Here is a 115,343-nt window from a genome sequence, read left to right as displayed (position 1 = left end):
AGTAGACATTAATAGCTATTAAATATAAGTGAGGAGACCCCTCACTTATATTTTTATGCACGCTGTAGGATGTAAAAATAGCGCCTACATTTAGACATCAAGTCCCCTCTCTATTTTATTTATACCGTTTAAAACTAAAACTTAATGTTGCCGCGTAGCGCTTTGTTTTGCCCATGTTTAGTTTTTTTATCCATACGTTTGCGCTGTGAATTACGGCTAGGCTTGGTGGCACGACGCGCCTTATTGACAACGGTAGCACTAAGTATTAAATCTTTTAAACGTTTAAGGGCATCTTCTCGGTTTAGCTCTTGTGTACGATGGCTTTGCGCTTTAATTATTAAAACGCCCTCTTTGGTGATTCTTGAATCATTTAAGGCAAGCAAGCGTTCTTTGTAGAAGTCAGGTAATTTAGAGCGGTTAATATCAAAGCGTAAATGAATTGCACTTGCCACTTTGTTAACATTTTGACCACCGGCACCTTGCGAACGAATAGCCGTGAGCTCTAGTTCCCATTCATCGATAGTGACAGTATTTGAAATTGTTAACATTGTGTTCAGCTCTATTTGTCAAAAATGCATTATATCATTTGTAACTATATTTGTGCTGAATCAGCTTAAGTTATAGGACTTTAAAGTATTTATACTACTTTATAGCCTAAATCCCCCTAATACTTTAGTTTTGTATTGGCAAGCGCTTACATTTAGTTTTAAATAGCGTTAATTAAACAACAGGAAATGCCCAATGAAAAAAATACTTTTATCACTTAGCTTATTAGCAATGAGTTTTTCAAGCCTTGCAGAAGACATTAGCGAAGGCCAATTACAAAGCTACATGAAAGCATTACCTGCTGTAACTAGCTGGGCAAGCAGCCAAGAGTCGTTAAAAGACTTAGATTTAGCAAGTATGTTAGGTGGTTCTGCAGAGCAAAGCGTTGGCGAACAAAGCTCTTTAGCTAATAGCGCACTAAGCATGATTAAAGAACAAGACCTGTACAAAAGCTTCGCGGGTGTTACAAACCGTTATGGTTTTACGCCAGAGCAGCTAGTAACGGTAGGTTCTGAAGTATCAATGGCTTATATCGAAAATCTTAAATCGGGCCTTTCTGCTGATAACCAAGAAACGGCAACTAAAGTAATGGGCGGCCTGCAAAGCCTTAAAAGTGCTAAAGATAGTGGCGCTAGCTCGTTAATGGGTTCGTTTGGTAAATCTTCAAGCGCAGCTGCGGAGTCTACGGATTCTTTAGTAAGCGAAAGCAACCTTGAACTTGTGAGCGAATACATGCCACAACTACAAAAGCTTTTTGCACTTCTATAAGTTTTATTGTTTTATACAAAAAGGTGGCTTTTGCCGCCTTTTTTAATGCCTAACTTTTATATGACTTAGATAGATTACGATATTTTGTGAGCAATACTGAGTGGTGCTGTGTGCAAAATTTAATGCAAAAATAGCTTTCTATCACCGCTTATTTAATCTGGGATATGGGTCGTAAGTTGTCAATTTTTATAAAAAGGCAGCTTTGTTTAACGGTATGGCAAATATTAAAAAACGGGGGAGTAAGTTATTACTCCCCCGTTTTTATTTAGCGTACAGATTATTTAAGATCGAACCTGTCTGCGTTCATTACTTTTACCCATGCATTTACAAAGTCATGTACAAAACGCTCTTTGTTATCGTCTTGTGCATAAAACTCAGCAAGTGCGCGCAATATAGAGTTTGATCCAAATACTAAATCAACGCGTGTTGCCGTCCATTTAGTCGTACCACTTTTACGGTCTACTATATTGTATAAGCCTTTTTGAACCGGCTCCCAACGATTTGACATATCAGTTAAGTTTACAAAGAAGTCGTTGGTTAATGAACCTACGCTATTTGTAAATACGCCATGTTCGCTGCCAGCATAGTTAGTACCTAGTACTCGCATACCACCAATAAGTACCGACATTTCTGGTGCACTTAATCCCATTAACTGGCTACGTTCTAGTAATAACTCTTCAGCTGATACTGTGTAATCTTTTTTCAACCAATTTCTAAAACCATCATGAATTGGTTCTAATACATCAAACGATTCTGCATCAGTCATTTCGTCTGTTGCATCTCCTCGACCTGGTGCAAACGGCACGTTTACATCAACACCCGCTTGTTTTGCAGCTTGTTCTACGGCTGCTGTACCACCTAAAACAATTAAGTCGGCGATGCTAATTGGTTTATTCAAGCCAGCCTGCACTTTTTCAAGCGCACTAAGTACTGATACTAAACGTTCTGGCTCATTACCTTGCCAATCTTTTTGCGGTGCTAAACGAATGCGTGCACCATTTGCGCCGCCACGTTTATCAGAACCACGATAAGTACGTGCGCTATCCCAAGCTGTATTTATTAAATCAGCGGCACTAACACCACAATTTAATAATGTCGTTTTAAGATCGCTAATTTCGTCGTCTGTTAATGTGTAATCAACGGCTGGAATTGGATCTTGCCAAATTAAGTCTTCACTTGGTACGTCGGCGCCTAAGTAACATGATTTAGGGCCTAAGTCGCGGTGAGTCAGTTTAAACCATGCTCGCGCAAACACATCTGAAAAGTATTCAAAGTCGTTATTAAAACGTTCAATGATTTTGCGATATTCAGGGTCCACTTTCATGGCCATATCAGCATCAGTCATCATTGGCTTTAAGCGAATTGATGGATCTTCTACATCGACAGGTTTGTCTTCTTCTTTAATATTAATAGGCTCCCACTGATGAGCGCCTGCTGGGCTTTTAGTCAGTTCCCATTCGTAGTTTAGAAGTAAGTAACAGTAACCGTTATCCCATGTGGTTGGGTGTGTAGTCCACGCACCTTCAAGACCTGAAGTAACAGTATCGCGGCCAATACCGCGTGTTGTTGTATTATTCCAGCCAAGACCTTGCTCCTGTACGTCTGCAGCTTCTGGTTCTGGGCCTAAGTTTTCAGCTTTACCGTTACCATGTGTTTTACCTACAGTATGGCCGCCCACAGTTAATGCTGCGGTCTCTTCGTCATCCATTGCCATGCGGGCAAAGGTTTCGCGAACTTGAGCCGCTGTTTTAAGCGGATCGGGTATACCGTTAACACCTTCTGGGTTTACATAAATTAAGCCCATTTGTACTGCTGCTAATGGGTTTTCCATCGTGTCTGGTTTATCTACACTTTCGTAACGGCCGTCACTTGGCGCTAACCATTCTTTTTCAGCTCCCCAGTAAACGTCTTTTTCAGGGTGCCAAATATCTTCTCGGCCGCCTGCAAAACCAAAGGTTTTTAAACCCATTGATTCGTATGCCATGTTGCCCGCTAAAATAATTAAGTCGGCCCATGAAAGCTTGTTACCGTATTTTTTCTTTATTGGCCACAGTAAACGGCGCGCTTTGTCGAGGTTACCGTTATCTGGCCATGAGTTAAGTGGTGCAAAACGTTGATTACCTGTACCACCGCCTCCTCGGCCATCGGCTAAACGGTAAGAACCCGCTGAATGCCATGCTAGGCGAATCATTAAACCGCCGTAATGTCCCCAATCGGCTGGCCACCAATCTTGGCTATCGGTCATTAAGCTTTTTACATCTGTTTTTAGCGCGTCAAGATCGATTGACTTAAATGCTTCAGCATAATTAAAGTCGCTATTGTATGGGTTTGATTTGGTGTCGTGCTGATGAAGAATGTCTAAGTTTAGGGCATTTGGCCACCAATCAGTATTGGGATTAGACGTTTTAGTATTACTGCCGTGCATGACCGGACATTGGCCTGCTTTAGGGTTGCTCATTCTGGAATCCTTATAATGGAAAAGTAAAATACTTAATCAATCAGTATTGTTGCTTATGTATTTATAACTCTTTAAAAAATAACGGTTATTTTTATTTAATCGGCTTACTTATTATTTAGTGTGCCTGCCTAAACACTTACGTATCCTTAATATAGGCGCATAAATTATGCTACGCCAGCCTCAACATACTATTTAAAACGATTGCTCCAATTTATATTTTTGATTGGTCTTTTGCTAATGATGTATTTAACAATAGCTTTGTAATTACGTTTTAAATAATAGTAAAAATAAATCTGATGACGCTCGTGTAAAGTATTGCAGGGTAAAATACAAAATTAGTAAACTAACCTTAATCTTTTTACTAGACCTGTGATCGAATTGAAAAATTTCGGCGTAATGGTATGTGAAGGGTTTGAAAGTGGCTTTAATTTATTTAAAGCGCACATTGGAATACCCCCCTTCACCATGAAATTGTAGTTATATAGTTATAATTATAAAGGTGCATTACTTAAGCCCAATGCACCTTTACTTTATAAACCGAATACTTAAAGTATTCTTATATTTTTAACTAATTGAATTGAATTAAGTATTTGTTCAGAAAGATTCAGTTAGTATGAAGTTGTTCTCCTGTGAATCCCTACGACATATTGTTGTTTTAAGCAGTTTTTGCCAGCTCATATTGAGCTGGCTTTTTTTTGCCTATTTTTCCTAAAACCACTTAAGTATTAGCAAAATGCCGTCGTATCGCTCTATTTTGCTATACTCAACAAGTTAAAAATTTTGCGCAATTATTGATCCTATCTAAATTGAATAAGTTTTAATCCTGAAAAGTCAACGCGCCCTAGGGCGTGTTGTTCTTTGTGGATTGAAATTTGTTCAATCTAGGGGCGATTAAATCACGGCGCGAGGTTTGTAACCTAGTGGGCTAAGTAAAAACCGAGCAACAAAGAGTTAATCGTCCCTAGAAAGAACCCAAAGGGCAGCGCATGTTTGGTATTAATGCTGCGTTATCGCCTATTTATGGGGAGTAACCACACTACATAGGCTCTACCTTGCCTAAAAACCAAACATACTGTTGCAAATTCCCCCACCAAAGTTCAACACGCCCTAGTGCCATTAAGCCCTGCATGTTAAAGTTATTACAGTAATTAATTTAATTAGGCGTACCAATGCGTTATTACCTATCTGTACTTTTTGTTTGTTTAACTTTGTTTTCGGGCATAGTGAATTCTGCTGAAAAACAACCTGCCTCACCTACAGCACAACAAGAGCAACAAGCCCTTCAACAACTTAAAGAGCCTATGTATAAACCGCTAATGGAGCGCTACATACTCGACGAGCTAAAAGCGGTTAGGCAAGATCAACAAAAACTCCGTGAAGATGTAACTAAACAGGTAACCCATGCTCAGCTTGATACTGCTGACCGCGCATTAACGTACACTACCGATACTATTAATAATGTATTTTTTATAATCACCGCTACGGCTTCTATTTTGGTTTTAGTGGGCTGGAACTCACTACGCGATGTTAAAAACAAAGTAGAAGACATTGTAAATACACGTGTGAGTGTAATTACAGACGAGTATGAAGACCGATTAAAAATTCTTGAAGAAAAACTACGTGTACGATCTGAGGAAATACTCAGTAACCAAGAGCGCATATCGGTGACTAACGAAGTTCATTCGCTGTGGATGCGCGCCAACCTAGAAAGTGATTTTGCTAATAAGATTGAAATTTTTGATGAAATACTTAATCGCAAACCAGAAGATGTGGAAGCCATTGCTTATAAAGCCGATGCATTACTAGAAATTAATGAAACAGCACAAGCCATTGAGCTGTGTAATCAAGCTATTGATATAGACAGTGATTACGGTTATGCCTATTGGCAACGCGCATGTGCTTATGCACTAACACATAAGCATGCTGATGCCTTAGCCGACATTAAAATGGCACTTGAATACTCTCCAAACTTACGTAATGAGCTATTACATGAGAGCGCATTTGCAAGCCTACATGACAACGACAGCTTTAATACGATAGTAGCGGGTGAGATTGTTTAAGCACTCAGTATTTGGCCTGTATGATTAGGCGTAACACCATAAAAAAGGGCTTTGGCCCTTTTTTTTGTTTTTAAAGGTTAAGTTTGTTGTGTAATTAAGTAATTAGAAGCTTCGCTTCTCGCGCGAGCAAGCTCTGCGCCTACGTGGAAAACTTAACACTGTAGTTAGAATTTACTTGTAGACGCGCTGCTTGCAGGCGTTTAAAAACATAATTTTTAGGATGGGTGATTAAGTAATTAGAAGCTTCGCTTCTCGCGCGAGCAAGCTCTGCGCCTACCTGGAAAACTTAACACTATGGTTAAAATTCACTTGTAGACGCGCTGCTTGCAGGCGTTTAAAAACGTAGTTTTTAGGATGGGTGATTAAGTAATTAGAAGCTTCGCTTCTCGCGCGAGCAAGCTCTGCGCCTACGTGGAAAACTTAACGCGGTGGTTAAAACTCACTTGTAGACGCGCTGCTTGAGGCGTTTAAAAACATAGTTTTTAGGATGGGTGATTAGGTAATTAGAAGCTTCGCTTCTCGCGCGAGCAAGCTCTGCGCCTACGTGGAAAACTTAACGCGGTGGTTAAAATTTACTTGAAGACGCGGTGCTTGCAGGCGTTTAAAAACATAGTTTTTAGATGGCAGGATTAAGTAATTTGGGGCTGCTGCTCATTTTCTTCAGGCATAAAAAAAGCCGCATAAAATGCGGCTTTGGAGGTTTAGTCTCACTTCACTTTGGGCGTGTCTCCAAAACTTAGTGAATACGTTACCAAGGAACTGTTTTATTGATTAGATAGACTCTAATGCAATTTTAACCATTTCATTAAACGTACTTTGACGCTCATCAGCAGGTGTTGCTTCGCCGGTGATTACGTGGTCACTTACTGTAAATAATGCCATTGCGTTTGCGCCGTATTCAGCTGCAACGCCATATAAACCGGCTGTTTCCATATCTACTGCTAGCATGCCTAACTTGTCTAAGTCTTTATAGAACGAGTCATCTGCTTGATAGAATGTGTCGGTTGTGAATACGTTACCTACTTTTGCTTTAATGCCTAGCTCTTTAGCAGCGTTTACGCCGTTTAAAAGCAAGTCAAAGTTAGCAATAGCAGAAAAATCGTAGCCACGTACGCGTGCACGGTTTACGTTTGAATCTGTGCTTGCACCTTGTGCAAAAATTACGTCACGAATTTTGATATCTGTGCCAATACCGCCACACGTACCAATACGTATAATATTTTTAACGCCAAAGCTTACAATTAGCTCACGTGCATAAATAGACATTGATGGAATGCCCATGCCTGAACCCATGATACTTACTGGCTTACCTTTGTAAGTGCCAGTGAAACCGTACATGTTACGAACGCCGGTAACTTGTACTGCATCATCTAAAAAGTTTTCAGCAATATATTGCGCACGTAGCGGATCGCCTGGCATTAATACTGTTTCGGCGAAATCACCAACGTTTGCACTGATATGCGGAGTACTCATTAATTGTTTTCCTTTTTATTTGGCGTTTTTAGCTCATTTAAAAAGCTGTCGCCGTAATCAAGCGCAGATAAGCTAAACCACTGTGCCAGTGTTTGGCCTATATCTGCAAAGCTATTGCGTTCACCTAATGGTGTGTTACTCATACCTGCTTGGTATGCAATAACAGGTACGTATTCACGAGTGTGCTCAGAACCTGGAAAGGTTGGGTCACAGCCATGATCTGCAGTGATCATTAATACGTCATCTGCTTTTAACTGATTTAGTATAGTTGGTAAATAGTCATCAAATTCTTTTAATGCTTTTGCGTATCCTACCGGATTACGACGATGACCAAATTTTTCATCAAAATCAACTAGGTTAGTAAAGATTAAGCTACGATCTGGCGCGCTTTCCATTACTTCGCTGGTTTTTTCTAGCAAGTTCATAAGCCCAGGTGCTTTGTGCTTTTGGGTTATGCCCTGATGCGCGTAAATATCTGAAATTTTACCAATACTAATTACTTCGCCGCCGTCTTTTGCTAGCACATCTAGCAATGTTGGTGCTGGCGGAAGTACTGAATAGTCACGACGATTACCCGTTCGGGCAAAGTCTTGGCTATTTGAACCCAAAAATGGCCGCGCAATCACTCGTCCTATATTCATTTCATCAAGTAGCGCCCGTGCGATTTCGCAAACTTGATAAAGCTTCTCTAGGCCGAATGACTCTTCATGCGCGGCTATTTGAAACACGCTATCAGCTGAGGTGTAACAGATTGGTTTACCTGTTTTTACGTGCTCTTCACCTAGCTGTTCTAAAATGGTAGTTCCTGATGCATGGCAATTGCCTAAAATGCCAGAAATACCTGTACGAGCTATAAACTCGTCTATAAATTCTTGTGGGAAACTTGGCTGTGTTTTTGGGAAATATCCCCAATCAAATAACACTGGTACGCCTGCCATTTCCCAATGACCAGATGGCGTGTCTTTTCCGCTAGAGATTTCTTTAGCGTAACCCCATGCACCTTCTGGTGCTTGGCGGTTTGAAATTAAACACGGTTCGCCACCGGCAGCTTCACATGCGTCTACTAATCCTAATTTAGATAAATTAGGAAGCGACAGTGCACTGCCTGTTTCGTCGTAATATGCTTTTAGTAAGTGAGCGAATGTATTAGCCCCAAGATCGCCGAATTTATCTGCATCTGGTGCTGCACCGATTCCTAGGCTATCTGCCATTAAAATAATTGCTCTTGTCATTTTGACCTCACTTTGATTCTAGGTGGTTACTTTATCCGCTGATCGAATTTTCCGTACAGGACAAAAGTCCTGTTTCATAAAACCTAAACATTATAAATTTGCACTCTTGAGCGAAGCAAAAGAGATTAATCGTGTCTTTTTTGCTATTGTGATCTACCAACAATATATCTTTCTGTGTGGATGAGAACTTTAGTGACACGAACTACTATTATAGCTATTGCAGGCGCGTCTGCGTCGGGCAAATCTCTTTTTAGCCAAACTATATACAATGAATTGGTTAATGAGCTTGAACCAGGCGCTATCGCCATTATTGAAGAAGATGCTTATTACAAGGATCAGTCGCATTTGCCTATGGCTCATCGTACGCAAACAAATTACGACCATCCAGATGCATTTGAACACGCGTTGATGCTTGAGCATTTAACACAACTTCGTTGTGGTAACTCAGTAGAAGTACCAACGTATGATTATGCACAGCATACGCGTAGTGCAACCACACGCCGAGTGCCTGCTGCTAAAATACTGATTGTTGAAGGTATTTTACTATTGAGTGACAAAGCGCTTAATAAAGAATTTGATATTAAGGTGTTTATAGATACACCTTTAGATATTTGTTTAATGCGTCGTATGCAACGTGATATGGAGCAACGAGGCAGAACATTACAATCTGTTGTTGAGCAGTATCAAGCAACTGTTAGACCGATGTTTTATCAATTTATTGAGCCTTCGAAGCATAACGCTGATTTAGTTGTGACTCGGGGCGGCATGAACCGCGTTGCGATTGATATAATAAAAAGTAAAATTAAATATTTACTACAAGAATAACAACGGGAAACATTTGTATGACAACATTTATGAGCTTAGTGGGCATGTGTGTGCTACTAAGCATTGCCTTTGCTGCGTCAACTAATCGCAAGGCAATTAATTTAAGAACCGTTGGTATAGCGTTTGCGATGCAAGTTGTTATTGGCGGTTTTGTTCTGTTTTTCGAAGCAGGAAAAAATGTGTTAACGAGTATGTCATCAGCCGTTTCGTCGGTTATTGGTTATGCTAATGATGGTATTGGGTTTTTATTTGGTCCACTTGCCTCACAAGACACATTAGGTTTTATTTTTGCAATTCAAGTTTTGCCCGTTATCGTGTTTTTCTCAGCACTTGTTGCTGTGTTATATCACCTTGGCATTATGGATTGGATAATTAGGATTTTAGGCGGCGGTTTACAAAAATTATTGAAAACCTCTCGCACAGAATCGCTTTCAGCAACGGCAAATATTTTTGTAGGCCAAACTGAAGCTCCGTTAATAGTTAAGCCATTTATAGCAACGATGACAAAATCAGAATTGTTTGCAGTGATGGTAGGTGGCTTAGCCACTGTAGCAGGCTCTGTAATGGCCGGTTACGTAATTATTGGCGTAGATCTTAAGTATCTTATTGCAGCAAGCTTTATGGCTGCACCAGGTGGTTTTTTAATGGCCAAGATGATTGTGCCAGAAACTGAAACTCCTAAAGATAACTTAGCTGATTTAGATTTAGATGACGAAGATAAGCCTGTAAATGTAATTGATGCAGCAGCATCAGGTGCAGCAAACGGTATGCATTTAGCACTTAATGTAGGTGCAATGCTACTTGCTTTTGTAGCGCTAATTGCACTATTAAATGGTTTATTAGGCGGTATTGGCGGGTGGTTTGATTACCCAACATTAACGCTTCAAGAAATATTAGGTTATGTATTTGCTCCAGTTGCATGGTTACTAGGTGTGCCATGGGATGAAGCGATTATAGCCGGCAGCTTTATTGGTCAAAAGATAGTAGTAAACGAGTTTGTTGCTTACTTAGACTTTATAAATTATCGCGATACGTTAAGTGCGCACACACAAGCAATTGTTACTTTTGCTTTATGTGGCTTTGCTAACTTATCATCGATAGCCATTTTACTAGGTGGGTTAGGCGGTATGGCGCCTAGCAGGCGGAAGGATATCGCACGCTTAGGGCTCAGAGCAGTGTTAGCAGGATCTATGGCTAACCTTATGAGCGCAGCAATTGCTGGGTTTTTCCTCTCGCTAGCTTAGAAACTTATTGAGATGAACACCGGTGTTGCAAAACAAGAGGATAGCGCTTTAAGGGGTTAAAGCTCTATCTGACTTGAACGATACTTCACCAAGGGCCGCAAGGCCCTTTTATCGTTTTAGAGCATAGTTTTTTAGCTTCAATTACTTCAGACCTCAAGCCGTTTACCTATCTAGCCTCCTTTATAGTTGTACATAACTCAAATAAACCAATATCTTAGTAACACGTTCACATAAATATTTTTTGTATTTTTCATATTTTCAGCCACACTTATATTACTTAAGCTAACCGAATGACGATTCGCTATTGTGAAATATATTCTTTATTCCCTTCTTTTTACTTGTTCCGTGTATATTCAAGCAAAGGACACTCTGCTTGTTGTAACTGAGTTAGCGCCACCAAACCAAGTATTAATTAAGGGCGAAGTTGCAGGTGAAGGTACTCAATTTATTAGGGATATATTTGCTGAGGCAGATCTCACACCTAACATTCAAATGTATCCTTGGGCACGTGCTTATAAAATTGCAGATGAGTTAAAAAATACCTTTATATACAGCCTTGCACGCACTGTAGAGCGAGAAAATAAATTTTATTGGATTGGACCAGTTGGACGATTTGAGCTGGGCTTTATCGGCCTATCAGAGCGAAATGATCTTATTATAAATAATACTGAACAAGCAAAAGTGTATAAAATTGCAATGCAACGCAATGACTTTTCAACACAAACCCTTACGAAACTTGGATTTGAAGCTGTTTTAACCTCTGACATTCAAAAATCATACTCTTTACTATTAGCTAAAAAAGTAGATTTAATTGTAGACGATCCATTATATATGCAGCAGATGAGCGACTATCTAAAGCTCAAACCAGCACACTTAAGGTTCATTTATAAAATAGATGAGCTAACAATTGATGCTTATTTAGCTGCGAATAAAAAAACAGATATGCGTTTAGTTGAAGCACTACAAGCTGCCTTTTTAAAAGTAAAAAAAGATAAAAGGCTACCTTACGAAAGGTAAATTAATAATAGTGGGGTATTTATAAGCAGCAAAGTCACCTTTCGTTTTTAACTTTTTATACTCATTGTTAAATCGCTTTATAATAGGTTTAGGTACCGATTAATAAATGCTATGTAATTACCAGCAAACTTAGGATGGGGTGATTTTTGCCCTTCACTACGTCATTTACTCTATATCTAAAGAGCTCTAGCTATATTATATTATAAATTCTAAGTCTAAAATTAGATCTATTTTTCTTTTTAAAACAAATCTATAAATTGTTTTTTGTCTCCATAAATCGGTAAGTTTTCACCCGTTTTAAAACCAATTTTATTTACTAATGACTCGTATATATCACCTCTTACAATTTAAAAAAAACTGCTTTGCATATTTTGGATTATCTATACTAATACCAATAAATAGAGGTTCATGCTCGGTGTTTTTAGCAATTAGAACAAGACCTAAGTGAGGGTCTTTTTGAACTAATACCAATCTGCTTATGTATGGGGTCTATTTAACGTTAAGGAAATTACGCTAGAACTAGGCAAAAATTTTTGTATCTAGTTGTTCTAAATAAAAAATTTTTAACGACGTTATAGTGCAATTTAATTCGTTAAATTGATCAAAGATTTATGCAGGTTGGTATAAATTATAAGCATGCTCCCAAAGAGGCAATTTAAACACGCTGGTTATAGCAATAGCTGTGCAAATATCTTTTACAATAGCGAGAGTAATACCAACAAGCTGATCTTTGTCGTTTTAAAATTATAAGGGAGAAATGTTCGGTATAAATTACAAGCTTAAACTCACTTGCATTAGCGCAATGGCTTAGAAGAATGACTCAGAAGAATAGAAAACAAATATTAGGTGGGGCTTAATAATAGCAATATCATTTAGCTAATTTACATTGATAATGGGCGTTGTTTGGTTTGAGTCAAATTCCAGACACAAAAAAAGCGCCTTAAGCGCTTTTTTTCATTTTACTTAAAAAGTAAAATTATACAGCTGTGATGTTATCAGCTTGTGGACCTTTTTGACCTTGTGAAAGAGTAAACTCTACACGTTGGCCTTCAGCTAAAGTTTTGAAACCTTCGCTTTTGATTGCTGAGAAATGTGCGAAAACGTCTGGGCCATTTTCTTGCTCGATGAAACCAAAACCTTTAGACTCGTTAAACCACTTAACTGTACCTGATACGATGTTAGACATTGTAATATCCTGAAATAAAAATAAAAATATGCTCATAAGAGCGGGTGTAGCAAAAAATGAGATGGTACTTTAAAAACTTCAGGACGGAACTACAAGTATTACTTATATCGAAATGGAGATTTATAGCTTACATGCTTTCTTTCTAGCTGCGACCCACTATATAGAGTTTAAATAATATGTCAAGTACCTATCTATAATCAGAATGATAACAACCAAAACAGCTTTTATTTATTATTAAAATTCAAATTCTAATGCGAGCCTAAAACTATGGTTTTTTTCTGATTGGCTTATCTCAGTGATGAAACCTGCTTCCCACTTTAATTGCTTTTGCCCATCAAAGCGCTGTAAACCTATAAAGCCAGGCCCTATACCAACAAAGTCCTCTCCTACGTACACCTCTATAGAAGGCTGAAAAGCAGAACGATAGCGATAGCGATATTGTGCTCTAAACTCACTTTCCCATTCATTTTTAATGTCTTGCCCCCACTCATAAACCAAAAAAGCGTTTAGTGTAAGGCTCATTTTTCCAAATTCTTTTTCGATCACAAAACCCGAAGTTGCTTCATACACATCTTCATTATGTTTTTTTTCAAGCTCAAATAATGCCCCCCAATCGGCCCATAATTTACCTTGCTCAATCAATTGCCAGCGTAGCTCAAGCTCATAAGCTTCTAAACCAAAGTCGCCGTTATCGTCTCGCTCACCAACTAAATAGCCTTCCAGTGCCATTGTATCGTTAATAGCTCCACCACCACCCAAACGCTGCGCTAGTATGTTGCCACTATCTGTTTGGTGCGACACTAATCGCCACTCAAACTCACGCTCAAAAGGCAAAACATAGGGGTGATATACCTTATCAACAACAATACCATCGGCCTTTGCTTGGATTGAGAATACCAACAAACAAAGAGCGATAAAACTAAGCGCTAAATATAGGTTGAGTGCTTTCATACACGTTCCTTAGTTATTGAAGCTGGAATTACGTAACAAAGTAATAAAAATAATACGCTGCTTGTACTATATATAAGTACACTCATTAAATCAGGAGTGGCCTCGTAACCAACCAGAGCACGCAGTACGCGGCCTAGCTCAGAGTTTTCGCTTAACAAATCACGTAAATCCCACACTGTTGAGGTGTTTGTAATTAAATCTATTTGACTTGCCAAATCCAGTGCAACTAATAACTTAGCCGCGCTATTAAAAGCAAGCAAAGTAAAAAGCGGATACATACCAAAGCGGTACTTAATTGCATTCATTAAAAAGTACAGCAATACGCTAAAACTTAAACAAATCCCAACACCTAATAAAGTGCCAATAAATAAGCTTTGCCCTGCATCATTATTTTGCCAAAAACTGGTGAGGTAAATAATATAGTGGCTTAAATACAGCGTTATTGTGCTTATAATTGCGATATAAAATGCCGCTGACTTTTGCTTTAGTGCAAAAACCAATACAGCAATAAATATAGTGATACATAGCCCTATTTGTGAGTACTCTAACCCTTGGTGTTCAAACCACTGGCTCACCCACGACGCACTTTGCATGTACAAAAACGACATTACCGCGCCTATTACTAAAGCAGACCCTATTTGCAAAGAGCTCTGTTTTTTAACTACTTGTAGTAGCACTAATAAAATAGCCACCGGTAGTAATTGATTAAGGCTCATGACTAAACTAGTTATTAGCATGCTGCGCCCCTTCATCGCTAACTATTACAACGCCCCTTGCTGTATTGGGCGAAAACTCACCAAAAAATTCGTAATGCCCTTTACTTAGCGGTCCTATATAAATAATGCTTTTACGATTTGGGTAGAGTACTTTTTCTCTGTTTAGATCAAAGCTATCAAACTCTTCTGGTGTACTGTCTTGGTTTTCTATCAATAGTTTTACTTTTTTGTTTGCGGGAATAATTATTTGCGAGGGGTAAAACAAATGATCTTTTAAAATAATAAGATACTCTTTACTCGCCGCGTTAAACGACAAAAATAGCAAACAACAAAGGCAGTGATTAAATAAACGTTTAGTCACTTTTTACTCCTGTAAAAGTAACCTTAACGGTTAGTCCGCCTAAAGAGCTATTCGCTAAATAAATACTTGCGCCATAAATAGCAATTATGTGTTGGACAATCGCCATACCTAAACCCGCACCTTGCTCGCCTGATGGATGTTGATCGCCACCCACGCGATAAAAGCGATTGAATATTCGCTCTTTTTGCTCTTCAGTCATGCCCGCACCAGAATCATCAATTTGCCAACTAAAGCTGTTATTATTTGATGCTAGTTTAATTATTATTTGACCATTATTGGGTGTGTATTTTATGGCATTGCTAAGTAAATTAGCGATGAGTGTGGTTAATGTAAACTCATCACCATTAATTACAAAATCATCACCTTCGAGGCTAATCGTTTGGTTTTTTTCATCTATTTTGTCGTATTGCTCCGATACGACTTGCTGAGTAATCGCTAGCAATGACTGTTCACTAAACTGCTTTTGCCATTGCTCAGGCTGAGTGCGCCCTAAAATTAGCATTTGTTCAACAATATTACTTAAGCGATTAATGCCCTGCGACATAGCTTGTAATTCTTGATGGTTTTGCGAGTTACTTTGTTTATTAGCCAAATTATGTACATTAATTTTTAAGCTACTGAGCGGGGTACGTAATTCGTGAGCTGCATCTGAGGCAAAAAAACGCTCTCGTAAGTAAGCGGTTTCTACTCGTTTAAATAAATCGTTTAAACGATTAATAACAGGTTTAATTTCTTCATCGGTTACCTGCCAGTTAATTGGCGTAAAGTCGTTTGCTTGGCGAGTAGCCAGCTGCTTAGATAGTCGGGTAAGAGGGGCTAATGCGTATTTAACGAAAAAACTTATAAAAATAGCAAGCAGAGGGACAGCCCATAGCATAGGTAACATTGCAGATAAAATAACGGCTTCAGCTAATTCAAACCGCTTTGCCATAGGCTCAGCAACGATGACTTTACGGGTATTTTTTCTCATCACAAACACTCGCATACGCTGCCCTGCTACATTGGCAGTTTGAAAGCCCTCGCTAAAACTAATTTGGTTATTCTTTAAACTCGATGAGCCACTAAGTAAACTATTATTTTGCCAAATTTGATACAACAACTGAGCACTATTATTGCTTACTTGTACTGCATTTTTGCTTAGTGCTAATGGTTGCTCAATTAAAACGCCAGCCACTATTTTAAGTTCATTATCAAGCAAGTTTTCGCCGTGGAGCATGCTTTTTTGATAGCCTTTTACTAATGCTAAAAAAAAAGTAAGCACCATCATTGAAAGTAAAATTAAGGTCAGACGTTTACGAATAGACATTTTCAACCTCGAAAGATAAACACACCCTAACGCTTACCAACCACGTAGCCAATGCCACGTAAGGTTTTAATAAAATCGCTAGGGAACTTTTTACGAAGATGATGAATATGCACCTCTATGGCATTAGAGCCGACTTCTTCACCCCATTGGTAAAGTTTGTTTTCGAGTTGTTGTTTTGATTGCACCCTTCCCTGATTTTCCATCAGCGCTTTTAAAAGCATGTATTCTTTTCGTGGTAGTGTAAGTGATTGCCCACTTAGTGCAACTGTATGAGCAGAGGTATCCATTACTACATCACCACAGCGCAATAAGCTTGATTGTGTTTGGTTAATGCGCCGGCTTGCTACACGTAATCGAGCAAATAACTCAGCAGGATCAAACGGCTTTGCAAGGTAATCGTCTGCTCCCATATCTAGCCCTTGGACTTTGTCATCAATACTGCCGCGAGCAGTTAAAATAACCACCGGAATAACTTTTTTTTGTGCTTTAATATGCTTTAAAACTTGCGAGCCGTCGCCATCAGGTAATCCTAAATCGAGAATAACAAGCTCAATCTCACCACTAGAAAGGTACTCTAAGGCGTGCTTAACTGTGCCACTATGCTCTACGCTGTAGCCCTCTTGACGCAAAGAGCGAATAAGCCCTTGCGCCACTAAATGATCGTCCTCAACGAGTAATAAATGCATTATGTGTTTATCTTTTTAGTTTTTTATCTACTTTTGCCAATAGCTGACTTATTGCTTGTTGGCGATACTCATCTGCTTTTGCACGAGTATCCCGAATGCCCGCTGCTTGTGCTACAAGTAGTCGTGCTTTAGCTTGTTTATAATCGCCTTCGTCATACAAATATTCACCGTATAAGTAATTAGTATCAATGCCTTCGAGATTAAAAGCGAGGGCTTGTTTAAATAATTTTTCAGCTTTGTCGTCATCACCAAAACCAATTGGCCAACCAGGTACTTTGCTATAAAGCGTTGCAAGACTTGCGTAAGCGGAGCCATTTAATGCTGTACCATCAATTGAGAGTGCATTTTCAAGTGACGCTTTAGCTTCTTTTGCTAAACCAAGTGCGCCCAAGCCACCTTTTGCGCCTGCAAAGCTGGCTAACACAATGCCATTCCAAATGTGTGGTTGTGCCGAGTCTGGATAGTTTTTAACAAATAACGCGCTTTGCTCACTTAGTTGTGTAAACGCATCTATTTGCGCATCATCTTCAAGTTCATAGTTAGCAATTGCCCACTTTTGTTGAATAGAGGTTAAGTCTTGTGTTTCATCTGCGTTTACTGCAGTTGTAAATACAGTTGTAAATACAGTTGTTAGTATTAGAGATAATGCTAGGGTAAATTTATACATAATCTTGTCCTCGTGTGTTTGTTAACTTAAAAAGTGTTTAATTTTAGGAAGTTGTTTTGCAATAGCGTTATCAACAACGCTTGGGAATGCGCCATTAATACGTGCAAATAATTTCTCAGGAAAACCAATAAAACGCCTTGTTTGATTCGAATTTATAAGTGCTAATAACTCTTGAGCAACTAATTCTGGCGAGTCCATTTTATTACCGAGCTCTTTATTCATTGCCCGCGCTTTACTGCTATTAATAGATGTATCTGTCGCTCTTGGTGCTAAATAGGTCACTTTAACACCTGAGCCGTTAAGCTCACGCGAGAGCGCCTCTGTAAAACCACGTAAACCAAATTTACTGGCGCAATAAAGTGTTTGAAACGGGTAACCAATACTGCCAAACGATGATCCCACGTTAACAATGGTGCCTTTGGTATACGCTAACTGCCCTAAAAATAGCTGGCATAATTTAATAGGCACCGACAAATTAGTAGTAAGCATATTATCTATTTGCTCATTACTTGTGTGCTCAAGGCTTTGCATTGTATTTATACCGGCATTGTTAATAAGTAACCTAACGCCACCGAGTTGCTTGGCTTTTATTGCTAAGTTAATGCGTGTTGTATCGTCGGTTAAGTCGCCTGTAAATATTTCACTGTCTGGGCATTCACGGCTCAGTTTTTCAAGGTCTTGCGTATTACGTCCTACAAGCAGTAACTTCCACCCTTTTGCATATAGGGCTTTAGCAATCGCTTGCCCTATTCCGCCTGTTGCACCAGTTAGCACACATAAAGCGCTACTCATGACAATTTGCCTTGTGCGCTTGCTTTAAAAAACGGTTCGTCATCGAGCCCACGAAATATATCGCCGTATAAACGATAAAAGCACTTTGCACCATGGAGTATGGCTTGTTGATCCGCCTCATTTGTTATTTGGTTCATTAGGTTTTCAAAAAACTTTACATGCTCTATATCAAGTGCCCCATGAGAGGTTAAATAACTAAATGCTTTTTTAGATAAGCCCACAGCACTTGCAATATTTGAAGCCGCGCCATCAGCAAGCGCTATAGAAGTGCCTTCAAGCACATGCACCATGCCAAAAAAGCTCAACGGGTTTTTACGTGCAATGGAGTCGTACGCATACGACACCATCATTTCGGTAGCAAATTGCGGCTGACTACACCTTACTGTTTCTTTGTCAAAACCACAGGCTGCAATATCATTAAGTACCCACTCTTGATGGCCAATCTCTTCTTCAATGTATTCTGCGACGGCTTCGCGCAACCATTCTTGTTCGTCGGTTAATCGTGCACCAACCGACATCATTAATGGCACAGTGTGCTTAACATGGTGATACGCTTGCGCTAAAAACGAAGCGTATTCTTCAAGTGATGCTTCACCTTTAAAAACACGCTGAATAATAGGCGCTGCAAGCAGGTAGTTTTGCTCTTGTTTAGTTTGCTCTTTAAGGGTGTTAAAAAAATCACTCATTAATTACTTCTCCAAGTCGGTAAAATTGCTCAAACACAGCATGGTACTGCTTACTTATGGCATCTCGTTTTGGGCGATTATTTGTTGTTAATAATCCTTGTTGCACACTTAATGGGGCAGTTAAACGATGCCACTTTTGAATTCGTGCATAGTCGGGTAGTTGTTTATTAATTGCGTTAATGTATTGAGCTAACACTGGGTCACTTAGCTTTGAATCGGCATAAATAATGGCGGTTAAAAAAGGTCGACCTTCACCAAACACAACCGCTTGTAAAATACCGCTTTGACTTAGTAATAGTGATTCAGGCCACTCAGCACTGATGTTGCGACCCATGCTGGTAATAATTAGGTTTTTTAGGCGGCCTTTAATAAATAAGGTATTTTGATGCTGCTCGACCAGATCACCGGTTGCGTACCACTGGTTTTTGTCGTGTGGCTGATGGTTTAAGTAACCTAAAAACAAATCGCCTTTTATAAAAAGCTGGCCATTTTCAATTTTGGTTTGAATATGAGGTAACACAGAACCTGCACTTTGGAGGTTATCCTTTGTGAGCGAATTTAAACTAACTACAGATGCCGCCTCAGAAAGCCCATAACCTTGGTACACCGGTAAGTTTAAGCCACGCGCTTTAACTATTAGCATTTCGCTGACACGCGCACCACCTACTGCAATAAACTGTAACGAACTAGGCAGTTGCCACCCTTGTTCAGCAAAAGCAACTAAGCATGCTAATAGTTCAGGCACTAAAATAAGCGTATTTGGCTTAACTTTATCAATAGCAGCTATAAGCTGTGCGGGCTGTTTTAATACAGTGCCAACAAAGCCTAATTCATTTAGCGGTATTAAATGCACTGTACCGCTACTTTTTAAAGGGGCATACACGCCGGCTATATTTTCAAGCAATACAGCAAGCGACAATAAACACAAATGAACAGGCTTTTTAATATTAATTTTATCGCACAGAGATTGAGCTACCTGCATTTGGCTTTTTGCAGATAAACACACGCCTTTTGGTTGCCCAGTCGATCCTGATGTAAACGTTACTTTTTGAGTTTCTGGAAAATAACTGACGGGTTTAGCTACAACGATTTCGTAAATATATAATGTGTAAAACTCAAATAAAGTAATTGATGCCGTCGGCTCCCCGAGTAAAGGGTTTAGTGTGTCGCTCATAAATAAATGTGCGCCGCATTGCGCTAGTACATATTGAGTTTGTTGTTCACTAAAAAAGTGAGCAATTGGCACAGCCACTTTATTAGAAACCGCAGTAGCGGCATCAATAACAAGCCAAGCTGGCGTATTATCGAGCTTATAAGCGACACATTTGCCGTTAAAGCTTTGTAGAATTTTTACTACTTTTTGTATTTGCTGGTTAAACTCATCACTGTGAATTTCAAGTGTTTGCTCTTTATTATGCGCAATAATTAATGGCGATACTGAATGTGTATTATAGTAATTCATACATTCACCAATGCATTTACCAAAGAATTGATATTTGAGTGGTTTTGCTGCATCAAACTATAAAGCATTGGGGTATTTAGTACTTGTTGGTGAGCTTGCTCTAGGCTCACAATGCATACTGTTGGTTGGTTGGCGTAATAGCTGCCCCACTTTAATGGGTTCTCAACTACAAAACTGCTAGCAAGTGCAATTTCAGGACACATAACACCAAGTAAGCGCAATAAAGCACGCACTTTACTGGTTGCACAAAACACTAAATGTTTTGCTCCCACACTTTGCAGAGCTTCGTTAACAATAATAAAATGTGCAAGTGTTGCCCTTCGATTTGTAGAGCAAAGATTACCAAGTTCAAAAATTTTATTACGAGAAATACTCTCATCTAAAAAATCTTCAACGGGTGATGCTAAATATTGCTCAATAAACAATGGCGAAGTTGCTTGCCTTAGCCCTAAGGTGCATTTTCCTTGCTCGGTAACGTATTGGCAAAGTAGTGGCATAAACGAAGTAAGCTTAGCGTTATACGCAACTAAAAAACCTTCTTTTACTGTATTTTCGAGATTTTTTCGATGCACATCATCAATACGAGCACTAATAAACTGACAGTTATTTTGTGTTAAACCTAATGATGTAGAACTGTGGGCTAATTGCATAAGCTCGCTCATTTAAACCTGTTTATATTTCAGGGTTTAAATTTAACGAGTGAAACTTAAAGAAAACTTAAGAAAAAATTAATTTAAATAAAAAAGCGTCTTAAGTGTTAAATCGCGAGGGCGTGTTAAATAGATCAACACGCCCTAACTAACAAATCGTTATAACAAAACTTCTTTTTTTAATTAAACTTAGGTCAACAGGCTCTAGCAGCTTTGTATGCATCACGTTAGTATAGTGTTCTACTTAAGTTACATAATGATAATTACATGAGCATAAAAACAAACGCGTTAATTTACTTTTTAGCCTTTTGCAGCGGCTTTTGCATAATGGGCATTGAGCTTTTAGGTGGGAGAATTCTTGCCCCCTTTTTTGGCAGTAGCGTGCATATTTGGGGCAGTATAATTACTGTGTTTATGCTTAGTTTATCTTTTGGTTATTTACTTGGCGGTAAACTCAGCACTAAAAATGCATCTCTTACCAAGTATGGTTTAATATTTTTAATTGCCAGCATCATGGTTGTGCCTATTACATTATTTTCGCAGCCTATAATGGAATTTATATTTACCCATATTGAAGATAGCCGCTACGGCTCACTCTTAGCGTCAACTGCTTTATTTTTTATACCTACCGTTACTTTAGGAATGATCTCGCCTTACTCTGTCCGCTTACTGGTAACAGATAGCGATAAAAGCGGTCAAGTGGCAGGTCGTTTATACTTTGTAAGTACGCTTGGCAGCGCTCTGGGTACTATCATTACCTCGTTTTACTTCGTGCTCGCGTTTGATGTAAATACAATTATTAGCGCCTTTGCTTTAACACTTGGGTCACTGGGTTTAGTCGCGATTGTTATTAATACCTTGGCTAACAATAAGGGGCTTGCTCATGCTTAAATATTTGCTACTGCCGTTAATTGTATTTTCAGGTTTTGCGTTTAGTAACGTTATTCATGAAGAACGCTCGCTTTATCGCAATATTATTGTTGAAGAAACGAGCGACTTACGTTGCCTTAAATTTAATACTAAAAGTAGCCAAACAAGCCAAAGTTGCATGTATAAAAGCAATCCCGACAAACTTGTTTTTAATTACACAAAATTGACTTTTGCTAGTTTATTAGTAGCTGACAACCCTAAAAATGTACTTATTATAGGGTTAGGTGGCGGTACGCTTTCTAACGTTATTCATGAGCTATACCCCACTGCAAAAATTCATAATGTTGAAATAGATCCTGCAGTAACTAAAGTTGCACGCGATTACTTTAACTTTATAGAAAACGACTTAGTGACATCAAGCGTGCAAGATGGCCGCATTTTTATAAAGCGCGCCGCAATTAAAAAACAAAAGTACGATTGGATTATTTTAGATGCATTTAACGGCGACTACATTCCGGAGCACTTACTTACTAAAGAGTTTTTTGAAGAAGTACAAAGCGTATTAGGCGATGGCGGTGTTATTGCCGCAAATACGTTTTCAAGTAGTAAACTTTATGAGCATGAGTCGGCAACTTACCACGCTGTATTTGGCGACTTTATAAATGTAAGCCGCGAAAATCGTAGTAACCGTATTATTTTAGCGGGACTTAAATCAATACCGAGCGAAGCGCAAATTAACACGCGTGTTAATGCTCTCGCCCCTAAATTAGTAAAATACGGTATAGACATAAAAGCGATTAGCCAATTTATGCACTTTACAAAAGACGGCCAAGATTGGCCTGCCGATACAAAAGTACTTACCGATCAATACTCCCCCGCTAATTTACTTAACTTTTAAAACCTCCCTAAACCTCACCATTTTTAAAGGTGAGGTTTAGCAAATATTTTGCCACTTCCCTCTCCTACATATATTTACTTAGCAAGCTAAGTAATGATAAAATAGTTAGCTTGCTAACTATGTTGGGATGGCTATGCCTACACACAAACCTTTTCACGAAACGCTCGATTTAACAGTTATCGGTAATATGGGCCGAGTTCATCGCTTATGTCGCGAAGCGGTAACCATTGCTGTTGAGCCTTTAGGGCTTACTCAGTCGCGCTGGACTGCACTAATGCATATAAATATGCGTGGTGAGGGACTAACACAACTTGAACTTGCTAATAGCTTAGGAATAGAAATGCCTTCACTGACTCGTACGCTTAAGCAATTAGAGGAGCAATCTTTAATCGTTCGCCGTGTAGACAAACATGATAAGCGCAGTAAAAGACTCTATTTTACTGAGCAAAGTGATGCCATTTTACATTCATTGCAAGAGACCATTTCCGATATAAAAAATCAGTTATACAGCGGTTTATCTGTTGAGCAGCTCGATGCGATTGCATTTGGTTTGATCAAAATAGAGCAAAACGCCCTTAAATGTATTCAAGTTAATAAGTAAGGCTAAAAATGACACCGGATCAAAAGTTTGCACGCTATGTAAGGTTCTCTCTCATAGGGTTTATCTTAGTATTTATTTACTATTTAGTGGCCGATATGGTTTTGCCTGTGACACCACAGGCACGTGTATACCACCCTGTTGTGCAAATATCACCGCAAATTAGTGGCCGAGTCACTAGTGTGCAAGTTAATAATAACCAATCAGTTAAAGCGGGCGATATATTATTTAGTATCGATGAAGGCCCATATAATTTAGCCAAAGAGCAAGCTCAACTCGCGCTTGATGATGCCAAATTACAAAACAAGCGTCTTGATACCAATGTTAAAGCCCTTGAGGCACAAATAAGTGCTGCAAATGCTAAACAGCATGAGCAAAAACTATTAAAAAGCAGAGGCGAAAAACTCTATACTCAAAAATCTATATCTGAGCAAGAACTTGAAAGCATTCGTGCTAATTTTGAAGCCAGTAAAGCAAATGTTGCAGCCCTTGAAGCACAGTTAGCTGAAGCGGTTTTAGCTAGAGGTGACTCAGGTAATAAAAACTTAGCTATGCGCCACGCTGCTAATCAGTTAGCGCAGGCTGAACTAAATTTATCCTACACACAAGTGCGCGCATTAAGTGACGGCGTAGTTGCTAACTTACAATTATTAGACGGCGCATACGCAGTTGCAGGTAGCCCGTTATTAGCTATTGTCGCTAAAAAAGCCGATTTAGTTGCCGACTTTAGAGAAAAGTCACTCTCAAATATGAAGCAAGGCACTCAAGCGCGCGTAGTATTTGATAGCCGCCCAGGTGAAGTTTACGACGCAATACTTGAAACATTTGAAGCAGGTGTTAGCAACGGCCAACTTAGTGCAAATGGTTTACTAAGTACAACAGAAACCAGCAATCGTTGGGTACGCGATGCACAGCGTCAACGCATTCATTTAAAGCTCGTAAATCATCAAGACTTAATAGCAAACATGCCAAGCGGGTCACGTGCAACAGTACAATTATTGCCCGAATCGACAATTGGGCAATGGTTTGGATCTGCACAAATTAGGTTTATTAGCTGGTTACACTACATCTATTAATGGAGACTTTATGACTCAAATTGTTAGCCAAGGGCCACAATTAGACTCTAATGGCCTTCGCCAAGCACTACGCATTGCAGGTGGATGTACCCTTGGATTTACTATTAGTAAATTAATGAACTGGCCTAATGGTATATTTTTTACCGTTTATCCTATGTTGTTACTTGGCATGGTGCCTACTTTAAGCCGTGGGCTTATAAATCAATTTATAGCATCTGCTGCATTTAGCGCGCTTATCGTGCTGATAATGCAGGGATTGTTTTCTCACTTGCCAGTCGTTATGGCATTGTTAGTGTTTGGTGTTTTCTGCTTTTTATTTCACCAAATGAGTAGCGGTAGTGCCTTTTTATTTGGCGCTTTAGGCGTTGTTAGCCTTTCTATTCAGCTACATTTTTCCAGCTATGTTGGTCAGGGAAGTAGTATTTACCCGCTAATTTTAACTAATGGGTTGGCTATTCTTTTAACCGTCGTTATCGCTGCATTAATGCATGGCCTATTTCCTGATCTAACAGCAAGGCCCACACGAGTAATGCCAGCTAAAGCAAAAGAGAGTATTCGCCATGAGGTATTGTTATGCTCAAGCGTGGCTACGCTCTCTTTTGTGGTTTTTCAGGTTCTTGATTTGCAAGACTCAATATCTGCGCAAGCAGCTTCTGTACTCATTTTATTTTCATTGTGCTGGAAAGCCGCCGGTATGGCTGGTTGGCAACGGGCAATAGGAACACTTATAGGATGCAATGCAGCGCTACTATCGCAGCTGTTTTTGTATAGTCACTCTGACTTTTTACTTTTTCCGATAGCTATTTTATGGATACTTTCGTTTATTTTTGCACGTTTTCATATTTTAGGCGGAGGAATACCGGGTATTGGTTTTGGTGTGCTGACTACCTTTGGTATTTTATTTGGGAACTCACTCGGGCCAGGACAAGACTTAATTTATAGTGCAATGTATCGGTTTAGTTCAGTATCGGTGGCTATAATATTAAGTCTGTGCGCCGTATATGTTATGCATCATATACTTAATCGGTTTAGTGTAACTCGCCATCATACTTATGATTAGATAAACCCTGTTTTGTAAAACTAAAGGCTGCAATTGCAGCCTTTTTTATAAGCTTAGTTAAGCTATTTTAATGATATAAATAAACTATAATTTTGTTTTAAATACTCACCAATGGCTCTTTGTACACAATAAAGCTTTTAGTCTTTCCTGGTGATCATAAGCGTTAACACACCCGCTATAATCCCCCAAAAAGCAGACCCCACTGAGAGCAATGTTAAGTTAGATGCAGTTACTAAAAAAGTGACTATTGCGGCCTCAGTATATTCAGTACCACTAAGGGCTTGCTGCAAACTATTAGCAATGGTGCCAAATAGCGCAATGCCCGCCAAAGCTAAAATCAGCGCCTGGGGTAAACTTGCTACCAAGCCAACTAAAGTAGCCGCGCACAGCGCCATTAAAATATAAAATACGCCAGCCGCTATACTCGCCCAATAACGTTTATCATGGTTTTTATCCGCTTCATCACTCATACAAATAGCAGCAGTAATGGCGGCTAAATTAATAGAGTAGGCTCCAAATGGGGCCGTAAGCATATTTACAAAACCAGTTACATTAAGAGACGCAGATATAGGTGCTTTATATTTGTGCGCCTTTAAAACAGCAATGCCCGGTAAATTTTGCGAGGTCATGGTAACTATGTAAAGTGGTAAACCTATGCTAATGCATGCTTGTAAGTTAAAAACGGGTTCAATATAAGCAAATTCGCTCATTTTCCAGTGCAGTGCGCTGGTATCAATATGACCCATTTGCCAAGCGAGTAATACGCCTATAATAAGCACACTTAACATAGCAAAACGGGCAAAAAAGCGTTTACCAATAAAGTACATAACGACCATTAAGCCAATTACTAAAGGCATGTCATTCATAAAATTAAACACGTCGATACCAAAGGTAACAAGCACGCCGGCCAACATGGCGCATGCAAGCTCACTTGGAATACGGTTCATTATTTTTTCAAACCAGCCCGTCACCCCCGACAAAAAAACGAGCAATGCACTGAGCATAAACGCGCCAATAGCCTCGTTTAAGTTATACCCTTGGGCACTTGAAATAAGTAATGCAGCTCCCGTGGTAGACCACGCAATTAAAACAGGTACTTTGTAATAGTACGATAAGCCAATTGACGTTATACCCATCACTAAACCGAGCATTAAAATCCAACTAGCTACTAAATCGGGCGTGCCACCAAGGGTTATCACTACCTGATAAATCAATGCAATAGAACTCGAAAAACCAATAATTACAGCCACAAGCCCTGCTGTAATTCGGTTAAGTAACTGATCAGACACTTTCATAAATCCCTCGTAATGCCATTTATGCAGCACTCAACATACGTGCCCGATAATTACATTGCAATTAGCGATTAGTTTACAAAGGGTGAAAAAAATTCACTTTTTATTTTTCATTGTAATTAACGTCAAAAAGCCACTTTTAACCATTGTATTTAACTAAACAAACAAGTACCCACAAACGCGCCAAAGCCCGCATAAACCCTACAAAAAACCAATACCAAAAAGAGTGAAAAACATACCAAAAATAAATATCCTTATAGTTTATAAGGGATTATGGAATTCAGAATTAATTCTTTTCGGTTACATTTATTATCTTGATCTAATCCATTTAATAATATAAAAAGTAACAAATAGTTAACCAAAAACACTAAAAGAGAAACAAATGAAGAGATCTGTCGTCTTACTAATTGCTATACCATTATCGGCATTTGCAGTTTATGGGCTATTTTTTAATGCAGATGAAACGGGCGAACCTATCGCACCCGTTGCTATAGACTTTGTTCCTATTGATTTACAAAAAACACGCAATACACATCCCCCTGCACCTATTGATATGAGTAAAGATCCAATTACCGTTAAACCCATTGTTGCCCCAGACAACAGTTTACCGTTTGAAGAATTTGATGCCGTAAACCGCCTATCCGACAAAGCCAAGCAAGTGCTCATAAACGCAAAAGTTTTACCTACCGACTTGCATAACGAAGCCTACATTGAGTTTGATTTAAATTCTTTGCAGGCGTTAGAAACTGGCGAAAACTTTGATTTAGCTATTCCGCAAACAGCCGAAACATTCACCGCAGAGGTGACTAATGTGGTTGAGTCTGAAAATGGCGACAAGAGCATATTTGGCAAAATAGTGGGTGTTGATGGCCGCATGCATAATACCGTTTTAACGGTAGGTAAAGATGCCGTATATGGCCAATTTACTGCGCCCTCTGGCAATTATGTATTCGAAAGTAAAGGTAAGTACGGATGGATTGCAGCAAAACGCGATTTATATAAAAGCCACATAGAGCATGAAGTAACCGCACCAAAACCCAAATCAGATAAAAGCATCGATATATTTGCACCAAAAATTGATGGCTAACCAAAAAATATAAAAACAATTAAAGCCGCACTCTAAGGCAGCTTTAGTGTGTCTGCTTTTTATGAGCTCAACCAAGTTAAAAACAAGTTCCAACCACAACAAGAGTAAGGAAATACAATAATGAAAAAAGTAATCACAACAACCGCACTGGCTGCGGCATTATGTGCAGCAAGTGCTGCACAAGCAGAAACCATCGATATCGGTATTTTATATACCGACCAATCAGCTGCTGCAACTAGCAATATTGACACTAAAATAAATCAACTAATTGCTTTTAGTAATCAGGTATATAGCCAAAATGGCGTTGATATAACACTACGCTTAGCTGGCAAACAAAACTTAGGTGACTACGCAGTAACGCCGTCTGAGGATTGGTTAGATTCGGTTACAAATAGCAGCTACGTAGATGGTTTACGTAGCGATTGGAAAGCCGACATGATTGCCGTATTAGGTACTGGCCAAAGTGCTGGCAATGGGCTTATTTCATGTGGTTTAGCATGGGTTGGTCAAGGTACTAATGGCAACCTATACAGCTCTATGAGCAGCCGTATGTACTCAATCACTGCAATTGACTGTGGTGCAACTACATTCGTACACGAACTTGGTCATAACCAAGGTTTAGCGCATTCACGCAAACAAGGTGACACGTCAGGCGGTGTATATGTAGATGGCATGGGTCATGGCGTACAAAATGAGTTTGCAAGTATTATGGCTTACCCGCACGTTTACGGTAGCGCAACTCAGTACGATTACTTCTCTAACCCTGGCTGGAGCGTAAACGGTATTGCATTTGGTATTACAAACCAAGCGCATGCAATTCGCACGGTTACTGCTACAAAAACAAGTATTGCTAACTTTAAATAAGCTGCCCAATAAAAAAGTGGGCTAAAATAGCCCACTTTAAAGTGTTAACATGTTCTTCCCTGCAGAGCGCTTACGCGCTCTTTTAGATTAAACTAATGCACAACCACTTTTTGCTTAATTGCTGGCATTAACGTTTTTCCATTGCCATCTACTTTGTTTAACAATTTAAGTCCCATCACTTTTGCAAGTACTGGGTAAATATCAAGGTTATTTACTTCTTTAAGGCTTACACCTTGTTTAAATGCAGGGCCTACAGCAATAAATGATGCTGCCATATCTTCTGTATATGCATAACCGTGAGTCCCTAAATAGGTTGGTTTTTTACCATTGGTAAATACCGCTGGCGCTGTAGTTTGCACCACAATATCACCGACGCGAGTGCCTTTATTATAATGGTACGCTGCTAATTGCTCGTCTGTTAATACTATATAACGACCGTTTGACGCATCTCGTAAACGTGCTTTATAACCTTCAATATCAGCGTTTTTAGCATCAGGCTGAGTATATATAAGTAAACGTGGGCCCGTATTTTTAACTAAAAAGTTTTCATCTTTAGGTAGTGTGGTTACATCAATGCTTTTATCTGGATCTATACTCGTCATACCGTGATCCGAGACAATAACTAAGTTTACCTCTTGCTCTAATTTACTTAAGCGAGTTTGTAATTGCCCCATTAATTCATCAAGCTGTTTAACTGCATCACGCGTTTGTGGTGCGTCTGGCCCAAATTCATGGCCCATGCTATCAACTAGCGAAAAGTAACTCGCAATAAAACGTGGGCGCTGTGCTTTTGGTAAACTTAACCACTGAATAATTTGATCAACACGGCTCTGGTAATCGCTGTATTTAGAATAGTGATAAAAGTAATCTGGTGTCATGCCGTTAAATAGTGCATCTGACTCAGGCCAAAAATATGTAGCCGATTTAAGTCCCTGCATTTTTGCTAAATTCCAAAGCGGAATACCCTTTACCCATGTGCTATCGCCCAATGCTTTGCCCATGCTGTAACAATCGTTTTTACGCGCTTTATCACAAAAGCTATTATCAACAATGCCATGGTTTACTGGCAGTAAGCCCGTAATAATAGAAATATGATTAGGAAACGTTTTAGTCGGATAAACAGGTATTAGTTTTTGTGCGCGAACACCGCGCTCGGCCATTGCTTTTAAATTTGGCGCGCCGTGTTTTTCAATATAATCCCAACGCAGGCCATCGATTGATACAAGCACCACAGTTTGCTCTTTTGCAGCAAACGCGCTGTTCATTCCTAACATTAGGCAAATTGATACCGCCTTTAAAATCCACTGTTTCATTATAAACACCTATAAATGCACAACAATTACTCAAAAAATTATTTTAAAGCAAGTTGTTACTTTATGATACAAACTGATAGATTAAACCCTGTATATTAAAGACAAATGACTATGTGCTAAAAACTATGCCAGTCATCAATTGTAAAAAGGACAAGTTTAAAGATGACCATAGATTTTAGTAAAAAAATAACGCCAGCACGAATGTACCGCACCACAGCAAACTTACAAATGGCGCTAGAAAGCGACCGTGGACGAATAATAAATAGCGCCGCTATTCGTCGTTTACAGCAAAAAACACAAGTGTTTCCGCTTGAGCGCAACGCTGCGGTACGATCTCGTCTTACCCATTCGCTTGAAGTTCAACAAGTTGGTCGTTTTATAGTGCAACGTATTTTTGCTAATTTAAGTTACGAGCAACAAAAAGATCACGGCTTAACCGACCTAGAACGCCCCCTAGAAAGCTTAGTAGAAATGGCCTGCCTAATGCACGACATTGGCAACCCACCATTTGGGCATTTTGGCGAAGCGGCTATTAACCACTGGTTTAATAATAACCTAGCAAGCGTAACACCCGAGCGCTGTAAAGAGCCAAACACCGGTATAGGTGTTGTTTTTAAACACCTTGCACTTGATATTTGTAACTTTGAAGGCAACGCTCAAGGCATACGTATAATTCATTCGTTGCAAACGCTTAATTTAACTTACAGCCAGAGTGCTGGTATTTTAAAATACACTCGCCCTGCTGGGCTTGATGTAAAAGACATTCCGCAAAATAAAAACTACTTAATGAAAAAAGTTGGTTACTACTACAGCGAAAAAAACTTTGTTGAGGCACTACAAAAAGAGCTCACTATTGAGCCTTACTGCCGCCATCCCGCAAGTTATATAATGGAAGCCGCTGACGATATTTCTTATTGCCTAGCCGACATAGAAGACGCCGTAGAAAAAGACATAATAAGTACCGAGCTACTGTGCGAAAAACTTAAAAGTAGTTACAAAAAAGTATTAATAAATCTGTTAATCGACGACGCTCAACATCAAAATTTTGTAGACAAAGCCGTAGACTACGCACTAGAGCGTGCACAAGCACAACCGTATAATTTTAATAGTGAATTTTTTATATATTTGCGGGTTGCATTGCTACATCCGCTAGTAAACCACGCCGCAAAACGCTTTATTGAAAACATAGAACCTATTTATCATGGCGACTTTAACCAAGCGCTTTTAGAAGATAGAAGCCACTTGCATGCAGTAACTAAAACACTAAAGCAAGTAGCGCTTGAACATGTATTTTCAAACAAAGAAGTCGAAAAACTAGAGCTGCAAGGTTATCGTATAATTAACGGCTTACTTGACTGTTACAAACCATTACTATTATTAAATAGCGATAACTTTAAACGCGCACTTAATGGCGATTCACGTTTATTAATAGAGTCGCGACTTGTTAAAAAGCTCTCTAAAAAGCACTTAAATAGTTACCAACACGCAATAGATGCGATGCAAGAAGAGCCTGATCATTTTGCGGCATACGAGTTTTATTATCGCTGTAGATTAATCCAAGATTATATAAGCGGTATGACCGACCAATTTGCTTACGATGAATATCGCAGTTTGATGGTCATTGATTAGTTGTACTTAAGTTAACTTGCTCTAGATAATTTTCAATTTTGCGCTTAAAATCAAACTATTAATATTTAAGCGCGCATAACTTTATGATATCAAAACTAATTAGATTTACCCTTTGCTTTGCCTTATTTTATAGTGCGCAAAGTGCTGCATACAACGAAGCTATGTGCATTTTAATTAAACAAGAAATGCAGCAAAATAGTAATAACAAAGCGAGTCAAAAATATCGTAAAGCAGCGCGTGATTACAAAAACAACTGTAATAAGCCAAAAGAAATTCAAGCACAACCCAAGCCACAAATAATAAAGCCTGAGCCAGCTATTATTACTCAGCCACAACCTAAAATTGTTGAACCTGCCCCTGTAATTAAACCTACTGAAGAAGCTGTTAAAGAGAGCATCAACGAGCAAACGCTTAATTTAACTGATGATCAAAAACAACAGATTAACGATCAGCTAAATACCAATAGTAACGAAATAGTAATTGATGCAGAGCCAACAAAAACAGCACCCGAGCAAGTAGTTACAGAGCAAAAAAACGAAGCAGCAATAGAACAAATAAAACCGGCGACACCAGAGCAAAGCGTTATAGCTGCGCCTATAAAGGCTACGCCTGAAAAGCCTAAGTCTGTAAAACCAGCTCCTGTGTTAACTAAACCAACGCCAGTAATTGTGCCGCAACCTGTAGCGCAGAGCCCAAGCTCGTTACTTTTACCCACTTTAATACTTTTTATAGTAATACTTATTGGCGCTATGGTAGTCGTGCGCCTGCGCCGTGCAAAACAAAGTAAAACGATGGCAGAACCGACTATAGCGGCTCCACCTGGACTTAAATCAGAAAAAATTGCTACGCCAGCGAAACCTGAAACTAAAACAACAAAGCCTGTACAAACAACAAAAGAGCCAGAGATTGAGCCTGTCGTTATCAACGAAGTAACTCAAAATAATAAAGCGGTTGAGAGCAGCGTAGCGACAAATGAAGAGCCTGTAGAGCCTACTAACACAGCACAAAATGCTGATGTAAAAAATACAACAACGCCGATTTCAGATGAGCAGAACAACGTAGTTACTCCATCGCAAGTAAGCGAAACTGAGCTGGCACAAATGGAGCAAGCAGATACTTTAGAGCAAACAAGTACGGCTTCGTTTAACGAAGTAAAACAAAAATCTGAGCCTAATACCGCCGAGTTTGAAGCCGCCGCTAAAACAACCTTAGAACGCATTAAAAATGCCAGCAGCTTTAATGAGCCAGAGGTACGCGACTTTGACCCAGATGCAAAGCCAGTAAAAAAACAACGTAAGCAATATATAGCGCAAGTAACGGAGCCTGCGCCAATAGAAGCCGAACATAACACTGTAGAGCCGGTTATTAATACTCCTGAGCCAGTAACAGCGAGTGAGCCGGTTATAGATTTACACGCGCCAGAGAAAATATCTGACGCTCAATCAACTATGTATACAACTGAACAAGACTTTAAAGAACCAGAAGTGCGTACATTTAACCCAGATGCACCATTACCTGGTGAAAAGCCTATGCCTAAAAAAGAAGACGTAATACCTGAGCAAGCCCAGACAACACCACAAGTTGATGATCCAGTAAGTGAGCCTAAAAAAGCAGACAGTAACAATCCATTTGCTAACTTATCGTTAGACTCAAGCTGGGATCCTGACTCAACTGAAAAGCCAAAAATAGAAGAGAAAAAACGCGCCCCTAAATCGCAAGCATTAATAGATGCAGAAGAACGCGCTAAAAATATGCAAACCAAAGAGTAAATTTACTGTAGCGCCTTACAAAGTGAGGCGCTGTTTTAGTAACCAAATAATTAATACCAACCTGCATAAATCTTTGATCAATTTAACGAATTAAATTGCACTATAACGTCGTTAAAAATTTTTTATTTACGACTGCATGGATGCAGGAGGTAGAGCAATGCAGGGAGCAATTGCCGAGAACGACTAGATATAAAAATTTTTGCCTAGTTCTAGCCTAATTTTCTTAACGTTAAATAGACCCCATATATAAGCAGATTGGTATAACTGCTTTTTCACCCCATATTACTTACACTTTTGTTCTATCCTCAAATGCGCTTTAGTGATTAGAAGCTTTGCTCCTCGCGCGAGCAAGCTCAGCGCATAGCGTAAAATTTCAGCTTGAGAGTCTTTAGTAAGCCTACAACTTGTTGACGCGATGGGTGCAGAGCATATATTTAACTGGTGGTATTTTTCTGGAGTTTACGGCTACGTTATCCGTAGCCTTGAATTAAAGTAACTTGGTCAACATGCCCTAATTAAAAGTCCTAGTTAACAGCCCTAGCGGTACGTTTATTTTTAAGCTTTAACCCGCCAATTAATAGCAGTGGCCCTATAAACATAGCAAGGCCATACACGCCACCGGTAACTGCATATTCAGGTTTATTCAAAAAGCTAATAGCAATTAAAATAGCTAACGATGCATTTTGAATTCCAACCTCAATTGAAAGTGTCAGCGAATCAGTTAAATTTAATTTTGAACACTTAGCAATTAGCCAACCAACAACCATTGAACCAATATTAAGCGCTATGCACGCCCAAAATACATCGTTAAATGAGCTAACTAATAAATCGCGCTCTTTTATTACTAATGCGGCAATCATCATAAGCATAAAAAACAACGAGAAGCGTCTAAAAAACGGCTCTGTCTTAATGGCAAAATCACTTTTAAAGTGACGTAACCAAATGCCTATAGCAACTGGCACTAAGGTAATAAAAAATAATCCAAGCGATGTTGTTAAAATAGAAAAGCTAGCATCGTCTGCTGGGGCAAACTGACTCATAGCAAAGCCAATAATAAACGGTGTGGTCACTATACTAATTGCGGTAGAGGCAGCAGTTAAACTTACCGAAAGCGCTAAATTAGCTTTAGCAAGCTGGCTTACTACATTTGACATAGTACCGCCTGGGCAGGCAGCTAATATCATTAAACCAATAGCTATAGGCGTTGGTAGGTTAAGTAAATAACACAGCCCTAATGCTAATAAAGGCATTGCTACAAGTTGGCCCATTAAACCCATAACAATGGCAAGCGGGCTTTTAAATAGACGAGTAAAATCGGTTGTTGTGAGCCCAAGACCCATACCAAACATAATAAGTGCAAGAGCGAGCGGAAGTATTACTTCGGTTAATATAGATGCATTCAAGTTAGACAGCCTCGTTTATTATTGTTATTAATTGCAGTATTAGTTTTTAACTGTAACGCCCCTTTACAATAAACCCTAATGCTAGAAGCGTTACTTATTTAAAATAGTAGCAATGCGTTTATCCAGTTCTGGAAGTACATCTTGTTCAAACCAGGGGTTCTTTTTAAGCCATATATTATTGCGCGGGCTGGGGTGAGGAAGCACTAAATAGTTTGGCCAATACTCACGCCACGATTTTACTAACTCCGTAAGCGGCATTTTTTTAGTCTCTGGTAAATGATACGCCTGCGCGTATTTACCTAATACTATTGTCAGCTCAATATTTGGTAGTGCAGTTAATAATTGCTCGCGCCATGCTGGGGCGCATTCTTTTCTAGGTGGTAAATCACCCGACTTACCCCTACCCGGATAGCAAAAGCCCATAGGTAAAATGGCTATATTATTAGCATCGTAAAATTCATCACGTGTTAGTCCAAGCCATTCTCGCAGGCGATTCCCACTTGCATCGTTAAACGGCACGCCTGTTTCGTGAACTTTTACCCCAGGTGCTTGGCCTGCAATTAAAATACGTGCATTTGGGTTAAATTGTATTACAGGTCGAGCCCCTAAAGGTAAATGAGCCTCACAGATCACGCATTTACTAACTTGGTCTATTAATTGATGACTATTCATGTTTATTTGGCCTTAAATGCTTAATATTTATCCTAAATGGCCATTTAGGATAAATGAGTTGGTAAAAAATCGGTTTATTTTAATTAAAACGAGCGTTAGTTAGTAAAATCGTGATCTTTAAACTCATTCACGCTACAGGCCTTATAAAACCTATTGTTTTTCTGCCCATACGGCAAATTCATTGCCGCTAGGCTCTGCAAAATGAAACCGGCAACCACCCGGAAATTCAAAAATAGGTTTTAATATTGTGCCACCATGGAGTTGTACTTTTTTATACGTGGCGTGAATGTCGTTACTATAAAAAACCAATAGCGCAGCACCGTTTTGAGTAAGCGATTTAAGCGGTGCATTAAAAAAACCTCCATCAAGCCCTTGGCCACTAAATGCCGTGTATTCTGGGCCGTAGTCAGTAAACTGCCAATTAAATACACAACTAAAAAAAGCTTTAGTTGCGGGTAAATCGCATGCAGGAAACTCAACGTAATTTAGTTTTTCGTGATCACTCATCGTTATTTCACTCTTTATTTTTAGTCAGTTTATTAACCTTAAGCTTTACATACAGCCTGTGCAATATCATTAAACAATAACAGATCAGTATTTTACTAAGTAAGTAAGCATAACTTACTTAAAAGTTAAATATCACAAATGAGAATAACTATCTTTTGTATTTGTAACATATATAATAGCGCCTTTGTTTTATCCTCCGCTTTAAATAAAGGGATTAATTAACTATGCAAGCACCTTTGCACAGTGCGCCATACGATAAGGTTAACGTAATTGCGCTTATAGTAAAAAGCGTAAGCTGTTATCGAGCTTTGGTATTTTTACGTTTTTTTATTGCCATAATTGGTGGCTATGCCTTTACCTCTGCAAGTACTGCGTTATTAAGTTTTGTATTGCCAATAGCTAAGCAAGACGCTGTATTGTTTAGTGTTTCAATCAGCATTTTAATTTATGCCGTAGTATTTATTTATGCCTTTAGCGTTAAATCATTAAAAACAGTGTGGATCAGTATTTTACTAAGTACGGGTGTGTTCATTGCGTTGCTTGGTTTACTGAAGGGTTGGGTATGAAAGACAGTTTTTTCAGATCGATGACTTGGTTACACACTTGGGTAGGGTTACTCGTTTGCTGGTTATTATATTTAATATTTTTTGCAGGAACTCTTAGCTTTTTTAGAGACGAAATAACGTTGTGGAATCAACCAGCCATTCATAATGTGCAGGCCCAAACACAGCGTATAGAAGCGCAAAAACAACAAATAATTACCGGATTTGATTACTTAGCTAATCATGGAGCTAACTCATCAAGCTGGCGTATTACATTACCCGAGCCACGCATTCCTTATTTAATTTATGGTTATGCAAAGCCAAAAGAGCCAGGCCAGCGCCGCAGCCAGTTTAAAAACACACAGTTAAACCCTAATACCATGAAAGAGCTTGAGCCCTTTGTAGATACTAAAGGCGGTAACTTTTTTTATCGGTTGCATTATGATTTACATTATATGGATGCAATAACAGCACGCTGGATTGTATGCTTTGCTAGCTTTTTTATGCTGATTGCTATTATATCGGGCGTGGTTATTCATAAGCGTATTTTTAAAGATATGTTTAGCTTTAGGCGTAACAAAGGTAGCCGTACATGGTTAGATGCCCATAATTTAAGCTCAGTGCTTGCCCTGCCTTTTCATTTAATGATTACTTACACAGGCATGATTACGCTCATATTTATGTTGTTTCCCTACCCTGCGCAAACGTCTTACGATAACGGCATGCGTGGCTTTTTTAACGATGTAACCCCTCGCAACACCATGACCGACAAAGCCAAAGGCGAATCACCAATGGTGCCGATTCAACGTATTTTAGATCAGGTTTATACTAAGTGGCCTTATGCAGATATTACTCGCGTACAAGTTAACCAACCAAATATGGCAGCTTCAACAATTACCGTATTGGTAAGCGCAGGTAAAACACTACGTGACCAAGCACCACGCTTAATATTTAGTGGTGCTACAGGGCAAATGGTCGCTAAAACTGATGACGAGCTAACTAGCAGCAAAGCACTTTACGAATCGCTTAATTCAATGCATACAGGGCGTTTAGCTACGTGGTTGTTACGCTGGTTATATGTATTAGGCGGTATTGCAGGCTGTGTAATGATTGGCTCTGGCTGTATTATGTGGGCTAAACGAATTCGCGAGCGAACTAAAAACAACGTTAAACCTTCGTTTGGTTTAAAACTAGTTGAAGGGTTAAACCTAGCCACTATTATGGGGCTTCCACTGGCAACGTGTGCATTTTTTATCGCTAACAGACTACTTAGTCCAACGGTCGCAGAGCGCGCCGATAAAGAAGTACTCGCGTTCTTTTTAACATGGCTGGCCGTGGCTGTTATTGCCCTTTTAAAACGAGATAGGCTGCAATGGCGAGTTATGGCAGCTATAAATGCTGCTGCATGTTTTAGCGTACCGGTTATTAATGCACTTACAACTAACGACAATATAGTTAGCTATTTGATGCACAAACAGTGGGCATTATTTACTTTTGATGCACTATTTTTACTGTTTAGTATATTGTTTTTTATACAAACCGAAAAATTACGTACTGCTAAAAACAACTCAAAAATAATCACCCCTAGCCAATCTAATAATCTTAAAAGACAAAAATCATGATTGATTTACTAGGTTTTAGCCTATGTTTGCTCAGTTTTAACTGTTTTGCGCTAGCTAAGTTTAATCACTTTAAAGACGTATTTAACAAACGTCCTACAGAATCCCAACGTAAAAAGCTGTTGCTAGCTGCTTGGATCAGTATTTTACTAAGCTTAGTACTTTGTATAGTTACTCAAGGTGGATATGGAACATTGCTATTTTGCGGCTTTATGAGCCTAAGTGTCTTAATTATAATGGTTTTTTATAATTTTTTAGTAGGCTACGTAAAATGGTTTAGTGTTTTAAATGGCGCATTAGTTGTACTAAGTGGGCTGTTTTTAGCGTTAAACTAGCCTTAGTTAGTAAAAACGTGATCCGTTACTTTCTCATAGATTAGGCAAAAAAAATGGCAAGCTATATAGCTTGCCAACAATAGGGGATATTCAGTGTTTCCAATACTTGCTGTCTCACGGCAAGTACACACAATATAACCATAATATATTTAAGTTACTTTACAGTTAGGTGACTCTTTTATTACTACTGTAAAGGGGCTTTACATTGTTTATTGCTTAACCCAAATTATTTCATCGGTAGCAAAGCCCAACTCTTTAGCTTTAGTTAAAAAGTGTTCTTTAAGCTCTTTGCTAACCGTTGGTGTACGCGATAAAAACCACAAGTAATCTTTGTTGTAACTGGTTATAAATGCATACTGGTAATCGCCTTGGTCAAGTTCAAAAATCACGTAAGCACCATAAAATGGACCAAAAAACGAGACTTTAAAATGCCCTGTGTCGGTGTCTTCAACGAACTTGGCTAATCCTTCGGCGTCATCCCATTTTTTATCATCCGTTAAATACCCTTTGTTAAGGACCTTTACCGTGCCATCGTCGTTAATTGAATACGTAGCGGTAACTTGCTCCATACCTTCTTCGAATGAGTGATTAAGACGCGCTATTTCAAACCATTTGCCTTTATATTTTTGTATATCAAAGTTTTTAACGGGTGTTATTCCCTCAGGAGGGCTGGTGCAAGCACTAAGAAAAAATAACCCTGTAATAAGTAAACCGTATTTAATAGCCTTCATGTAAGCTCCTTTTCGATTATGTAATTTATGCTATTTCATAAGAATAAAATTTGCTATAGGATCATATTAATTCTAAAGCAATAAAAATGACCATAGCATGAAAATTTGGGTAGATGCAGACGCGTGTCCTGTTGTTATAAAAGAAATACTTTTTAGAGCTGCAGAGCGTATGAAAATCGAGACTATTTTAGTGGCCAATCACGCAATGCGTATTCCGCCGTCAAAATATATAAGCCGCGTTCAAGTATCGTCAGGGTTTGATGTAGCCGACGATGAAATAGTAAAACGTATTGAAAAAGGTGATTTAGTTATTACGGGCGATATTCCGCTAGCAAGTGAAGTAATTGATAATGGCGGGCAAGCACTCAACCCGCGTGGCGAGCTTTATACCACCGAGAATATCCGCTCAATACTTAACGTGCGCGACTTTATGGATACCATGCGCTCAAGTGGCGTAGAAATGAGTGGTGGGCCGCCTCCACTTAGTCAAACCGATCGCCAAAACTTTGCAAATAATCTTGACCGTATTTTAGCGCAAAACAAGGCTAACTAACTTGAACACACAATTAGTTGGCTTAGGCGATACGCAATTTAGCGTGGCAGTGTATGTAGCAAAAGCGCCACCAATGCCGTTTTTAGAAACACTTGAATACCTAGAACCGGTTATAAACGAGCAAATAAATACTATAAACCAGCACTGTGGTAATGGTTGGCGCAAAGTGTTTAACGTGTACGCAAAAGTGCTATTTTCCCTGCCAAGTGAGCATTACTCATTTGCTAAACAAGCCCCTACTTGGCAACAATATCGCGATGAGTATTTACTACAAAAAAATAGTAAAACCGCCCTGCTATTTAGCGCGCCTAACACTACTGTTATGTGTGCCGATAAAGCTACTAGCAATAAAAACCAGTTGCACATAATTGCCGGTCGTACGCACGCTAAAAACTTATTACAACAAGGTAAGTTACATGCACAGTTTGATTGGCTCGACGACGAGTTTGCAATAGATACTACCAACAACATTATTGTGTGCCCATATTTTGATTACAGGCAGCTAAGTAATATAAAAATAGCGAGATTAAGCGAGCTAGTCGCGCAGCTAAAAATGACTAAATAACCTGAACTCTGGATAATAAATCTATCTCAAGCAGCTATTTTCAGCGCTAACTGCGTTGAATTTACTTGCAATAGGCCAGCTATTGACGCGTAAATTCGCCTTGCTTTCACTGAAAATCTCTGGCTAGAGAAAATAAATTTAAATATCAAAATAATTTAATATGTTAGTAAATATCTTAACCAGAGTTCAGGTTAAATAACACATTGTAGGGAACGACCATGGCCGGAATTTTAGAGTTAAACCAATTATTAAAATCAATGCAGCCAGCGCTTAAGCAAGGCGAGTATATTTTTTGCTGCTTAGCAGGAAAATTGGCCGATTATGTTCATTTAGAGCCACTTGCCACTTATGTTGAAGAAGAGGGGCTAACCCTTATTTTAAAAGCTGAAACCGCCGATAAAGCAGGTATTACTTACGAGGGTAAATATAATTTAATTACCCTTAACGTACATTCAAGCTTAGAGGCCGTTGGATTAACGGCTGCTGTATCTGCAAAGCTGACTGAGCATGGCATTAGCGCTAATGTGGTCGCTGCGTTTTATCACGACCATATTTTTGTACAAACAGATAAAGCACAAGCTGCGATGAAAGCACTTGGAGAGATTCGTTAGGGTTACTGGCACAGCAATGATCTGAGTGATGTGGATATTAGAGCGTCGGGTGGCGCTTCGCTTAACCGACCTACGCATAAAATAAAAGCGTGGTGTAGAGAGGTTTATATAAAAACACCGAGTTTGCTCACTCGGTGTTTTTATTGGTGCTAAATAGCGGGTGCTTGTTTAGCTTGTAAAAATTAAACTACATACCCACTAAAGCCAAGCGCTTTAAAATACAGCTTCGGAATGCCAAATTTGCACTCATTTAGTAATTCGCTAAAGCGCATTCTATCAAGTGGGTAAAACTCATTTTCTAAGTCGTGCCCTGTTTGTGTTTTACCTGTTTCGGTTAAACCCAATTGCGCGCACGTTGTAAGCTGTGCTTCGCGCTCAAATGAAGTTTCGGGGCGCATTAAATCTGCTATATAAAGGTTTGCGTCTTTTTTAAGGTTTCCTTTAATCGCTTTTAATAACTCTTTTTTATCGCCGTTATCTTGTACAAAATGCATGACTAATAAACATAAAACAGCATCGGCTTTAACCGATAGTTTATCAACTGGGCCATTATGAATATTTACGCGGCTTGTTATACCTTGCTCGTCAAATTGCTGCTTTGCGATAGCAAGCATATCGGCTGATGTATCTTGCGCAGTAAATTGCCACGTAGGGTTTAGTGCCGCTAATGCGAGTACTTCTTTGCCGGTGCCTGCCCCTACTACTAAAACATGCGCATTGTCGCTTAGCGTTGCTTGTAGCTGCGCGTTTGTGAGCTGATGTAATAATTCATAACCAGGAACTAAACGGGTTATACGGCTATCGTATTGTGTTGCTTGCTCGCCTGTAAACGTTGGCATTGTATCTCCTTGTTTTCAGTAATGTTGCTTATAAAACTTCAACTGTGGAATATCCACCTGGCTTTTTGGCTACATGCACTTGAGTGGCTACACGCTCGCTCATTTGTGTTACGTGCGATATAACGCCTACTTTTCTGCCTTGTGCTTGCAAAGAATCCAAAGCGTCCATTGCAATGCTTAAGGTTTCGCTGTCTAACGTACCAAACCCTTCGTCAATAAACAAAGAATTGATTTGTACTTTGTTTGACGAAAGCGATGCTAAACCAAGTGCAAGCGCTAGCGATACTAAAAATGACTCCCCGCCTGAGAGTGTATTAACAGAGCGTTGCTCGTCGGCCATGTCGCGATCGATAATCGCAATGTCGAGCGTTTGCGCTATGGCGGTTAATTCGTAGCGTTTGTTGAGTGTTTTTAAATGGCTGTTGCCATAGTGCAGTAATATTTTTAACGTTTGTGTTTGCGCTAAGTTACGCATGGTTTTACCCGTTGCATCACCCAATACTTTATTAAGCAAGTGCCATTGTTCAACCTGCGTTTTAAGCGTAGTTAACTCAGCTTGTTTGCCTTCAAGCGCTTTAGCGTTTTGGTTGTGTTGCTCAATGGCGGTATTGGTTGCCAGTAATGAATTTTGCAGCTGCGTTTGTTGCTCGTTTAAGCTGCTTAATTGTGTACTTAAAACCTCAGCACTTTGCGTTGGTTTATCGCTACTGTTGTGTTTATCAAGCGTAAGTTGCTGCTGTTTTAATGCGGCATTTGCATCTGTCAGCGCTTGAGTTAACTGCTCGTGCTGGTTTAAATGCGCTTTAATAGTCTCGCTACTAAGTGTTAGTAAAATTTTGACCTGTTCATGCGTTGCATTACTGTATTGCGCTTTAAAGTCAGTAAACCACTGGTTATAACGTTCCTCAAGCGTTGCTAGTTCTTGGCTGTTTTCAAGTAAGCGTTGCTCAACATTTTTAAGCGTTATAGCGTGCTCATCTCGTTGTTTTATCGCGTCGTCATAGGCTTTTTGACTCGCTTGAACCTGCGATTGCATTTGCTCTTGTGCACTTGTGAGTTTTGCTTGGTAGTCGTCTGCACTTATTTGCTCGTTATTAAATAAAACTAAGCGCTCACTTTGCGTAGCGTTTAATAGCTCTTTAGCTTTTATAAGCTCTTCATTAAGTGCTTTTAACGATTGCTCGTTGTTACTTATAAGCGGGGTGAGCTGCTTTATTTGCTCATTAGCTGAGTCTTGACGTTTTTGGCTTTGCTCAAGTTGAGTTTGAGTTTGCTGATACAGCGTAACCAGCTCGTGCAGCTGCGTAAGTTCAAGTGTATTGGCCTGTAGTTGCTGCCAAAAATCACTGTTTTCAAATTGGCTATTGAGCGTTGTACCGAGCTCGTTAATTTGCGCACTAAGCTCGCTATGCTTACTCGTTAACTGGTTTTGCTGATGTGTAAGCTCAAGGTGTTTGTTACTAAGTTGCTGCTGTACTTGCTGCTCGGCTTTAAGTGCTGCTTGTAGCTCATTTACTTTAGTTTGCAGTGTACGTTGACGTTTTTGTTGCTCAAAGTATTGCGCTTTTTGCTCCGTTAACTGCTTATAAGTTACTCCAAGCTGATCAGGCGTTAAGTCGTTAAGCTCAGTGCGTGCACCTTGCATGGTATTTTTAATGTCGAGCTGTTTAGCTTTTGCCGCTTGTATTATTTGCTCAAGTTGTCCGTGTTCAGCAGTTAATACGGCATGTTGAGTTTGATGCTTATGCAGCTCGCTTTGTGCATGATCAAATTGCTTTTTAGCTATATTAAAAGCATTTTCAAAATCAGTAATTAAGTTATTTAATTGCTGATTTTGATTTACCGCATACGGGTGCTCGGTTGCGCCGCACACTAAACAAGGCTCATTAGGGCGTAGCTCAGTGCGTAAATGCTCTACGTTTTCGCTGGCTCTTAAACGCGCTTGGTTAAGTGCGTACTCGCTACTTTTAAGCGCTTGCTCGCTGGTTATTAAATGCTGATTGAGTAAAGCATGGGCTTGCTGACTTTCATTTAATTGCCGATTAAGTACTTGTTGGCGTTGAGTGCTTTGCTTTAGTTCTGCGTTAAATTGCCCGTAACGCTCGCGCTGCTCTTTTAAGTAATCAATACTTTTTAACTGCGCGTCGCAGTGCTCTGCATTAAATTCATTAAGCTGAGTATTTAATGCCTGTAAAGTTGATTGCTCACCACTAAGTGCCACCTCGCTCTGCTGCACTTTATTATTTTGCGTATTTAAAAGATCGCTCTGATTTGCAAGCTCGCTATTAAGTGTTTGGCTTTGCGCAGCGTTTGCAATTAATTGCTGCTGTGCATTTAAGTAGGTATTAAAGCTTTGCTGATAGTAGCTCCAGTCTTTTGCTAAAACGTGCAGCTGTGCATGCTCATTAAGCCATTGCTGGCTTTTAGTTGAGTCGGTATTAGCAAATTCAAGCTCACTATTGCTTTGTTTAAGCTGCTGTGCGAGCTTATCAAACTGAGATTGCTCTTTGGTTATTTGTGACTCAGTGCCTTTTACAGCTTGAGTTTGTAAGGCAATGTTACTGTCGAGCTCTCGCGCTTTAGCTATGACGGGCGCTGCATTTTGTTTTTGCTCATTGGCGTTATTAAGCAGCTCGGTATGCTTAGTAAGCGCGGTATTACGCTCGTTAATTACCGCTAAATGATCAACACTTTTAAGCGATGTTATTTGCTGATCCAAAGCCGTATTTTGATCGGTTAACAAATGAAAACGGCTGCGGTTATCTTTAATTTCAAGCGCTTGTTTAGCTTGTTTTGCCTGCTCGCTTTGCTCAACGATACTTTCAAGCGCTGAGCTTGCATGTTGCTGGGTTTGCTGTGCTTGCAGTAAGTTTTGCTCAAGCACTGTAGCTTGCTGATACCAGTTAAGTGCTTTTTCGGTTTTGGTTAGCTCTTTTTTAGTGTGTTCGGTTTGCGCTTTTAAATCGGTTAACTTGGTTTGTTGTAGCTCAAGTTCTTCTGGGGTTAACAAAGTATAGCTTTCAAGGCCTGCTTTAAGCGCTTCAAGCTTTGCTACTTGCTCTTTATGGCGCTCAAAAATACGCACGCCAATACGGCTAAATTTATCGGTACCTGTTAAGCACTCTAAAAGTTGCGCTCGCTCATCGCCAGTGGCTTTTAAAAACGCAGCAAACTCATGTTGCGCTAAAAGTACGGCTCGGGAGAACTGCTCAAAGTTAAGCCCTATTTTACTCTCGACTTCTTTTATTGTGTGGCTTTTGTCAGCTATTAAAGTTTCGTCTGGTAGAGTAACTAATGTGTGCTCTGCTACTTTAAGTTTGCCTGTTACTTTTTTATGAGTGCGTGAAACTGTATAGCGCGCGCGATAAAGCTGTTTATCTTGCCCTAAAAAATCGACCTCGGCGTAGCCTTCCCATGTGCCTCTGCGTAGTAAGTTTCGCGCATCATTTAGCTTAATGCTGTCGCCGTTAAACTCAATTAAGTTACCTTTATCGCCGCGTAGCCTCGCTGTTTTTGTATAAAGGGCTAAACAAATAGCATCTAAAAAGGTACTTTTCCCAGCGCCGGTATCGCCTGTGATGGCAAACAATCCTGCATCTTTTAATGGGGCTTTAGTAAAGTCTATTTCAGCGTCAACTATTGAAGCTAAATTATGAATACGAACTGCGGTTATTTTCATAGTTGTTCTTGCTCCGTAAGCTCGTTTATCACATCACTTAAAAGTGCTTTTAGCTCATCGGGTACACTTTGCCCTGCCATGTCTTTATCGTTTGCGAATGCTTGTTCTAATAAGTTAAGCGGGTTGAGCATTTCAACTTCGCTTAAATCTTCAAATACGGTGTTATCGTCATTTTGAGTCGATTGTTCACGTACACGTTCAATACCACAAAATTTAATATGCTTGCCTTCAAGTGCTTGTTCTATTTGTTCTCTGAAGGTGGTATCGGTATCACTTGATTTAAGCTTTACACGTAAATAAGGCGCTATTATATTTTGTGATGTATCGAGCGCTTTAATTTGCTCGCATAGTTCGCTTAATGGTACACATTCCCCTTTTGGTAAAATAATTACATCGGCAGAGCGCGGAATGTAAAGGGGGTTTACAGTTGTACTAATATGTTGTTTTTCATCAATAATAAACTCAACAATATTTACTTGGTGCGTGTAGTTACGTTCTGAAAACGACATAGGGATAGGTGTGCCGCTGTATCGAATAACATCACTTTTAGCGACTTGTTGCGCTTTGTGTAAATGCCCAAGGGCGACGTAGTTGGCTTGTTTACCGAATACATTAGCTGAAATAGACTCTTCACCACCTATTACTAAGTTACGCTCAGAATCACTTGAAATGTCCCCGCCCTTTGCGTGTAAATGCCCCATAACTATTAATGGTGAGTTTTGCTCGTTTATATTAGTAGCTTGCTTTAGTGCAAGTTCGTAAGCTTTTGAAACGCCTTGAGCATAACTAGGGCCACTTTCGGTTTGGCTAAGTAAACTTACATCGCTAGCGCGTATAAATGGCATAGCGACGATTACAGCGCGTTTGCCATTGGTATTTATGGTAATAACAGTTTCGTCGGGTGTTGCGACATCAAAGCGCCCTACTACGTGAGTATCAAACTGTGCAAGTAATGGCTGAGCTGCCAAAATACGATTTGCAGAGTCGTGGTTACCCGCAATGATCACTACGTGTAATAGTGGGCATGCTTTTTTGGCGTCTTTAATAAATTGATAAAGCTGATTTTCGGCGCTAGCGCTTGGCGTCGCTGTATGATAAATGTCGCCAGCAACTAAAAGTAAGTCTATTTGTTGATCAACAAGAGTGGCTAATAACCATGTAAAAAAAGCTTGATGTTCAACACGGCGATCGTGTTCGTAAAATTGTTGGCCAAGGTGCCAATCTGAGGTGTGGAGGACTTTCATGTCGCGCTCTTAATAAAACCGTAAGAGCGCCAATATACCCAAGGCTGTTAAAGATGCAAGCCTAAGCCGTGCATTACGTTAGGTTAAACTGTACCACGCTGAAAAAACAACCGGTAATGCTAAAAGTGCCATTAACAATGGAATTTTTAACGTTTTAGTTTGTTTTGCGTGTAGCGCCTTTAATGCATTTGTTTCGTTGCACGCTGCTACTTTATCGATATAAAAATAACCCGAATCGAGATACTGTTTACAGTTATTCTCACTTGCTGGAACAGCAATTAGTTCTTGTTGTTTTTTAAGGATGTAAAAATCCATAAGCCCACCGCATTTCTTGCTAGTAATCGATATTAATTTGAGGATAAATGTGACGAATTTATTTGCCTCAAATAAAAAGGTTGGCGATTTTAAATATAAACAGCACTAAAGATCAACCTAAAATTGCACTATTTGTCACTTATCGTACAAATAGCGAATATTAATGAAGTTCGGCAATATTTGAGCCAATTATTTACTCGTTTTCACTGTATTTTTGTTCAGTAGAAAGGGCTTTTAGGCCATTTTACTTGTTATGAATTAGTAATACTTATAGATAAGACTAATGGATTACCTGGTAATACCAAAGCAATACTTTTTCAGCAATATATATAAAATGAATGATATTTTTTAAGTTCTGGGACTTTGTATTTATCCGAACAAAACCATTATTAAAACTCAATTTTGTAAACCCCCTTTACAGTTTTATCCATTCGTATTTTGTTACAAAATATTTATATTTTTTAATCTAAAAAACTAAGTGAACATCACCCTAAAAATACGGTATTTGGTCGCTAATTTATTGAAGCTTGCTGGTATATTTGTCAAAGTACGCTCACAAAATTATATTAGGACTAACAATGAAAAAAATAGGTCTTACGCTAAGTGCTTTTGTATTGCCGTTGGCAATATCGAGTGCAGCTATTGCGTCTTCAGTTGAGCAAACAAAAGGTTCTTACGTTGATAAGTTTCGTCAATTAGACGAAGCACTTCCTACACCCAATGTATATCGTAGTGCCGCTGGCGAACCAGGTGAAAAATACTGGCAGCAACGTGTAAATTACGATATCGATGTGAAGCTAGATGAAAAAAAGCACCGCATTACCGGTAGCCAAAGCATTGAATATAAAAATAACTCACCGCATACGCTTAAATATTTATGGTTACAGTTAGATCAAAATATTTTTAAAAGTGACTCTATTGCCGAAACAACTAAAACGTTTAAAAGCACTTTAGAAAGCTTACCAGCTCAAAAGCCCGCTAAATTAAGTTTAGGCGAATTACGTCGCCAGCAATTTATGAGCGACAACGAACTGGGTTATACAATTAGTGGCGTAAAAGATGACGATGGTAAAGAACTACGCGTAACTGTAGTTGATACCTTAATGCGCATTGATTTAAACGAGCCATTAAAACCAGGTAAAGAAGTAGAATTTAGCATGAACTTTGCCTTCAACATTGTTGAAGAAGATGCTGTGGGTGCACGTTCTGGTTACGAGCACTTTGAAGAAGACGGCAACGACATATTCTTAATTGCTCAGTGGTTTCCTCGTTTAGCGGCTTATACTGATTATGAAGCATGGACAAACAAACCATTTTTAGGTTCTGGTGAATTTACGCTTGAGTTTGGTGATTACGATGTAGAGATTACTGTTCCGGCAGATCACATTGTATCAGCAACAGGTAAACTTGATAACGCGAGCAAAGTACTTACAAGTACGCAGCGCAAACGTTTAAAGCAAGCCGAAACATCTAAGCGTCCTGTGTTTATTGTTAACGCAGAAGAAGCGCTAGAAAACGAAAAAGAAGGCACCGACAAAACTAAAACGTGGCACTTTAAAGCGCAAAACGTACGTGACTTTGCTTGGGCGTCGTCTCGTAAGTTTATGTGGGATGCAAAAGGTTATCAGCAAGGTGGTGACGTTCAGCCTTTAGTTATGGCAATGTCGTTCTTCCCTAAAGAAGGTGGCGACTTATGGGAGAAGTACTCAACTGAAGCTGTAGTACACACAATGGAAGTGTACTCTAAGTATTCTTTTGACTACCCATACCCAACTGCGCAATCGGTAAATGGCCCTGTTGGCGGTATGGAATACCCAATGATTACCTTTAACGGCCCGCGTACTAAGTTACAAGATGATGGTACACGTACTTATTCTCAAGCTGAAAAGCGCTTTTTACTTGGCGTAGTTATTCATGAAGTGGGTCATATTTACTTTCCAATGATTGTTAACTCAGATGAGCGCCAATGGACGTGGATGGATGAAGGCTTAAACAGCTTTTTAGATGGCGTTGCTGGTCGTGAATGGGATCCAACTATTCCTTGGGGTGTTGAGCCTCGCGATATAGTGAGCTACATGAAGTCTGAAAACCAAGTACCTGTTATGACTCAGTCAGACAGCGTACTACGTTTAGGGCCTAATGCTTATACTAAACCTGCAGCGGCACTTAATATTTTACGTGAAGTTATTTTAGGTCGTGACTTATTCGACTTTGCTTTTAAAGAGTATGCTCAGCGCTGGAAATACAAGCGCCCTACTCCAGCTGATTTTTTCCGTACAATGGAAGAAGCCTCTGGTGTTGATTTAGATTGGTTTTGGCGTGGCTGGTTTTACACAACCGATCATGTAGATATCTCTGTAGATAAAGTATATCAACTACGTTTAGATACTAAAAACCCTGATATTGATTACAGCCGTTTACGTGATATTGAAGCAGACAAACCTACTTCATTATTTGTTGAGCGTAACCGTGCTGAAGGTAAAAAAACATGGGTTGAGCAAAATACTGATGTTACCGACTTTTATGACGAAAACGACCGCTTTACTGTTACCAATAAAGAACGTAACTCGTACAACAAGTTTTTAAAAGGCTTAGAGCCGTGGGAGCGTAAAACGCTTGAGCGTGCTTTAGAAGAAGATAAAAACTATTACGTTATGGAATTTTCAAACCTTGGTGGTTTGGTAATGCCTATTTTATTAGAGCTAACTTATGAAGATGGCACTAAAGAAGAGCGCTATATTCCTGCTGAAATTTGGCGTCGTAACTATAAAAACGTACAAAAGCTGATTGTTACCGATAAAAACAAACCGCTTGTATCAGTTACTGTCGATCCAGGCTGGGAAACAGCTGACGTAGATGTTGAAAACAATAACTACCCTCGTCGTATTATTCCTTCACGTATTGAAGTGTTTAAAAAGGAAAAGAGTAAAGCTAAAGTAAGTCGCGATATCATGCAAGATATTAAAACTGAGCTTAAAACTGATGAGAAAAAAGACGAAAAGGATGACGGTGAGGAGCAGCAATAATGCGCTTTTTGCTTATTATTGTTTGCCTTTTAGTTGCTGCGCCAAGTATGGCGCATCAACTAAAGTCGTCAGTTACAACCGTGCTTTTTAATAAACGAACGCATAATGTTGAATTAATGCATCGCTTTTATTTACATGATACCGAACACGCCGTAGGAACATTGTTTAAAGGCAAAATTGATATTATTAGTAATAAAGCCGACCAACAACGTTTTGCTAAGTATGTTGAATCGCATGTTGCTCTACAAACGTTAAGTGGTGAACCTTTACCACTTAGCTTTGTGGGAGCACAAGTTGATGGTAAGTTTTTTTGGGTTTACCAAGAAGCACCAATTCCTGAAGACATTGAAGGAATTAAAATGAGCAATGGCGCGCTTCGTGATTTATGGCCATCTCAGGTAAATATGGTAAACGTTGAGGGCAAAGGTAAGATCAAAACTTTAAACTTTGCTCAAGATGATACTTGGCTCGAAGCCCGCTTTGAGCAAAATTAATATTTAAAACTTCCCAACCGACGCGCACTGCAGTTAATGTGCGCGTTTTCTTCATACGTTTAAACTGCGTTCATGTTTGATCTGTTATTTGTAAATTTACGTAAAATTTGTTAGTTCAATTTGTATATTTACCTTTTTTTGCGCATGATATATCAAGCACTTAAATTACTTTGTTATCAATAGATTGATAATGGTGCGTATTAATATTTAAATATAGTTAGTTTCATTTATCCCTTTGTATTTACCGGCCAAGGGCATAAGCAGTAGAGAATTTTATGTTTAAATTTCATTTAGTAATAACTAAATTCAGGGAATGATATGACTACTCAGGTTGAGGCTATTTTTGGAGTGATTTTTGATTTAGATGGAACATTAGTTTCATCAGAATTAGATTTTGCATTAATAAAGGCCCAAATAGGTTGCCCTTGCGAGCAAGACTTACTCGATTACATTGCTCAGTTGCCCTCACCGTATATGCGTGAAGAGGCAATGAATATAGTTCACCAACACGAATTAATAGACGCACAGCACGCCAGTATTTTACCCGGTGTGAGTGAAGCTATTCATGCTTTAAAGTCTAAAAATATTCCGATGGCAATTGTTACTCGTAATTTTGATAAAGCAGCGGCAATTAAATTACAAAATAATCCACTCCCTATCAGCACGGTTTTAACGCGAAGCGATGCACCAGCAAAACCAGATCCCAGCGCTCTAAATGCCATTGCTACACTTTGGAACATTAACGCCAGAAATTTACTTTATGTAGGCGATTACCTTTACGATATTCAAGCAGCGCACAATGCAAATATGCGCGCGTGTTTATATGCTCCAGAGTCAACGCCAGCCTACGCCGATCAGGCAGATTACGTTTTACATGATTTTATAGAATTAGTGACTTTAGTAGACAGTTACTCTAAAAAAATAGAATTATGTTAAATAGCATGCTATTTAATTTATTTCAGAATAACTGCTACGTTATTTAAATTACAAAATAACGTTTGCTCCTAGCCCAATACGTTTTGAATTGGTAAAATACCGCAAAACGTAACGTATTCATTAGGGGCACAAAATGGGCAGAGCATTTGTAGTTCGTCAAAGTTCTATGATCAAAACAGCCAATGCAAAAACAAAAGTAAACTCAAAATATGGTAAAGAGATTTACGTTGCAGCAAAAAGTGGCGATCCCGATCCCGAAGTAAATCAAACACTACGCCGTCTAATCGAAAAAGCTAAAAAAGACCAAGTACCCGCACACGTTATCGATAAAGCAATTGAAAAAGCAGCAGGTGGCGCAGGGGAAGATTACTCTGTTGCCCGTTACGAAGGCTATGGCCCTGGTAACTGCATGGTTATTGTTGACTGTTTAACTGACAATCCGAACCGCACTATTAAAGATGTACGCTTACCGTTTACTAAAACAGACTCAAAAATTGGTACTCCTGGCTGTGTAGCGCATATGTTTGATCATTATGCAGTACTTGGCTTTGCCGGTGATGACGACGAAGTTGTATTAGAAGCATTAATGATGGCTGATGTTGATGTAAGCGATGTTGAAGCCGAGGACGGTAAAATATCGGTATTTGCACCACCAACAGAATACTTTAAAGCTAAAACAGCCCTTGAAGACGCATTTGAAGGCATTAACTTTGAAGTAGACGAAATTACGTTTATTCCTCAAGTTAATATTGAAATTGAAGACGAAGAAGTTATTGCTAACTTTGATAAGTTTATAAATATGCTTGAAGATTGTGACGATGTACAAAATATTTATCACAATGCCATTGTAAAAAATTAGATTTAATTCGCTAATAGCTTTAAAAAGCGTGTTTTGTATAAGCAAAACGCGCTTTTTTACGTTTGAATAAATGTTAAGTATTCATGCATATTATGCTTATTTTAATATATATTTTTAAAATGCCTTAAAAGTGCTGTTATTCTAATTTTAGGCGATAAAAAACCAGCTTAAAGCTGGTTTAGTACTTAATTTGAACGTTAGTTAAGCGGTTAAAGCGTATTCGTTTTTTGTGATTTATATTTTATACGGTAGCTATGTAATAGTGGTTCAGTGTAACCACTCGGTTGGGTTACGCCCTCTAAAATCAATGCAAGTGCAGCTTGATAGGCAATGCTGTTAACCAATGTTTCTTCATTTGTTGCCATGGGTGTATACGCAGTGTCGTGCTCGTTTTGACCATCAACTACTTTAGCCATTTTTGCCATTGTTGATTTTATTTGCGCCTGCGAACACACGCCATTTAGTAACCAATTAGCCATATGCTGGCTTGAAATACGCAGTGTGGCTCTGTCTTCCATTAGCCCAATATGGTTAATGTCGGGTACTTTTGAGCAGCCAACGCCTTGATCAATCCAACGTACAACGTAACCTAAAATGCCTTGTGCGTTGTTTTCAAGTTCGCTTTGAATATCTTCTTTTGAAAGCGTTTTAGGGTCTGCCATTAGCGGCGGTGTAAGCAAGTCATTAAGGCTAGCAATAGTACGTTTAGCTATATTTTGCTGCTCAGTAAATACGTTTATATCGTGATAATGCATTGCATGTAGGGTAGCGGCTGTAGGGGAGGGCACCCATGCTGTATTAGCGCCTGATTTAGGATGCGCTTGTTTTTGCTCCATCATTAATGCCATTTTATCTGGCATTGGCCACATGCCTTTACCTATTTGTGCTTTATGACTTAAGCCACAAGCAAGGCCAATATCGACGTTGCGATCTTCATAAGCTTGTATCCATGGTTGCTGCTTAATTTTTGCTTTTGGAAGCACAATACCCGCTTGCATAGAGGTATGGATTTCATCGCCTGTTCTGTCTAAAAATCCAGTATTTATGAATACAACACGCTCTTTAGCTGCATAAATACAGGCTTTTAGGTTTACAGAAGTACGGCGTTCTTCATCCATAATACCCATTTTAAGCGTGTTTTTAGGTAAGCTTAACGCTTCCTCTACTAAGCTAAATAAAGTGTTAGTAAACGCCACTTCTTCAGGGCCGTGCATTTTCGGTTTTACTATATTAATACTTTGCGCGCTTGAGTTTTTTATACCTGTTTTTTTGTTTAGGTCGTGCAGGGCAGCGGTGGCTGTAAACATTGCATCCATAATGCCTTCATATACCGGTTGCTTGTACACATCGGTAATAGCAGGATTCGTCATTAAATGACCTACGTTTCTAACAAACATCATGCTGCGGCCTTTTAAAGTAACTGTGCCACCATCAAGTGCGGTGTATGTTTTATCACTTTGCAGAGTACGCTCTACTGTTTTATCGCCTTTTTTAAACGATTCAACTAAGTTACCTTGCATCAACCCAAGCCAATTTTTATAAACTTGTACTTTATCTTCTGCATCTACTGCAGCCACTGAATCTTCACAATCCATAATAGTGGTAAGAGCGGCCTCAAGCACTACATCTTTTAAGCCAGCTTTATCAGCTTGGCCAATCATGTGGTGGTGATCGATATGTAGCTCTATGTGTAAATCATTGTTTTTTAATAACACTACAGTTGGATTTTGTGCTTCACCTTGATAGCCAATAAGCTGAGATGGGTTAGCTAATGTGGTTTGAGAGCTATCACGCAACGTAATTAAAAGTGCGCCATCTACTACTGAATAATTAGTGCTTTCTATATGCGAGCCGTTAGTCAGCGGCAATGCTGTATCTAAAAACTGACGAGCGTAGGCCATTACCTTAAATCCACGAACAGGATTGTAGGTATTGCCTTTTTCGGCTCCATCGTCTTCGCTTAACACATCAGTACCGTATAAAGCGTCGTATAACGAACCCCAACGCGCGTTAGCGGCATTAAGTGCAAAGCGTGCGTTACTTACAGGAACAACTAACTGAGGGCCTGCTGTAAGGGCTACTTCGGGTTCTACATTTAGGGTTTCAATTTCAAAGTGGGCAGGCTCTTTAACCAAGTACCCTATATCTTGTAAAAAGGCATGGTACTTAACGCTATCCCACGTTTTATTAGCAAGATGGTAGTCATCTATTTGCTGTTGAAGCAATTCTCGCTTTTCAAGCAGTGCCTTATTTGTAGGGGTAAGTGTTTGAACAATATGTGCAAAGCTTTGCCAAAATTGATGCTCACTTAAGTGAGTGCCTGGTAGTAATTGATTTTTAACAAAATCAGCGAGTTGTGTATCTACGCTGAGTCCTGAATGTGTGAGAGTGTGGGACATATTTGCCTTCCTTAAACGGTCGCGATGTTGTTGTGTGCTTGTGCGTTAAGGCAACAATAACTCAAAAAAGCAATGTTGAGTGCTTTTTAGCCATTCACAAAATATATAGCCACAATAACAACTATAAATTAACTAAATCTAGAAAAGGAGCCTAATGTTGAATCAAGCGAAACGGAGCACACACTCCTAGCCACTCTCACAACATTAAAATAATTTACACTCGTTCGAAGGATTTTATTATGACAACATATCAACGCGAAACAGACACACTCTCTACTCTTTGCCAATCACAAGGCAGCGCGTGGGGTGCTATTAACCCTGAATACGCAAGCCGTATGCGTTTACAAAACCGTTTTCGTACAGGAATTGAAATTGCGCAATACACAGCAGACGTAATGCGTGAAGATATGGCTGCATATGACGCCGACACAAGCCAGTACACACAATCTTTAGGGTGTTGGCATGGTTTTACTGCGCAACAAATGATGATGGCTATTAAGCGCCATCAAAAAACAACTAAACGCAGCTATGTATACTTAAGTGGCTGGATGGTTGCAGCACTTCGCTCTGCATTTGGTCCGCTACCGGATCAAAGCATGCACGAAAAAACATCGGTACCTGCGCTAATTGAAGAAATTTACACATTTTTAAAGCAAGCTGATGCACGTGAACTAGACCACTTGTTTAACGACTTAGATACAGCAAAAGCGAATGGCGGTGACGTTCAAGCTGTTATTGATAAAATAGACAACTTTGAAACCCATGTTGTGCCAATTATTGCTGATATTGACGCAGGTTTTGGTAATGAAGAAGCAACTTACTTACTAGCTAAAAAAATGATTGAAGCCGGTGCGTGTGCCATTCAAATAGAAAACCAAGTATCTGATGCTAAACAATGTGGCCACCAAGCGGGTAAAGTGACCGTTCCACACGAAGACTTTTTAGCAAAAATTAACGCTGTACGTTACGCTTTTTTAGAACTCGGTATCGATAACGGTATTATTGTGGCACGTACAGATTCATTAGGTGCCAGCCTTACTCAAAAAGTACCTGTGTCGCAAAAACCAGGTGACTTAGCAAGCCAATACAATGCATTTTTAGAAACCACACCAATTAATGGTGTTGATGACTTAAATGAAGGCGACACGGCGATGAAAATTAATGGCCAGTTATGTAAACCAACTCGCCTAGATAACGGTTTATTCCAATTCCGTGAAGGCACTGAAAAAGACCGTGTAGTACTAGATTGTATTACGAGCTTGCAGTCAGGCGCAGACTTACTGTGGATTGAAACAGAAAAACCACATGTTAAGCAAATTGCTGAACTGGTAAATCGTGTGAAAGAACACGTGCCAAATGCAAAATTGGTATACAACAACTCGCCTTCATTTAACTGGACGCTTAAATTTCGTGAGCAAGTGTATCAAGAGTGGGAAGAAGCAGGTCGTGACCTTAGTGCTTACCCAAGTATTGGTGATAATAAAGGCCTTATGGCGCCAGAAATGGATGCAACAGAACTTGCGCAAGCAGCCGATTTACTAGTGCAAAACTTCCAGCGCGATGGCGCACGTGAAGCTGGTATTTTTCATCACTTAATTACTCTGCCTACGTACCATACAGCAGCGCTAAGCACTGATATTTTATCAGAAGGTTACTTTGGCGATATGGGTATGCTGGCTTATGTACGTGATGTACAACGCCAAGAAATTCGTCGTGAGCAAGCATCTGTTAAGCATCAAGACCTAGCAGGGTCTAACATGGGCGATACGCACAAAGAATACTTCTCTGGTGATAACGCGCTAAAAGCCGGTGGTGAAGATAACACCATGAACCAGTTTTAATTCCTAACTAGATAGTGTTACTCAAGGGCCAATAGGCCCTTTTTTATTGCTTTAATTTTTAGATCAGACTTTAACTAACTAAATCATATTGGATCACTATTTAACTACCTGAGTGAATCTACAGATCAGAGTTTAACTAACGTTTCATAAAACAACCTTTTTTAGGTGATTTTGCTGTAATTAGCGTTTACGGCAACTAAAAAAAGCGGATAAGTGACTGATTTTTACTTTAATAGGCAAACGAAGATAATTTATAAACCGATTTTTTACTAACTTCTCGTTGCTATAAAACAAAATTTTACTAACTGAGAGGTTATAAACAGTGACTCAAACCGATTTTTTACCAACTCAAGTTACAAAAAATGCCAAAAACCGAAATTTTACTAACTGAAGTTTTAGCTAAGTCCGATATTTAACTGTCATAGAAGTGTAAAGGGGGTTTACAGTTTGAATACTACGGCGGTAAATACAAAAGCCACTTAACTAGAGTGGCTTTTATTTGAGCTATAAATTTATTACCCAGAGTTTATTTAGAGTGTTTATCAAACCACCATTGAATATAAGCTACTTTAGTCATTAAGTTTGATGGGCGAGCTGTAATGCCATGCGATGCATTAGGAATTCGCACCATTGCGGTATCAACACCTTGTAACTTTAATGCCTGATAAAACTGCTCAGTTTCTGAAATTGGTGTACGGTAGTCAGATTCCCCAGTGAGCAACATAGTAGGAGTTTTGACGTTTCCAACATAGCTAATAGGCGAGCGTTTCATATAATGTTCAATATGATCCCACGGTTTACCCGGAAACCAGTAATCAGCAAAAAACGGATAAAAATCTGCAGTTAGTACAAAGCTGATCCAATTAATAACCGGTTTAGCAACTACAGCGGCAGCAAAGCGATCGGTGTGACCTACAATCCATGCTGTTAGTACGCCGCCGCCAGAGCCACCGGTTACGAACAATTTAGACTCATCAATAAACCCCTTCGCTATTAGTGCATCAACGCCCGTCATTAAGTCGTCAAAGTCGTTACTTGGGTAATTATGATGAATGGTTTGTGCAAACTCGTTACCGTATGAATCACTTCCGCGTGGATTCATGTATAGAACGATATTCCCCTTTGCTGCAAACAGTTGAATTTCGGCGCTAAAATGCGGCCCATAATTAGCGACAGGGCCGCCGTGTATTTCTAGTATTAACGGATACTTTTTGCTGCTGTCAAAACCTGGCGGATAGGCAATCCATCCTTGAACAGGGAGTTCATCGTAGCTTGATTTAATCCAAACTTCTTCCACTTTAGCCAAAGCTTTATCACCCAATGCATCTGCATTAAGGGTAGTTAAACGCTGCGCTTTACCGCGTTTAATTGTTGCTATATCAGCAGGGCGCTGACTATCGGCAAGGGTAAAGGCTACTTCGCCATCTTCGCTTACATCAAAGTCGCCACCAGAATAAGGGCGACCAAATGCAACGCTGCCAATTTGGGTTGTTATTATTTTACGCTTGCCACTGCGTGGTTGATACGCAAGGGCAGTTTGGCCTTTATCTGCATAGCTAAAGTATATGCCTTTGGAGTTTGCACTCCACTTTATTTGACCTACGCTGCGGTCAAAATTCGGCGTTAAGCTAACTGTCTCTCCAGATTTTAAATCACGAATATAAAGCTGAGCGTTTTCGTAGTTAGTGCGTTTATCATCGTAACCTGTGTACGCTAAGTAACGACCATCGGGAGAGATTTTAGGCTGCTCGTCAGGACCATTTCTATCGGTAATTTCTGTTATATTTTGCGAAGCTAAATCGAGTTTATAAATTTCACTGTTTGTGGGTTTTAGTTGGTTGTTTGTGTGCCTGTTTGCAGAAAAATAAAGCGACTTACCATCGTTGCTAAAACTTACATCGCCCGCGTTATCAAACTCATCATGAGTGAGTTGTTTGGCATTACCACCGTTAGCATCTATGGAAAATAATTGGCTAAAGCCCTTTTGTGTGTAACCGCCACCATCTGAACGGTAGTAAACATCATCAATAAATTTAGCAGGCTCTGCCCACGTTGCACCTTTTGGTTTACCTGGTAAGCTCACTGGTGCTGAATTAGCGCTTGGAACAAACATGCTAAATATTAATTGGTTGGAATCAGGGCTCCATGTAATCGCACGAGGACTACTTGTTAAGTTACTTATTTTTGCCATAGCACCTGTTTTAAGCCATTTAATATATATTTGGCTGCTGCCATCGCGGGTTGATATAAACGCAAGGCGTTGGCCATCAGGAGAGAGTACTGGCGAGTAATCCATGTGCACGCCAGAGGTTAATGGCTGCATTTGTTTGGTTTTGTAATCAACAGACCAAATATTCCCCACTTTACGATCTGTTTTTATATCCATGCGATTACGCACAAAATAAACCGTTTTACCGTCTTCGGTTATATCTATTTGATTGGCATATTCTAAATTAAATACATCTTGCAGTTGTAGTGTATTTTTTTCAGCGTAGGCTAAATTGCTACAGCCTAAAACGAGGCTAAGTGTTAAAAACTTTTTCATTTTTATCCCTGTTGTTACTTTTTTAATTTTCTAAGTAGTTATATGTTAGGGATTATTAAATTAACAGTAGGATGCGATGAAGCTCTTATTTAACTCTATGAGTTAAAGCTGTAAAGGGGCTTTACAGCTTATAATTTAAGGTTGTGTGGAAAGCCTAATTGGCTGAGTTACACAGGGCTTTTATATCTTTTATAAGTGATATGCCATCGGCGTTGTCGCCATGTACACATAAGCTATGGGCGTTGAGCGTTAGTTTTTTTCCTGTTCGTGTTGTTACACTACCATCGGATAAAAGCTGAGTTACTTGCTCTAGTAATGCGGCTTTGTTGTGAACGCTGCCCTCAAGTGTTCGCGACACTAAATGCCCATCGTCGGTGTACTGCCTATCTGCAAAGGCCTCTAGTATTAACTCAACTCCTGAGCTTTTAGCTATTTGAATGTGCTTATTGGCATTTTTAGTCGCTAAGACCATTAGTTTCAAATCTATTGGGTAGCTGGCAATTGCATTTATAACGGTTTGTAATATTTGCTCATCAGCCATCATGTCGTTATAAAGTGCGCCATGCGGTTTAACATAGCTAAGTGTTAAACCTTGTACTTTTGCCATGCCCTCAATAGCGGCTATTTGATAATGCAGGCAGTTTATTAGCTCACTTGCACTAAGATTCATTGAGCGCCTACCAAAGCCTTGCTTATCTGGGTAGCTTGGGTGAGCACCAATTTGTACGTTATTTTGCTTGGCAAGTATAAGAGTGTTTGCCATTACGTCGGCATCACCTGCATGGAACCCACACGCAATATTAGCCATATCAATATGTGGCATAACGTCATCGTCTAGCCCCATTTTCCATGCGCCAAAGCTTTCGCCTAAATCACAATTGAGCTTCATATTAGTGCGCCTTTTGCGGTTTTATTGTGACAGGTAATACGCCGTTAGCAGTTGCCTCGCCTAGTAACACTTTTGCAAGTGCGGTAAAAGCAGGACCAGATACAATATCGTTTTTATCTACATCAATATTATATGCGTAGGATGCAAGTACAGCATTTGCATAATTGCCAAATTTAGCAATGTCGTAAGGGGCTCTTAGGCTTATAAAAACAGTGCTTTTGTTTTTCTCTTTTGCCATATTTAATAATGACTCAAATGCTTTTGGTTGCTCTGCATTATTAAGTGCAAAATTAGGGTCGTCTTTTAAATCATCCATACCGCCAATTTCTACCGCACTTTGATTAGGTGTTGCATTGCCGGCTATAACTACATCAGCAGCGTGTATTTGTGCTTTTGCGAGTGCAGGGTCGAACCCTTGTAAGCTACTACAGCTATAAGTGAATTTTTGCTGGCTGATAGCTTCAATCGCTTGCTGCATTGCCATACATTTACGCGTATCGGGCATAATAATATGAACATTACTTCCTGCTTTTAAATTAAGCGGCAAAGTACTGTTATTATTTTTAACCTGCGTTATTGCCTCTACAGCAAGCTGCGCTTCTATTTCACGATGTGCTGCACTGCCAATAATCTGCTTAGCTTCAGTAAGCGCGGTAATAGGGTCAAAATTAGTGCTTAATCTAAATTTATTTTTAAGCGTAATTATACGTTGTGCAGATTGTGCTATTTCTTGCTCATCAAGTTGTTTTGATTTAACCGCTGCAACAAGCTCTTTAATAAGGTCATCGAGCTTGTTTAAATCATCCGGTGTTCTAATTTCAACGGGCATTAGGGCAATGTCAGCCCCAGCCGCAAACGTATTTATTACCGCTTGAGTTGGTGTAAAGAAGTTACTAATGCCAGCCATATCAAGCGCATCAGTTACTACAACACCTTGGTAATTAAGCTCACCACGTAAAATATCAGTAATGATTGCGCGCGACATTGTTGCCGGTTTTATCATAGTTTTGCCATTAACGCTTACAAACGTCGTACTATCGAGGGCAGGATATTGAATATGCGCCGTCATTATCATGCCTGGGTTTTGCTTGGCGATAATGTGTTTAAACGGTGCTAGGTCTTGCTCGTAAATAACTTCTTTTGCATGGTTTACTTTAGGCAAACCTGTATGGCTATCTACGTTTGTATCGCCGTGGCCCGGGAAGTGCTTTAACGAGGTAATAACACCGTTGTTCTCAAATCCTGCTACCTGTGCAGCACCTAATTTACTCACTAATGCTGGGTTTTCACCAAATGAGCGTACGTTGATAACGGGGTTGTCGGGATTCATATTTACATCAACCGTGGGCGCGTAGTTTACATTGATACCCAGTGAATTTAGCTCTTTAGCGATAACAGTTGCTGTTTTTGTCGCAAAGCTCGTACCGTGCTTTTTGTAGGTTGCGCCAATCGACATATTACCGGTAAATGATGTAGCAACATCGCGTGGTAAACGCGCTACACGTCCGCCTTCTTGATCTATTGATATAAATAGCGGCAGCTTACTACTGGACTTACTCGCCGCTGTTTGCAATTGGCTATTAAGCGTAATGGTTTGTTCTATCGATTGGGTATTTTCAGAAAATAAAATAACTCCACCAATATCGTATTTAGCAATAGCGGTACTAAGCTCATTAGGTAACTCGGTCATTGGTATTCGGCATTTAGTGCTCGCACCATGCTGACAAAAATAACGAAAGTCGAGTATTAGCTTTTGGCCAAGTTGTTGTTCAAGAGAAAGCACGGGTTTAGCAAACGAGGATTGTAATGGCATTAAGCACCCAGATATAAAAACAATAGACGATACAATACACTTATTTAGCAAAACACACTCCAAAGCTAAAAAGTAGATAAGTGTACGCAGCTTAACTACTTTTTAAAGCAACTGCAAAGCAGTACTCTAAGTGTTTTTACAAGCTTAATAGATGCTTAAGGTGTGTATTTATTATCTTATTTATACATATATGATCTTAAGTCAATTAAACCTGAACTATTATAAATTACGGGTACATTATTTTAGTAATTTTTATAGGCGCACAGTACGAGTTTTTGGAATGACTTGTTTTAAAGTAATTAACTTCTATTGCTCACATTAAGTATAGAGCACAGGTATAGGAGGCATCTACCGAGCTAGCTAGATCATAGATCTCGCTTCGCGATTTAATCACGCCCTAATTCTTTTATAGTTAAACTCTAAAGGTTCGTAAACATACAGCCTAAACGCCTCATCATTAATATATACAGTTTTTATAAATAGAGTTTCAATCGAGTTTATGAAGTTTGTTACATAAATCGTGTTGAATCAAACATAAAGAAATATGTAAACGAATGTAAAGCCCAATTAACTTGCTAAACACATAATGATAGTAACTAATTTAGTGCGGTTAGTGATTTAAAATATATTCAACATTAAGTAAAAACACTTATAAATCAATAAACAAAAAAGTAGAAAAAAGATATATTTACTTTTTTAAAATATTTTTACAGTCTATTTACTCACTACCATTTTCTCTGCGGTAGCTACATTAGTCACAAACTATCGAGAAACCAAATACACACTACATTTACATTTTAATGACAGATGTTATCTTTCTAGGCGACTTTATTTATTTTAATTTAAATTCACTTTAATTTTTAAATCAATCATCAAAAATAATAATTACATGCGCTAAAAAAAGCGCAAGGAGTATTCAGTGAAGACCCAAGTAGCATTAGCTGTTTCAGCAGCTTTATTAACTGTATCTTTAAGCTCTGTAGCCGGTGGAAGTAGTGTTCAACAAAAAATAGCACTTACAAAATCTGCAGTAGAGAAAACGAAGCTACCATCAACTTCACCTACCCGTATTACTAAAGCAGCAAAGAAAATTGTTGTTGAGCCTAATTTAGCACCTGGCGAATATACTTATATTGTACGCCTTGCAGATCTTCCGTTAGCTACTTACGATGGTAGTGTGGTTGGTTTTGCTGCAACAAACCCTAAAATAGCGAAGAAAGAGCTTTTTTCATCACTTGCTAATAGTAAAATGAGCTCACAAGAAGTACGTAATCAGCTACGTTTAGATACTAAATCAACTGATGCTATTCAGTATGCTAACTACCTTGAAGATAAACAACAAAATTTCCTTTCAACTGCTCGCCTTTCATTGGGTAAACAAGCAAACGTTGTATATAAATATAAAAATGCATTCAACGGTGTTGCTATGCGCTTAACTCAAGAGCAAGCTGTAAAGTTAGCTGCTTTAGATGGCGTTGATTATATTGAACGCGAACGTATGGAAACAATGGATACAGATACGGGTCCTATTCATATTGGTGCAACTCAAGTATGGCAAGGCGAAGGTAATTCAGCCACTAATATGGGTGAAGGCGTTATCATTGGTGTAATCGATAGTGGTGTAAACACAGACCATGATTCGTTTGCAGACATTGGTGGCGATGGATACGATCACACTAACCCTTGGGGTGCAGGTAATTACGTAGGTGATTGTGCAGCTGATTTTGTTGAGCTATGTAACGATAAACTAATTGGCGTTCGCTCGTATGCAAGTGTTACTGATAACTATGACGATGTAGAAGTTTTTGGCACTACACCGCCAGCTAAAAATGGTGAAGATTATGGCGGCCATGGTTCCCACACTGCAAGTACTGCAGGTGGTAATATTTTAAAAAATGTTCCTTTAGTGACTGGAGATTCTGGAAAGCTTGAAAGTGATGGTATCGTAAACGAAGCGTTTTCGTTTGAGCAAATTTCAGGTGTAGCACCCCATGCAAATATTGTTGCTTATCAAATTTGTAGCCCCGGTAATACAGGTGATAAGTACACAGGTTGTCCTAGTGCAGCTATTGTTGCAGCTTTAGATGATGCAGTTGCTGATGGAGTAGATGTTTTAAACTATTCAATTAGTGGTGGTGGTAACCCTTGGGCGAGTTCTACTGAGCTTGGTTTTTTAGCCGCACAAGAAGCCGGTATATTCTCTGCCGTATCTGCTGGTAACGATGGCCCAGAAGCTTACACTACATCAAAAAATGCACCTTGGTACACGGTTGTTGGTGCTTCTACTCATGGCAGAACTTTAGATAGCTTTGTAAAATTTAATGGTGAAGCATTTGCATTTTCAAATGGCACAGGCCCTGTATTTTCTGAAGTTGTAACTGCTTTACCTATTACGGCAATGTCAGTTGATGCAAGCAATTTTGAAGGCTGTAATGCATTTGCTGCTGATTCGTTTAAAGATGCGGTTGCTGTAATTAGTCGTGGTGCATGTTCATTCTCAAATAAAGTAACAAATGCTGCTGATGCGGGTGCAACTGCTGTTATTGTTTATAACAACACGGATGGCGATGTACGCCTTACTATGTCAGGATTAGAAGCGACAACTATTCCATCTGTTGCTATCTCTGAGAATTCTGGTAAAGATTTACTAGCTGAATTAGCTTCAACTTCAGATACTACAATTTCTATTGACCCTGCAATTACTTTAGTTGTTGGTCAAGCTGACGACATGGCTGACTTCTCATCTCGCGGTCCTAACAGCACTACTGCAGATATTATGACACCTTCTGTAACTGCACCAGGTGTATCAATTTACGCAGCTTATAATGACCAAGATTTTGGTAATGACGTAACAGCAACCTCTCCAGCTGATTTCGCCTTTTTGCAAGGTACATCAATGTCAGCACCTCATACATCTGGTGCCGGTGCGGTATTAAAGTCTGCACATCCTACATGGACACCAGATAATATTCGTTCAGCACTAATGATGACGGCAACGACTGATGTACGCAAAGAAGATGGCATAACACCAGCAGATGTATTTGATATGGGCTCAGGTAGTATTCGCGTTAATTTAGCGACTAATACAGGTCTGATCATGGACGAAACGTTTGGTAACTACATGAAGGCAAACCCTGCAACGGGTGGTGTCCCTTTATCGCTAAATATTCCATCAATGACAAATACACAATGTATTGATACATGTACTTGGACTCGTACATTTACTGCAACAAAAGATGCAAACTGGACTGCGGCTTCAATATCAACATCTGACAGCATGTCGCTAACTGTTTCACCTACAAGTTTTGATATTAAAGCGGGCGAAACACAAACGATCACAGTTACAGCGGATGTGAGTACATCTGAAGCAGATAAATGGAACTTTGGTAGTCTTTTACTAACGTCAGCTGGCTTACCTGATGCGCATTTACCTATTTCAGTTCAAGTCTCTGAAAGTAACCTACCTGAATCGTTGTCAGTAATTGCATCTCGTTCAAGTGGTACTTATACCTTCACAGATTTAACGTCGAAGAGCTTAACTGATATTAGTGTTGGTGTGTTTGATAAAAGCTCTAACTTGGTTGAACCACAAACAGTAGAAGTTGAAGATGAAGATTTTAACTTTATAGTAGTAACGTTTGATGAGGTTGTACCAAATGTTGTGTTTAGTACTTCATCAGTAACAGCTCCGGATATAGATTTACGCGTTTTAGATGGTGAGTTTAATACTATTGGTCGCAGTGCGGGTCCAAACTCAAATGAGTCAGTTACTTTCCTTAACTTACCTGCTGATACTTATTACATTGTGGCAGACAGTTTTACTGCCTCAGCACCAGGTGCAACAGATGAAGTTGTGATTAGTGCAGTATCAATCTTAACAAATGACGAATCTAAAAGTGAGATTGTAAGTGCAACCGTTGACGAAAGTAATGGTTCATTTGACCTAACAGTTGCATGGTCAGAAAATGTGAATAGTAGCTCATTACTATCATTAAAATCAGGTACTGACTCTACAGAGGTACAAATTCCTTTAACAGTATCATTCACAGACGATGAAGTAACTGAAACTGTGTCACCTGAAATTGCAGCTTCGAGCCAAGAATTGGTACCTGGTGATGCATATGCAGTTAGCTTTGATATTGAGCCAAACTTTACCAATGCAGATAAGGTCTATACATTAAAAGCAATGGTTACAGAAGGGCAAGAAATAGCTAACGCTGATAACGATGGTGTTATTACTGACAACATAGCTGAGTGGACTATTACTCGCGTAGCGGGAGATTCAACGAAAACAATGTCAGTAGGCTTTGATTTAATTCCTAGACAATCAGGAACTGATAAAGAGCTAGTATTAACTAATACGATTGACGGTAGTACAGTTGAATCAACTTATAGCTTTGGTGTTATTCAAGTTGCTCCTATAGCTTCTGTACCAGATGTATCAAGTGCACGAGAAGGTACGACTGTAACTATGGATGCTTCTAGCTCTAGCGATGCTAATAATGATGAATTAACTTACTCTTGGAAACAGTTATCAGGAAGCATTGTTAGCTTAACGGCTACTGGTTCATCAATCAGCTTTGAAGCACCAAAAGTGTCTACTGATGAAGTAATTTCTTTCCAATTAGAAGTTAGTGATGGAAACGGAAACTCAGACATTACAGTAGCAACCGCAAATATCACAAAAAACAAAGGTGATAGTGGTTCATTTGGTTGGTTAATGGCATTGTTTACACCATTATTGTTTGTACGACGCAGAAAGAATAATTCGTAGGATTAAAAGCTTACTATTAATAAAAAGCTATTAAGCTGAAGTGACCCCCAATAGTTGGACATACCCACTATTGGGGGTCTTTTTATTTCCTAGCCTTACCGGGCATTCAGATTAAAGCACACTCAGTTTTCCAGAGCATAACTCTGGCTCACCCACTTAATAGGCTTAATAGTTTTACTTATAAAAGATGATGCTAAAGCGTTGTAGTCTCTACATTATACTAGGTACCTACTCCAATTTATCCTCAATAATTGACTTTTCAATTAAGAAATCGTGCACTATGAAGTACTCAACTCAGCCGCATTGTTATTAGTAACAAATACACTAAAGCATGCAATAAGTAAGAGAAAGCAACACGTTTATTAAATTAAACAAACCAACTTAATTAAAAACACTTAAACGGGTATAATACTTAACTTCGTATAATACGCGCTGAATTTTAGTGCTTTGGGATGCTGCTTTGCTATATAAATTACTACCCGCTTTAAACTTAAGATTGCTTATATTGCTACTCGCATTATCTGCAGCATTGAGCACATTGGTAGGGAGTTTTTATTCTACCTATCAGGTTCAAAAAGAGCAGTTAACATCATATACACTAAAAAGTAATTTAGCCTATGCTCAAAAACTAGCCTCCACAACCGATAACTTTTTAAAATCTGCGCTTCAGCAGCTTGAATACTCGGCTAAAATTATTGAGCAATCACCAAGTAACTCCAAATTATTAAACGATGAAGCCATTCGCTTAAATCAGCAAACTGATAGTTTTAACTCTGTTGTGATAAATGTACACGGCGTTATTGCAGCTACATCACCTCGTTTAGAAAGTATAATAGGTCAACAAATACAGTCTCCAGGTGCAATAGAAGCCCTAAAAGAAAAACGTCCATTAATTAGTGAGCCTTATTTGTCAGCAGCTGATAATCTAATTGTTTTTATATCGCACCCTTTGTTTGATTTTGAAGGTAAGTATTTAGGCTATATTGGTGGCTCTCTTTATTTAAAAGAAAAAAACATTTTAAATGAGCTTCTAGAGCAGCATTATTACAAAGGTGGCTCATATCTTTATGTTGTTAGCTCAAATAAGCGCATTTTATATCACCCAGAACCTGCCAGAATCGGCAACGTTATTGCTAACAACTCTGTGATTGACGCTGTTGTAAATGGCGAAATGGGCACTTCAACAGTTATTAATAGCTTAAGCAAGCCAATGCTCGCAGGCTATGCACCTGTTACTTTATCTAATTGGGGAATCGTGGCACAGAGACCTTTAAAATCAACACTCTCCTCCCTTGATACATTAACCATTGAAGTGGTTAAGCAAACAATACCGATGGCATTAGTCACGTTTATTTTTATTGGCTTATTTGCACATTTTATAGCGAGGCCACTAAAACGCTTAGCCGATAACGCAAATACACTCGACGATCCTTCAAGCTTAGAAAAACTTAAAAATGTGAAGTCGTGGTATTTTGAAAGTCAGAAACTGAAGTTAGCTATGTTAAGAGAAGTTGCATTATTACAAGCCCAAATAGGTGTGCTGCGCCATGACTCACAAACAGACCCTTTAACAGATACGCATAACAGAAGAAGCTTAAACGGCCTACTTAACCAACTAACACTAAAGCAAACCCCATTCGCTATATTAGAAATTGATATCGATTTTTTTAAACGCGTTAACGATACTTTTGGACATGACAAAGGTGACGAAACTTTAGTTTCGCTAACAAATATAATTAAAAAACTATCAAGAAGAGACGATATAGTATCGAGAATCGGCGGTGAAGAGTTTGTCCTTGTACTACCTAATGAAAATAGCCAAAGCGCCTTTAAAATTGCTGAGCGCTTACGTAAAACAGTAGAGTCGACGGAGATGGACACTATAGGTAACATCACTATTTCTATAGGCATTGCGACCTGGCCTGTGCATAGTACTGATATTGCCCAAGTATATAAATGTGCCGATAAAGCGCTTTACCATGCTAAAGAGCATGGTCGTAACCAATGTGTAGTGGCTGATATTAGCTAAGCGCAGCTTAACTTTGCATTGAACTCAAAGTGATAAATACTTTACAGAGAGTGCATCAGTTTATTAAGCCAGCCATCTGCTGTTGATGGTTTGTAAATCATTACTATGCCTTCGCTGTAGTGACTGTTAACCCCCTTTACAGTTATTTTTGTAAGTGCTAAATCATCAATCACAAAGTCTGGTAAATACGCAAGTGCTAAACCACTTTGTACTACCTCAATGAGAGCACTGTAGTCGCTACACCTGAAGACAATATTACGTTCAGCCATTTCATCTTGCCAACCATCAGAACCAATACCTTGCTCTAAACCGCACAAGGGTGAAAACAGCGGACAAGCAAAAGCTGATTGCGCAAACTCGCTTTTACTTAGAGCTAATAACTTTTTTTGTACTAAATTATGAGTGCGTGCCGCTGCTACACTAAACCCTGTATTAAATACGTCAACTGCCACTAAGTTAGTATGCTGGCTGTTGTTTAATGCCTCGCGAGTAACCAGCGCAATATGCGCAGCTCCCGACGCCACTTGGCTTATGGCTTCGCCCTCAAACACATTATTTATTCGTACCGAGCAGGGCAGGTGGCTAAGTGGTATAAGCAGCCTCTTTAAACCACTTTTAAGTAAAATAGCAGGGCCTGCAATTACTGCATTAAATTTATGATTATCGCTTTTAAAGCGGCTAGTGAGCTGTTGGTAGTTATGAACTAAATCGCTACTGTGCTTAACAAACTCTTTGCCTTTATCATTAAGTACTAAGGTTTTACCCACACGATTGAATAGTTTAGTGGCTAAGCTTGCCTCAACTTTTTTTAGGGTTTTAGAAAGCGCACCAGCGGTAACATTAAAATGCTTAGCGGTTGTGTGCAGGTTTTGCGAACCCGCCACGTGAATTACTTTTTCAATGTCATCTAAATGCATTGTACCAAACCGTATTGATTAAAAGGAAACAACTAACAACTTATTATCGATTATTTATATATAAAAATCAGCTTATAGTAGCGCTATATTAATTTTAGAGCATAAACATGAAACACCTACTGCTATTTTTTATTTTGTTTTCAACAACAGTTTTAGCAAACACTCCCCTACACAATTCACAAAATACGCATAAGAGCCACAGCTATGTAGGGTTTCATGGCATGGCGCTTATATTAGCAAACGATAAAGTGCTTGCCAGTCACATGCCTTTATACACTACTCCCCACGACTACCAAATAGTGTATGAAGTAACTACAAGTGATACCCACTTAAAAATAATCAAAGATGCTTTAAGAAAAGCAGCAAACGAGCAAAGCCAGATCTCTATTTTACCAAGTAATTTTGACCTAAACTTATTAATAAATAAGAAGACACCCACTTTAAATACCACTGTGTTTAATGGTCATTTTGAACGCGGAGGTACGGCCGTTTTTTCGACAAAGCTAACTTTTAAAAACCCGTTATATGTAAAAAAACTCGCTATAACACAACCCGTAAAAGCAGAGTTTGATTTAATAAAGGTATCAGCAGGGCAGGGGGTGGTAATTCATAAAATACAAAGTAAACCAAGCTATGACTCGTTAAGCTTAGTGCCGCTTACTAGGGGGAAGTATAACGGGGAATTAGAGTGCGACAGCGCAATAAATACAACGCTTGCAAGTAAGCTAACGGCATGCTTTAAAAACGCCCCCAGCTATTTAGAAACCCAAGATTTTGCGATTAATTAATTTATAAATAACGGCGATTTAAGCCTTAAAAGTGCTGTTTATATAAAGTGTTAATGGGCATTGAGTATGTAGAGGTGTACCTGAATATACTCACCATTAAGTAATTTGACTTGAGTAAATATGTGGCAGGTAAACGCTGCATACCCATGCAGCGTTTACTGCCATTTGTTTAGCCCTAATTAAAACTGATAGCTTACCCTTGCTGAAAAGTTACGCCCAGGTTGGGTGTATTGGCTAAAATCAGCACTTTGCGATTGACCTGCAATCAACTCAAAAGGTACATATTCTTTATCGAGCAAGTTAAGTACACCTACATTTAGCTGCCACGCTTGCCATTCGTAGTTTGCGTATAAATCAACAACGCCGTAACCATGCCCTTGCGTAGTTTTATCATCGTTTGCATCAAGTACTACATCCGATTGCGATTTAGCTAAACGCAACGCAGCGGTCCAGTTAATATTACCCAGCTCTGTACTTAACAATATTGAGCCATTTAACGGGCTAATGCTGGTAAGTGGCTGATCAGTTTCTTTGTTTTCACCATCAACGTAGGCTACGTTTGCCTCAAGTAGTATATTTTCAGCGACATACATGGCAATTCCGGCTTCTACACCGCTTATTTGTGTTTCGCTAATATTTTGATATTGATACAAAGTTTTGTTTACATTAGGAATGTACGTTGGCTCAACACCTACTACGGCGGTTTCAATAAAATCATCGAATGCTGCATAAAAAGCACTTAAATTTACGCTAATATCGCTGCTGGCGTACCTAAGCCCAAGCTCAAACGAGTCACTGCTTTCTGGGTCTAAATCGGCGTTTGGTAATATTTGATAAAACGGCTCAACGCCGTGGCTTTGATAGGCTTGGTCGTGTGGTGGTATTTTAAAGCCTCGTACGTATTGCCCGTACCACGATAAGTTATCATCCACTTGGTATATAACACCTAGCTTAGGCGAAAAAGCAGACTCGGTAATATCGTCAAGCTGCGCATCAGCGTATAGCTCATCATTTTTAGCTTCAAGGGTGTAGTAATCATATCGCACGCCCGCAATAACCGACCATGCACTGTTTTTAAACGAAATACTGTCTTGTACATAGGCGCCAATTAAAGAGGTGTCAGCCCCCGGAAACGCTTTTTGTTTTTGGTCTGTAAAATCAACGGTGCCATCAGCTAAAACACGCGTTTTTAAACGTGGCCGAGTGGTGTCGTATAAATCGATATCAATCCCGTATACCACTTCGTGATCGGCACTCTCTGCGTTAAATCCTTTATTAAATACCGCTTTTAAACCTAAGATATTTTGTTCAAAACGATAGTCGTTATAATCGGTGTAGGTGCTTGCGCCACTAATTGCATCGCTTTGCTGCTCGTAACTACTATAAGACACTTGCCCATACCACTTATCGAACGCGGCTGTTGCTACCTCTGAATGGTAATCTAGCGCCAGTGACCAACTCGTGTCGTCTTCTTCGGTTTCTTGAATGGCGGGAGTTATTTCTTGCTCAATTGTTTGATTAAAGTAATCAAGGGTGTATTTAAGTGTGCGTTTTTCATCAAGCTGTTGCTCAAATTTAACTAATAAAGCGTCCGACTTTGCATCATAACCGGGTAAGTTTTCGTCGTAATTTTGAACTTCTTCGCTGTCGCGGTGGCTATAAACGGCGCTTACTGCAAAGTCGCCTAAGTCTTTTGCACCGGTAATATCAGCAGCAATTTGGTTACTTTGACCTTGATACCCCAGTGCCATTTTTACATAGCTGCTGTTATTTTTTAAATAATCGCTTGGATCTTTAGTGGTTATAACCACAATGCCACCGAGTGCGTCAGAGCCATATAAAGACGATGCAGCACCTTTGGCTACTTCTACTTGTTTTACGCCTGCTACATCAAAGTAATTGCGGCCAACTAAATATCCCCCTCCGCCTGCATAACCATCGTTGGTGCGTCGGCCATCTTTTATAAATACAACACGGTTACCACCAACACCACGTACAGTAAGTGTTTGCGCGCCTGCGCCACTGCCTGTGGTTGCAATGCTTGAATCGTATTTAAACATGGTTTGTAAATCTACAGCTAGCTGGCGCTCTATATCTTGCTCGGTAATAACCGTTACTGAGCCTGTTACATCTTTAAGCTTTTGTTCAAAGCGCGAGCCACTCACAACAATATGATCGTCAATTATGTTTTCGGCAAATGCAGTGCCCGATCCGAGTAATAAGGTTGCTATAGCAGTAAATTTAAATGTAGAGGGATTCACTTTAACTCCAAATGATAATAGTTATTATTTATGGCGAGGATGTTACAACTAAGTCGAATTGAGATCAATTAATTATGATAATCATTTTCATTTAGATTTAACTAGTTATAATAGCCGAAAAATAAAAGCCGGAGTTTGTAATGAAATACCTATTTATATTGTTTGCTTTAGTCGCTCAACCTGCACTTGCACAGGAGCGCGTTATTAGTGCTGGCGGCACCCTTACAGAAATAATTTATGCGCTGGGCAAACAAAGTACCCTTGTAGCGGTTGATCAATCTAGTATGTACCCACAGCAAGCTACGCAATTACCACAGGTGGGTTATTACCGTGAATTAGCGGCAGAAGGCGTGCTTTCTATGCGCCCAACCACCTTATTAGCGCTTGAAGGCGCAGGGCGAAGCCAAGCACTTAAACAAATTGAGGCAACTGGGGTTAAACTAATTCATTATAAAAAGCCCACCTCAGTAAATGAGCTACTTGAGCTAATTAAACGCCTTGGTACCGACTTAAACGCCAAGCAAAAAGCGCAATCACTTATTACGCACATTACAGACTCATTACCTGAAAAAGCAAAAGCGCAGACACACAGCGCGCTATTTTTACTCTCAGCTAATGAGCGCGGGCTTGTTGCTGCAGGGCAAGAAACCGTCCCTAATTTATTATTTAGCTATGCGGGCATTACTAATATAGGCGCTACACATTCAGGCTTTAAAGTAATTAATACCGAAGTACTTGCTGTAAATCAGCCTGACTTTTTAGTTGCGCCAAAGCATGTTGTACAAAGCATTGGCGGCAAGCAGGCTTTTTGTAAGCAACCGAACCTACGCTTATTAAAAGCAGCGCAAAGCTGTAACTTACTTGTAATGGATAGCCTGCTTTCGCTTGGTATGTCGCCACGTATTGCCACAGCAATTAATGAGCTTAACGAGTATAAAACCCGCTTATGAACACCCTAACATTGAGCCGCTTTGTGCCTATAACACTTAGCCAAACTCATAAATGGATGCTATTAGCCTCTGTTTGTATTTTTGCTTTGGCGCTACTAAGCATTGGGTACGGCCCTGCAGGATGGGATTGGCGTTTAGCTATTGCCTGGCTTGCGCCCGAGTACTTTAATCAGTTTGATGCGCTGCAAATTAATGTAGTAATGCAAATACGTTTGCCGCGTTTTGTGCTTGCTGTATTAGTAGGGTTGGTACTTGCCCAAACAGGGGCGGCAACCCAAGCGTTGTGCCGTAACCCGCTGGCAGATCCATCTATTATTGGCATTAGTGCAGGTGCGGCAATGGTTGCAGTGGCGTTTATAGCACTTAGCGCGCAGTTTAATTTTAACGCTCAGTTGTATTTACCTTATGCGTCGTTTTTAGGGGCGCTTGGTGTTACCTCGCTGGTATATTTTATTGCCAAGCAGCAAGGGCAAATTAATATCACCACACTTATATTGGTGGGGGTTGCTATTAACGCGTTAGCATTCGCTGTTATTGGGCTACTGAGTTTTTTTGCCGACGATAGCGCGCTACGATTAATAAATTATTGGACCATGGGCTCATTAGGCGGAGCAAGCTGGAGCACGATTATGCAAGCTGCACCGTTACTGTTTATCAGCCTAATTGGCCTGTGGCGGTTAAAAAATCCCATGAACTTACTCCTTATTGGCGAGTCACAAGCTCAGTACCTAGGAGTAGACACCAATAAGCTTAAATTGTATGTCATTATACTCGTTGCATTAGGGGTAGGTGCGGTTGTAGCGCTTACCGGTTTAATAGGGTTTGTTGGCTTGGTAGTCCCGCATATTGCCCGCTTAATGGTGGGGCCGCATTTACGTAATATGCTGCCGCTTTGTATGCTAATTGGCGTAGTGGTATTGCTACTTTCTGACTGGCTAGCACGCATTGTGATCATGCCATCAGAGCTACCCATTGGCATTATTACTGCGTTATTGGGTGCGCCATTGTTTATTTATTTAATAGTGAAAAATAAGCGAGGTTGGTCATGATCACGTTTAACAACCTAAGCGTTGGCTTTGATAATCACAGCGTTTTAAACGCTATTAATGGCAGCGCTAAACAAGGGCAACTTGTCGCACTACTTGGTGAAAATGGCGCAGGTAAATCTACCTTGCTGCATACCTTAGCAGGTATGCACTCCTTTACAGGCAGTGTACTTTTTAATGCTAAGCCGCTGGCCTCTCACGCTAAAAAACGCCTTGCAACACAGCGCGCAGTCATGATGCAAGCTAACCACGTAGGGTTTGATTTTAATGTATCTGAGCTTATTGCAATGGGTCGCTATCCGTATGTAGAGTCATTAAAAATGCAAAGCGAAAAAGTACATAAATATGCCGCTATTATGGATTTAAACCAGTATTTAATTCGCCGCGTAAGTGCGCTTTCGGGCGGAGAGCAACAGCGTGTTCATATGGCGCGTACTTTAGCGCAGCTCGATGCCTTTACACAATCGGCCGAGCCAAAACTAATGCTGCTCGACGAGCCTACATCAGCACTTGATATGCGCCATCAACATGCTTTGCTCAGCTGCGTTAAAACCTTTGTAGAGCAGGGCAACAGCGCCATTATTGCAATACACGATCTAAATTTAGCCAGCCTTTATGCAACCGATGCTATTTTACTGCACAACAAAAAAGTGTTGCAAAGTGGGCCTATAAACACCGTATTAACAGAACAAAACTTACAACAAATGTACGCCATGAAACTGCACGTAAACCCTCATCCTTATAACGATGCACCCATGGTTTTTTCTCAACGTCAGGAGTTTTTATGAGAGAGCAAGCATTAAACGATGCACGCACCTTGGTTTACAAAACCAATGCCGGTGTTATGTCGACCATTTCTAACAATTTACGCGGCTACCCGTTTGGCTCAGTAACCCCCTATATGTGCGACGAACAAGGCCGTGTTTACTTTTTTATTAGCGATATAGCACAGCACACTAAAAACCTAAAGCACGACTCTCGCATGAGCCTAACTATTTTTGATGCCGCCGACTACGGCGATCAAAACGAGCACGGCCGAGTAACGCTTGTAGGTGATGGCTCTGTTGTGCCAAGTGAGCAAGCACACACTTTACTTAATAACTATATTGCCCTATACCCCGAAGCCGCTAGCTACCGCAACGCGCACGACTTTCAATTATGGCAATTAGACGTAGTGCGTGTGCGTTACATTGGCGGCTTTGGCAAAATATTTTGGCTTGAACAAACCGAATGGCAGGATGAGGCAAAAAACTGGGATGAAAACCAGCAGCAAAGCATGATAAGTCACATGAACGATGACCATCAAGATGCTATGTCGCTCATATTAATGCAGCACTATACCGTTGCTGATAACACCCCAATAATGAGCGGCTTATTACCCACTGGTTTTTATATACAAAGCCAAAAGCGTAATTACTTTATTAACTTTAATACCCAGTGCAACAGCCCGTTAGAGGTTCGTAAAGCGCTGGTTGCGCTAACCAATCAAGCCCGAAATAACTAAACTAAATACATGACGACATAGTTAACCTGAGCTCTGGTTAAGAAATTCACTAACTATGTCGTCATTTTATAAGCAAACTGTTTGCTCGCCGCGTTTGGCTAACGCTTTAAAAGCCGCTTGTTGATGCTGTGTTTGTACATAACGGGGTGGCAAAGGGTTAACTTGCAACTGATACCCTGTTTGTTTAGCTTGCACACTTGTAACCGGCGATATCCACACAACATTTAGCTCTGGCGCTAAACGCTTAATAACTCGCGCTATACCTTCGCCATTTTTCACATGAAAATCGCCCGCTATATGCATTACCTGCGCATCTTTATGATTATTTAAATAGTTAACGATAGACTCCCCCATTGTTTCATCCCAGGTAACTTGCGCAGCATAATAATTTTCGTTTTGACTTGGCGTGCCATGGTGCATTGAGGTCATAAAACGTTGTTTATAATCACTGGGGGATGTATCAATAGCGGCTGCAATATAGCTCTGCTGTGTTTCATCAAGTTTACTTAGGTAACTTATGCCTTGCCTGCCAATACAGGTGACTATATTTTTAGGGGCATTTGCAGCTATTACATCGCTATTGTTCGTTTTTGCCAGCTCTACCAGCGCACGGTAATCACTTTTGTAGTTAGGCCACGCTTGGGTGTTATCAATTAAGTATTGCTCACCAATTTCACTCTTAACGTACTGGTTTAAAGTATGCTGATCCGCGCGGCTAAATTGCTCAAGCGACAGGGCTGAGCGTTTATTACTTTTGCTTAATTGCTCAAATAACTCAGCCTGAAATAAATGCACACCCGGATGTGTATGCAATTCACCCACTAAAACCACATCGGCATTTAATAGCTTGGGCTCTAATAATACAGAGCTGACAGGCTTTGCTTGTGCATTATAAAGTGCTGAGTAATAAAGCGATGAGCTTTTATCAGGCACCGTGGCTGTTGTGCTACAACCACTCAACCCCGTAACTAACGCCAGAGTTAACATAGACTTATTCATACACACCTTCAACACTCTTTAATGCAAATAATTATCAATATCATATACTTGTAATACCTATTAAGCCAGCCAAACTGCTGCTTACTTACATAATCAAGGAAATGAGCGAAACGCGCATTGATATGCCTTAACTTTGCTTGTAAATATTAAATAGCTTTTGATAGCAATGCCTTAGGTAATTTGTTAAAACTGTAGAAAAATGAGCGTAGCATCGGCAGAAGTATACTCGATTCGCGTATTATAAAATTGTTAGACAAATACATTTGGAGTATAAATTGGAAATTACATTACCAATTACGGTGATTTTTGCGATTTCACTTTTTATCATTAAAGAGAGCTTAGAGTTAGTCCGAAAGTCTAGAGCAAAAAAAAGAAAGCTACTTGCTTTCAAAGCTGTATTGAAAGAAGAATTAGAACTTAATTTATGGACGTGGAAAAAGTTTAAATCTTCACTGAACAGAATCCGAGAGGCTGGGCAAGGTGGTCATTACAATTATTCTATATCACCTGCAGGAACAGAGCGGTTCGAGGTAGTTGATGCCGAAGGATATGGAACTGGACAAATGTTCCCTAAAGTTGAAATTGAACTGCATTCTAAATTACTAATAGATGTTGCAGAGTTAGATGCAAAGATGTATAAAAAATTGATTGCAAGTTATAAAGGACTTTCTGAATTGCATCATTTGAGGAATAGAATAGTCGACTTTATTCATGAAAACCAAGAGACAGTTTGTGATATTGATAATTTTACTGGGTCTACTTTACAAGATCTTTCTCCTATTTATACTGAGTTGGATGCATTGTATCAATATTGTACGGGTAAAAAACTGACTGAACATCGCATGAGATAATTACCTAACAAGCTTTAAACGAAATAAAAACTGTTGGTTACGTTCCACTTTGATTCACAATTATAGTCAACTATTTTTATTCGCTTAAGCAGGCGTTGAGACTGTAGAATTACTCTTTTTAAGAAAAACAGCCTGTTTTATGGGTTCCAAATGCTTTAAAAACGATCAAAGTTAATTACAGGAACTCGTTTTTTTAATTGAATTTGGCTGTCAGAGTTATTCTACAGTCTCGTTATAAATCACAAGGAGTGCGGTGTTGAATTCCGAGTTATCTGAAATTTCAGACCATATGTTTGAGTTGGGGACAAGTGCATTAGCCCATGCTAATTGGCATGCGAATTATATGAGCTTTGAAAATCATATGTGGCCAGAGCTTTCTGTGCTTCAAGCAGCTCATGCCGCAGAAATATTGATTAAAGCGAGGATAGCAGAAGAACATCCATTGCTAATTTTTGATCAAGTTCCAAAGTCTACTCAAGTTGATGATTCTAAATTAGGATTAAAACATCTTTTTGAAAAAGCTAAAACTATACAATATTCTGAATTACCTGAAAGGCTATGGGCAGCAACTGGTATAAAACTAAAGAATATTGATGCTTATAAGAAGTTTGGCTATTTAAGAAATAGCATTCAACATTTTGCTAGTCCATCGGATGTTGGTTGCAGTGAAGAAACAAGAAAATTTATTTATCAAGTCATTGATCCATTCATTCATGATTGTTGGGGTATAACAGCCGTTGATTACAACGAAGATCATGAACCGTATATTTATTTAATGGCTAACTTGATAACTAATGGTGTTGAGTTTTTAGTTTCAAATGCAGCTGCTAATAACTTGCAATATACAGAATTAAACTGGCCTAATGAAAACTACAAGCAGCTTATGCTTAAAAGGTTCAAACAGGCAGGTGCGGATGTAAGTGATTTATAACAAGCGCCTTATGTCTGCCCAACAGGTTAGGCTAGGACAATTATTCGCTGCAACTTCGTTGCAAAACACTCATAATCGCCTCATAGACGAGCGTTAGCAATCACTGAGATGATTATTAATTTAAATATAGAAGGTCATCGGCTTTGATAGCGCTTATAAAAGAACTCCAACCACAGCTTAAATACCTGTCGACATTAAACTTCTTATCCCTAAGCGTTGGAACTGGTGTGATATGGCAAAAAAAGTCGGCTTAGCTGAGGAGTATTTCCTTACAACTATTATTATTCCTTAAAATTAGCGACCTACTTATGATGAGTTAACTACTAATTTTAATAACCGCTAACATATCGTCGTCATCCTCATCGAGGCCAACTTCTTCAAACCCAAAACTTGAATAAAAGTCTTTAGCAACAGGGTTTAGCGGGTTGTAACAAATCTCGATTTGTTTAAGCTTAGAAGTTGTTTTAATCTCTTCAATTGCCATAGTTAGTGCTTTGCGCCCAATGCCTTTATTTTGATGAGTTTGATCCACCATAAAGCGCCAAATAGAAACCTTTGCAGAGGTTTCTTGTACCCACATAAAAAAGCCTACTGGCACACCATTTAGGTAAATAGCTTTACAGGTATACCCGCTATTGTAGTGCGACTCAACTAACGACCACATATTACACGCTACGTATTCTTCTTGTGTTTTAGCAACCTCTAAATCGCATATGGCTTCGTAATTATCGGCGGTGATATCTTCCAATGACAATTTCATGTTTTTCCTTCAGTACAACTTTGTGTAATTAGTAAGCTATCAGTGTATGTACCTATAATCAAATAAATGAAGAGATTGATTTTTATACCCCCTTAAATTAGCCTAAATAATGTTCTACACGGCTATCTAAAACAAAAAGGCCGCAGTAATAAATACTGCGGTCTTTGTTTTCCCATACCCTAATTTGTTACTCTGTTGTTATCACTAAATGCTAGTGTTACTATTATTGAAACGGATTTTTATAATAGCAAATGGAATTTAATTTATGAGTATTCAATTAGCAAACTACGAAATTAATATAAGATCATTTCATCCTGAAAAAGATTTTGGCTGGTCAGGGCTAATGTTTGAAGGGGATAATCGAGGGTTTTCGCTTAAACCTAGCGGTATTAAACCTACAACCTCAAGGATTTGGCATCGTCTACAGCTATCTACAAAAAATGGTAAAATTAATTCTGTTGATACAATATCAGATCCATCCAAAGCACCTTGGGAAGATAAAAAAAGAATATATTCTGGTAATTTAGCACCAAAAGGACGTGTTACCCTCAAAGACAAACCTCCAACTAATAGTATTTTTCAGTATCGGTTAAACGGCCAATACGGAGGAGTTAATCACGCGATGCCTGGCTCTCCAGAGATGCAAGAAAGATTAGATTTTTCATACGTGCCAACTTTAAATGTTAAATATAAAATTATAATAGACATTGATACTGTAAACGGTCACATGGATATAGTTACTTATATTACGGGCGATGCTTTCCCCAATTGTGAAGCATTTATTGTGGGTCCAGGTGGACAAGCAATCTCACTGGGTATCCATGTTCGAAAAGGTGCGCCACCACTAAGCTTATCTCTTAACGCTGATTACCCAATGATTGCAAGCGCACTGCGTTTACCGCTTAATAACAATGGTAGTTTTAAAGGAACTGTCGGCGATGAACTATTTAGACAGGCAAATAAATATCCTAAATTAGCTTTTCATCAAATAGCCGATTGGAATTACCGATTTACTTCTATTCCAGCGAATAGTGGCCATTGTATGCTACTAGAAAAAGCGAGTTTAGAATATTGCTTTAATGGCTCCCCCAAGTAAAGGCGACTCTATGAAACCCATCTTTAAAGCCCACTTTTTAAAAATATTGTTTATTGGTTCAATGGTAACGTGGCTATCAGGCTGTACTGAGATAAATAAAAGTGAGCCTGCAATTTACTTAATACCTGAAGGGTATGTTGGCTCTTTGTACATAATATTTAACGCCCCAAATGGAGAGCCACCAAAATACGAGGGAAACTCTCGTGTATATAAAATACCGCCATCAGGTGTACTCGTATCACAGATGGATGCAAACGAGGGCTGGATTGAATCTAGCCAAATACAGTACTTTTACGTAAGTGATACAGGTAAAAGAACGCCTATAAGCGAAGACTCTTCATTAGAAGATAACGATTCGCCAGGCAAAAGAACTGTTTATGTAGGTGGGCTAGGACAGTCAGGTCCAATATATGGCTGCACTGTGATAAATCAAAACTTTACGGTGGGCACGGACGCAGAGCAGACTGACAGAAGGAATCTGTACAATATATACGATGCTATCAAGCTAAAAAATATAGACGAAAAACTTTTTTATAATATTTGTCAACATTGAATAGCTTCAATAATATCGCAGCTATACGGAGCTAACCATCTTCCACGATAGTAATATTAAATTTGATTTAAAAATCATATTGTTACTTCATTCTATGAAAAAGTATGCGCTAATCACTAAAGTTATTCGAATAAACAAAAAGGCCGCAGTAATAAATACTGCGGTCTTTGTTTTTAGCTAAATGCTTTAAGCTAAGTGCTACCTAGTAAGCGCCTGCGCTGTAGATAAGCTCGTAGCTGTGGCTGTAAATCTCAAGGATGTTACCAAACGGGTCTTCCATGTAGATCATGCGGTACGGCTTTTCACCCGGGTAGTAATAACGAGGGGCTTCCATACGTTTTTTACCGCCAGCTTCTACAATACGCTCAGCTAAACCTTCTACATCAGGGTCTTGAACACAAAAATGAAAGATGCCTGTTTTCCAGTATTCAAAATTGTCTTTTGGGTTTTCTTGGTTTTTAAATTCGAAAATTTCGACACCAATACGATCCCCTGTAGATAGGTGCGCAATTTTAAACTTTTCCCACTTTTCGCCAAATACTTCTGTGCACATTTCGCCAATTGGGCTTTTGTCTTCGGTAATTAAAGTGGGTTCCATTATTGTGTACCAACCCATAACCTTAGTGTAAAACTCGACTGCTTTTTCAACGTCGGGAACCGAAATACCAATGTGCGAAAAACTACGTGGATATGTATGACTCATAATGCTTCCTCTTTAACTTGTGACTTATCTTGTGACTAGTTGATGGAGTTAGTTTACGAATCGACCAACATTAAGTAAAATTATCATTAATCATCATTTTGAGTACGTTTTGTAATGATAAATCCAACATGGTTAAATACGTTTTGTACTTTGGTTGAGGTAAATCATTTTACCCAAACAGCTGAGCGCCTTTATATGACCCAATCTGGTGTAAGTCAGCACATTAAAAAGCTAGAGCAACAAGTTAACTGCGCTTTGCTTGAGCGCCATGGTAAGCAGTTTTCTCTTACTCCTCAGGGCCAAAACTTATATCAGCAGGGCAGCCTACTTCTTAAAGATTGGCAGTTTTTAGAACAACAATTAAAAGATGATTCGCCGTACAGCGGAGCGGTAAAGATTCAATCTCCGGGCAGTTGTGGTTTAAAGTTTTATAATCAATTATTAGCACTGCAATCTGAGCATAAAGAACTAATTATTGATTACCGCTTTGCGCCCAATGTAAGTGTTGAACAAGCTGTAGCAAACCATAGTGCCGACATCGGGTTTTTAACTCAAGCTCCAACATTTAGCGAACTAACCAGCCATAAAATAAGCCAAGAGCCACTACTACTTGTAACGCCTGCAGGTATAAACATGCCTAATTGGCAAACCCTGTGTGAGCTAGGGTTTATTGCTCATCCCGATGCAAGCCATCATGCGCAGCTACTACTAAGCGAAAACTACAGTGAGTTTGAGCATATTGACCAAATAAGACGTACGGGATTTTCTAACCAAATTAGTTTAATACTAGAACCAGTAAGTTTAGGGTTGGGCTTTACGGTATTACCTGCTCATGCTGTTGGCGCATTCAATAAGCCCGCGCTTATTAAAACGCATCATTTAGAATGTCCGGTTAGTGAATCTATTTATGTGTGCCATCACCGAAATAGGCCGTTGGCAAAACGTATGAATACAGTGATTGAGCTAATAAAGGCGGGAGTAAATAGTTAAAACGTAAACCCCCTTTACACCCACGGCACTTAATACCATAAGCAAAAGGGGGAATAGAAAATTAGTTAACGCTTTCTAATTTTGCTTTTAAATCGAGTAAATCGGTTGCAATAGTATTTGGCTGTATTTCCCACGGATCGAAAATTGAATCTTTAGATCGTTGAATCCACGCTGCTCGCATACCGTGCGATATGGCACCGGTTACATCAAACGGGTTACTTGATACAAGCCACGTGTTTGCGCCTGTTGAATTGGTTTCGCGTAAAAAGTGGCTATAAACCCCTGGGTTTGGTTTAAAGGTTTTAACGTCGTCGGCACTTACTACCCCTTCAAAAAGCTCACTAATGCCAGCGGTTTCTAATAAGGTATGAACTGCGTCGGCAGCCCCATTTGAAAATGCAAACAAACGGTAATCTTTCGCTTTTAATTGCTCAAGGCCTGCTTTTACATCATCGAACGCAGGAAGCGTTTTATAAAGCTCTAGCAGTTGCCCCTTTTGATCTTCACTTAGCTCGGTTTTGTGCGCTAAGCAGGCGTAATCGAGTGCGTGTTTTGTACATAGCGAGAAAGGAATATAATTTTGCATTAATCCACGTCTAAATGAATACTCTAATTGCTTTTCGCGCCATGTATTTGAAAATGCTTGGGCGTTATCGCCAATCATGTCGTCGAGTAAGGACAGTACGCCGTGAGTGTTTATTAGCGTACCGTATACGTCAAATGCAAGTGTAGTTGCCATGTTTGCTCCGCAATAAAATAAATTAAGTTGGTCTTAGAGTACTTGCTTACAGCTTAACTTAATTTGAACGAACGCTCAAATTAATAAAACTTATAAGCATCGAGTGCTAAAATATCCATTTCTATATCTTCATGTATTTTTTTGGCTTTACCGTCACTACTTCCAAGCGCTGCAAAAAGAGGTAAAAAGTGCTCCTGGGTAGGGTGATTAAATAAAGCATGGGGTGCTTCATTTAAATAGTTAAGTAACGCTTGGGTGTTTTGCGCTATTAATTTTTGCTCAACCCAATGAGTAAACTCATTAACCATTTGAACACGATTAGGTGTAGCAGGGCTTTTAAATATTTCACGTAGATTGTGACTAATACCGCCGGAGCCAATAATTAATACGTTATCGCTGCGCAGTGGTGCAAGTAACTGTCCGTATTTATACATTGCTTGAGCGCCTAAACGCGTGTTAATAGACACCTGAACAATGGGAATATTAGCTGCTGGGTACATTAAGCGCAGCGGGATCCACACACCATGATCCCACCCTTGATCTGCACTTTGCACCGTTTTAATACCCGCTTTGTAAAAGTACTCACTAATAGTATTAGCAAGCTTAGGGTCACCTGGTGCTGGGTATTGAATTTCATACAGGGGCTTGGGAAAGTTATAAAAGTCGTGAATAGTATGCGGCGCATCTCCTGATGTAATAACTATATCGTGCGCTTCATCAAAGTGGGCAGAAAACACCACAATAGCACGAGGCTTACTAAGCGTTTGACCTAATGATGCAAGAAAATCTGACGTAGCCGATTGCTGAACAGCCATCATTGGCGAGCCGTGAGATATAAATAAAGCAGGCTGAGTCATACTAAAACCTTAAACAAGTAGATGCGTTATAAACACTATATAAGTTTCTATTTTGACGATAAATATGATACTTATTTATACATTATCAACAAAGCATTGTTAAAAAATGGATAAGCTCACCACCATGAAGACCTTTTTAGCCGTTGTGCAAGAAGGATCGTTTTCAAAAGCGGCCGATAAACTCGATATTTCGCCGCAGTTAGTCAGCAAATATATTTCTGCATTGGAAGATAATCTACGCACGCGTTTATTACACCGTACAACGCGAAAAGTAAGTGTTACAGAGGCTGGAAATCAGTATTATCAGCGTTGTCAGCAGGTGGTTATTGATATTGAAGACATGGAAAACTCCCTCAATAACTTAAGCGAAAATGTATCGGGTGTGCTTAGTATTAGTGCGCCTATGTCGTTTGGTACTAAGCATTTAGCAGGTTTGTTGGTTGATTTTCAAAAGCAGTATCCAAATTTAAAGTTAGATTTACGGCTCACAGACCAATATGTAGATATAGTAGAGCAGGGTATTGATATTGCTCTGCGCATTGGTGTATTAAAAAACTCAACGTTGATAGCTAAAAAAATTGCACCTATACACCTAGCGGTGTTTGCATCACCCGACTATTTAGAACGCCATGGCACGCCACAAACGCTTTTAGATTTACAGTCACATAATTATTTACGCTATTCCCACAGCGAACCCACAAAACGATTATTTGGAGTTAATGAGTTAAAAAGCGAGCTAAAGCTTGAAAGTAACTTTGTGGCTAACAATGGTGACTTACTACTAAATACAGCCATTGCTGGAGGTGGTATTGCTATGCAGCCCACATTTATTGCTGGCGAAGCGCTGGCTCAAGGCAAAGTAGTGCGCATTTTAAATGACTACGAACCCGACTCAATGGGACTGTATATGGTGTACGCTAACAGACAGTTTTTACCTAGTAAAGTACGTGCATTTGTTGATTTTACAAGTGACTTTTATGGCGATACACCTTACTGGGATTTAGCGTAATAAAAAGTAAACCGCCTAACAGGCATTATATAAAAGCTAAATTTTTAAAAAATTCCGTAGTAAATTTCTTAGTACTTTAAACACCTCTTGATTACTGTGTTGCTGATGCTGTAATACATCAACATTAGCCAACCAACCCATTTCTTCAAACTCAAGAGGAAGTTTAACCAGCTCCCCACTTTGTACTGCATCTACAGCTACATGGTTTGGTAATAAGCACCACCCGTTACCTTGTATTGCTAGCTCGAGTAATACAAAGTAATTATCGGCATACCAAATCTCTGGGCTAATTTTTAGCTGAAAGCTGCTTGTTTGTGTATTGCGCGAACGAAGAAGAAGTTGTCGATGTAGCCGAAGGCCATCCATATTTTCACATCTGATCCCCGCTAAAGGGTGCGATTTAGCAACATATAAATCAAATTTTACTGATCCAATACATTCATAGTCTAAGTAACTCGGTATATTTAATTCACTAAAAATAATACCCGTTATAGGCTTTTCGCTGTTTAGCATGTCAATTATGTCATGGCTGGATGCACTTAAAAACTCAAGCGATACGTAAGGATACTTACTTTGCAGCTTGCTAATAATACTCGCGATAGTTTTAAACGGGATCCCTTCGTCAAGTGCGATAGTGATTTCGGTTGGTGTTTTTTCGTTTAGTGCTAATGCAGAGTTTGTTAATCGCTGGTGTTGATTAAGCACAGCCTTAGCCTGAGGTAGTAACTGTTTACCGGCATCCGTTAATTGTGGATAACGCCCTGTACGCTCAAATAATGTTGCATTACAGTCTATTTCTAAATTAATAATATGCTGACTTATTACCGACTGCGCTTTACTTAAACTACGCGCTGCGGCCGAAAACGATCCAGCCTCAACGGTAGCTACAAATGCCTGAAGTTGTTCAATACTAAACATATCGCTTTTGCCGATACTAGCTAACTAACATGTATCTTAATAATGAATGAAAATAACCATCTCGTCATTCACTAAAGAACTTATTTATATATGAACACATTAGAACGTATTTTTCAGGCCCTAATATTTGAGATGATTGCATTATTTATTATTGTTCCTGCATCTGTTTATTTTGGTGGGTTTGCAACAGGAAAAATGGCAATAGTAGGTATTGGTTTATCAATTTTTGCCATGTTGTGGAACTACATTTACAACATAGTGTTTGATAAAATAGCAGGGCATAACCGAAAAGATCGCAGCTTACTAACCCGTGTTACCCATGCATGTGGCTTTGAGCTGGGTATGGTTGTAATAACGCTGCCAATGCTCGCTTGGTATTTAAATATTACATGGCTGGCTGCCGCAGCATTAGAAGCAGGCTTTTTAGTATTTATACTCATTTACACGTATATCTTTAATGTACTGTACGATAAGCATCAGCCATACAAAAAGTGGGTTAATAAATCGCAATGTGCTTGATATTTTAAAGTTTATAAAAAGTATTGCAATCATTTTAGCAAAAGCACAATGGTATAAAAATAACGGTAAATGTGCTTTTTAATTAAATCAGTTAGCAATGCTCAATTGATTAAGTAGTGCTAACTTACTATTTACAGCCTAACTGTAATGGGGGTTTACAGTAACTTTTTGCTTTATATATGTAGCTCTTTTAATTAGTTCCATACGCTCTCGCCAGCAGGATAAAGCGCTGCCTAATACCAAACCGCATAATATCTAATAGGCACGCAATGATGCTTTTAGTCAACCACAATTAAACAATCCTCTTTTAACATATTCACTGCGGTGTTCGTTTTGTTTATAAGGTTACGAGCTGTTATATAAAACATTTTACCGCTTGAGGTAGTGTAATCGGTAGGTTCTTCTATCTATTAGATCTGTGCCTTGTGTCTACTATTTATCGGGAAATACAAGACATAGAGCTTGCTCACGCTAGATGCGCAGCTTCTCATTTATTCGAATGCAGGAGTTAATGAATGTGTGGTTTAAGAATTTTGTAAAAGCGTTGCTTTTAAACGCCTGCAAGCAGCGCGTCTACAGTAAATTTTAACCGCAACGTTAAGTTTTGGCGGTAAATACCATCGCGACTTTAGCGCAAGAGTGTGTTAATTGGACTTATGCACATGCCCAGCAATCAATACACTTTTAGCAAGCGTTGCTTAAAAAAATTAACAATACATTAGCTATAACTAGGTGTGCCAAGTAAATGGCACACCTATTTTTTATGCAGGTATGGGCGCGTTTTCTGCAATAAGCTGTTTAGATTTCAACTCACTCCAAAACGCATCAGGAATGGTTACCTTCATTGAAGCAACATTTGCGTTAATTTGCTCGGCCGTTCGTGCCCCAGGAATAATAGAAGCCACAGTTGACGGCGCCTCTGCAAATTGTAGCGCAGCCGTTTTTATATCAATCCCATGTTTTGATGCAACTTCGCTAATTGCGTTAAACTTTTGCTGCATAGGCCCAGGAATTTTAGGTGAGTAATTAAAGCGATTACGCCCAGCTAAAAAGCCACCGTTAAGCGGAGCACCAATAACAGCAGAAACACCTCGTTTATCAAGCATAGGAAAGGTTTTATCAAGTGCTTGCTTATGATCTAAAATAGAGTACTGCAGCGCTAATAAGCAAATATCGGGGTCTGACATATCAAGCGCTTTATAAATAGCGTGAGGTGTATTTACCCCAAAACCCCAGCCTTTAATTATTCCTTCGTCACGCATTTTAGTCAGCTCAGGAATCGCCCCTTTAGCCGCTTGATCAAAGTACTTAAGCCAGTCGTCTCCCATATCACTATTTTGTGGCGACAAATCGTGAATATAAACAATATCAAGTGAGGCGACACCAATACGCTGTAGCGTATCTTCTATAGAGCGACGTGTACCCGATGCTGAATAATCATATTTATAATGAAAAGGTGAGTGATCAGCCCAGTGCCAGCTATTTTCTAAAGGCTCTGCTGAAGGGGTAAGAAGGCGACCTACTTTTGAGGATAAAACATAATCTTCACGCTTTTTGTTTCGAAGTAAATCACCGAAGCGCCTTTCGCTTAAGCTCAAGCCGTAAAAAGGTGATGTATCAAAATGACGAATACCAGAATCCCATGCGGCGTTTAGCATTGTTAAAATTTCTGTATCGCTTGATATAGTGTTAAAGCCATTACCAGCGGCAAGGCCACCTAAGCCCATTCTTGCTTCTGGGCGATAATGCTTAGCGTTAGTAAGATCGTTTGTGGGTAGAGCAGCGCTTTTATCTATTGATCCTTTAGTTTGCATAACACTGCCGTTAGACATTTTTATCTTTAGTTGTTCAGCCAAAGCTGAAGCACTAAAAATAGAGCCTAAACTTAAAGCAGCGCCTGCTTTAATAAAATTTCTGCGAGATACCATGTAACTATTCTCCTTGAGTAAGGTTAAATATCTACGCTATAACCTAGTATAAATACCAACCAAACTCAAGCGAACGAAAAGCAATAAAAACCAACATTATCAATAAGATGGTTAAATTAACGAGCGCTGAACACGTACTTTAATTAACATTTAGGAATGATTATTTTCTTTACTCGTACAGTACTTTAAAGTGCACAAAATAGTGAACTTTAATAGCTTGATAAAAAAGCAAACTTCCAAATTGGTGCACGCCTTAATACTCATTTATACAACATAAAAATGGTTACATTTATTCATGTGTACAAATTAGTAAACAAAACCTAATAAATAAAAAATATGAATACTAAAGCTTAGTTAATCTCACTAGCAAAGCGTTTTCGGTAACGCTTAGTTAATTTAACCGAACGTAGTTGGTCGCTAATTAAAGTAAATATTGGTGAAGCATTTATTTTTACAGGCTTACCTTCGCCTATACGTCGTATTTGCCTTTTTACCAGTGCCATAGTGGCAAGCCCTGCGAGGGATTTATCTTGCCAAGTAACACTGGGTAATACGGCTAGTTGCAGTGGCTCGTTTTGCCATTTGTTTACTAAATTTGGTTGGTATGCAAGCGCAGTGGCAATACCCACGAGGGCCACTCCACTTTCAATCACGTTGTTGGCTATAGATAAGCGACTAATGCCACCAGTGGTCATTATTGGGATTGATGAGCGGTGGCTAATCGCTTTTGCAAACTCTAAAAAGTATGCTTCGCGGGCAAGTGTGCGTTGGTCACCTGTTTTACCTTGCATGGCAGGTGCTTCGTAACTACCACCCGATAACTCCACAAAATCAACATTGAGTTCATTCAATAAATCCACTACAACTTGCGCGTCACTGGGTTCAAACCCACCTCGCTGAAAATCAGCAGAGTTTAACTTTACCGAAACCGAAAAGGTAGGGGAACAAGTTGCTTTAATACTGCGAGTTATTTCGAGAAGTAAGCGGGCTCTATTTTGTAGGTTGCCACCCCATTTATCGTCGCGCTTATTGGTAAGTGGCGATAAAAACTGAGCAAGTAAATAGCCATGCGCTGCATGTATTTGTACGCCATTAAAACCGGCTTTTTCGGCTTGTAGTGCAGTTTGTGTAAAGCGGGTAATAACATCGTCAATGTCGGTTTGCGTCATTGCCCTTGGTACGCCAAATAAGTGCGAGTGCTTACCCATATTAAGTGCAACATTTGAAGCAGATAGGGCTTTTCCGCCCATTTTTTTAAATACTTGCCTACCAGGGTGATTAATTTGCATCACCACTTTGCAATTATTTTGCTTTGATAAACGAGCAAGCTCGGCAAAGGCTGTAATATCGGTGCTTTGCTCAAGCACAAGGCCACCTGGGCCTGTCATTGCTAAATGATCAACCATTACATTGCCGGTAATAATTAGCCCTGTACCGCCTTTAGCCCATGCGCTATAAACGTTTTTAAGTGCTTGGGAGGGCGTTTGGTCCTCTTGTGCTAGGTTTTCTTCCATAGCGGCTTTGGCAATACGATTTTTTAATACTAAACCACTTAACAAGGTAAAGGAGGTAAACACAGGGTTGCGCATAATTATTTGCTAATTAAATTGACATTAAAACAACTATAACCTTAAAGTTAGCTTGAAGGTCAACCTACTAAGTTTATGTAAAGTGGAGTTATTATTAGTTATGAAAATAGGCGAACTTGCAAAACTTACCAAAATACCTGCCAGCACTATTCGTTTTTACGAAAGCAAAGGGTTATTAGCACCAACCACTCGCAGTGCTAATGGTTATAGGCTGTACACCCAACAAAACTTAGAAAAACTGCAATTAATTAAATTTTCACAAAGCTTGGGGTTTTCACTCAACGAAATACCTTTATTACGTAACGAAAACGGCGAGCTAAACCACACAGTAATAATCGAACGTTTAGAAAAAAAACAAAAAGAAGCTGACATTTTGATTGAGCAAATGCAGAAAAAATCACAGCGTATTGGCAGTTTAACTGCGCTACTAAACTCTTATTGGGATAAAGGCGAATGCCTGCCAGAAAGTAAATTAAATGAATTACTAAAAATGATGGATTACGAATAAACTAATACAGCTTATTTAGTAAGCTGTATTTTATTTATGTTACTTAAGCTTTTTAATACCAATTAACACACAAACAGCACCGCCAATAAAACCCGCCCATGCTTCTATTGGTGTATCACCACTAAATGCACGGCTTAACTGCGAAGCTGCCGCATCATATACGTCATATCCCCACATAATTAAAGCGATACCTATAACGATTAAAACAATACCTATAATCTTATTATTCATAAACACCTCTGATTTCTAACGTACATTATTTAGCATACTTAAATGAAAACACTTAACAAATTTAATCAAGCTCTAGCTGCGCGCGTTCAACACTTTCATTAGGTAACTCTTTTTGTACCGATACACCAAGCTCTTTAAATTCAGATGCTTGTTTAATTAGATTACCTTTACCACGGTATAATTGCGAAAATGCTTTATCGTAGCTTTCTTTGGCTTTATCAAGCTGCTTACCAACACCTTCCATACTCAATAAAAAGCCATTGAGCTTGTTATAAAAGCGCTCAGCCCGATTTGCAAGCTCTTTTGAATATTTGGTTTGCTCTTCAAAACGCCAAAGCTGTTTCACAATATTTAAACTAGTAAGCAGGGTAGTGGGTGTGGCTACCAGTATATTTTTTTCGATTGCTTGTTGGTAAATATCACTTTGATATTTAAGTGCTTCTACAAAAGCTGATTCTATTGGTACAAACATAACCACAACTTCTGGCGAGTTAATACCTGGTAAACGGTCGTACGATTTACTCGCAAGCTCATTAATACGCGCTGTAACAGCGTTCACATGCTCTTTAATTGCTTGATTAGCATCTAGCTCATTTTCAGCGTTTACGTAACGCGTATAAGCATTTAATGATGTTTTAGCATCAATGACTAAGTGGCGACCTTGTGGTAAGTAAACAACTACATCAGGGCGCAAACGACCATCTTCAGTGTTAAACGACACTTCGCGTTTATAATCAACGCCTGCACGTAAGCCAGCGCTATCTAAGACGTTTTCGAGCATAAGTTCGCCCCAATTACCTTGGGTTTTCTTTTGCCCTTGTAGCGCGTTACTGAGCTTGTCGGCTTGATCTGTTATAGCTTGGCTTTTAGCCTGTAAATGCAGTAATTCGGTTTTGAGCGCAGTACGTTGTTTTATATCTTCAACGTGTATTGACTCCATTTTTTCTCTAAAGCCTTTTAGCTCGCCTTGAACCGGTTTTAATAATTGTTCAATGCTTTCTTGATTTAAGGTTTTAAAGCTTTGTGATTTTTCTTCTAGAATTTTATTGGCTAGGTTTTCAAATTCTTTTTTGAGCATATTTTTACTTTGCTCAATTTGCGCGAGTTGCTCGGTAAAGTTTTGTTGTTTTTGCTCAAGGGTGGTGCGCATATTATTATATTCAACATCGCGTTGATTATATTGCTCGCGAAGCGCTGCAAGCTCGCCTTCGGCTTTGCGCCAAAAATGATTGTATTGAACGCTTTGTTTTTCTTGTTCGCTAAAACGCGTTTTAAAATGCTGGGCTTCGTCGCGCTGTTCTTGGTGAGTATGCTCTAGCAGTTCGTGATCTTCTTGCAAGGCGCTATATTGCAGCTCTTTATTATCAAATTGATTTTGTAATAGGGAAAGCTGTTGCTGCTGTTCGCTTATTTGTAGATGTAACTTTTTGCGAAGCTGTGTTGATACAACGCCGTAAAATAGGGCGCCTAACGCAACACCAGCACCGGCGCTTAGCCAATCAATATTAGTGAGTACTTGAGTGAGCATAAAATAAACTTATAAAATTTAGAGACATGCCATCATAACCAATAACAGGCAATAGAAGTAGGGGAGCAAAGAAATTACAGACATAAAAAAACCAGCTCAAAATAAGCTGGTCAAATATTACTAAATTAAGTAATCAAAGGGAAAATCAACATGTGCCTGAGCAAGCTGCAACTTAAATACATAATCACCAAAATAACTAATATTACTGGGTGAGGCTATATAACAACAGGCATTAGAGTAGACCGGAAAACAAAATAATTAATTCAAAATAATTTACAAAAGATTATTTATTTTTATTCAGATTGATTTAAACAAATCAAATTATGGGCATAAAAAAAGCCAGTTCAAAATGAACTGGCTTAATCATTACTAAAATTAGTAATCAAATAAGGGGAAATCAACATAAAACCTGTATTAACTGCAATTAATCAACAAGCATTATAGTAGACGCCGCTCTTTGAATTAAGTTCATAAAAAAATAAAATTTTTAAATTAAGTGCTGCACGCTAAATTTTGGGCATAAAAAAAGCCAACTCAAAATGGGCTGGCTCAATCATTACTAAAATTAGTAACTAAATGGGGGGAATCAACATGAAAACTTGTATTAACTGCAATTAATCAACAAGCATAATAGTAGACGCCACTTTTTGGATTAAGTTCATAAAAAGATCAAAACTTTTTAAATAAGTGCTGCACGCTAAATTTTGGGCATAAAAAAAGCCAACTCAAAATGGGCTGGCTCAATCATTACTAAAATTAGTAACTAAATGGGGGGAATCAACATGAAAACTTGTATTAACTGCAATTAATCAACAAGCATAATAGTAGACGCCACTTTTTGGATTAAGTTCATAAAAAGATCAAAACTTTTTAAATAAGTGCAGCACACTAAATTTTAGGCATAAAAAAAGCCAACTCAAAATGGGCTGGCTCAATCATTACTAAAATTAGTAATTAAATGGGGGGAATCAACATGAAAACTTGTATTAACTGCAATTAATCAACAAGCATAATAGTAGACGCCACTTTTTAAATTAAGTTCATAAAAAGATCAAAACTTTTTAGAGCAATTTAACTTTTAATTAGCGATAACATTTGTTGTTCATCAAATTTAGTAAAGCTCATTGATTTATCAGTAAATAACGCATCTACAAGAGCTTGTTTGTCTTGTTGCATTTTAAACACTTTTTGCTCTATTGAATTATTCATTATGAGCTTATAAACAAATACCGGGTTAGTTTGGCCAATACGGTAAGCTCTATCAGTCGCTTGCTTTTCTACGGCAGGGTTCCACCATGGATCAAAGTGAATAACGGTATCGGCTTGTGTTAGGTTAAGGCCTGTACCGCCGGCTTTTAAGCTAATTAAAAACACAGATGTTTTACCACTGGTAAACTCGTCGATTACTTTATCTCTGTGGCGCGTTTGGCCTGTAAGCATACTAAAGTTAATATTTGTTTCTTCAAGGCGTTGGGCTATTAAATCGAGTGCCGATGTAAACTGACTAAATATAATAATTTTACGACCGAGACTTAACATAAGCGGTAAGTGTGTTGTTAACCATTCAAGCTTAGCAGAACCAGCCTGAGTATCTGGATCTATTAATTTAGGGTGACAGCAAATTTGCCTAAGTTTTAATAACGCCTCTAAAAATGCAAGCTTACTTTTTTGTGCACCTTGCTCAGCAAATAAGTCGATTAGCTTTTCTTCTAATGAACGTGTAATGCCCTGATACATTTCTTTTTGCTTAGGCTCAAACTCAAATTCTTTAGTTAGCTCTGTTTTTTCGGGAAGCTCTTGCGCTACTTGTGCTTTAGTGCGGCGCATTATAAAGGGCATAATTAACGCTTTTAACTGCTCAGCTCTCTCCATATCAGCTTCACGCTCAATAGGCGTTTGAAAATGCAGCTTAAAGTGAGCTTGAGAACCAAGTAAAGATGGCATAGCAAAATCGAGTAACGATTTAAGCTCAAGTAAATTATTCTCGATTGGAGTACCACTTAAACAAAGTTTAAAGTCGGCATTTAAACGTTTCACTAATCGCGACACCTGTGCGGTATCGTTTTTAATGTATTGAGCTTCATCGAGAATTATATTTTCAAAATATAAAGGCGAGTAATAAGCTATATCACGTTTTAACAATGGGTATGTAGTGAGTATGCATTGGGCTTGTGCTAAGTGTTGTAAAGGTTCGTTACGGTTTGATCCAAAAATAGTGGTAACTTTTAAACTTTTAGCAAACTTAGTAATTTCATTTTCCCAATTACTCACCAAGCTAGTTGGACATACAATTAGTGTAGGACCCGCTTGCGGACGATTAAACGTGCTCGCTAAAAACGCAATAACTTGCAGTGTTTTCCCAAGCCCCATGTCATCAGCTAAAATACCACCTAATTTATGACGCTTTAAAAAACTAAGCCAGTCAACACCTTGCTGTTGGTACTCACGAAGAGTTACCGAGTCATTCAAGCCATGTAAAGAAAGCTTTGGCATTGCGGTATCGGTATTGTTTAGCTCTTGCAAGTATCGCTCAAGCGAGTCGTCATGCAACTCTACGTTTATGGCTGTGTGCTTTACAAGCTCTGGCAAGTACGAAAGCGGAATATTAAATTCGTCCCGTGTTTTTACAAACTCAAAACGCTCTTTAAATTCATCTAATAAGTTAATTGCAGACTTATTAATAACTCCAAATTCACGACCGAGTGGATAGTAGTAAAATAACTCACTTTGTCGGTTTAACGACTGATATAGCGGATCTGTATTAGTAAATAAAAGAGCTGCTTTTGCATCACATAGCAGTACTTTACAGTGCATTTGATGCCCTGCAGCACGGTGTACATGTAAGCTAACTTCACACTGCGGATTAGGACTCGTTACTTTACTTACACTTACCTGCCAACCACGTTGTTTAAAACCAGGAAATACTTCGTATATAAGCCAATGCAAATGGATAGGAGAATGCTTTGTAAATACAAGTTCACTTTGTAAACCCCCTTTACAAAATTCAAATCCTAGGTTTATTAGCTCATTCGTTACTGTATTTTCAAAAGCACTATTAATAGTACTTGCAGGTGCAGAACCCGCTAAATAATTTTTATTTTTATACTTAAATAATAACGAAAGTGATAAACCTTGATCGCCCATCGTTACTTTTAAAACAGCATTACTAGAGATTTTAGGTAACGTTGGCTGCAAGTTAGTAGGATGAGGTATTACACCTGCGCCAAAATTATCGGCAAGTTGTTTGTAAATTCGATCAAAATTAGCATCGTGCAAAGCAGGCATAGTTTGTAAATGTGCTATTTCGTCTGCACTTAATGGTGTGCGAAGACGACCCGCTTTTAAATGATCCAAATCGAGGTAAGTAGGTGGTGTTGTTTTTAATAAAGCCCAGTTTTGAGTTTGCTCAAGCTTAATAACTAATTGAGAAAGGTCTTTATCTTGCTCCCAACTAAAACTTAATGCTTGGCCCGATTGTGCTTTTATTGGTACTCGAGAGCGCTGAAAAAACAAGCGTTCTGTAGCTATAAGTTGTTGTAAGGCACTAAAGCCCCATTGACCTTTTAGCTCAATACTTCCCACTGCATTTTGTGAGCGTATCCAACTAAATAATCTAAAGTCACTTTCGAGTAAATCACTCGGCGTTACAAAACTATTTAACTGCTGCTCGGTTAAGTTTCGGCCTAATGTATAATTCTTTTTAGTCTCAACATTCGCTATTTTAGGCGTTAAAAATACTTTGTTATTTTCAATATCTAATACAAACAATAACACTTGCGAAGGTATATTTTGCTCACCACTTTTAAGTGCGCTTAATTCGCTAAACCAGTCATTAATAAAGTAATCTTCACCGTACTCGCCAGAATGCTCAATTTTAAGCTTAAATAAAATAGCGGCCAGGTGTCGACATTTGGTTTTTGCATTACATGTACAGTGCGTATCAACAGAATAACCAGTTGGTACTTTACTGATCTCAATACGTTGGTTAAACGATGATCCGTTATCAACTTGAACAGTAGAGTCAACAACAGAAAAATTAGGCGTGTGTTCTAACCAAGTGATCTGGCCTTTTTTATAATATTCTTTTCCTTTATCTAGGACATTTTGACGGAAAAGTTTTTTAATAAAGCGTTCAGACAGAGGAAACTGGGTAGCCTGCTCATTTTTAATTTCTTCAAAAATAGCCATTAAATCATTTTTTGATAAGTTAGCAGACATGTCACTCTAAGCATTAAATTTTAAAAATAATTCTGCCAGTATATGCCTTATGTGCTCTGAGCTAAAGCACTATTAACAAGTTATAAACTGGTTGGAGCTGATAGCTTAGTAAAAAACCGGTTTATAGGTAAAAATCAGTATAAAATTTAGCTAAATGATAGACCCTGCATACAAGTACAAAGAATAATCTAGGTATTACAGATCACGATTTTACTAACCATAATAATAAATCAAGAAAGTGATGCTAAAAAGAGGGGTGCAGTTAGTAAAAAAGTGATCTTGAAGAGATAATATGGTTGTTTGAAGAGGAATTTCGCTAGTAAAGATCAGATTTTTACTAACAAAACAATCTGTCAGATCACTATTTAACTAAGTAAACAAGTCTGACAGATCATTATTTAACTAACTAATTAAAAGCACTTAATAACTTAGTTAATTGCTCTAAGCGTTTGTCTGTCATCACATTATTGTCAATTTTGATAGACACATCGCCGCTTTTTAAATTGCGTTGTACTGATATAAATTTATTTTCTAGTACAGCTTCACGTTTAACGGCCACTTGTGGCTCAGCTGTTAAGCATTTAGTGATTGCCATTGCACGCTTGTCGTCGCTTGTAATCGCATTTAGCTCTTCATCGCTAGCTAGGGCTAAAACTAGTTGCTTAAACGCCTCTTGGTCGCGCTCCTTTGCGCTCACAAGCTTTTTAGCTACTTCACGACCTACATGATTTGCAGTAGGGTAAAGCGCAATAACATCGGCAGGTATTTGCTCATACGCCTTGATGGCATCTGCAATTGCAGTGTGCGATACACCTTCAATGGCGGCTATTTCTCTGTAAGATCCTTTTTTACCTTGTTCAATTAACTCATTTTTTGTTTGTTGGTAAGCTTGTCCTAGCTCCCATAAGCTCGGGGCAATGTACTGATCTGAAGATACGGCTAAAATTTTAGCATCTTGATCAGTAAAATCGCTTGAACTAAGTACTAAATAATCTGCGTTACCTAAAATACACGCCATACGACGGCGAGAGCCCGCTAAAACTAAGCTTGTTTCACCTTGATCCCAAAGTAGAGCAGGATGCTGATTACGGCCATCATCACGAATCGCAGGAAGAATATCTGATACTGACTTTTCGTTTAGCAGTGACTGTACACGGCGGTTTTTACCATATACACCTGTAGTAGATTCAATATCAGCGTGTGAGATCACTTTACAAACAAGCGTTATCTGGCGCCCAGGATCGCTCGGTGCCGGCATTCTAATTACATCGCCAGCATTGGCCTGTTCTAATAATGCGTCAAGGCTACTGCTACCTACAGCGGTTGCAAAAGGATCTAAGCGGGTGTCATTTTTACGTTTTTTAGCCATTTTTATTTAACATCCTTACTTAGGGGAATTGAGTGTTGACTGAGTTGACTGCCAATTTGAACGAATAAGCATCTCTAGTTCATCGACCACATCTTTAATATTTTCTTGGGCGCGCATTAATGATTCACGACTTGCTAAGCTGTCTGACGCTTTTTGATCAAAAATAGTATTAAAAGATGATGAACTTGCTGTAATTGCCGAGCTGTGATTAATTGGGTAGCTCATAACTTGGCGACCAAATGCACTACGGACATCTTTAACGATATCGCGCTGTGAGTGATTACCCTTTACATAGTTGGTAACTAAAAACTGCATAAAGTCCCAACCTTCGTGGCCTAATGCAGCTACGGTATGGTAAATCTCACCTAATCGTTTTAAATATTTATTGTTAGCGTCAAAATCTACAGCTTCTGGGTGAACAGGGATCAACATTGCTGTAGATGCCATTAATGCATTATAAAACATAAAGTTAAGGGTAGGTGCTGTATCAATTAAGATAATATCAAATTCATCTTTAACAGGGTCAATAACTTTTTCGAGTAACTTATGGTAGTGACGAGTTTGCTCATAATTTGAGGTATCTTTGAGCAATGTTGCCGTTTCGTGCTCAAAGTAAAAATCATCCATACCTGAAGGCAAAACACGAATATTTGGGATATGCGTTGGTAAAAATGAATTTGATACAAATTCAGGCCATGTTTCGCCCTCATCTAAATCTATACAATCACGCATTAAATCGCCAACAGTAATAGGGTCATGCTCACTTGAAGGAAAAAAGCTTGAAGAAGAACCTTGAGGATCTAAATCTATTATACCAATGCGATAGCGCTTAATATTCGTCGTCGCGAGCGCTGCTGCGATATTAACCATACTAGTTGTTTTACCACAGCCGCCTTTGAGGGAGTTAATAACAATAACCTGTAGTTTGTCATCACCAGTACGATGATCTGGTTTAATATCCATAATATCGGCCATGGCAAAAATATTTACTAACGTGTAAGCATAATGTCCATTAGCACCGCGTTTAATGTTTAAATCATCAAAGTCGCCATTGTCATGACGCCTTTTTAAAGTACGATTATTACAACCTAATAAATCTGCAGCTGCTTTTTGCGTATAGGTTCTTAATTCTTTTTCTTCTGATTTAAGATGCGCACGATAGTGCTGAATACGACCTTCTAATGATTTTTCAGCTACTTCGGCAGTTGCTTTTAAAAGCCGGTAGGTACTTAACGCGTTATTATTGATAGACATACTTTATTCCTCAAAGTTAGGGACTTAGTATAATGTCCATTCAATTTGCTGTAAACAACTATTTAAGACGACATGCATTTTAAAAACAAGACATTTAAAAATACTTTTACACCATTAATATTGCTTAGTATAAATAAAGAAGTTTAAAGGTGGTTAAATATATAAGGTAATAAAGGTTAAGGGCTTTAAATTGACACATAACATAATGATTTATATAAACAATGTTTAAAAAAGCAGATCAGCTTTATACTTGGTTAAGATCAGATCTTTATCTACCTGCAGATCAGCTTTTTACTAAGGCCTATTTTTAAAATAGAGTTATGCACAGGTTGCGCATAAAGTTATGAACAAAAAGAGCATCGTAGATCAGCTTTTTACTAAGTAAATTATAAAGTTATGCACTTGTGCCACCATCAAAAGGTACGTTTAATTAGTATAGATCTGATCTGTACTTGGTACAGATCAGATCTATGCTAACTCGATAAGGCTTTATCCACAGGGCGATTTATTTTTACATGAATTTGTCGTGCTAAATTTTAAAATAAAGCGATTGTAATGGACAAAATAACAGCTGAGTTAGTAAAAAAGAGATTTGTAATAGCTCAGTTAGTATAAATATGATCTGAAATAAGAAGTTATGGACTCCACTTAGTAAAATAGTGATCTAAGCCTTTTATTTAAAGTCAGATCACTTTTATACTAACTTAAACATTTAACTTTTGCTGCTTAATGTGTTGTTATGAGCTGTCGCAATAAAAATGGAAATAAGAACAATGAGCCGAAAGGTCAACATCTCGGTAGATAACTTGCCCGATACACTTAGGGGCCAAATCCACGGGGTGGAAAGTGCAATAGATAACGAAAGTTTAGCACTATTTACAGATAACAAAGACGTGCGAATTTCTATTGAAAATGCAGCTCATGGATTACGTGCATATTCAAACACGTTTAATCATTATGATTTGTGGGGACGTTTTGTACGTTCTGGCTATAAAAAATTACCACTTGAAGAAGCACCTAAAAAAACAATTATCACGCGTAAAATATCTGAAAAAGTAGATGGTATTTTATACGATGGCGAAATAAAAATAACTCCCGCTGTTGTAAGTACGCGCAAAGATGGCGAAGACGTAGAATACCTTGTCTGGCCATCAGATAGAGAAGAAAAAGTTGAACGCGCACTTATTCGTTTGGCCTCTAAAGGCAAAATAGTCAAAATTAATTTTAAGTCCGGTATTCAATACGCGGTTGTTTTTTCTATGAACGAATTAGCCCAAGAGCTTAAAGCGGTAGGGCAGTCTATGCCATATCCTGCAATTAAAGAGTCTCTTGAAGCATTGCAAGGTTCTAAACTTTCGTTTAAATATTCTGCAACAGATACTAAAAATTCTGATATAGATGATTCGTTTTACGAGTCAAATATGAACTTTTTATCGTCACTTCATTTTAGCGGCAAGAAGGGTCAGGGTGGCAATGTAAAATGTGTCGCCTGTTTAAATGCATTTGTTCATAACATGATTGATAACCTTGAATACAAAGGTTATTACTTTAATAGTGCACAAGAATTAAAACGTGGATTATCGCGTTGGATGATGCTGCGTTTGTATCATCTTTGGCGTTATGCTGCGCCAGGTAAAACTTATCATTTTAGACTGCTGTCTATCATGGAAAAATATGGCTCTATTTATTCAACGGATGATATTACCGAAAATAAATTAAAAGCGCTGCGTCGTGATATGACCACTACTATGAAAGACTTGATTGAAAAAGGCGCAATATCAGAATACAGTATTACTAATGTAAAAGATGATAAAACAGGCAATATTATTGATTACACCTACGAAATGCATCCATCTGATCAGTTTTGTGATGAAATACTTACACTGAATAAACACAACAAACGCATTGAAATTCAAGGTGGTAAACGAATTGTTGAAAATGCAGTGCTGATTGATGAAGACAAAATCGAAGAGATAGTAGAAAAGTAATAAACACTATTTAAATACTTAAACACATTACCAAAAAGGCCACGTATTGTGGCCTTTTTAACATAACCACTATCGTTCTACCTGCTCTAAATATAGCCTATCGACTAAAAAATCGTACTCGCGTTTACGCGGGTGAGCTTCTGGTTTTTGATAGTCAGGTAATATACCTAATTTTACGTCTGGCTCTGGATTAATCAAAATAAAGGGCAATGCGGCACTAACATGATAGCGGTTTTGTGCAGTATATCTCACATTAACTTGTGGGCTTACACGAGTGGGGCGACGAATCCTTAGTTTTTCTTTTTCACCTAAGCTAGCAACTCGTAACTGTTCTTGAGCTACAAGTGATAGCCATTTTTGTTGATCAATCATTCTTGGATTTCTATAACCGGCCGATTTATCGAGCATCTCGAGAGCCATTTTTTTTGTTAGCGTTTTTGTTGCGTGTTTGTGCATCCAAGTAAATCTAACTGAAAATGGAGAGTCACTTTCACAATGAATTTTGCGATATGCAGCAAGTGTAATTAAATTCGGCATCGCATTATGAACAGCTTCAAAACGAGCATCGTTATTATCTATTGCAACTATGCATGCTTTAAAGTCTGCTTTAGCTTTATTTACTTGAGCAATTCGGTTATTTAATGCTTCTTTATTAGCATTTTTTATAACTAACAAACCGGGATGGCGCTTTAATACACGACTACTTAAGCCTTCTTTTTTATAAATATCGGTAAACGAATTGAGAATAGCCCTATGAGCTATGTCACCAGATATTTTTTCGGTGATAATTGACTCTGGAACAATATTCTCATCAAGACTACTAATATCTGGAAGTCGATAATACTCAGCTTTTGAATAGTCACATTCTTTAAGCTCTTCAACTAACCTTACCGTCAGTTCATTCATTAAATCGAATTGACTTCTAATTTGAACTTTACTTACCATAACCCACCAAGAACACATCTTACTTAAAAGGATTATCGCATATTTCTCAGCTTTTTGACTATCTTTTATTAAGTATTACTCATAGCTAAGATTTAAATTATAAACAAAATAAGTATGATGTGTTCTTTTAGCTGTATTTTTTAATATAGTTAAGCAGCGCGTAAATAAACCATAATAAAAGGGACTTGGTATACAGTTAAAAGCATAGCCCTCTATATCTATACTCAAGCTTATCATTCACATTAATGCGGGTGTATTATATGCAAAATGTGATCTTGTGAATTATAAACTGCGTGAAATAATAGCGCGTATACGATTGCATGCAGTCAGGAGCAAAGCACAGTAGGGGAGTGCAAGAGGCGGCAAACCAACAAAACATGTACAACATCTTAATTAAGCTATTACTTAAAAAGTTAAACACTCTGCTGATATATTATTTAAATAGTGGAATAGTATTGAGAACGTCCTACGCATAAGCAATCGCATACTTTGAAAAAGCTCATCTCTTATTATATGAAACTATGTAACGTCATATCACACAATTCAACAACATCCTATCTGACGAATATAATATTTTATTTAACCTGTAAAGTTAAGATTACAATAGACTTCATTTAAGTATGATGTGTTCTCAATTAAACTGTTCACTAATGTTACTTTGCTACATTCTCTCTCCAAGTTGCTAAAATATAACCAATTGTATTTTATCTCACTGTTTTATAATGCTTTAAACTAAATTAAAAATAAACTTATCAAGTGGCAATAATTCAATTTTTGGTTATAAACCTCATAAATACTTACCTCATAACTAAATAATTAGTAAATAGTGAATTTAGTCCTTGAACTTAGGTGCCTGCATACGTTAATTTCTTCTTATCAGGTAATGTAGGAATGAGGAAAGAACATGCAATCGTGGAACCCAAATAGCTGGAGAGAGCTGCCAATACTGCAGCAACCACAGTACCCAGATCAAGAAATACTAAAATCAGTTGAAGGCCAATTAAAGACGGCTCCGCCTTTAGTTTTTGCTGAAGAAACTAGAAGTTTATTTAAACAACTTGAAGACGTGTGCGAAGGTCGTGCATTTTTACTTCAAGGTGGTGACTGTGCAGAATCATTTAGTGACTTTAATGCCGCTAATATTCGCGATACGTTCAAAACAATCTTACAAATGGCTGTTGTATTAACTTACGGCGGTAAATGCCCTGTAGTTAAAATTGCGCGTATGGCGGGTCAATATGCTAAACCACGTTCAGCAGACTTAGAAACAATTAATGGTGTGTCTTTACCATCTTATCGTGGCGACATCATTAATAATATTGAGTTTACGGAAGAAGCGCGTATCCCAGATCCACAACGTTTAATGACTGCATATCACCATAGCGCGGCAACATTAAACTTATTACGTGCATTTGCACAAGGTGGCCTTGCCGATCTTCACCAGGTTAACCGTTGGAACATGGGATTTGTAGCTGCAAACCCACTTAAAGAAAAATATCAACAACTTGCAGACAAAATTCAAGACGCACTCGAATTTATGGAAGTGTGCGGAATTAACTCTACAATTGCGCCAAGCTTAAAAGAAACTGATTTATATACCTCTCACGAAGCATTACTACTTGGCTACGAAGAAGCGCTTACTCGTCGCGACCACTTATCAGGTGACTGGTACGATTGTTCTGCTCATTTTGTATGGATTGGTGAGCGTACACGTCAACTTGACCATGCACATATTGAGTTTTTCAAAGGTATTAAAAATCCAATCGGTGTTAAAGTTGGCCCAGGTATGGAACCTGATGACCTAATTCGTTTAATTGATGCATTAAACCCAGATAACATTCCTGGTCGCTTAACGCTAATTACACGCATGGGTGCAGACGTACTACCAGAAAAACTTCCAGCCCTCGTAAGAAAAGTTCAGCAAGAGGGTCGTAAAGTAATTTGGAGCTCTGATCCAATGCACGGCAATACTGAAAAAGCGACGTCAGGATACAAAACGCGTAACTTCGACAATATCATGCGCGAGATCAGCCAATTCTTCGCTGTTCATAAAGCTGAAGGTTCATACGCAGGTGGTGTTCATCTAGAAATGACAGGCCAGCACGTAACAGAGTGTACTGGTGGTGCTTACGGTTTATCAGACGATGACTTAGCACAGCGTTATAAAACGCAGTGTGACCCACGTCTTAATGCCGACCAAGTATTAGAGTTAGGCTTTTTAGTAGCTGACTTACTAAAAGACGCACGTAAATAATATTTGTTAATATTAAAAAAACCGCTTAAATGCGGTTTTTTTGTTTTTAGTCTCATCAATTAGTTAGTACTTACGTCGCTCTAGGTCTGTCTCTGTCAGTATCTTTGCAGATATCTCTTCTACCGAATGATGCGTAGAATTAAAGTAAGCAATTTTATGGCGCTTATAAAGCATTTCTACTTCACGCACCTCAATACGACACTGTTTAATAGATGCATACTTTGAATTAGCCATACGTCTATGCCTTATAGCCGCAAGCCTTTCAGGGTCAATCGTAAGCCCAAATAACTTATGTTTATAAGGAATTAAGCACTTAGGTAAACCCTCATTATCTAAGTCTTCTTCTGTAATAGGATAGTTAGCCGCTTTAATGCCATATTGTAGCGCTAAGTATAAGCTGGTTGGTGTTTTACCACTTCGGCTAACACCAATTAAAATAATGTCAGCTTCAGAAAAGTTTTTGATATTGCCGCCATCATCATTCATAAGTGCATAGTTAACTGCATCAATTCTAAAATCATAACTTTTTTCATGAATAGAATGCGTACGGTGCATTTTTGGAACAGGGGCTACATCTAGTTCTTTTTCTATTTTTTCGCTGTATGTAGTTAAAAAATCATAGGTCACTGCATCAGCCGATTTTATAATTTCACTCAAACTATGATTTACAAAAGTAAAAAACACGAAGGGCTTTTCGCCAGTTTTTGCAGCTGTCGCATTAATTAATGCTTTAATTTCGCGGGCTTTTTCTTCAGTTTCTACAAATGGAATTGTTTTATGATTAAAATCGATAGGAAACAACGACAAGGTCGCATGCCCAAACACTTCTGAAGTAATAGCTGTTCCATCTGATATATAAAAAGCAGTTCTCATAATTAACCTTTTTATTGCGTTTAAATCCCTAAAATGGGTTTCTCACGGTTTACGTGAGGACTATTGCCAGTGTAGAATGATGGTGACCTTTATAAAAGGTTTTCTTTCTTAACTCTCACAGTTAGACCTACAATTAGTTTTTTTTGGAGAAAGATCCGTGCAAGAATACGTTCTCTGGTATCAAGAGCTTGGTATGCAAGATGTTCCTCGAGTTGGCGGTAAAAACGCATCACTTGGCGAAATGATTTCAAACCTAGCAAACGCTGGTGTACAAGTACCGGGTGGTTTCGCAACTACCGCAGATGCTTTTAATGAGTTTTTAGATCAATCAGGACTCACAGCAAAAATTCACGACATTCTAGATACACTTGATGTTGATGATGTAAATACACTCGCTAAAGTCGGTGCAGACATCCGCCAATGGATAATCGACACACCATTCCAACCAAACCTAGATCAAGCCATTCGCGACGCATATAGCCAACTCCACGGCGACACTACAGCAGATGTTTCATTTGCAGTGCGTTCATCAGCTACCGCTGAAGATATGCCAGATGCATCATTCGCAGGCCAGCAAGAAACTTTTCTAAACGTAGTTGGTATCGATTCAGTAATGGTCGCTATTAAACACGTATTTGCTTCATTATTTAACGACCGTGCAATCTCGTATCGTGTTCACCAAGGTTACGATCACCGTGGTGTAGCATTATCAGCGGGTATTCAACGCATGGTACGTTCAGATAAATCAGCATCTGGCGTAATGTTTAGTATTGATACAGAGTCTGGTTTTGAAGACGTTGTATTTATTACATCAAGCTACGGCTTAGGTGAAATGGTTGTACAGGGCGCAGTTAACCCTGATGAGTTTTATGTTCATAAACCAACACTCCTAAAAAACAAACCTTCAGTAGTACGTCGTAACATTGGCTCTAAAGCCATTCAAATGATTTACTCAGAAGACAAAGCACATGGTAAGCAAGTAGACATCGTTGATGTTGCCCCTGAGCTTTCAAATAAATTCTCGATTACAGATGAAGAAGTGCAAGACCTTGCCAAGCAAGCTGTAATCATTGAAAAACATTACGGTCGTCCAATGGACATCGAATGGGCAAAAGACGGTAACGACGGCAAACTATATATAGTTCAAGCTCGTCCAGAAACTGTTCGCTCAAACGAAGACGCTAACGTTATGGAACGTTTTCAATTAAACGGTACTAGCAACGTTGTTGTTGAAGGCCGTGCAATTGGTCATAAAATTGGTAGCGGTGTTGTTCGTGTTCTTGATTCAATCAAAGAAATGGATCAGGTACAAGTAGGCGACATTTTAGTAACCGATATGACCGACCCTGATTGGGAACCAATCATGAAACGTGCTGCAGCGATTGTTACAAATCGTGGTGGGCGTACATGTCATGCGGCAATCATTGCACGTGAACTAGGTATTCCAGCAGTTGTTGGTTGTGGCAACGCAACTGATTTAATTAAAGCGGGTCAAGAAGTAACCGTATCGTGCGCCGAAGGCGATACCGGCTTTATTTACGAAGGTATTTTAGATTTTGAAATACTAACGTCACGCGTTGATAAAATGCCAGAACTACCAATGAAAGTTATGATGAACGTGGGTAACCCCGATCGTGCATTTGACTTTGCACGCTTACCGCATGCAGGTGTTGGCCTTGCGCGAGTTGAATTTATTATCAACCGTATGATTGGCGTTCATCCAAAAGCATTATTAAATTTTGATGCTCAAACAGATGCATTAAAAGCAGAAATCACAGATATGATTGCCGGTTACGAATCACCAGTAGAGTTTTATATAACAAAACTGGTTGAAGGTATTTCTACTCTAGGTTGTGCATTTGCACCAGAGCGTGTAATTGTTCGTATGTCTGATTTTAAATCAAACGAATACGCAAACCTAGTTGGCGGCCAGCAATACGAGCCGGAAGAAGAAAACCCAATGATTGGTTTTCGTGGTGCCGCACGTTATATCTCAGAAGATTTCCGCGATTGTTTTGCACTAGAGTGTGAAGCTATTAAACGCGTTAGAAATACAATGGATATGCAAAACATAGAAATTATGATCCCATTCGTACGTACCCTTGAAGAAGGCAAACGCGTAATTGAACTACTAGAAGAGCATGGCCTTAAACGTGGCGAAAATGGTCTTAAAGTAATCATGATGTGTGAGCTTCCTTCAAATGCATTACTTGCTGATGAATTTTTAGAAATGTTTGATGGTTTTTCTATCGGCTCTAACGATTTAACACAGCTAACGCTTGGTCTTGATCGCGACTCTGGTTTAATTGCACATTTATTTGATGAACGTAATCCAGCAATTAAAAAGCTACTTTCTATGGCTATTAAAACAGCTAAAGAAAAAGGAAAGTACGTTGGTATTTGTGGACAAGGTCCTTCAGATCACGAAGACTTTGCAGCATGGTTAGTAGAGCAGGGCATTGACTCTGTTTCATTAAACCCAGATACAGTAATAGAAACATGGTTGTACCTAGCTAAAAAATTAGCAAAGTAACAAGTATGTAAGCTATAAAAAATGCCAGCAATTTATTGCTGGCATTTTTATTTATTCATTTAAAAGTAAATTAGCGGGCTAATTTTTTATCCAAATAGGCACACGACTTAGTTAATGCCTTTTGGCACAGTGATAAGTAATGTCGTGCTTTAGGATAGTAAGGCGAAAAACATAATAAACCCGCCATAAAAAATATGAGTGATGGACCAGGTACAATCGCAAAAAATAATCCTAGCAAAATAAATAACACACCAATGATCTGTAATAGTAATTTTTTCATATAACACGCCTCGCTAATGGTTAACTTGAGTATAATTTAAGCTGGATTAAAATCGACTAAAAGAGTGTTACAAACTGTAAAATCTTCAATTTCTATTCGCCATCACCATGATATAATTAGTCAAATGCCCTAAAATATCGCCGTCATGATAGCAACAATTACACAGCAAAATGCCGCGACAGAACTTGTCGCTAATTACCTAAGTACCATTAAAAATAAAGGTTTTACCGGAGATACCGATGCAAGTTATGCAACGCGTATTACTGCTTCAACCGATAACAGTGTGTACCAGCAAATACCGCAAGGTGTTATTTTTCCAAAAAACGAAAAAGATATTCAGCTCGCATTGCAAACAGCATCTCGTGACCCGTATTTATCACTAACGTTTGGCCCTCGTGGCGGTGGAACAGGTACTAACGGTCAATCACTAACACCTGGTATTGTTGTAGATTTGTCACGCTATATGCGCGAAATTATTGAAATTAATGTAGAAGAAGGCTGGGTACGGGTTCAAACTGGCGTCATAAAAGATCAGCTTAATGATTTTTTGAAACCTTATGGCTTTTTCTTCTCACCCGATTTATCTACCAGTAACAGGGCAACTATTGGTGGCATGATAAGTACTGACGCATCGGGGCAAGGTTCGTTAGTTTACGGCAAAACAAGCGACCATGTTTTAGGGTTGACAACTTATTTAGTTGACGGCACACCTATGTGCACTTCACCAATCGACATCGATAAAGCAAAAATTATAGCCGACCAAGACTCACTTATTGGCAATTTATATAAAACAGTTTTAGATATTTCGATTAATGAACGCGCTGCTATTTTAGCTAAGTTTCCTCGGTTAAATCGTTTTTTAACCGGGTACGACCTAGAGCATGTACTAAGTGATGACTTACTTACTTTTGACATGAGCCGACTAATCACCGGATCAGAAGGGTCATTAGGTATAGTAACTGAAGCTAAATTAAACCTGACACCTATCGCCGAGTTTAAAACACTTATTAATATTAAGTACGATAGTTTCGATTCAGCATTACGCCATTCACCATTTTTAGTCGATGCACGCGCAACATCAGTAGAAACAGTTGATAGCAAAGTTTTAAACTTAGCGCGCGAAGATATCATTTGGAATTTAGTATCGGACTTAATAACCGACGTACCAAATAAAGATATGCAAGGCCTTAACATGGTCGAGTTTAATGCAGTATCAAACGATGATATAAAAGACAAAGTAGACACGCTTTGTAAACTTCTAGATGAATGCGTAAAAAATCAAACTAATGGCGTTATTGGTTATCAGTTAACTAGTGATAAAAGCGACATACTAAAAATTTACGCAATGCGTAAAAAATCGGTTGGCTTATTAGGTAATGTAAAAGGCAGTCAAAAGCCACTCGCTTTTGCAGAAGATACCGCCGTACCACCAGAAAACTTAGCAGATTATATTGTCGAATTTAGAGCACTGCTCGACAGTCATAATTTACAATATGGTATGTTTGGTCATGTTGATGCAGGGGTTTTACACGTACGCCCGGCACTTGATATGTGCGACCCAGAACAAGAAAAACTACTTAGAACTATTTCAGATCAAGTAGTAAAACTCACCGCTAAATACGGCGGTTTAATGTGGGGCGAACACGGTAAAGGTTATCGTAGTGAATATAGTCCTGAATTTTTTGGCGAGCATTTATATACCCAACTTCGTAAAATAAAAACAGCATTCGATCCTGACAACCGAATTAACCCCGGTAAAATATGCACTCCTATTGATAGTGAAGACTCACTAGTTAGTGTGGATGGACAAAAGAGATCGCACTTCGATAAGCAAATATCAATAGACGTTAAAACTAGTTTTAACAATGCAATGACCTGTAATGGTAATGGCATATGCTTTAATTACGATGAAAAGTCACCTATGTGCCCATCGTATAAAGTGACTGGCGATCGTCGTAATTCACCAAAAGGACGTGCAAGTTTAATGCGCGAATGGTTACGCCTTCAAGAGTCAAAAGATGTAGATTTGCTCGAAGTCGAAAAACAGCTTAATAAAGGTGAAGTGATTACCTGGTGGGAACGTTTTGTTCATAGCCGCGAAAAACGAAAAGGTATTTACGACTTTTCACACGAAGTTAAAGCGTCAATGGATGAGTGTTTAGCATGTAAAGCATGTACAACTGCCTGCCCAATAAAAGTAGATGTTCCTACTTTTCGTTCACGCTTTTTAAATTATTATCATAGTTATTATGCGCGCCCGTTAAAAGATTACCTTGTTGGCAATATAGAAAATAGCGCGCCATTAATGGCAAAATTTGCAAAAATTATAAACCCAATTGTTAAAACATCATTAGTAAGTAATGTTATTAAAAAAACCGTTGGTTATGTTGATACACCACAGTTAAGTATTCCAGCACTTTCAAAGCGTGTTACTAAAGTACAAAAGTTTGATTTTGATTTATTAAATAAATTAAATGCAGAACAACAAAGCGAATACGTATTAATAGTACAAGACCCATTTACGAGTTTTTACGAAGCAGAACTAGTAGAAAGCTTTATTACTTTAATAACCCAGCTTGGTAAAAAACCAATGCTACTACCATTTAAACCAAATGGTAAGCCTCAACACGTAAAAGGTTTTTTGCATGAGTTTAAAGTAACTGCAAAAAATGCCGCCGAGTTTTTAAATAAACTAAATGACATTAATGCACCATTAGTTGGTTTAGATGCCTCACTCGTTATGTGTTATCGCGATGAATATAATACAATTTTAGAAAATAACCGTGGTGAATTTAATGTGCAGCTTGCACATGAATGGTTAGAGTCGCAATCATTCAAAGGGTTAACTGCCAAACAAAATACAGATACCGAATTTACATTATTAAGTCACTGTACTGAAACAACCGCATTACCAAAAGCCGCAAATGTATGGCAAACAATTTTTAATGATATTGGTTTAACATTAAAAACAACAAATACGGGTTGTTGTGGAATGGCGGGAACTTATGGCCACGAAGCTCAAAATCAAGATAACTCACGTGCGCTTTACGAAATGAGTTGGAAACCAATTGTAGATAAAAACAAACCAGAGCAACTTTTATCTACCGGCTTTTCGTGTCGTAGCCAAGTTAAACGTTTTGAAAAGTTTAAACCAAAACACCCAATTGAATTACTAGCTCAAGCTCTAAAATAACTTTATAAAATAAGAGTACTTAAATAGATTTATTAAATTAGTTCTTAAGCAAAAAAGGCGTAACAATTAACTTCATCAATAATGAAAGTAATCGTTATGCCTTTTTTAAATCTATTATTTTAATTATCTAATTTAAATAACTGTTTTAAAAACTACTTTTTAGCAAAGCTATCTGCAATAGGTTTAGTGCTAATGCCGTGTATAAATACACTAAATAAAATAGTCGTCATTGCTATAGTCGCAATTTGATATTTGTTTTCTATTTGCGTATCTATAACCATCAATGTAAAAACAATTGATGCTAAACCTCTTGGTCCAAACCACGCAAATGTAAAACGCTCTTTAATATTCAATGCCGTAAACTGTAGTGACAACATAACTGGAATTATTCTAATTAATGTTGTACTTAACAAAGCGTAAATTATTATTTCAGCATTTAATTTAGGAATGACTAAGTAAGCGCAAACAAACCCGAACAAGCACCAAATCATTAGCGATGTAAAATCTGCTATGTGTTCTGAGTCTTCAATTAATTCTGTTCTTACTTCATCTGTTGAGAATTTATCAAACAATAAGCCTGCAACAAATACCGCAATAAATCCACTGCCGTGAAAATATTGAGTGACAGAAAACACAGCCATAGCAAAACCGAGTAATAAAAATGGACTCGTATTTTGTGCAAAGTAATGGCGCTTCATTGCAAAATTTAAACACGGTATAAAAATAGCGATACTTGTAATTGCTATTAATAAAGCCAAACCAAGCTCTCGGCTAAATACGCTTAGTGTTTGCGTCGCAGTAATAGCTGAATCAGGATTTTTAGCGAGTAATATAAATATTAAAAATACAGGTACACACAAACCATCGTTCAAACCACTTTCTGTATTTATTCCTTCACGAATTTTTTCGGGCACTTGTGTACTTGCTAATAGCCCTTTGCTTAATGCGGCATCGGTAGGTGTTAAAATAATAGCGAGCAATGCTGCTTGAATAAGTGAAAGCTCAGCAAATAAAAATAAAGCAACGGCAATGCCTAGCAATAAAGTTAAGGGTAGGGCAATAAACAGTAATAAACTAGGATACTGAAAACTATGCCTTAAAACACTTAACTTTGACTTAGCTGCATCTGAAAATAAAAATATACTCAGCGTGAGTTCTATAAAAGGTAGTAAGAGATCGACACCTTCTTTTATTTTACGCCCTTCGTTGGGTAGTAACATAGCTAAACATATTCCGCCGACAACAAAAAACATTGGACCTGTTACTTCTGTTTTTTCTAACTGACGAAGTGTTAAAGAATAAATTAAAAATAGTCCGCCTATAAATGCTATTACTAAGTACTCCATTAAATTTTCCTTTTAAGTCCTGATTTTGCTCGCTCTTTAATATTTGTTTGAATATAAATTTGATCGGTAGTCGCAATTTTAGAATGGCCTAAATCTTCTGATAAATGTTTAAGCGGTCTAGTTTGCGCATCATGTGTGGCACCAGTATGACGAAGCCAATGTGCAGTGGCAGCACCGAGTTGTTCAGCATCATCTTTAAAACCATCATCAAGTAATGACTGCTGCGCATAATCAAAACTTTGTTGTACTAAACGCCTAATTTGTCTTACGGTCATTCCACCCTGGCCACGAATTTTATGCACCAGCGGATCTGACTCATCAACACGGGGAAGGGCAGGTAGCCCTCGATATAACCTGTAGCGTTTTAAATATTCAACAAAATCATCACTTAAGGTTACATCTCGTAATTTATTACCTTTGCCCATAATGCGTAAAAACCAGAAACCATCGTTATCCTGCCAAAAATGAGACATTACCGGCGACCACTGCGGGCGCTCAGATAATTCTGAAATTCGTAAATAAAGACCTTTTAAGCAGGCAAGCGTAAATAAGTTTCGCTCTAAATCAGGGTTATGTTCGCATAAATCACGCGTTACACCAAAAACGTATTCCCATTGTATATCGCTTAATGTGTCTGGAATTTGAATTTGAGATTGAACAACTAAATAAGGACTATTTTTTTTAACAACAGGGACAAAGTTCGCGAATGTTTTTTCTTCTAGTAAAGCAAACTTATAAAATACATTTAAAGCAGTAAACATAGACGATAGAGTTTGTTGGCTAGCAATAGATTCTTTAAGCATAAAAGGGCGCCAATTTTGGTTTAATCGACGAATTCCTTGTTCATCTTTATAACGCCATTGCACTGAAGTTGCAGCCCATGCTTTATCTGGTTCGACCATAAAATCAACGTAGGCTTCAATGTCTTCACGCTTTAAATCGAATACTGATTTTTTTGCTATTAACCACGACCATAAATAAAAGCGTTCGAGTTCATTTCGAAAACGACTATAAGTGGCTTCTGATTTTCGGCCATAAACATACAAAAACTGATATAAGAATATCAGATCGGCCTTTGATTCAGTTACAGTCAAGCCAACTTCCTGTATAAAGGATGCAAGTTCTGGGTACTCTGAATTTAGAGTACCGTCATCTAGATGGGCAATTTGATATCTTAATTGTTTTAATGTATCAACCAAAGCAACAAGCATAATGTATAAATATTCAATTAAATAATAGACTTACAGAATAACCTTAAAGTCCGATACTGTCTAGTATTGGACATAGTAAAGCTCTAATTATTTTAATACTGTAATTATTCTATGGTTGTTGGTTGCTATATCTTATTAAGGAAAAGTTATGAAAAAACTAATTATACTAAGCGTACTTGCTTTAACTGTTGCGTTATCTGGTTGTGCGACTACGGGTAGTGCATCACCAAGCGAAAAACGTTCACTTGTACAAAGTATGAAAGCAAACACGTTAGATAAATTATACGCTGAAAAACCTGATGTTAAAAAACAAATTGCTAATTCTGCTGGTTTCGCCGTTTTTGATAACGCTAACGTAAATGTTGTTTTAGCTAGTTTTGGTGGCGGTTACGGCGTAGTTAAAAATAATCTTACGGGTAAATCGACTTACATGAATATGGGCGAAGCCGGTTTAGGGCTTGGCTTAGGTGTAAAAGATTTTAATGTTGTAATGGTTTTTCATAACCAAGCTGCATTAAATAGATTTATTGAACATGGTTGGGCATTTGGCGGAAACGCTGATGCGGCAGCAAAATATGAAGATAAAGGCGGTGCACTGGTTGCTGAAGCAATTGCAGATCAAGTTACTGTGTATTCTGTAACCGAAAATGGCCTTGCACTACAAGCTGTATTAAAAGGAACTAAGTTTTGGGTAGATTCAGAGCTTAATTAACCACCAAATTACTCTCCTAAAAGCGAACTGGTTTGTATAATCACGCTCGCTTTATTAAAACCCATCCAATTTAACATAACGTAATTTATGGGTTGTATTGTATGTAATTTATAATACCATCACACCTAATCTTGTATATAAATCTAAATTTCCCAATGTTTAAATAAACATAGATATAAATGGTAAAAAACCCTAACTATGTAAAAAATATTTAAAACATAAAATAAGAC

Annotated in this window: 95 protein-coding genes (1 of these 95 running past the window's edge); 46 read left to right on the top strand and 49 right to left on the bottom strand. The window is 38.7% G+C overall.

The annotated features are described in order from the left end of the window. Window positions 1-5 carry the final stretch of an ethanolamine permease gene (eat, locus tag BW142_RS11615; RefSeq protein ID WP_076924930.1) on the top strand. It extends 1,399 nt beyond the left edge of the window, so only the last 5 of its 1,404 coding nucleotides appear in the window; the start codon falls outside the window, past its left edge; its stop codon occupies window positions 3-5. Window positions 6-134: 129 nt separating this feature from the next. On the opposite strand, the gene arfB is transcribed toward eat, so the two are convergent. Continuing rightward, complete coding sequence (gene arfB, locus BW142_RS11610; protein ID WP_024599421.1) at window positions 135-548, bottom strand: alternative ribosome rescue aminoacyl-tRNA hydrolase ArfB; 414 nt, start codon at window positions 546-548, stop codon at window positions 135-137. Between the two features lie 193 nt (window positions 549-741). Between arfB and BW142_RS11605 the strand changes: the two genes are divergently transcribed. Continuing rightward, window positions 742-1,314 (top strand): hypothetical protein, encoded by a 573-nt coding sequence (locus BW142_RS11605; protein ID WP_024599422.1) that lies wholly within the window; start codon window positions 742-744, stop codon window positions 1,312-1,314. 277 nt (window positions 1,315-1,591) lie between these two features. On the opposite strand, the gene katG is transcribed toward BW142_RS11605, so the two are convergent. Next, a complete protein-coding gene (gene katG / locus BW142_RS11600) occupies window positions 1,592-3,772 on the bottom strand; it encodes a catalase/peroxidase HPI (RefSeq protein ID WP_076924929.1) in 2,181 nt (726 codons plus the stop codon). Window positions 3,773-4,941: 1,169 nt separating this feature from the next. Here katG and BW142_RS11595 point away from each other — a divergent pair. After that, window positions 4,942-5,832 (top strand): tetratricopeptide repeat protein, encoded by an 891-nt coding sequence (locus BW142_RS11595; RefSeq protein ID WP_076924928.1) that lies wholly within the window; start codon window positions 4,942-4,944, stop codon window positions 5,830-5,832. 771 nt (window positions 5,833-6,603) lie between these two features. On the opposite strand, the gene deoD is transcribed toward BW142_RS11595, so the two are convergent. Both deoD and BW142_RS11585 read right to left on the bottom strand, forming a co-directional pair. After that, a complete protein-coding gene (gene deoD / locus BW142_RS11590) occupies window positions 6,604-7,305 on the bottom strand; it encodes a purine-nucleoside phosphorylase (RefSeq protein WP_076924927.1) in 702 nt (233 codons plus the stop codon). Beyond that, complete coding sequence (locus BW142_RS11585) at window positions 7,305-8,537, bottom strand: phosphopentomutase (RefSeq protein WP_076924926.1); 1,233 nt, start codon at window positions 8,535-8,537, stop codon at window positions 7,305-7,307. The genes deoD and BW142_RS11585 overlap by 1 nt, the downstream gene beginning before the upstream one ends. Window positions 8,538-8,729: 192 nt before the next feature. Here BW142_RS11585 and udk point away from each other — a divergent pair, with 192 nt between their 5' ends. The 3 genes from udk (at window position 8,730) to BW142_RS11570 (ending at window position 11,623) form a co-directional block, all read left to right on the top strand. After that, window positions 8,730-9,362: a uridine kinase gene (gene udk / locus BW142_RS11580; protein ID WP_007583533.1), complete on the top strand. Its 633-nt coding sequence runs from the start codon at window positions 8,730-8,732 to the stop codon at window positions 9,360-9,362. A 17-nt stretch (window positions 9,363-9,379) separates the two neighbouring features. Further along, window positions 9,380-10,606: a NupC/NupG family nucleoside CNT transporter gene (locus BW142_RS11575; RefSeq protein WP_024599426.1), complete on the top strand. Its 1,227-nt coding sequence runs from the start codon at window positions 9,380-9,382 to the stop codon at window positions 10,604-10,606. A 306-nt stretch (window positions 10,607-10,912) separates the two neighbouring features. Further along, window positions 10,913-11,623 carry a transporter substrate-binding domain-containing protein gene (locus tag BW142_RS11570; RefSeq protein ID WP_083707578.1) on the top strand — a complete coding sequence of 237 codons (711 nt, stop codon included), beginning with the start codon at window positions 10,913-10,915 and terminating at the stop codon, window positions 11,621-11,623. A gap of 976 nt (window positions 11,624-12,599) precedes the next feature. On the opposite strand, the gene BW142_RS11565 is transcribed toward BW142_RS11570, so the two are convergent. The 11 genes from BW142_RS11565 to BW142_RS11515 all read right to left on the bottom strand — a co-directional run bounded on the left by BW142_RS11565 (window position 12,600) and on the right by BW142_RS11515 (window position 21,086). Continuing rightward, the gene (locus tag BW142_RS11565; RefSeq protein ID WP_002959120.1) at window positions 12,600-12,809 is read right to left on the bottom strand and encodes a cold-shock protein; all 210 of its coding nucleotides are present in this window, start codon (window positions 12,807-12,809) and stop codon (window positions 12,600-12,602) included. Between the two features lie 234 nt (window positions 12,810-13,043). Next, a complete protein-coding gene (locus BW142_RS11560; RefSeq protein WP_076924924.1) occupies window positions 13,044-13,760 on the bottom strand; it encodes a hypothetical protein in 717 nt (238 codons plus the stop codon). Continuing rightward, the gene (locus BW142_RS11555) at window positions 13,757-14,497 is read right to left on the bottom strand and encodes an iron transporter (protein ID WP_076924923.1); all 741 of its coding nucleotides are present in this window, start codon (window positions 14,495-14,497) and stop codon (window positions 13,757-13,759) included. The genes BW142_RS11560 and BW142_RS11555 overlap by 4 nt, the downstream gene beginning before the upstream one ends. Beyond that, the gene (locus BW142_RS11550) at window positions 14,484-14,837 is read right to left on the bottom strand and encodes a cupredoxin domain-containing protein (RefSeq protein WP_024599430.1); all 354 of its coding nucleotides are present in this window, start codon (window positions 14,835-14,837) and stop codon (window positions 14,484-14,486) included. The genes BW142_RS11555 and BW142_RS11550 overlap by 14 nt, the downstream gene beginning before the upstream one ends. Continuing rightward, window positions 14,830-16,143, bottom strand: coding sequence for an ATP-binding protein (locus BW142_RS11545; protein ID WP_076924922.1), 1,314 nt, complete (start codon window positions 16,141-16,143; stop codon window positions 14,830-14,832). Before BW142_RS11545 ends, BW142_RS11550 begins: the two co-directional genes overlap by 8 nt. A gap of 26 nt (window positions 16,144-16,169) precedes the next feature. Then, window positions 16,170-16,829: a response regulator transcription factor gene (locus BW142_RS11540; RefSeq protein ID WP_076924921.1), complete on the bottom strand. Its 660-nt coding sequence runs from the start codon at window positions 16,827-16,829 to the stop codon at window positions 16,170-16,172. Window positions 16,830-16,836: 7 nt separating this feature from the next. After that, window positions 16,837-17,496 (bottom strand): hypothetical protein, encoded by a 660-nt coding sequence (locus tag BW142_RS11535; RefSeq protein ID WP_076924920.1) that lies wholly within the window; start codon window positions 17,494-17,496, stop codon window positions 16,837-16,839. Window positions 17,497-17,517: 21 nt separating this feature from the next. Further along, the gene (locus BW142_RS11530) at window positions 17,518-18,288 is read right to left on the bottom strand and encodes an SDR family oxidoreductase (protein WP_076924919.1); all 771 of its coding nucleotides are present in this window, start codon (window positions 18,286-18,288) and stop codon (window positions 17,518-17,520) included. After that, window positions 18,285-18,974, bottom strand: a complete 690-nt coding sequence (locus tag BW142_RS11525) for an iron-containing redox enzyme family protein (protein ID WP_076924918.1) — start codon at window positions 18,972-18,974, stop codon at window positions 18,285-18,287. Before BW142_RS11525 ends, BW142_RS11530 begins: the two co-directional genes overlap by 4 nt. Continuing rightward, window positions 18,967-20,436: an AMP-binding protein gene (locus tag BW142_RS11520; protein WP_076924917.1), complete on the bottom strand. Its 1,470-nt coding sequence runs from the start codon at window positions 20,434-20,436 to the stop codon at window positions 18,967-18,969. Before BW142_RS11520 ends, BW142_RS11525 begins: the two co-directional genes overlap by 8 nt. Then, the gene (locus BW142_RS11515) at window positions 20,433-21,086 is read right to left on the bottom strand and encodes a thermostable hemolysin (RefSeq protein WP_076925003.1); all 654 of its coding nucleotides are present in this window, start codon (window positions 21,084-21,086) and stop codon (window positions 20,433-20,435) included. Before BW142_RS11515 ends, BW142_RS11520 begins: the two co-directional genes overlap by 4 nt. A 267-nt stretch (window positions 21,087-21,353) precedes the next feature. On the opposite strand from BW142_RS11515, the gene BW142_RS11510 reads away from it, so the two are divergent. The 5 genes from BW142_RS11510 (at window position 21,354) to BW142_RS11490 (ending at window position 25,588) form a co-directional block, all read left to right on the top strand. Continuing rightward, window positions 21,354-21,977, top strand: coding sequence for a fused MFS/spermidine synthase (locus BW142_RS11510; RefSeq protein ID WP_076924916.1), 624 nt, complete (start codon window positions 21,354-21,356; stop codon window positions 21,975-21,977). After that, window positions 21,970-22,854 (top strand): fused MFS/spermidine synthase, encoded by an 885-nt coding sequence (locus BW142_RS11505; RefSeq protein WP_076924915.1) that lies wholly within the window; start codon window positions 21,970-21,972, stop codon window positions 22,852-22,854. The genes BW142_RS11510 and BW142_RS11505 overlap by 8 nt, the downstream gene beginning before the upstream one ends. A gap of 133 nt (window positions 22,855-22,987) precedes the next feature. Continuing rightward, window positions 22,988-23,455 carry a MarR family transcriptional regulator gene (locus BW142_RS11500; RefSeq protein WP_024599440.1) on the top strand — a complete coding sequence of 156 codons (468 nt, stop codon included), beginning with the start codon at window positions 22,988-22,990 and terminating at the stop codon, window positions 23,453-23,455. Window positions 23,456-23,463: 8 nt separating this feature from the next. Next, a complete protein-coding gene (locus tag BW142_RS11495; protein ID WP_024591513.1) occupies window positions 23,464-24,528 on the top strand; it encodes an HlyD family secretion protein in 1,065 nt (354 codons plus the stop codon). Window positions 24,529-24,538: 10 nt separating this feature from the next. Then, entirely contained in the window at window positions 24,539-25,588 is a 1,050-nt protein-coding gene (locus BW142_RS11490; RefSeq protein WP_076924914.1) for a DUF2955 domain-containing protein, read from the top strand. 137 nt (window positions 25,589-25,725) lie between these two features. On the opposite strand, the gene BW142_RS11485 is transcribed toward BW142_RS11490, so the two are convergent. Continuing rightward, window positions 25,726-26,883, bottom strand: a complete 1,158-nt coding sequence (locus BW142_RS11485; RefSeq protein WP_076924913.1) for a benzoate/H(+) symporter BenE family transporter — start codon at window positions 26,881-26,883, stop codon at window positions 25,726-25,728. Window positions 26,884-27,262: 379 nt separating this feature from the next. Here BW142_RS11485 and BW142_RS11480 point away from each other — a divergent pair, with 379 nt between their 5' ends. Together BW142_RS11480 and BW142_RS11475 are read left to right on the top strand one after the other, a co-directional pair. After that, complete coding sequence (locus BW142_RS11480; RefSeq protein WP_024599441.1) at window positions 27,263-27,967, top strand: hypothetical protein; 705 nt, start codon at window positions 27,263-27,265, stop codon at window positions 27,965-27,967. A 120-nt stretch (window positions 27,968-28,087) separates the two neighbouring features. Continuing rightward, window positions 28,088-28,831 carry a zinc-dependent metalloprotease family protein gene (locus BW142_RS11475; protein WP_076924912.1) on the top strand — a complete coding sequence of 248 codons (744 nt, stop codon included), beginning with the start codon at window positions 28,088-28,090 and terminating at the stop codon, window positions 28,829-28,831. A 92-nt stretch (window positions 28,832-28,923) separates the two neighbouring features. Here BW142_RS11475 and BW142_RS11470 read toward each other — a convergent pair whose 3' ends face one another. Then, window positions 28,924-30,144: an ectonucleotide pyrophosphatase/phosphodiesterase gene (locus BW142_RS11470; RefSeq protein WP_024599443.1), complete on the bottom strand. Its 1,221-nt coding sequence runs from the start codon at window positions 30,142-30,144 to the stop codon at window positions 28,924-28,926. A gap of 162 nt (window positions 30,145-30,306) precedes the next feature. Between BW142_RS11470 and dgt the strand changes: the two genes are divergently transcribed. Together dgt and BW142_RS11460 are read left to right on the top strand one after the other, a co-directional pair. Then, window positions 30,307-31,773 (top strand): dGTPase, encoded by a 1,467-nt coding sequence (gene dgt / locus BW142_RS11465; RefSeq protein ID WP_076924911.1) that lies wholly within the window; start codon window positions 30,307-30,309, stop codon window positions 31,771-31,773. Window positions 31,774-31,856: 83 nt separating this feature from the next. After that, window positions 31,857-33,542: a lipase chaperone gene (locus BW142_RS11460; RefSeq protein WP_076924910.1), complete on the top strand. Its 1,686-nt coding sequence runs from the start codon at window positions 31,857-31,859 to the stop codon at window positions 33,540-33,542. A 524-nt stretch (window positions 33,543-34,066) separates the two neighbouring features. Here the strand turns inward: BW142_RS11460 and BW142_RS11455 are convergent. From BW142_RS11455 to BW142_RS11445, 3 genes are all read right to left on the bottom strand, one after another. Then, a complete protein-coding gene (locus BW142_RS11455) occupies window positions 34,067-34,945 on the bottom strand; it encodes a bile acid:sodium symporter family protein (protein WP_076924909.1) in 879 nt (292 codons plus the stop codon). Window positions 34,946-35,035: 90 nt separating this feature from the next. Then, window positions 35,036-35,617: a uracil-DNA glycosylase family protein gene (locus BW142_RS11450; RefSeq protein ID WP_076924908.1), complete on the bottom strand. Its 582-nt coding sequence runs from the start codon at window positions 35,615-35,617 to the stop codon at window positions 35,036-35,038. Window positions 35,618-35,767: 150 nt separating this feature from the next. Continuing rightward, window positions 35,768-36,124 carry a VOC family protein gene (locus tag BW142_RS11445; protein ID WP_024599448.1) on the bottom strand — a complete coding sequence of 119 codons (357 nt, stop codon included), beginning with the start codon at window positions 36,122-36,124 and terminating at the stop codon, window positions 35,768-35,770. A 224-nt stretch (window positions 36,125-36,348) separates the two neighbouring features. Between BW142_RS11445 and BW142_RS11440 the strand changes: the two genes are divergently transcribed. Genes BW142_RS11440 through BW142_RS11430 form a run of 3 tightly spaced genes read left to right on the top strand, consistent with a single transcriptional unit; the run spans window position 36,349 to window position 38,620 of the window. Continuing rightward, window positions 36,349-36,690: a hypothetical protein gene (locus BW142_RS11440; RefSeq protein WP_076924907.1), complete on the top strand. Its 342-nt coding sequence runs from the start codon at window positions 36,349-36,351 to the stop codon at window positions 36,688-36,690. Continuing rightward, the gene (locus BW142_RS11435) at window positions 36,687-38,288 is read left to right on the top strand and encodes a PepSY-associated TM helix domain-containing protein (RefSeq protein WP_076924906.1); all 1,602 of its coding nucleotides are present in this window, start codon (window positions 36,687-36,689) and stop codon (window positions 38,286-38,288) included. Before BW142_RS11440 ends, BW142_RS11435 begins: the two co-directional genes overlap by 4 nt. After that, window positions 38,285-38,620, top strand: coding sequence for a DUF3325 domain-containing protein (locus BW142_RS11430; protein WP_076924905.1), 336 nt, complete (start codon window positions 38,285-38,287; stop codon window positions 38,618-38,620). The genes BW142_RS11435 and BW142_RS11430 overlap by 4 nt, the downstream gene beginning before the upstream one ends. Before the next feature lie 209 nt (window positions 38,621-38,829). On the opposite strand, the gene BW142_RS11425 is transcribed toward BW142_RS11430, so the two are convergent. Then, on the bottom strand, window positions 38,830-39,351 hold the full coding sequence (locus BW142_RS11425) for a lipocalin family protein (RefSeq protein ID WP_076924904.1): 522 nt from the start codon (window positions 39,349-39,351) through the stop codon (window positions 38,830-38,832). A gap of 97 nt (window positions 39,352-39,448) precedes the next feature. Between BW142_RS11425 and BW142_RS11420 the strand changes: the two genes are divergently transcribed. From BW142_RS11420 to BW142_RS11410, 3 genes are all read left to right on the top strand, one after another. Next, on the top strand, window positions 39,449-39,904 hold the full coding sequence (locus BW142_RS11420) for a YaiI/YqxD family protein (RefSeq protein ID WP_007376692.1): 456 nt from the start codon (window positions 39,449-39,451) through the stop codon (window positions 39,902-39,904). 1 nt (window position 39,905) lies between these two features. Continuing rightward, window positions 39,906-40,469 (top strand): hypothetical protein, encoded by a 564-nt coding sequence (locus tag BW142_RS11415; protein ID WP_076924903.1) that lies wholly within the window; start codon window positions 39,906-39,908, stop codon window positions 40,467-40,469. 218 nt (window positions 40,470-40,687) lie between these two features. Next, the gene (locus BW142_RS11410; protein ID WP_076924902.1) at window positions 40,688-41,080 is read left to right on the top strand and encodes an ACT domain-containing protein; all 393 of its coding nucleotides are present in this window, start codon (window positions 40,688-40,690) and stop codon (window positions 41,078-41,080) included. A 182-nt stretch (window positions 41,081-41,262) separates the two neighbouring features. Here the strand turns inward: BW142_RS11410 and BW142_RS11405 are convergent, their stop codons facing one another. The 4 genes from BW142_RS11405 to BW142_RS11390 all read right to left on the bottom strand — a co-directional run bounded on the left by BW142_RS11405 (window position 41,263) and on the right by BW142_RS11390 (window position 47,157). Beyond that, a complete protein-coding gene (locus BW142_RS11405; RefSeq protein ID WP_076924901.1) occupies window positions 41,263-41,919 on the bottom strand; it encodes a class I SAM-dependent methyltransferase in 657 nt (218 codons plus the stop codon). A gap of 28 nt (window positions 41,920-41,947) precedes the next feature. After that, window positions 41,948-45,598 (bottom strand): AAA family ATPase, encoded by a 3,651-nt coding sequence (locus tag BW142_RS11400; RefSeq protein WP_076924900.1) that lies wholly within the window; start codon window positions 45,596-45,598, stop codon window positions 41,948-41,950. After that, the gene (locus tag BW142_RS11395; protein WP_076924899.1) at window positions 45,595-46,842 is read right to left on the bottom strand and encodes an exonuclease SbcCD subunit D C-terminal domain-containing protein; all 1,248 of its coding nucleotides are present in this window, start codon (window positions 46,840-46,842) and stop codon (window positions 45,595-45,597) included. The genes BW142_RS11400 and BW142_RS11395 overlap by 4 nt, the downstream gene beginning before the upstream one ends. A gap of 78 nt (window positions 46,843-46,920) precedes the next feature. Beyond that, window positions 46,921-47,157, bottom strand: a complete 237-nt coding sequence (locus BW142_RS11390) for a hypothetical protein (protein WP_024600378.1) — start codon at window positions 47,155-47,157, stop codon at window positions 46,921-46,923. A gap of 578 nt (window positions 47,158-47,735) precedes the next feature. Here BW142_RS11390 and BW142_RS11385 point away from each other — a divergent pair. The 4 genes from BW142_RS11385 to BW142_RS11370 all read left to right on the top strand — a co-directional run bounded on the left by BW142_RS11385 (window position 47,736) and on the right by BW142_RS11370 (window position 52,472). Further along, window positions 47,736-50,183, top strand: coding sequence for a M1 family metallopeptidase (locus tag BW142_RS11385; protein WP_076924898.1), 2,448 nt, complete (start codon window positions 47,736-47,738; stop codon window positions 50,181-50,183). Further along, entirely contained in the window at window positions 50,183-50,677 is a 495-nt protein-coding gene (locus BW142_RS11380) for a DUF6702 family protein (protein ID WP_076924897.1), read from the top strand. Before BW142_RS11385 ends, BW142_RS11380 begins: the two co-directional genes overlap by 1 nt. Before the next feature lie 318 nt (window positions 50,678-50,995). Further along, window positions 50,996-51,613, top strand: a complete 618-nt coding sequence (locus BW142_RS11375; protein ID WP_024600376.1) for an HAD family hydrolase — start codon at window positions 50,996-50,998, stop codon at window positions 51,611-51,613. 133 nt (window positions 51,614-51,746) lie between these two features. Then, window positions 51,747-52,472, top strand: a complete 726-nt coding sequence (locus BW142_RS11370; RefSeq protein ID WP_010552883.1) for a YebC/PmpR family DNA-binding transcriptional regulator — start codon at window positions 51,747-51,749, stop codon at window positions 52,470-52,472. Between the two features lie 209 nt (window positions 52,473-52,681). Here BW142_RS11370 and BW142_RS11365 read toward each other — a convergent pair whose 3' ends face one another. Further along, window positions 52,682-54,871, bottom strand: a complete 2,190-nt coding sequence (locus tag BW142_RS11365; protein ID WP_076924896.1) for a malate synthase G — start codon at window positions 54,869-54,871, stop codon at window positions 52,682-52,684. A gap of 239 nt (window positions 54,872-55,110) precedes the next feature. Between BW142_RS11365 and BW142_RS11360 the strand changes: the two genes are divergently transcribed. After that, on the top strand, window positions 55,111-56,712 hold the full coding sequence (locus BW142_RS11360; RefSeq protein WP_076924895.1) for an isocitrate lyase: 1,602 nt from the start codon (window positions 55,111-55,113) through the stop codon (window positions 56,710-56,712). 526 nt (window positions 56,713-57,238) lie between these two features. Here the strand turns inward: BW142_RS11360 and BW142_RS11355 are convergent. From BW142_RS11355 to BW142_RS11345, 3 genes are all read right to left on the bottom strand, one after another. Continuing rightward, window positions 57,239-59,257 (bottom strand): S9 family peptidase, encoded by a 2,019-nt coding sequence (locus BW142_RS11355; RefSeq protein WP_076924894.1) that lies wholly within the window; start codon window positions 59,255-59,257, stop codon window positions 57,239-57,241. Between the two features lie 154 nt (window positions 59,258-59,411). Continuing rightward, on the bottom strand, window positions 59,412-60,146 hold the full coding sequence (locus tag BW142_RS11350; RefSeq protein ID WP_076924893.1) for a 5-oxoprolinase subunit PxpA: 735 nt from the start codon (window positions 60,144-60,146) through the stop codon (window positions 59,412-59,414). Between the two features lies 1 nt (window position 60,147). Further along, the gene (locus BW142_RS11345; RefSeq protein WP_076924892.1) at window positions 60,148-61,959 is read right to left on the bottom strand and encodes a glycoside hydrolase family 3 protein; all 1,812 of its coding nucleotides are present in this window, start codon (window positions 61,957-61,959) and stop codon (window positions 60,148-60,150) included. A gap of 919 nt (window positions 61,960-62,878) precedes the next feature. On the opposite strand from BW142_RS11345, the gene BW142_RS11340 reads away from it, so the two are divergent. Then, window positions 62,879-66,733: a S8 family serine peptidase gene (locus BW142_RS11340; RefSeq protein ID WP_076924891.1), complete on the top strand. Its 3,855-nt coding sequence runs from the start codon at window positions 62,879-62,881 to the stop codon at window positions 66,731-66,733. A 505-nt stretch (window positions 66,734-67,238) separates the two neighbouring features. After that, window positions 67,239-68,762 carry a sensor domain-containing diguanylate cyclase gene (locus BW142_RS11335; protein ID WP_076925002.1) on the top strand — a complete coding sequence of 508 codons (1,524 nt, stop codon included), beginning with the start codon at window positions 67,239-67,241 and terminating at the stop codon, window positions 68,760-68,762. A gap of 41 nt (window positions 68,763-68,803) precedes the next feature. Here BW142_RS11335 and BW142_RS11330 read toward each other — a convergent pair whose 3' ends face one another. Continuing rightward, entirely contained in the window at window positions 68,804-69,679 is an 876-nt protein-coding gene (locus BW142_RS11330) for a LysR family transcriptional regulator (protein WP_076924890.1), read from the bottom strand. Window positions 69,680-69,786: 107 nt separating this feature from the next. Here BW142_RS11330 and BW142_RS11325 point away from each other — a divergent pair, with 107 nt between their 5' ends. Further along, on the top strand, window positions 69,787-70,467 hold the full coding sequence (locus tag BW142_RS11325; RefSeq protein ID WP_076924889.1) for a hypothetical protein: 681 nt from the start codon (window positions 69,787-69,789) through the stop codon (window positions 70,465-70,467). 179 nt (window positions 70,468-70,646) lie between these two features. Here BW142_RS11325 and BW142_RS11320 read toward each other — a convergent pair whose 3' ends face one another. Next, window positions 70,647-72,728: a TonB-dependent hemoglobin/transferrin/lactoferrin family receptor gene (locus tag BW142_RS11320; RefSeq protein ID WP_076924888.1), complete on the bottom strand. Its 2,082-nt coding sequence runs from the start codon at window positions 72,726-72,728 to the stop codon at window positions 70,647-70,649. 140 nt (window positions 72,729-72,868) lie between these two features. On the opposite strand from BW142_RS11320, the gene BW142_RS11315 reads away from it, so the two are divergent. Genes BW142_RS11315 through BW142_RS11300 form a run of 4 tightly spaced genes read left to right on the top strand, consistent with a single transcriptional unit; the run spans window position 72,869 to window position 76,228 of the window. Then, window positions 72,869-73,678 (top strand): ABC transporter substrate-binding protein, encoded by an 810-nt coding sequence (locus BW142_RS11315; protein WP_076924887.1) that lies wholly within the window; start codon window positions 72,869-72,871, stop codon window positions 73,676-73,678. Next, the gene (locus BW142_RS11310; protein ID WP_083707577.1) at window positions 73,675-74,727 is read left to right on the top strand and encodes an iron ABC transporter permease; all 1,053 of its coding nucleotides are present in this window, start codon (window positions 73,675-73,677) and stop codon (window positions 74,725-74,727) included. Before BW142_RS11315 ends, BW142_RS11310 begins: the two co-directional genes overlap by 4 nt. Beyond that, the gene (locus BW142_RS11305) at window positions 74,724-75,512 is read left to right on the top strand and encodes a heme ABC transporter ATP-binding protein (protein WP_076924886.1); all 789 of its coding nucleotides are present in this window, start codon (window positions 74,724-74,726) and stop codon (window positions 75,510-75,512) included. The genes BW142_RS11310 and BW142_RS11305 overlap by 4 nt, the downstream gene beginning before the upstream one ends. Then, on the top strand, window positions 75,509-76,228 hold the full coding sequence (locus BW142_RS11300; RefSeq protein WP_076924885.1) for a DUF2470 domain-containing protein: 720 nt from the start codon (window positions 75,509-75,511) through the stop codon (window positions 76,226-76,228). The genes BW142_RS11305 and BW142_RS11300 overlap by 4 nt, the downstream gene beginning before the upstream one ends. Before the next feature lie 66 nt (window positions 76,229-76,294). Here the strand turns inward: BW142_RS11300 and BW142_RS11295 are convergent, their stop codons facing one another. Beyond that, window positions 76,295-77,227 (bottom strand): ChaN family lipoprotein, encoded by a 933-nt coding sequence (locus BW142_RS11295; RefSeq protein ID WP_083707576.1) that lies wholly within the window; start codon window positions 77,225-77,227, stop codon window positions 76,295-76,297. A gap of 275 nt (window positions 77,228-77,502) precedes the next feature. Here BW142_RS11295 and BW142_RS11290 point away from each other — a divergent pair, with 275 nt between their 5' ends. Both BW142_RS11290 and BW142_RS11285 read left to right on the top strand, forming a co-directional pair. After that, a complete protein-coding gene (locus BW142_RS11290) occupies window positions 77,503-78,078 on the top strand; it encodes a hypothetical protein (RefSeq protein WP_076924884.1) in 576 nt (191 codons plus the stop codon). 256 nt (window positions 78,079-78,334) lie between these two features. Continuing rightward, a complete protein-coding gene (locus tag BW142_RS11285; protein ID WP_197111856.1) occupies window positions 78,335-79,009 on the top strand; it encodes a hypothetical protein in 675 nt (224 codons plus the stop codon). A gap of 316 nt (window positions 79,010-79,325) precedes the next feature. Here BW142_RS11285 and BW142_RS11280 read toward each other — a convergent pair whose 3' ends face one another. Then, a complete protein-coding gene (locus BW142_RS11280) occupies window positions 79,326-79,769 on the bottom strand; it encodes a GNAT family N-acetyltransferase (protein WP_076924883.1) in 444 nt (147 codons plus the stop codon). A 265-nt stretch (window positions 79,770-80,034) separates the two neighbouring features. Here BW142_RS11280 and BW142_RS11275 point away from each other — a divergent pair, with 265 nt between their 5' ends. Together BW142_RS11275 and BW142_RS11270 are read left to right on the top strand one after the other, a co-directional pair. Beyond that, a complete protein-coding gene (locus BW142_RS11275; RefSeq protein WP_076924882.1) occupies window positions 80,035-80,865 on the top strand; it encodes a hypothetical protein in 831 nt (276 codons plus the stop codon). A 10-nt stretch (window positions 80,866-80,875) separates the two neighbouring features. Then, the gene (locus tag BW142_RS11270) at window positions 80,876-81,418 is read left to right on the top strand and encodes a hypothetical protein (RefSeq protein WP_076924881.1); all 543 of its coding nucleotides are present in this window, start codon (window positions 80,876-80,878) and stop codon (window positions 81,416-81,418) included. A 202-nt stretch (window positions 81,419-81,620) separates the two neighbouring features. Here the strand turns inward: BW142_RS11270 and BW142_RS11265 are convergent, their stop codons facing one another. After that, window positions 81,621-82,121 carry a lactoylglutathione lyase family protein gene (locus BW142_RS11265; protein ID WP_002959229.1) on the bottom strand — a complete coding sequence of 167 codons (501 nt, stop codon included), beginning with the start codon at window positions 82,119-82,121 and terminating at the stop codon, window positions 81,621-81,623. 114 nt (window positions 82,122-82,235) lie between these two features. On the opposite strand from BW142_RS11265, the gene BW142_RS11260 reads away from it, so the two are divergent. After that, window positions 82,236-83,111, top strand: a complete 876-nt coding sequence (locus BW142_RS11260) for a LysR family transcriptional regulator (protein WP_010552899.1) — start codon at window positions 82,236-82,238, stop codon at window positions 83,109-83,111. 61 nt (window positions 83,112-83,172) lie between these two features. Here BW142_RS11260 and BW142_RS11255 read toward each other — a convergent pair whose 3' ends face one another. Together BW142_RS11255 and BW142_RS11250 are read right to left on the bottom strand one after the other, a co-directional pair. Continuing rightward, window positions 83,173-83,850 (bottom strand): haloacid dehalogenase type II, encoded by a 678-nt coding sequence (locus tag BW142_RS11255; RefSeq protein ID WP_024591580.1) that lies wholly within the window; start codon window positions 83,848-83,850, stop codon window positions 83,173-83,175. A gap of 80 nt (window positions 83,851-83,930) precedes the next feature. Then, window positions 83,931-84,707, bottom strand: a complete 777-nt coding sequence (locus BW142_RS11250; RefSeq protein WP_076924880.1) for a class III extradiol ring-cleavage dioxygenase — start codon at window positions 84,705-84,707, stop codon at window positions 83,931-83,933. A 106-nt stretch (window positions 84,708-84,813) separates the two neighbouring features. Between BW142_RS11250 and BW142_RS11245 the strand changes: the two genes are divergently transcribed. After that, window positions 84,814-85,716 carry a LysR family transcriptional regulator gene (locus BW142_RS11245; protein WP_076924879.1) on the top strand — a complete coding sequence of 301 codons (903 nt, stop codon included), beginning with the start codon at window positions 84,814-84,816 and terminating at the stop codon, window positions 85,714-85,716. A gap of 36 nt (window positions 85,717-85,752) precedes the next feature. Here BW142_RS11245 and BW142_RS11240 read toward each other — a convergent pair whose 3' ends face one another. Next, window positions 85,753-86,634 carry a LysR family transcriptional regulator gene (locus BW142_RS11240; protein WP_076924878.1) on the bottom strand — a complete coding sequence of 294 codons (882 nt, stop codon included), beginning with the start codon at window positions 86,632-86,634 and terminating at the stop codon, window positions 85,753-85,755. A 90-nt stretch (window positions 86,635-86,724) separates the two neighbouring features. On the opposite strand from BW142_RS11240, the gene BW142_RS11235 reads away from it, so the two are divergent. Further along, the gene (locus BW142_RS11235) at window positions 86,725-87,153 is read left to right on the top strand and encodes a PACE efflux transporter (RefSeq protein ID WP_024600346.1); all 429 of its coding nucleotides are present in this window, start codon (window positions 86,725-86,727) and stop codon (window positions 87,151-87,153) included. A gap of 761 nt (window positions 87,154-87,914) precedes the next feature. Here the strand turns inward: BW142_RS11235 and BW142_RS11230 are convergent. Next, window positions 87,915-89,081: an aldo/keto reductase gene (locus BW142_RS11230; RefSeq protein WP_076924877.1), complete on the bottom strand. Its 1,167-nt coding sequence runs from the start codon at window positions 89,079-89,081 to the stop codon at window positions 87,915-87,917. Between the two features lie 350 nt (window positions 89,082-89,431). Beyond that, window positions 89,432-90,670 (bottom strand): NADH:flavin oxidoreductase/NADH oxidase family protein, encoded by a 1,239-nt coding sequence (locus tag BW142_RS11225; protein ID WP_076924876.1) that lies wholly within the window; start codon window positions 90,668-90,670, stop codon window positions 89,432-89,434. A 100-nt stretch (window positions 90,671-90,770) separates the two neighbouring features. Here BW142_RS11225 and BW142_RS11220 point away from each other — a divergent pair, with 100 nt between their 5' ends. Further along, window positions 90,771-91,178: a MerR family transcriptional regulator gene (locus tag BW142_RS11220; protein WP_076924875.1), complete on the top strand. Its 408-nt coding sequence runs from the start codon at window positions 90,771-90,773 to the stop codon at window positions 91,176-91,178. Between the two features lie 39 nt (window positions 91,179-91,217). Here BW142_RS11220 and BW142_RS11215 read toward each other — a convergent pair whose 3' ends face one another. The 5 genes from BW142_RS11215 to BW142_RS11195 all read right to left on the bottom strand — a co-directional run bounded on the left by BW142_RS11215 (window position 91,218) and on the right by BW142_RS11195 (window position 99,778). Further along, on the bottom strand, window positions 91,218-91,409 hold the full coding sequence (locus tag BW142_RS11215; protein ID WP_024600342.1) for a DUF3185 family protein: 192 nt from the start codon (window positions 91,407-91,409) through the stop codon (window positions 91,218-91,220). 61 nt (window positions 91,410-91,470) lie between these two features. Beyond that, window positions 91,471-92,937, bottom strand: a complete 1,467-nt coding sequence (rmuC, locus tag BW142_RS11210; protein WP_024600341.1) for a DNA recombination protein RmuC — start codon at window positions 92,935-92,937, stop codon at window positions 91,471-91,473. 1,071 nt (window positions 92,938-94,008) lie between these two features. Then, window positions 94,009-97,155 carry a DEAD/DEAH box helicase gene (locus BW142_RS11205; protein WP_076924874.1) on the bottom strand — a complete coding sequence of 1,049 codons (3,147 nt, stop codon included), beginning with the start codon at window positions 97,153-97,155 and terminating at the stop codon, window positions 94,009-94,011. 406 nt (window positions 97,156-97,561) lie between these two features. After that, a complete protein-coding gene (locus BW142_RS11200) occupies window positions 97,562-98,524 on the bottom strand; it encodes a transcriptional regulator (protein WP_076924873.1) in 963 nt (320 codons plus the stop codon). Window positions 98,525-98,539: 15 nt separating this feature from the next. Beyond that, entirely contained in the window at window positions 98,540-99,778 is a 1,239-nt protein-coding gene (locus BW142_RS11195) for an AAA family ATPase (RefSeq protein ID WP_024597882.1), read from the bottom strand. Between the two features lie 773 nt (window positions 99,779-100,551). Here BW142_RS11195 and BW142_RS11190 point away from each other — a divergent pair. Continuing rightward, window positions 100,552-101,766: a hypothetical protein gene (locus BW142_RS11190; protein WP_024591590.1), complete on the top strand. Its 1,215-nt coding sequence runs from the start codon at window positions 100,552-100,554 to the stop codon at window positions 101,764-101,766. A gap of 69 nt (window positions 101,767-101,835) precedes the next feature. Here the strand turns inward: BW142_RS11190 and BW142_RS11185 are convergent, their stop codons facing one another. Next, the gene (locus BW142_RS11185) at window positions 101,836-102,711 is read right to left on the bottom strand and encodes a DNA replication terminus site-binding protein (RefSeq protein WP_076924998.1); all 876 of its coding nucleotides are present in this window, start codon (window positions 102,709-102,711) and stop codon (window positions 101,836-101,838) included. A 904-nt stretch (window positions 102,712-103,615) separates the two neighbouring features. Between BW142_RS11185 and BW142_RS11180 the strand changes: the two genes are divergently transcribed. Continuing rightward, a complete protein-coding gene (locus tag BW142_RS11180; RefSeq protein ID WP_024597884.1) occupies window positions 103,616-104,965 on the top strand; it encodes a class II 3-deoxy-7-phosphoheptulonate synthase in 1,350 nt (449 codons plus the stop codon). Window positions 104,966-105,028: 63 nt separating this feature from the next. Here the strand turns inward: BW142_RS11180 and BW142_RS11175 are convergent, their stop codons facing one another. Beyond that, window positions 105,029-105,838 carry a pyruvate, water dikinase regulatory protein gene (locus BW142_RS11175; protein WP_024597885.1) on the bottom strand — a complete coding sequence of 270 codons (810 nt, stop codon included), beginning with the start codon at window positions 105,836-105,838 and terminating at the stop codon, window positions 105,029-105,031. 157 nt (window positions 105,839-105,995) lie between these two features. Between BW142_RS11175 and ppsA the strand changes: the two genes are divergently transcribed. Continuing rightward, window positions 105,996-108,371 carry a phosphoenolpyruvate synthase gene (ppsA, locus tag BW142_RS11170; protein WP_024597886.1) on the top strand — a complete coding sequence of 792 codons (2,376 nt, stop codon included), beginning with the start codon at window positions 105,996-105,998 and terminating at the stop codon, window positions 108,369-108,371. Between the two features lie 70 nt (window positions 108,372-108,441). On the opposite strand, the gene BW142_RS11165 is transcribed toward ppsA, so the two are convergent. Further along, complete coding sequence (locus tag BW142_RS11165; RefSeq protein WP_024597887.1) at window positions 108,442-108,651, bottom strand: PGPGW domain-containing protein; 210 nt, start codon at window positions 108,649-108,651, stop codon at window positions 108,442-108,444. Window positions 108,652-108,796: 145 nt separating this feature from the next. Between BW142_RS11165 and BW142_RS11160 the strand changes: the two genes are divergently transcribed. Beyond that, window positions 108,797-111,844: an FAD-binding and (Fe-S)-binding domain-containing protein gene (locus BW142_RS11160; RefSeq protein WP_076924872.1), complete on the top strand. Its 3,048-nt coding sequence runs from the start codon at window positions 108,797-108,799 to the stop codon at window positions 111,842-111,844. Window positions 111,845-111,996: 152 nt separating this feature from the next. On the opposite strand, the gene BW142_RS11155 is transcribed toward BW142_RS11160, so the two are convergent. Together BW142_RS11155 and BW142_RS11150 are read right to left on the bottom strand one after the other, a co-directional pair. Continuing rightward, on the bottom strand, window positions 111,997-113,190 hold the full coding sequence (locus BW142_RS11155) for a cation:proton antiporter (RefSeq protein WP_024597889.1): 1,194 nt from the start codon (window positions 113,188-113,190) through the stop codon (window positions 111,997-111,999). After that, window positions 113,190-114,401: a tyrosine-type recombinase/integrase gene (locus BW142_RS11150; RefSeq protein WP_024597890.1), complete on the bottom strand. Its 1,212-nt coding sequence runs from the start codon at window positions 114,399-114,401 to the stop codon at window positions 113,190-113,192. Before BW142_RS11150 ends, BW142_RS11155 begins: the two co-directional genes overlap by 1 nt. Before the next feature lie 148 nt (window positions 114,402-114,549). Between BW142_RS11150 and BW142_RS11145 the strand changes: the two genes are divergently transcribed. Beyond that, window positions 114,550-115,113 (top strand): YSC84-related protein, encoded by a 564-nt coding sequence (locus BW142_RS11145; protein WP_076924871.1) that lies wholly within the window; start codon window positions 114,550-114,552, stop codon window positions 115,111-115,113. Window positions 115,114-115,343 lie beyond the last annotated feature (230 nt).

The organism is Pseudoalteromonas sp. EB27 (assembly GCF_001974875.1).
Taxonomy (GTDB): domain Bacteria; phylum Pseudomonadota; class Gammaproteobacteria; order Enterobacterales; family Alteromonadaceae; genus Pseudoalteromonas.
The sequence above is the reverse complement of the archived record's forward strand: the minus strand, read 5'-3'. Positions and strand labels throughout refer to the sequence as shown.

Bases quoted from the DNA above. Each gene is read 5' to 3' on its own strand.
- arfB (WP_024599421.1), bottom strand. From the start codon at position 548: ATGTTAACAATTTCAAATACTGTCACTATCGATGAATGGGAACTAGAG.
- BW142_RS11605 (WP_024599422.1), top strand. From the start codon at position 742: ATGAAAAAAATACTTTTATCACTTAGCTTATTAGCAATGAGTTTTTCA.
- katG (WP_076924929.1), bottom strand. From the start codon at position 3,772: ATGAGCAACCCTAAAGCAGGCCAATGTCCGGTCATGCACGGCAGTAAT.
- BW142_RS11595 (WP_076924928.1), top strand. From the start codon at position 4,942: ATGCGTTATTACCTATCTGTACTTTTTGTTTGTTTAACTTTGTTTTCG.
- deoD (WP_076924927.1), bottom strand. From the start codon at position 7,305: ATGAGTACTCCGCATATCAGTGCAAACGTTGGTGATTTCGCCGAAACA.
- BW142_RS11585 (WP_076924926.1), bottom strand. From the start codon at position 8,537: ATGACAAGAGCAATTATTTTAATGGCAGATAGCCTAGGAATCGGTGCA.
- BW142_RS11575 (WP_024599426.1), top strand. From the start codon at position 9,380: ATGACAACATTTATGAGCTTAGTGGGCATGTGTGTGCTACTAAGCATT.
- BW142_RS11565 (WP_002959120.1), bottom strand. From the start codon at position 12,809: ATGTCTAACATCGTATCAGGTACAGTTAAGTGGTTTAACGAGTCTAAA.
- BW142_RS11560 (WP_076924924.1), bottom strand. From the start codon at position 13,760: ATGAAAGCACTCAACCTATATTTAGCGCTTAGTTTTATCGCTCTTTGT.
- BW142_RS11555 (WP_076924923.1), bottom strand. From the start codon at position 14,497: ATGCTAATAACTAGTTTAGTCATGAGCCTTAATCAATTACTACCGGTG.
- BW142_RS11545 (WP_076924922.1), bottom strand. From the start codon at position 16,143: ATGTCTATTCGTAAACGTCTGACCTTAATTTTACTTTCAATGATGGTG.
- BW142_RS11540 (WP_076924921.1), bottom strand. From the start codon at position 16,829: ATGCATTTATTACTCGTTGAGGACGATCATTTAGTGGCGCAAGGGCTT.
- BW142_RS11535 (WP_076924920.1), bottom strand. From the start codon at position 17,496: ATGTATAAATTTACCCTAGCATTATCTCTAATACTAACAACTGTATTT.
- BW142_RS11530 (WP_076924919.1), bottom strand. From the start codon at position 18,288: ATGAGTAGCGCTTTATGTGTGCTAACTGGTGCAACAGGCGGAATAGGG.
- BW142_RS11525 (WP_076924918.1), bottom strand. From the start codon at position 18,974: ATGAGTGATTTTTTTAACACCCTTAAAGAGCAAACTAAACAAGAGCAA.
- BW142_RS11520 (WP_076924917.1), bottom strand. From the start codon at position 20,436: ATGAATTACTATAATACACATTCAGTATCGCCATTAATTATTGCGCAT.
- BW142_RS11515 (WP_076925003.1), bottom strand. From the start codon at position 21,086: ATGCAATTAGCCCACAGTTCTACATCATTAGGTTTAACACAAAATAAC.
- BW142_RS11510 (WP_076924916.1), top strand. From the start codon at position 21,354: ATGAGCATAAAAACAAACGCGTTAATTTACTTTTTAGCCTTTTGCAGC.
- BW142_RS11505 (WP_076924915.1), top strand. From the start codon at position 21,970: ATGCTTAAATATTTGCTACTGCCGTTAATTGTATTTTCAGGTTTTGCG.
- BW142_RS11500 (WP_024599440.1), top strand. From the start codon at position 22,988: ATGCCTACACACAAACCTTTTCACGAAACGCTCGATTTAACAGTTATC.
- BW142_RS11495 (WP_024591513.1), top strand. From the start codon at position 23,464: ATGACACCGGATCAAAAGTTTGCACGCTATGTAAGGTTCTCTCTCATA.
- BW142_RS11490 (WP_076924914.1), top strand. From the start codon at position 24,539: ATGACTCAAATTGTTAGCCAAGGGCCACAATTAGACTCTAATGGCCTT.
- BW142_RS11485 (WP_076924913.1), bottom strand. From the start codon at position 26,883: ATGAAAGTGTCTGATCAGTTACTTAACCGAATTACAGCAGGGCTTGTG.
- BW142_RS11480 (WP_024599441.1), top strand. From the start codon at position 27,263: ATGAAGAGATCTGTCGTCTTACTAATTGCTATACCATTATCGGCATTT.
- BW142_RS11475 (WP_076924912.1), top strand. From the start codon at position 28,088: ATGAAAAAAGTAATCACAACAACCGCACTGGCTGCGGCATTATGTGCA.
- BW142_RS11470 (WP_024599443.1), bottom strand. From the start codon at position 30,144: ATGAAACAGTGGATTTTAAAGGCGGTATCAATTTGCCTAATGTTAGGA.
- dgt (WP_076924911.1), top strand. From the start codon at position 30,307: ATGACCATAGATTTTAGTAAAAAAATAACGCCAGCACGAATGTACCGC.
- BW142_RS11460 (WP_076924910.1), top strand. From the start codon at position 31,857: ATGATATCAAAACTAATTAGATTTACCCTTTGCTTTGCCTTATTTTAT.
- BW142_RS11450 (WP_076924908.1), bottom strand. From the start codon at position 35,617: ATGAATAGTCATCAATTAATAGACCAAGTTAGTAAATGCGTGATCTGT.
- BW142_RS11445 (WP_024599448.1), bottom strand. From the start codon at position 36,124: ATGAGTGATCACGAAAAACTAAATTACGTTGAGTTTCCTGCATGCGAT.
- BW142_RS11440 (WP_076924907.1), top strand. From the start codon at position 36,349: ATGCAAGCACCTTTGCACAGTGCGCCATACGATAAGGTTAACGTAATT.
- BW142_RS11435 (WP_076924906.1), top strand. From the start codon at position 36,687: ATGAAAGACAGTTTTTTCAGATCGATGACTTGGTTACACACTTGGGTA.
- BW142_RS11430 (WP_076924905.1), top strand. From the start codon at position 38,285: ATGATTGATTTACTAGGTTTTAGCCTATGTTTGCTCAGTTTTAACTGT.
- BW142_RS11425 (WP_076924904.1), bottom strand. From the start codon at position 39,351: ATGAAGGCTATTAAATACGGTTTACTTATTACAGGGTTATTTTTTCTT.
- BW142_RS11420 (WP_007376692.1), top strand. From the start codon at position 39,449: ATGAAAATTTGGGTAGATGCAGACGCGTGTCCTGTTGTTATAAAAGAA.
- BW142_RS11410 (WP_076924902.1), top strand. From the start codon at position 40,688: ATGGCCGGAATTTTAGAGTTAAACCAATTATTAAAATCAATGCAGCCA.
- BW142_RS11405 (WP_076924901.1), bottom strand. From the start codon at position 41,919: ATGCCAACGTTTACAGGCGAGCAAGCAACACAATACGATAGCCGTATA.
- BW142_RS11400 (WP_076924900.1), bottom strand. From the start codon at position 45,598: ATGAAAATAACCGCAGTTCGTATTCATAATTTAGCTTCAATAGTTGAC.
- BW142_RS11395 (WP_076924899.1), bottom strand. From the start codon at position 46,842: ATGAAAGTCCTCCACACCTCAGATTGGCACCTTGGCCAACAATTTTAC.
- BW142_RS11390 (WP_024600378.1), bottom strand. From the start codon at position 47,157: ATGGATTTTTACATCCTTAAAAAACAACAAGAACTAATTGCTGTTCCA.
- BW142_RS11385 (WP_076924898.1), top strand. From the start codon at position 47,736: ATGAAAAAAATAGGTCTTACGCTAAGTGCTTTTGTATTGCCGTTGGCA.
- BW142_RS11380 (WP_076924897.1), top strand. From the start codon at position 50,183: ATGCGCTTTTTGCTTATTATTGTTTGCCTTTTAGTTGCTGCGCCAAGT.
- BW142_RS11375 (WP_024600376.1), top strand. From the start codon at position 50,996: ATGACTACTCAGGTTGAGGCTATTTTTGGAGTGATTTTTGATTTAGAT.
- BW142_RS11370 (WP_010552883.1), top strand. From the start codon at position 51,747: ATGGGCAGAGCATTTGTAGTTCGTCAAAGTTCTATGATCAAAACAGCC.
- BW142_RS11365 (WP_076924896.1), bottom strand. From the start codon at position 54,871: ATGTCCCACACTCTCACACATTCAGGACTCAGCGTAGATACACAACTC.
- BW142_RS11360 (WP_076924895.1), top strand. From the start codon at position 55,111: ATGACAACATATCAACGCGAAACAGACACACTCTCTACTCTTTGCCAA.
- BW142_RS11355 (WP_076924894.1), bottom strand. From the start codon at position 59,257: ATGAAAAAGTTTTTAACACTTAGCCTCGTTTTAGGCTGTAGCAATTTA.
- BW142_RS11350 (WP_076924893.1), bottom strand. From the start codon at position 60,146: ATGAAGCTCAATTGTGATTTAGGCGAAAGCTTTGGCGCATGGAAAATG.
- BW142_RS11345 (WP_076924892.1), bottom strand. From the start codon at position 61,959: ATGCCATTACAATCCTCGTTTGCTAAACCCGTGCTTTCTCTTGAACAA.
- BW142_RS11330 (WP_076924890.1), bottom strand. From the start codon at position 69,679: ATGCATTTAGATGACATTGAAAAAGTAATTCACGTGGCGGGTTCGCAA.
- BW142_RS11325 (WP_076924889.1), top strand. From the start codon at position 69,787: ATGAAACACCTACTGCTATTTTTTATTTTGTTTTCAACAACAGTTTTA.
- BW142_RS11315 (WP_076924887.1), top strand. From the start codon at position 72,869: ATGAAATACCTATTTATATTGTTTGCTTTAGTCGCTCAACCTGCACTT.
- BW142_RS11310 (WP_083707577.1), top strand. From the start codon at position 73,675: ATGAACACCCTAACATTGAGCCGCTTTGTGCCTATAACACTTAGCCAA.
- BW142_RS11305 (WP_076924886.1), top strand. From the start codon at position 74,724: ATGATCACGTTTAACAACCTAAGCGTTGGCTTTGATAATCACAGCGTT.
- BW142_RS11300 (WP_076924885.1), top strand. From the start codon at position 75,509: ATGAGAGAGCAAGCATTAAACGATGCACGCACCTTGGTTTACAAAACC.
- BW142_RS11295 (WP_083707576.1), bottom strand. From the start codon at position 77,227: ATGAATAAGTCTATGTTAACTCTGGCGTTAGTTACGGGGTTGAGTGGT.
- BW142_RS11280 (WP_076924883.1), bottom strand. From the start codon at position 79,769: ATGAAATTGTCATTGGAAGATATCACCGCCGATAATTACGAAGCCATA.
- BW142_RS11275 (WP_076924882.1), top strand. From the start codon at position 80,035: ATGAGTATTCAATTAGCAAACTACGAAATTAATATAAGATCATTTCAT.
- BW142_RS11270 (WP_076924881.1), top strand. From the start codon at position 80,876: ATGAAACCCATCTTTAAAGCCCACTTTTTAAAAATATTGTTTATTGGT.
- BW142_RS11265 (WP_002959229.1), bottom strand. From the start codon at position 82,121: ATGAGTCATACATATCCACGTAGTTTTTCGCACATTGGTATTTCGGTT.
- BW142_RS11260 (WP_010552899.1), top strand. From the start codon at position 82,236: ATGATAAATCCAACATGGTTAAATACGTTTTGTACTTTGGTTGAGGTA.
- BW142_RS11255 (WP_024591580.1), bottom strand. From the start codon at position 83,850: ATGGCAACTACACTTGCATTTGACGTATACGGTACGCTAATAAACACT.
- BW142_RS11250 (WP_076924880.1), bottom strand. From the start codon at position 84,707: ATGACTCAGCCTGCTTTATTTATATCTCACGGCTCGCCAATGATGGCT.
- BW142_RS11245 (WP_076924879.1), top strand. From the start codon at position 84,814: ATGGATAAGCTCACCACCATGAAGACCTTTTTAGCCGTTGTGCAAGAA.
- BW142_RS11240 (WP_076924878.1), bottom strand. From the start codon at position 86,634: ATGTTTAGTATTGAACAACTTCAGGCATTTGTAGCTACCGTTGAGGCT.
- BW142_RS11235 (WP_024600346.1), top strand. From the start codon at position 86,725: ATGAACACATTAGAACGTATTTTTCAGGCCCTAATATTTGAGATGATT.
- BW142_RS11230 (WP_076924877.1), bottom strand. From the start codon at position 89,081: ATGGTATCTCGCAGAAATTTTATTAAAGCAGGCGCTGCTTTAAGTTTA.
- BW142_RS11225 (WP_076924876.1), bottom strand. From the start codon at position 90,670: ATGCGCAACCCTGTGTTTACCTCCTTTACCTTGTTAAGTGGTTTAGTA.
- BW142_RS11220 (WP_076924875.1), top strand. From the start codon at position 90,771: ATGAAAATAGGCGAACTTGCAAAACTTACCAAAATACCTGCCAGCACT.
- BW142_RS11215 (WP_024600342.1), bottom strand. From the start codon at position 91,409: ATGAATAATAAGATTATAGGTATTGTTTTAATCGTTATAGGTATCGCT.
- rmuC (WP_024600341.1), bottom strand. From the start codon at position 92,937: ATGCTCACTCAAGTACTCACTAATATTGATTGGCTAAGCGCCGGTGCT.
- BW142_RS11205 (WP_076924874.1), bottom strand. From the start codon at position 97,155: ATGTCTGCTAACTTATCAAAAAATGATTTAATGGCTATTTTTGAAGAA.
- BW142_RS11200 (WP_076924873.1), bottom strand. From the start codon at position 98,524: ATGGCTAAAAAACGTAAAAATGACACCCGCTTAGATCCTTTTGCAACC.
- BW142_RS11195 (WP_024597882.1), bottom strand. From the start codon at position 99,778: ATGTCTATCAATAATAACGCGTTAAGTACCTACCGGCTTTTAAAAGCA.
- BW142_RS11190 (WP_024591590.1), top strand. From the start codon at position 100,552: ATGAGCCGAAAGGTCAACATCTCGGTAGATAACTTGCCCGATACACTT.
- BW142_RS11185 (WP_076924998.1), bottom strand. From the start codon at position 102,711: ATGGTAAGTAAAGTTCAAATTAGAAGTCAATTCGATTTAATGAATGAA.
- BW142_RS11180 (WP_024597884.1), top strand. From the start codon at position 103,616: ATGCAATCGTGGAACCCAAATAGCTGGAGAGAGCTGCCAATACTGCAG.
- BW142_RS11175 (WP_024597885.1), bottom strand. From the start codon at position 105,838: ATGAGAACTGCTTTTTATATATCAGATGGAACAGCTATTACTTCAGAA.
- BW142_RS11165 (WP_024597887.1), bottom strand. From the start codon at position 108,651: ATGAAAAAATTACTATTACAGATCATTGGTGTGTTATTTATTTTGCTA.
- BW142_RS11160 (WP_076924872.1), top strand. From the start codon at position 108,797: ATGATAGCAACAATTACACAGCAAAATGCCGCGACAGAACTTGTCGCT.
- BW142_RS11155 (WP_024597889.1), bottom strand. From the start codon at position 113,190: ATGGAGTACTTAGTAATAGCATTTATAGGCGGACTATTTTTAATTTAT.
- BW142_RS11150 (WP_024597890.1), bottom strand. From the start codon at position 114,401: ATGCTTGTTGCTTTGGTTGATACATTAAAACAATTAAGATATCAAATT.
- BW142_RS11145 (WP_076924871.1), top strand. From the start codon at position 114,550: ATGAAAAAACTAATTATACTAAGCGTACTTGCTTTAACTGTTGCGTTA.